Origin of the sequence: Pantoea sp. JGM49, from assembly GCF_018257655.1 — a bacterium.
Classification (GTDB): Bacteria; Pseudomonadota; Gammaproteobacteria; order Enterobacterales; family Enterobacteriaceae; genus Pantoea; species Pantoea communis.
Genome location: NZ_JAERJM010000002.1, coordinates 412,777 through 528,119, shown reverse-complemented (window position 1 = coordinate 528,119; position 115,343 = coordinate 412,777). Strand labels below are relative to the sequence as shown.

Annotated in this window: 103 protein-coding genes (2 of these 103 only partly in view); 38 read left to right on the top strand and 65 right to left on the bottom strand. The window is 55.4% G+C overall.

The window, feature by feature from the left end:
• The 4 genes from artJ (JK231_RS05605) to artJ (JK231_RS05590) form a co-directional block, all read left to right on the top strand.
• Positions 1–99, top strand: the final stretch of a protein-coding gene (gene artJ, locus JK231_RS05605) for an arginine ABC transporter substrate-binding protein (RefSeq protein WP_034820697.1). Its footprint begins 633 nt before the window's first position; only the last 99 of its 732 coding nucleotides appear in the window; the start codon falls outside the window, past its left edge; the stop codon is at positions 97–99.
• Between the two features lie 6 nt (positions 100–105).
• Positions 106–819, top strand: a complete 714-nt coding sequence (gene artQ / locus JK231_RS05600; RefSeq protein ID WP_097119343.1) for an arginine ABC transporter permease ArtQ — start codon at positions 106–108, stop codon at positions 817–819.
• A gap of 3 nt (positions 820–822) precedes the next feature.
• Complete coding sequence (gene artM, locus JK231_RS05595) at positions 823–1,491, top strand: arginine ABC transporter permease ArtM (RefSeq protein ID WP_097119344.1); 669 nt, start codon at positions 823–825, stop codon at positions 1,489–1,491.
• A 186-nt stretch (positions 1,492–1,677) separates the two neighbouring features.
• Positions 1,678–2,409, top strand: a complete 732-nt coding sequence (gene artJ, locus JK231_RS05590; protein ID WP_097119345.1) for an arginine ABC transporter substrate-binding protein — start codon at positions 1,678–1,680, stop codon at positions 2,407–2,409.
• A 63-nt stretch (positions 2,410–2,472) separates the two neighbouring features.
• Here the strand turns inward: artJ (JK231_RS05590) and rlmC are convergent, their stop codons facing one another.
• The 10 genes from rlmC to JK231_RS05540 form a co-directional block, all read right to left on the bottom strand.
• A complete protein-coding gene (gene rlmC / locus JK231_RS05585; RefSeq protein ID WP_211728159.1) occupies positions 2,473–3,609 on the bottom strand; it encodes a 23S rRNA (uracil(747)-C(5))-methyltransferase RlmC in 1,137 nt (378 codons plus the stop codon).
• Between the two features lie 48 nt (positions 3,610–3,657).
• A complete protein-coding gene (locus JK231_RS05580) occupies positions 3,658–4,122 on the bottom strand; it encodes a YbjO family protein (RefSeq protein WP_097119347.1) in 465 nt (154 codons plus the stop codon).
• A gap of 73 nt (positions 4,123–4,195) precedes the next feature.
• Positions 4,196–5,041 carry a putrescine ABC transporter permease PotI gene (gene potI, locus JK231_RS05575; RefSeq protein ID WP_097119348.1) on the bottom strand — a complete coding sequence of 282 codons (846 nt, stop codon included), beginning with the start codon at positions 5,039–5,041 and terminating at the stop codon, positions 4,196–4,198.
• A complete protein-coding gene (gene potH / locus JK231_RS05570) occupies positions 5,038–5,994 on the bottom strand; it encodes a putrescine ABC transporter permease PotH (protein ID WP_034820712.1) in 957 nt (318 codons plus the stop codon). The genes potI and potH overlap by 4 nt, the downstream gene beginning before the upstream one ends.
• A gap of 9 nt (positions 5,995–6,003) precedes the next feature.
• A complete protein-coding gene (potG, locus tag JK231_RS05565; RefSeq protein ID WP_156102820.1) occupies positions 6,004–7,137 on the bottom strand; it encodes a putrescine ABC transporter ATP-binding subunit PotG in 1,134 nt (377 codons plus the stop codon).
• Between the two features lie 119 nt (positions 7,138–7,256).
• Positions 7,257–8,366, bottom strand: a complete 1,110-nt coding sequence (gene potF / locus JK231_RS05560; protein ID WP_211728158.1) for a spermidine/putrescine ABC transporter substrate-binding protein PotF — start codon at positions 8,364–8,366, stop codon at positions 7,257–7,259.
• A 371-nt stretch (positions 8,367–8,737) separates the two neighbouring features.
• Complete coding sequence (locus tag JK231_RS05555; protein WP_038647881.1) at positions 8,738–9,217, bottom strand: YbjN domain-containing protein; 480 nt, start codon at positions 9,215–9,217, stop codon at positions 8,738–8,740.
• 86 nt (positions 9,218–9,303) lie between these two features.
• On the bottom strand, positions 9,304–10,206 hold the full coding sequence (gene rimK / locus JK231_RS05550) for a 30S ribosomal protein S6--L-glutamate ligase (protein ID WP_038647884.1): 903 nt from the start codon (positions 10,204–10,206) through the stop codon (positions 9,304–9,306).
• A gap of 17 nt (positions 10,207–10,223) precedes the next feature.
• Positions 10,224–10,946, bottom strand: a complete 723-nt coding sequence (gene nfsA, locus JK231_RS05545) for an oxygen-insensitive NADPH nitroreductase (protein WP_211728157.1) — start codon at positions 10,944–10,946, stop codon at positions 10,224–10,226.
• Positions 10,947–10,958: 12 nt separating this feature from the next.
• Positions 10,959–11,210 (bottom strand): DUF1418 family protein, encoded by a 252-nt coding sequence (locus tag JK231_RS05540; RefSeq protein ID WP_097119351.1) that lies wholly within the window; start codon positions 11,208–11,210, stop codon positions 10,959–10,961.
• 261 nt (positions 11,211–11,471) lie between these two features.
• Here JK231_RS05540 and JK231_RS05535 point away from each other — a divergent pair, with 261 nt between their 5' ends.
• Entirely contained in the window at positions 11,472–11,735 is a 264-nt protein-coding gene (locus JK231_RS05535) for a GrxA family glutaredoxin (protein WP_034820748.1), read from the top strand.
• A 33-nt stretch (positions 11,736–11,768) separates the two neighbouring features.
• Here the strand turns inward: JK231_RS05535 and ybjM are convergent, their stop codons facing one another.
• Complete coding sequence (gene ybjM / locus JK231_RS05530) at positions 11,769–12,140, bottom strand: inner membrane protein YbjM (RefSeq protein WP_166933205.1); 372 nt, start codon at positions 12,138–12,140, stop codon at positions 11,769–11,771.
• A 255-nt stretch (positions 12,141–12,395) separates the two neighbouring features.
• Between ybjM and JK231_RS05525 the strand changes: the two genes are divergently transcribed.
• From JK231_RS05525 to ybjG, 3 genes are all read left to right on the top strand, one after another.
• On the top strand, positions 12,396–14,084 hold the full coding sequence (locus tag JK231_RS05525; protein WP_097119352.1) for an aspartate:alanine antiporter: 1,689 nt from the start codon (positions 12,396–12,398) through the stop codon (positions 14,082–14,084).
• A 202-nt stretch (positions 14,085–14,286) separates the two neighbouring features.
• Complete coding sequence (locus JK231_RS05520) at positions 14,287–15,048, top strand: phosphatase PAP2 family protein (RefSeq protein WP_211728156.1); 762 nt, start codon at positions 14,287–14,289, stop codon at positions 15,046–15,048.
• Complete coding sequence (gene ybjG, locus JK231_RS05515) at positions 15,029–15,634, top strand: undecaprenyl-diphosphate phosphatase (protein ID WP_097119354.1); 606 nt, start codon at positions 15,029–15,031, stop codon at positions 15,632–15,634. Before JK231_RS05520 ends, ybjG begins: the two co-directional genes overlap by 20 nt.
• A gap of 37 nt (positions 15,635–15,671) precedes the next feature.
• On the opposite strand, the gene JK231_RS05510 is transcribed toward ybjG, so the two are convergent.
• Complete coding sequence (locus JK231_RS05510) at positions 15,672–16,877, bottom strand: serine hydrolase (protein ID WP_160832412.1); 1,206 nt, start codon at positions 16,875–16,877, stop codon at positions 15,672–15,674.
• Positions 16,878–17,153: 276 nt separating this feature from the next.
• Between JK231_RS05510 and JK231_RS05505 the strand changes: the two genes are divergently transcribed.
• Positions 17,154–17,810, top strand: a complete 657-nt coding sequence (locus JK231_RS05505; protein ID WP_034820768.1) for an HAD family hydrolase — start codon at positions 17,154–17,156, stop codon at positions 17,808–17,810.
• A 1-nt stretch (position 17,811) separates the two neighbouring features.
• On the opposite strand, the gene JK231_RS05500 is transcribed toward JK231_RS05505, so the two are convergent.
• The 3 genes from JK231_RS05500 to JK231_RS05490 form a co-directional block, all read right to left on the bottom strand.
• Entirely contained in the window at positions 17,812–18,945 is a 1,134-nt protein-coding gene (locus JK231_RS05500) for a PQQ-dependent sugar dehydrogenase (protein WP_211728155.1), read from the bottom strand.
• A 105-nt stretch (positions 18,946–19,050) separates the two neighbouring features.
• The gene (locus tag JK231_RS05495) at positions 19,051–19,707 is read right to left on the bottom strand and encodes a DUF3313 domain-containing protein (protein ID WP_160832410.1); all 657 of its coding nucleotides are present in this window, start codon (positions 19,705–19,707) and stop codon (positions 19,051–19,053) included.
• Between the two features lie 117 nt (positions 19,708–19,824).
• Positions 19,825–20,460 (bottom strand): carbonic anhydrase, encoded by a 636-nt coding sequence (locus JK231_RS05490; protein ID WP_058961964.1) that lies wholly within the window; start codon positions 20,458–20,460, stop codon positions 19,825–19,827.
• A 330-nt stretch (positions 20,461–20,790) separates the two neighbouring features.
• On the opposite strand from JK231_RS05490, the gene rimO reads away from it, so the two are divergent.
• Positions 20,791–22,116 (top strand): 30S ribosomal protein S12 methylthiotransferase RimO, encoded by a 1,326-nt coding sequence (gene rimO / locus JK231_RS05485; protein ID WP_039336388.1) that lies wholly within the window; start codon positions 20,791–20,793, stop codon positions 22,114–22,116.
• Here rimO and JK231_RS05480 read toward each other — a convergent pair.
• On the bottom strand, positions 22,113–22,562 hold the full coding sequence (locus JK231_RS05480) for a DUF4385 domain-containing protein (protein ID WP_211728154.1): 450 nt from the start codon (positions 22,560–22,562) through the stop codon (positions 22,113–22,115). The genes rimO and JK231_RS05480 overlap by 4 nt on opposite strands.
• Positions 22,563–22,676: 114 nt before the next feature.
• Here JK231_RS05480 and JK231_RS05475 point away from each other — a divergent pair, with 114 nt between their 5' ends.
• Complete coding sequence (locus JK231_RS05475) at positions 22,677–24,344, top strand: methyl-accepting chemotaxis protein (protein WP_211728153.1); 1,668 nt, start codon at positions 22,677–22,679, stop codon at positions 24,342–24,344.
• Positions 24,345–24,437: 93 nt separating this feature from the next.
• On the opposite strand, the gene gsiD is transcribed toward JK231_RS05475, so the two are convergent.
• The 5 genes from gsiD to JK231_RS05450 all read right to left on the bottom strand — a co-directional run bounded on the left by gsiD (position 24,438) and on the right by JK231_RS05450 (position 30,755).
• Entirely contained in the window at positions 24,438–25,343 is a 906-nt protein-coding gene (gene gsiD, locus JK231_RS05470; protein WP_038647910.1) for a glutathione ABC transporter permease GsiD, read from the bottom strand.
• A gap of 10 nt (positions 25,344–25,353) precedes the next feature.
• The gene (gsiC, locus tag JK231_RS05465) at positions 25,354–26,274 is read right to left on the bottom strand and encodes a glutathione ABC transporter permease GsiC (protein WP_211728152.1); all 921 of its coding nucleotides are present in this window, start codon (positions 26,272–26,274) and stop codon (positions 25,354–25,356) included.
• A 49-nt stretch (positions 26,275–26,323) separates the two neighbouring features.
• Entirely contained in the window at positions 26,324–27,859 is a 1,536-nt protein-coding gene (gsiB, locus tag JK231_RS05460; RefSeq protein ID WP_034820792.1) for a glutathione ABC transporter substrate-binding protein GsiB, read from the bottom strand.
• 64 nt (positions 27,860–27,923) lie between these two features.
• Positions 27,924–29,780: a glutathione ABC transporter ATP-binding protein GsiA gene (gene gsiA / locus JK231_RS05455; RefSeq protein ID WP_097119361.1), complete on the bottom strand. Its 1,857-nt coding sequence runs from the start codon at positions 29,778–29,780 to the stop codon at positions 27,924–27,926.
• Between the two features lie 9 nt (positions 29,781–29,789).
• On the bottom strand, positions 29,790–30,755 hold the full coding sequence (locus JK231_RS05450; RefSeq protein WP_211728151.1) for an isoaspartyl peptidase/L-asparaginase: 966 nt from the start codon (positions 30,753–30,755) through the stop codon (positions 29,790–29,792).
• A 228-nt stretch (positions 30,756–30,983) separates the two neighbouring features.
• Here JK231_RS05450 and moeA point away from each other — a divergent pair, with 228 nt between their 5' ends.
• Positions 30,984–32,219 (top strand): molybdopterin molybdotransferase MoeA, encoded by a 1,236-nt coding sequence (gene moeA / locus JK231_RS05445; protein WP_211728150.1) that lies wholly within the window; start codon positions 30,984–30,986, stop codon positions 32,217–32,219.
• Positions 32,219–32,974 carry a molybdopterin-synthase adenylyltransferase MoeB gene (gene moeB / locus JK231_RS05440; RefSeq protein WP_097119364.1) on the top strand — a complete coding sequence of 252 codons (756 nt, stop codon included), beginning with the start codon at positions 32,219–32,221 and terminating at the stop codon, positions 32,972–32,974. Before moeA ends, moeB begins: the two co-directional genes overlap by 1 nt.
• Before the next feature lie 64 nt (positions 32,975–33,038).
• Here moeB and JK231_RS05435 read toward each other — a convergent pair whose 3' ends face one another.
• The 8 genes from JK231_RS05435 to mntR all read right to left on the bottom strand — a co-directional run bounded on the left by JK231_RS05435 (position 33,039) and on the right by mntR (position 43,394).
• A complete protein-coding gene (locus tag JK231_RS05435) occupies positions 33,039–34,631 on the bottom strand; it encodes an ABC-F family ATPase (RefSeq protein ID WP_097119365.1) in 1,593 nt (530 codons plus the stop codon).
• Between the two features lie 185 nt (positions 34,632–34,816).
• On the bottom strand, positions 34,817–35,218 hold the full coding sequence (locus JK231_RS05430) for an H-NS family nucleoid-associated regulatory protein (protein ID WP_034820857.1): 402 nt from the start codon (positions 35,216–35,218) through the stop codon (positions 34,817–34,819).
• Positions 35,219–35,652: 434 nt separating this feature from the next.
• Positions 35,653–37,134, bottom strand: coding sequence for a sugar porter family MFS transporter (locus JK231_RS05425; protein WP_211728149.1), 1,482 nt, complete (start codon positions 37,132–37,134; stop codon positions 35,653–35,655).
• A gap of 268 nt (positions 37,135–37,402) precedes the next feature.
• Positions 37,403–38,920: an efflux transporter outer membrane subunit gene (locus JK231_RS05420; RefSeq protein WP_211728148.1), complete on the bottom strand. Its 1,518-nt coding sequence runs from the start codon at positions 38,918–38,920 to the stop codon at positions 37,403–37,405.
• 1 nt (position 38,921) lies between these two features.
• Complete coding sequence (locus tag JK231_RS05415; RefSeq protein WP_034820876.1) at positions 38,922–40,490, bottom strand: DHA2 family efflux MFS transporter permease subunit; 1,569 nt, start codon at positions 40,488–40,490, stop codon at positions 38,922–38,924.
• Positions 40,487–41,617, bottom strand: coding sequence for an HlyD family secretion protein (locus JK231_RS05410; protein WP_058961954.1), 1,131 nt, complete (start codon positions 41,615–41,617; stop codon positions 40,487–40,489). The genes JK231_RS05415 and JK231_RS05410 overlap by 4 nt, the downstream gene beginning before the upstream one ends.
• A gap of 187 nt (positions 41,618–41,804) precedes the next feature.
• Positions 41,805–42,914 carry an SLC13 family permease gene (locus JK231_RS05405; RefSeq protein ID WP_211728147.1) on the bottom strand — a complete coding sequence of 370 codons (1,110 nt, stop codon included), beginning with the start codon at positions 42,912–42,914 and terminating at the stop codon, positions 41,805–41,807.
• Positions 42,915–42,935: 21 nt separating this feature from the next.
• Entirely contained in the window at positions 42,936–43,394 is a 459-nt protein-coding gene (gene mntR / locus JK231_RS05400; protein WP_034820884.1) for a manganese-binding transcriptional regulator MntR, read from the bottom strand.
• A gap of 265 nt (positions 43,395–43,659) precedes the next feature.
• On the opposite strand from mntR, the gene JK231_RS05395 reads away from it, so the two are divergent.
• The 4 genes from JK231_RS05395 to JK231_RS05380 all read left to right on the top strand — a co-directional run bounded on the left by JK231_RS05395 (position 43,660) and on the right by JK231_RS05380 (position 47,946).
• Positions 43,660–43,854, top strand: a complete 195-nt coding sequence (locus JK231_RS05395) for a hypothetical protein (RefSeq protein ID WP_045814029.1) — start codon at positions 43,660–43,662, stop codon at positions 43,852–43,854.
• 305 nt (positions 43,855–44,159) lie between these two features.
• Complete coding sequence (locus tag JK231_RS05390; RefSeq protein ID WP_058961952.1) at positions 44,160–44,888, top strand: gluconate 2-dehydrogenase subunit 3 family protein; 729 nt, start codon at positions 44,160–44,162, stop codon at positions 44,886–44,888.
• Positions 44,888–46,666 carry a GMC family oxidoreductase gene (locus JK231_RS05385; RefSeq protein WP_211728146.1) on the top strand — a complete coding sequence of 593 codons (1,779 nt, stop codon included), beginning with the start codon at positions 44,888–44,890 and terminating at the stop codon, positions 46,664–46,666. The genes JK231_RS05390 and JK231_RS05385 overlap by 1 nt, the downstream gene beginning before the upstream one ends.
• Before the next feature lie 53 nt (positions 46,667–46,719).
• Positions 46,720–47,946 (top strand): cytochrome c, encoded by a 1,227-nt coding sequence (locus JK231_RS05380; RefSeq protein WP_249221638.1) that lies wholly within the window; start codon positions 46,720–46,722, stop codon positions 47,944–47,946.
• A gap of 59 nt (positions 47,947–48,005) precedes the next feature.
• On the opposite strand, the gene ompX is transcribed toward JK231_RS05380, so the two are convergent.
• The gene (gene ompX, locus JK231_RS05375; RefSeq protein ID WP_045834179.1) at positions 48,006–48,518 is read right to left on the bottom strand and encodes an outer membrane protein OmpX; all 513 of its coding nucleotides are present in this window, start codon (positions 48,516–48,518) and stop codon (positions 48,006–48,008) included.
• Between the two features lie 379 nt (positions 48,519–48,897).
• Here ompX and rhtA point away from each other — a divergent pair, with 379 nt between their 5' ends.
• From rhtA to ybiO, 6 genes are all read left to right on the top strand, one after another.
• A complete protein-coding gene (gene rhtA / locus JK231_RS05370) occupies positions 48,898–49,806 on the top strand; it encodes a threonine/homoserine exporter RhtA (protein ID WP_097119370.1) in 909 nt (302 codons plus the stop codon).
• Positions 49,807–50,102: 296 nt separating this feature from the next.
• Entirely contained in the window at positions 50,103–50,606 is a 504-nt protein-coding gene (gene dps / locus JK231_RS05365) for a DNA starvation/stationary phase protection protein Dps (protein WP_038647945.1), read from the top strand.
• A 320-nt stretch (positions 50,607–50,926) separates the two neighbouring features.
• The gene (gene glnH, locus JK231_RS05360; RefSeq protein WP_038647947.1) at positions 50,927–51,673 is read left to right on the top strand and encodes a glutamine ABC transporter substrate-binding protein GlnH; all 747 of its coding nucleotides are present in this window, start codon (positions 50,927–50,929) and stop codon (positions 51,671–51,673) included.
• Positions 51,674–51,758: 85 nt separating this feature from the next.
• Positions 51,759–52,418 (top strand): glutamine ABC transporter permease GlnP, encoded by a 660-nt coding sequence (glnP, locus tag JK231_RS05355; RefSeq protein ID WP_038647949.1) that lies wholly within the window; start codon positions 51,759–51,761, stop codon positions 52,416–52,418.
• The gene (gene glnQ / locus JK231_RS05350) at positions 52,415–53,137 is read left to right on the top strand and encodes a glutamine ABC transporter ATP-binding protein GlnQ (protein WP_038647952.1); all 723 of its coding nucleotides are present in this window, start codon (positions 52,415–52,417) and stop codon (positions 53,135–53,137) included. Before glnP ends, glnQ begins: the two co-directional genes overlap by 4 nt.
• Before the next feature lie 162 nt (positions 53,138–53,299).
• Positions 53,300–55,534, top strand: a complete 2,235-nt coding sequence (gene ybiO, locus JK231_RS05345; RefSeq protein WP_249221637.1) for a mechanosensitive channel protein — start codon at positions 53,300–53,302, stop codon at positions 55,532–55,534.
• Positions 55,535–55,810: 276 nt separating this feature from the next.
• Here the strand turns inward: ybiO and rlmF are convergent, their stop codons facing one another.
• Positions 55,811–56,737, bottom strand: a complete 927-nt coding sequence (gene rlmF, locus JK231_RS05340; protein WP_166933163.1) for a 23S rRNA (adenine(1618)-N(6))-methyltransferase RlmF — start codon at positions 56,735–56,737, stop codon at positions 55,811–55,813.
• Between the two features lie 234 nt (positions 56,738–56,971).
• Here rlmF and JK231_RS05335 point away from each other — a divergent pair, with 234 nt between their 5' ends.
• Positions 56,972–57,601: a flavin reductase family protein gene (locus JK231_RS05335; RefSeq protein WP_211728144.1), complete on the top strand. Its 630-nt coding sequence runs from the start codon at positions 56,972–56,974 to the stop codon at positions 57,599–57,601.
• Positions 57,602–58,670: 1,069 nt separating this feature from the next.
• On the opposite strand, the gene hutH (JK231_RS05330) is transcribed toward JK231_RS05335, so the two are convergent.
• From hutH (JK231_RS05330) to hutI, 7 genes are all read right to left on the bottom strand, one after another.
• A complete protein-coding gene (hutH, locus tag JK231_RS05330; RefSeq protein WP_211728143.1) occupies positions 58,671–60,155 on the bottom strand; it encodes a histidine ammonia-lyase in 1,485 nt (494 codons plus the stop codon).
• Complete coding sequence (locus JK231_RS05325; RefSeq protein WP_211728142.1) at positions 60,152–60,952, bottom strand: ATP-binding cassette domain-containing protein; 801 nt, start codon at positions 60,950–60,952, stop codon at positions 60,152–60,154. The genes hutH (JK231_RS05330) and JK231_RS05325 overlap by 4 nt, the downstream gene beginning before the upstream one ends.
• 1 nt (position 60,953) lies before the next feature.
• On the bottom strand, positions 60,954–61,682 hold the full coding sequence (locus JK231_RS05320; protein ID WP_160834666.1) for an ABC transporter permease subunit: 729 nt from the start codon (positions 61,680–61,682) through the stop codon (positions 60,954–60,956).
• An 11-nt stretch (positions 61,683–61,693) separates the two neighbouring features.
• Positions 61,694–62,413, bottom strand: a complete 720-nt coding sequence (locus tag JK231_RS05315) for an ABC transporter permease subunit (protein ID WP_034820926.1) — start codon at positions 62,411–62,413, stop codon at positions 61,694–61,696.
• 12 nt (positions 62,414–62,425) lie between these two features.
• Positions 62,426–63,277 carry a transporter substrate-binding domain-containing protein gene (locus JK231_RS05310; protein ID WP_058962211.1) on the bottom strand — a complete coding sequence of 284 codons (852 nt, stop codon included), beginning with the start codon at positions 63,275–63,277 and terminating at the stop codon, positions 62,426–62,428.
• A gap of 422 nt (positions 63,278–63,699) precedes the next feature.
• Positions 63,700–64,491, bottom strand: a complete 792-nt coding sequence (gene hutG / locus JK231_RS05305) for an N-formylglutamate deformylase (protein ID WP_160834668.1) — start codon at positions 64,489–64,491, stop codon at positions 63,700–63,702.
• Positions 64,488–65,705 carry an imidazolonepropionase gene (gene hutI / locus JK231_RS05300; RefSeq protein ID WP_211728141.1) on the bottom strand — a complete coding sequence of 406 codons (1,218 nt, stop codon included), beginning with the start codon at positions 65,703–65,705 and terminating at the stop codon, positions 64,488–64,490. Before hutI ends, hutG begins: the two co-directional genes overlap by 4 nt.
• A gap of 85 nt (positions 65,706–65,790) precedes the next feature.
• On the opposite strand from hutI, the gene JK231_RS05295 reads away from it, so the two are divergent.
• Positions 65,791–67,146, top strand: a complete 1,356-nt coding sequence (locus JK231_RS05295; RefSeq protein WP_211728140.1) for a formimidoylglutamate deiminase — start codon at positions 65,791–65,793, stop codon at positions 67,144–67,146.
• Positions 67,143–67,682 carry a HutD family protein gene (locus JK231_RS05290; RefSeq protein ID WP_211728139.1) on the top strand — a complete coding sequence of 180 codons (540 nt, stop codon included), beginning with the start codon at positions 67,143–67,145 and terminating at the stop codon, positions 67,680–67,682. The genes JK231_RS05295 and JK231_RS05290 overlap by 4 nt, the downstream gene beginning before the upstream one ends.
• On the opposite strand, the gene hutC is transcribed toward JK231_RS05290, so the two are convergent.
• Complete coding sequence (gene hutC, locus JK231_RS05285; RefSeq protein WP_034820947.1) at positions 67,666–68,421, bottom strand: histidine utilization repressor; 756 nt, start codon at positions 68,419–68,421, stop codon at positions 67,666–67,668. The genes JK231_RS05290 and hutC overlap by 17 nt on opposite strands.
• Positions 68,422–68,740: 319 nt before the next feature.
• Here hutC and hutH (JK231_RS05280) point away from each other — a divergent pair, with 319 nt between their 5' ends.
• From hutH (JK231_RS05280) to JK231_RS05270, 3 genes are all read left to right on the top strand, one after another.
• A complete protein-coding gene (gene hutH, locus JK231_RS05280; protein WP_160834672.1) occupies positions 68,741–70,294 on the top strand; it encodes a histidine ammonia-lyase in 1,554 nt (517 codons plus the stop codon).
• Between the two features lie 10 nt (positions 70,295–70,304).
• Positions 70,305–71,990: a urocanate hydratase gene (gene hutU / locus JK231_RS05275; protein WP_038647984.1), complete on the top strand. Its 1,686-nt coding sequence runs from the start codon at positions 70,305–70,307 to the stop codon at positions 71,988–71,990.
• Between the two features lie 344 nt (positions 71,991–72,334).
• Positions 72,335–73,492 carry a M20 aminoacylase family protein gene (locus JK231_RS05270; RefSeq protein WP_211728138.1) on the top strand — a complete coding sequence of 386 codons (1,158 nt, stop codon included), beginning with the start codon at positions 72,335–72,337 and terminating at the stop codon, positions 73,490–73,492.
• Positions 73,493–73,781: 289 nt separating this feature from the next.
• Here the strand turns inward: JK231_RS05270 and ybiB are convergent, their stop codons facing one another.
• From ybiB to JK231_RS05255, 3 genes are all read right to left on the bottom strand, one after another.
• Positions 73,782–74,750 carry a DNA-binding protein YbiB gene (ybiB, locus tag JK231_RS05265; RefSeq protein ID WP_097117305.1) on the bottom strand — a complete coding sequence of 323 codons (969 nt, stop codon included), beginning with the start codon at positions 74,748–74,750 and terminating at the stop codon, positions 73,782–73,784.
• 72 nt (positions 74,751–74,822) lie between these two features.
• Positions 74,823–77,000 (bottom strand): ATP-dependent DNA helicase DinG, encoded by a 2,178-nt coding sequence (gene dinG, locus JK231_RS05260; RefSeq protein ID WP_097117306.1) that lies wholly within the window; start codon positions 76,998–77,000, stop codon positions 74,823–74,825.
• Between the two features lie 54 nt (positions 77,001–77,054).
• On the bottom strand, positions 77,055–77,951 hold the full coding sequence (locus tag JK231_RS05255; RefSeq protein WP_160834675.1) for a LysR family transcriptional regulator: 897 nt from the start codon (positions 77,949–77,951) through the stop codon (positions 77,055–77,057).
• Between the two features lie 121 nt (positions 77,952–78,072).
• Between JK231_RS05255 and speB the strand changes: the two genes are divergently transcribed.
• Together speB and JK231_RS05245 are read left to right on the top strand one after the other, a co-directional pair.
• Positions 78,073–79,035 carry an agmatinase gene (speB, locus tag JK231_RS05250; RefSeq protein ID WP_176505732.1) on the top strand — a complete coding sequence of 321 codons (963 nt, stop codon included), beginning with the start codon at positions 78,073–78,075 and terminating at the stop codon, positions 79,033–79,035.
• Entirely contained in the window at positions 79,032–80,117 is a 1,086-nt protein-coding gene (locus tag JK231_RS05245) for an iron-containing alcohol dehydrogenase family protein (protein ID WP_211728137.1), read from the top strand. Before speB ends, JK231_RS05245 begins: the two co-directional genes overlap by 4 nt.
• A 930-nt stretch (positions 80,118–81,047) precedes the next feature.
• On the opposite strand, the gene JK231_RS05240 is transcribed toward JK231_RS05245, so the two are convergent.
• The 7 genes from JK231_RS05240 to argH are packed head-to-tail and all read right to left on the bottom strand — an operon-like array spanning position 81,048 to position 88,066.
• Positions 81,048–82,409 carry an MmgE/PrpD family protein gene (locus JK231_RS05240; protein WP_211728136.1) on the bottom strand — a complete coding sequence of 454 codons (1,362 nt, stop codon included), beginning with the start codon at positions 82,407–82,409 and terminating at the stop codon, positions 81,048–81,050.
• Positions 82,393–83,280, bottom strand: coding sequence for a polysaccharide deacetylase (locus JK231_RS05235; RefSeq protein WP_097117318.1), 888 nt, complete (start codon positions 83,278–83,280; stop codon positions 82,393–82,395). The genes JK231_RS05240 and JK231_RS05235 overlap by 17 nt, the downstream gene beginning before the upstream one ends.
• Positions 83,273–84,118 (bottom strand): polysaccharide deacetylase, encoded by an 846-nt coding sequence (locus tag JK231_RS05230; protein WP_034820981.1) that lies wholly within the window; start codon positions 84,116–84,118, stop codon positions 83,273–83,275. The genes JK231_RS05235 and JK231_RS05230 overlap by 8 nt, the downstream gene beginning before the upstream one ends.
• A gap of 12 nt (positions 84,119–84,130) precedes the next feature.
• On the bottom strand, positions 84,131–84,952 hold the full coding sequence (locus JK231_RS05225; protein ID WP_160832549.1) for an ABC transporter substrate-binding protein: 822 nt from the start codon (positions 84,950–84,952) through the stop codon (positions 84,131–84,133).
• A gap of 19 nt (positions 84,953–84,971) precedes the next feature.
• Positions 84,972–85,736, bottom strand: a complete 765-nt coding sequence (locus JK231_RS05220; RefSeq protein WP_034820986.1) for an amino acid ABC transporter ATP-binding protein — start codon at positions 85,734–85,736, stop codon at positions 84,972–84,974.
• Between the two features lie 13 nt (positions 85,737–85,749).
• Positions 85,750–86,628 (bottom strand): amino acid ABC transporter permease, encoded by an 879-nt coding sequence (locus JK231_RS05215; RefSeq protein WP_211728135.1) that lies wholly within the window; start codon positions 86,626–86,628, stop codon positions 85,750–85,752.
• A gap of 10 nt (positions 86,629–86,638) precedes the next feature.
• Positions 86,639–88,066, bottom strand: a complete 1,428-nt coding sequence (argH, locus tag JK231_RS05210; protein WP_211728134.1) for an argininosuccinate lyase — start codon at positions 88,064–88,066, stop codon at positions 86,639–86,641.
• A 157-nt stretch (positions 88,067–88,223) separates the two neighbouring features.
• Here argH and JK231_RS05205 point away from each other — a divergent pair, with 157 nt between their 5' ends.
• Positions 88,224–89,195 (top strand): LysR family transcriptional regulator, encoded by a 972-nt coding sequence (locus JK231_RS05205; protein WP_211728133.1) that lies wholly within the window; start codon positions 88,224–88,226, stop codon positions 89,193–89,195.
• 10 nt (positions 89,196–89,205) lie between these two features.
• On the opposite strand, the gene JK231_RS05200 is transcribed toward JK231_RS05205, so the two are convergent.
• Both JK231_RS05200 and JK231_RS05195 read right to left on the bottom strand, forming a co-directional pair.
• Entirely contained in the window at positions 89,206–89,724 is a 519-nt protein-coding gene (locus JK231_RS05200) for a GNAT family N-acetyltransferase (protein ID WP_211728132.1), read from the bottom strand.
• A complete protein-coding gene (locus JK231_RS05195) occupies positions 89,721–90,284 on the bottom strand; it encodes an XRE family transcriptional regulator (RefSeq protein ID WP_058961578.1) in 564 nt (187 codons plus the stop codon). Before JK231_RS05195 ends, JK231_RS05200 begins: the two co-directional genes overlap by 4 nt.
• A gap of 151 nt (positions 90,285–90,435) precedes the next feature.
• Between JK231_RS05195 and JK231_RS05190 the strand changes: the two genes are divergently transcribed.
• Both JK231_RS05190 and JK231_RS25460 read left to right on the top strand, forming a co-directional pair.
• Complete coding sequence (locus JK231_RS05190) at positions 90,436–91,170, top strand: MerR family transcriptional regulator (protein ID WP_058961622.1); 735 nt, start codon at positions 90,436–90,438, stop codon at positions 91,168–91,170.
• Positions 91,171–91,252: 82 nt separating this feature from the next.
• Positions 91,253–91,360, top strand: coding sequence for a hypothetical protein (locus JK231_RS25460; protein ID WP_230598998.1), 108 nt, complete (start codon positions 91,253–91,255; stop codon positions 91,358–91,360).
• On the opposite strand, the gene JK231_RS05185 is transcribed toward JK231_RS25460, so the two are convergent.
• The 4 genes from JK231_RS05185 to JK231_RS05170 are packed head-to-tail and all read right to left on the bottom strand — an operon-like array spanning position 91,341 to position 95,078.
• Positions 91,341–92,072, bottom strand: a complete 732-nt coding sequence (locus JK231_RS05185) for an ABC transporter permease (protein WP_160832554.1) — start codon at positions 92,070–92,072, stop codon at positions 91,341–91,343. The genes JK231_RS25460 and JK231_RS05185 overlap by 20 nt on opposite strands.
• The gene (locus JK231_RS05180) at positions 92,072–93,007 is read right to left on the bottom strand and encodes an ABC transporter ATP-binding protein (protein WP_211728131.1); all 936 of its coding nucleotides are present in this window, start codon (positions 93,005–93,007) and stop codon (positions 92,072–92,074) included. The genes JK231_RS05185 and JK231_RS05180 overlap by 1 nt, the downstream gene beginning before the upstream one ends.
• Positions 93,000–94,166, bottom strand: a complete 1,167-nt coding sequence (locus tag JK231_RS05175; RefSeq protein WP_211728130.1) for an ABC transporter permease — start codon at positions 94,164–94,166, stop codon at positions 93,000–93,002. The genes JK231_RS05180 and JK231_RS05175 overlap by 8 nt, the downstream gene beginning before the upstream one ends.
• A gap of 3 nt (positions 94,167–94,169) precedes the next feature.
• A complete protein-coding gene (locus tag JK231_RS05170; protein WP_211728129.1) occupies positions 94,170–95,078 on the bottom strand; it encodes an ABC transporter substrate-binding protein in 909 nt (302 codons plus the stop codon).
• Between the two features lie 217 nt (positions 95,079–95,295).
• On the opposite strand from JK231_RS05170, the gene JK231_RS05165 reads away from it, so the two are divergent.
• Positions 95,296–96,762 carry an MFS transporter gene (locus JK231_RS05165; RefSeq protein ID WP_097117335.1) on the top strand — a complete coding sequence of 489 codons (1,467 nt, stop codon included), beginning with the start codon at positions 95,296–95,298 and terminating at the stop codon, positions 96,760–96,762.
• Between the two features lie 29 nt (positions 96,763–96,791).
• Here the strand turns inward: JK231_RS05165 and idi are convergent, their stop codons facing one another.
• The 4 genes from idi to JK231_RS05145 form a co-directional block, all read right to left on the bottom strand.
• Entirely contained in the window at positions 96,792–97,325 is a 534-nt protein-coding gene (gene idi, locus JK231_RS05160; protein ID WP_097117336.1) for an isopentenyl-diphosphate Delta-isomerase, read from the bottom strand.
• Between the two features lie 344 nt (positions 97,326–97,669).
• Positions 97,670–99,232: an MFS transporter gene (locus tag JK231_RS05155; RefSeq protein ID WP_166933113.1), complete on the bottom strand. Its 1,563-nt coding sequence runs from the start codon at positions 99,230–99,232 to the stop codon at positions 97,670–97,672.
• Positions 99,233–99,336: 104 nt separating this feature from the next.
• Entirely contained in the window at positions 99,337–100,401 is a 1,065-nt protein-coding gene (locus tag JK231_RS05150) for a Gfo/Idh/MocA family oxidoreductase (RefSeq protein ID WP_211728128.1), read from the bottom strand.
• A gap of 10 nt (positions 100,402–100,411) precedes the next feature.
• Positions 100,412–101,581: a Gfo/Idh/MocA family oxidoreductase gene (locus JK231_RS05145; RefSeq protein ID WP_160832559.1), complete on the bottom strand. Its 1,170-nt coding sequence runs from the start codon at positions 101,579–101,581 to the stop codon at positions 100,412–100,414.
• Between the two features lie 196 nt (positions 101,582–101,777).
• Here JK231_RS05145 and JK231_RS05140 point away from each other — a divergent pair, with 196 nt between their 5' ends.
• Entirely contained in the window at positions 101,778–102,845 is a 1,068-nt protein-coding gene (locus JK231_RS05140) for a LacI family DNA-binding transcriptional regulator (RefSeq protein ID WP_097117345.1), read from the top strand.
• A 398-nt stretch (positions 102,846–103,243) separates the two neighbouring features.
• Here JK231_RS05140 and JK231_RS05135 read toward each other — a convergent pair whose 3' ends face one another.
• A complete protein-coding gene (locus JK231_RS05135; RefSeq protein WP_097117347.1) occupies positions 103,244–105,139 on the bottom strand; it encodes a methyl-accepting chemotaxis protein in 1,896 nt (631 codons plus the stop codon).
• Positions 105,140–105,314: 175 nt separating this feature from the next.
• Positions 105,315–106,424 carry a suppressor of fused domain protein gene (locus JK231_RS05130; RefSeq protein ID WP_166933106.1) on the bottom strand — a complete coding sequence of 370 codons (1,110 nt, stop codon included), beginning with the start codon at positions 106,422–106,424 and terminating at the stop codon, positions 105,315–105,317.
• Between the two features lie 114 nt (positions 106,425–106,538).
• Between JK231_RS05130 and JK231_RS05125 the strand changes: the two genes are divergently transcribed.
• Positions 106,539–106,943: a hypothetical protein gene (locus tag JK231_RS05125; protein ID WP_249221618.1), complete on the top strand. Its 405-nt coding sequence runs from the start codon at positions 106,539–106,541 to the stop codon at positions 106,941–106,943.
• 2 nt (positions 106,944–106,945) lie between these two features.
• Here JK231_RS05125 and JK231_RS05120 read toward each other — a convergent pair whose 3' ends face one another.
• Positions 106,946–107,809, bottom strand: a complete 864-nt coding sequence (locus JK231_RS05120; RefSeq protein ID WP_211728127.1) for an oxygenase MpaB family protein — start codon at positions 107,807–107,809, stop codon at positions 106,946–106,948.
• 122 nt (positions 107,810–107,931) lie between these two features.
• Positions 107,932–110,229, bottom strand: coding sequence for a beta-glucosidase BglX (gene bglX, locus JK231_RS05115; protein WP_211728126.1), 2,298 nt, complete (start codon positions 110,227–110,229; stop codon positions 107,932–107,934).
• A 155-nt stretch (positions 110,230–110,384) separates the two neighbouring features.
• On the opposite strand from bglX, the gene dld reads away from it, so the two are divergent.
• On the top strand, positions 110,385–112,094 hold the full coding sequence (dld, locus tag JK231_RS05110) for a D-lactate dehydrogenase (protein WP_211728125.1): 1,710 nt from the start codon (positions 110,385–110,387) through the stop codon (positions 112,092–112,094).
• Positions 112,095–112,129: 35 nt separating this feature from the next.
• On the opposite strand, the gene JK231_RS05105 is transcribed toward dld, so the two are convergent.
• Together JK231_RS05105 and pbpG are read right to left on the bottom strand one after the other, a co-directional pair.
• A complete protein-coding gene (locus JK231_RS05105; protein WP_211728124.1) occupies positions 112,130–114,574 on the bottom strand; it encodes a DUF3772 domain-containing protein in 2,445 nt (814 codons plus the stop codon).
• A 226-nt stretch (positions 114,575–114,800) separates the two neighbouring features.
• Positions 114,801–115,343: the 3' portion of a D-alanyl-D-alanine endopeptidase gene (gene pbpG, locus JK231_RS05100; protein ID WP_034821245.1), read on the bottom strand. The gene runs 387 nt beyond the window's last position; the window shows 543 of its 930 coding nt (coding positions 388–930); its start codon lies off the right edge, out of view; the stop codon is at positions 114,801–114,803.

The window sequence follows — 115,343 nt, the reverse complement described above, 5'->3', positions numbered from 1 at the left end:
GGCAACACTGAGCTGCAGGGCAAATTCAACACCGCTCTGGAGAAGATCAAAGCTGACGGCACTTACAAAACCATCTACAACAAATGGTTCCAGCAGTAATCTTTGATGAATGAAATGATTCCACTCGCAAGCGCCGCCGGCATGACCGTCGGCCTTGCAGTTTGTGCACTGATCGCCGGCCTTGTGCTGGCGATGATTTTTGCTGGCTGGGAAACCGTCCGCTGGAAACCGCTGGCGTGGATCGGTACCGGGCTGGTGACACTGATCCGTGGCCTGCCGGAAATTCTGGTGGTGCTGTTTGTCTACTTTGGTGCCTCACAGCTGCTACTGACCTTATCCGATGGCTTCCATATCAATCTGGGCTTGTTTAGCATTCCCGTGCAGGTTCAGATTGAAAACTTCGACGTCAGCCCTTTCCTGTGCGGCGTCATTGCCCTGGCAATGCTTTACTCGGCCTACGCCTCCCAAACGCTGCGTGGCGCGCTGAAAGCCGTGCCTGTCGGCCAATGGGAATCTGGCCAGGCGTTGGGTATGAAGAAATCGGCGATTTTTTTCCGCCTGATCATGCCACAAATGTGGCGTCATGCGCTGCCGGGCCTGGGCAATCAGTGGTTGGTGTTATTGAAAGATACTGCGCTGGTGTCGCTAATTAGCGTGAATGACATCATGCTGCAAACCAAAAGCATTGCCACACGCACCCAGGAACCCTTTACCTGGTATCTGGTGGCTGCGGCCGTCTACCTGATCATCACGCTGTTCAGTCAGGCGATACTGCGCCGTATTGAATCACGCACCACGCGTTTCGAGCGGGGGGCCTGACGCATGCTGGATTACTTACCCGAACTCCTGAAAGGGCTGCACACCAGCCTGACCTTAACCATTGCGTCACTGATTGCCGCGCTGGTGCTGTCGCTGCTGTGTACCATCGTGCTCTCACTGAAAGTCCCGGTGCTCAACTGGCTGGTGAAAGGCTACATCACGGTGTTCACCGGCACGCCGCTGCTGGTGCAAATCTTCCTGATATATTACGGTCCCGGCCAGTTTCCCAGCATTCAGAACGTGCCGTGGTTATGGCATCTGCTATCACAGCCCTGGCTGTGCGCGCTGATTGCACTGTCGCTCAACAGTGCAGCCTATACCACTCAGCTATTTTACGGTGCAGTACGCGCCATCCCTTCGGGTCAATGGCAATCCTGCGCTGCGCTGGGGATGAACCGTAAAGACACGCTGCGTATCCTGCTGCCGTATGCGTTTAAACGCGCCCTCTCCTCTTACTCTAACGAAGTCGTTTTAGTGTTTAAGAGCACTTCACTGGCGTACACCATTACGCTAATGGAAGTGATGGGGCATGGGCAATTGCTGTATGGCCGCACTTATGACATCACGGTGTATGCTGCTGCCGGGCTGATCTATCTGGTGGTCAACGGTTTGCTCACGCTGATGATGCGTTTAATCGAAAAGCGCGCATTGGCATTCGAACACCGTAATTGAGTGTTGTAGTGGCGCGAAGTATCGCGTTTGTCTGAGGTGAAAGTGCTGCGGACAAACGCGTCATATCTCGCGCTGCTACGCCCCAATAACGCATGTAATTTTTTAATCATATTATTTGCATATAAATTCATTTACTGGCATCGTGTAACCCGTTCTATCTCTGGCATGGTTTACAGGAGTCACATAATGAAAAAATGGATTGTTGCTGCGGCGCTGGCAACACTGGCAATGAATGCTTATGCGGCGGAAAAAATCCGCTTCGCCTCTTCTGCGACCTATCCCCCGTTTGAATCCCTCGACCACGACAACCAAATCGTTGGCTTCGATATCGATCTGGCAAAAGCCTTATGCCAGCAAATGAAAGCGGATTGCACCTTTACCAATAACGCGTTTGACAGTCTGATCCCTTCGCTGAAGTTCCGTCGTTATGATGCGGTTATCTCGGGTATGGATATTACCGCCGAGCGCAGCAAACAGGTCGATTTCACTCAGCCCTACTACGCAAATTCCGCGATTGTGATTGCACATAAAGGCCAGTACACCGACTTCAGCCAACTGAAAGGCAAGCGTGTCGGCGTGGAGAATGGCACCACGCATCAGAAATACCTGCTGGAGAAACATCCTGAAGTGATCGCCGTGGCCTATGACAGCTATCAGAATGCGATTCTCGATCTGAAAAATGGTCGCCTGAACGGCGTATTTGGCGATAGTGCGGTGGTCAATCAGTGGCTAAAAGCCAATGAAGACCTCAGCCCAGTGGGTGAACATATCACCGATACCGAATACTTCGGCACCGGCTTAGGCATTGCGGTGCGTAAAGGCAATGCAGCGCTGTTAAAAGAGATGAATGACGCGCTGGTGGCGTTGAAAGCCGATGGCACCTGGCAGCAAATCAACCAGAAGTGGTTCCCGGAATAAGCATTATGGAGCCTCGTGGCGTGCCACCTGACAGGTTCTGCACGTCCTCCGTTCAGGCGGTGGCTACGTGGCTCCACCCTTCTTAATCAGTAATGTCAGAACTTCAAAATGTGCGGTGTGCGGGAACATATCAAACAGCTGGACGCGGCTCACCGCGTAATCGGCCAGACGTGCAATATCCTGCGCCATCGTGCTGGGATTGCAGCTTGAATAGAGAATGTAGTCTGGCGCCATTTCACAGAGATAAGCACACAGCTCAGCACCAATCCCGCGACGCGGCGGATTGACCAGCACCAACTGTGGCACCTGCTCACGCGATGTGGCGAAGTGGGTCGAATCCAGCGCGGCGAAACTCACCTTATCGAGTCCTAACTGTTCAGCCGACTGCTGCGCACAGGCAATGGCTTCCGCACTGATCTCAATACCGGTCAGCTGCATCTCGGGCGTGGCACAGTGCAAGCCGAAACCGCCCACGCCGCAGAACAGATCCCACATGCTGGACACCGGCAGCTCCGCGACCCAATCACGCGCCGTGGCATACAAATCGGCGGCGACCTGCGGGTTAGTCTGGAAGAAACTCTGCGGGCGAATATACAGCGGCACCTGATTGAAACACTCCGCCAGCGCCTGATCCGGCGTCAACGCAATCTCTTCATCCCCTTCCAGAATCGCCATATGCACCGGCTGGATGTTGGCGGAGATCACTTTCAGTTGCGGCAATTGCTGCTGCAGCCAGTGCAAGGCCGCACGCAACTGCTCCAGCTTGCTGGTGGATCGCAGCACAAACCGCAGCATCATGCCACCTTGCGAACTCTCGGTCAGCAGCAAGAATTTCAGTTCACCGCGTTTTCGCGCCACGTTGTAGGGCGTTAATCCGGCGCGGGCAATAAAGGGTTTCAGCACATCGAACACCGGCGCAAAGCTGGCGGGATAGAGCGGGCAATCACACAGATCAACTGGATCGCCATCACGCGCCACCATGCCAAAAATCGGCCGCTCAACGCTGCCGCTCACCACCATTTTGGCTTTATTACGAAAACCCTGCAGCGCGGAGGTTACCGGCGGTAAATACTCAGCCACCGCGGTCTGCGACAGTAACTGCTCGAGCAGCGACTGCTTCTCGCTGAGCTGCTGCGGATAGGGTTTCTCCAGCCACTGGCACGAACGACAGCGACCGGCATCATAAAGCGCGCAATGCATGGAAAGGCCTGTATTCAGAATCGGGAGAAAAATCGGGGGCAGATTGTATCACCGGGCGCGGAAAAATGCGCGACTGCTGGCCGGCACAAACAACAGCAGTACCACCAGCGCATCCGGCACTTTCTGCATCAGCGTGTGATGAATGATCTGTGCATTAGTCTCACCGGGAATACTGAAGATTTCCGGGTAGATCCACCCAACGGACGCCATCAGCATATAACCGAGCACGATAATTTGCGCCATCACATAACCCCATCGTCCGCGATTGCTACCGCGCAACAGGGTAAAGGCACAGCGTAGTTCAAACAGAAAGATCAGCTGACTGGCGATAAAAATTAGCGTGGAATCCCACGCCTGCGCGCTACGGTGGACAAAGTTAGCCATTTCGTCGTAACCCAGTTCATTGGCCAGCATCAGCACGCTGAGACAGCGCGTGGCAATAATGGCGATCCCCGCCACCATCACCGGTGCAGGCGTAGAATTTGCCATCGCGTTTTTGAGGGTTTCCGACATGGTTTGACTCCGTAACCATAAAAAAACGGGCCATTAAACCGGCCCGTTCTTATATTGGCAAATGTTACGGCTTTCAGCCACGTTTAGCTTTCTGAATATCGCGTAAACGTTGCTTTTCTTCGTGCGCCATAAAGCGCCAGGCGATGAAACCGACCAGGCCGACGACAAACAAAATCAACGAGGCTAACGCATTGATCTCTGGATTGACGCCGCGTCGCACGGTAGCAAAGATCGCCATTGGCAACGTGGTAGCGCCTGGCCCGGTGACGAAGCTGGCAATCACCAGATCATCGAGTGACAGCGTAAAGGCCAGCAGCCAGCCGGTGACAATTGCCGGAGCAATCATGGGTACGGTTATCACGAAGAATACTTTCAGCGGCGTCGCCCCGAGATCCATTGCCGCTTCTTCGATGGAACGATCCAGCTCGCGCAGACGGGAGTTGATCACCACCGCCACATAAGCGGTACAGAAGGTAACGTGCGCCAGCCAGATGGTGAGCATGCCGCGATCGCTCGGCCAGCCAAAGGTGTTGCCCATTGCTACAAACAGCAGCAGCAGTGACAACCCGGTGATCACATCCGGCATCACCAGCGGTGCAGTGAGCATAAATGCAAAACCGCTATGCCCACGGAAACGGCCGAAACGCACGATGATCACCGCCGCCATAGTGCCCAACACCACCGCCATGGTGGCCGAGAGCGCGGCGATAGTCAGGCTGAGGCCAACGGCATCCAGCATCGCATCGTCCTGGAACAGCACTTTGTACCAGTGGAATGAGAAGCTCTCCCACACGGTGACCAACTGCGAGCTGTTGAAGGAGTAAACCACCAGCAGCAGCATCGGCGCGTACAGGAACAGGAAGCATGCGGCCAAAATCGCCGTACGCCATGGAGAGCGAATGGTCGGTAACTGATTCATTCCTTCTCTCCTAACTCACGATTTTGATGCTTATGGAACCAGATGATCGGCAGAATCAAAATCAACAGAATGATCACCGCCAGCGCTGAAGCCACCGGCCAGTCACGGTTATTAAAGAACTCCTGCCATAGAATACGGCCAATCATGATGCTGTCCGGCCCTCCCAGCAGTTCTGGGATCACGTACTCCCCTACCGCCGGGATAAACACCAGCATCGAACCGGCGATAATCCCGCCTTTGGTCAGCGGCACAATCACGCTAAAGAAGGTTTTAAGCGGACGCGCGCCCAGATCCAGTGAGGCCTCGACCAGCGAGTAGTCGATACGGGTTAGCGCGGTATAGATCGGCAACACCATAAACGGCAGATAGCAGTAAACAATGCCGATATACACCGCGGTATTGGTGTAAAGAATCACCAGCGGGTGATCGATAACCCCCAGCCACATCAGGAAGCGGTTAAGAATGCCGTTGTTGTTCAGCAAGCCCATCCACGCGTACACGCGCACCAGGAACGAGGTCCAGGAGGGCAAGATCACCAGCAACAGCAGGATGGTGCGCATTGAAGGTTTGCTGTGCGCTACCGCCCACGCCAGTGGATATCCGATCAGCAGACAGATCACGGTAGAAATTGCCGCCACCTTGAGTGAAGTCAGATAGGCTTCGGCATACAGCGGATCATCCGTCAACGTGATGTAGTTACCGAGATTCAGCACCAGATTGAGCTGGTCATCGGCCCAGGTCACCAGATCGGTGTAAGGCGGAATGGCACGCGCAATATCGGCGAAACTGATCTTCAGCACGATCAGGAACGGCAGCAGAAACAGCAGGATCAGCCAAAGATAAGGCAAGGCGATCACCAGCTTGCGGCCATGCAGCATTTTAATGCGCGTGCCCCAGCGCTGCAGCGGTGTGCCCACCACTTCCGGCTCGCTGCGTTGAGAAATCTGGCTCATTACGCCTCCTTAAACCGTCAGAACCACACAGCTGTCGGCGTCCCAGCACAGGCGAACTTCATCACCCCATGTTGGCGCACCTTTGCGGTAGCGATGTGCATTCTGCAGCTGCGCGCTGATCATCTGACCGCTGCGCAGGCGAACGTGATAAATCGACAGGTCACCGAGATAGGCAATATGCACCACTTCGCCGACGGCAAAGTTGCAGCCATCCGCCGGCACCTCTTCGCACAGCATCACTTTTTCCGGACGTAAAGCGACATGCACGGGCACGTTATCGATGATAGAGACATCGGTCTGCACTTTAAGCGGATGTACCAGGCCCGGCGCATCAATGACCACGCCCTCTTCCGTGCGCTCACGCAGCAGGCCGTCAAACACGTTGACCGATCCAATAAACTCGGCACTATAGCGGCTGGTAGGATGCTCGTAGATCTCTTCCGGCTCACCAATCTGCACGAACTTACCGCGGTTCATGATGGCAATACGACCGGCCATGGTCATGGCTTCTTCCTGGTCGTGCGTCACCATCACGCAGGTCGCGCCGACGCGCTCCAGAATATCCACCACTTCATGCTGCATGCGGTCGCGCAGTTTCTTATCCAGCGCGCCCATCGGCTCATCCAGCAGCAGCAGTTTGGGGCGTTTCGCCAGGCTACGCGCCAGCGCCACGCGCTGACGCTGACCGCCGGAAAGCTGATGCGGTTTACGCTTAGCAAATTCCTGCATATGCACCAGCGTCAGCATTTCGGCCACGCGGCTGCTGATTTCGCCTTTCGGCAATTTATCCTGCTTCAGTCCAAAGGCGATGTTCTGCTCCACCGTCATGTGCGGGAACAGCGCGTAGGACTGGAACATCATATTGATCGGGCGCTGATAAGGCGGAACGTGCGACAGGTCTTGCCCATCCAGCACAATCTGCCCGCTGGTCGGTGGCTCAAAGCCCGCCAGCATGCGCAGCAAGGTCGATTTACCACAGCCGGAAGCACCCAGCAGGGCAAAAATCTCACCTTTATAAATGGTCAGGCTGACATCATCTACGGCGTGCTGGCCGTCAAAAGATTTGGTCAGGTTGCGAATTTCCAGCAGCGGCGTTAACGCCTTAGCCGTTTTATTTGGGGGGCGGGGAATCGCGTCGTTCACTAACATTTCTCCGGCGCTAAGCGGTGTAGCGCGGCACAGCCAGCCGCTAAAATGGCACAACAGAGGCCATCACCGCACCTCTGTTGTCGTCTTCAGGTAACGAATCCGTTTAGAACGAATTACTTACCACTTTTTACTTTAGTCCATGCACGGGTGCGCGCACGATCCAGTTTCGGATCCTGGACTTTGAGCACAAACAGCTTGGCCATCGCATCCGGCGTTGGGAAGATGCCCGGATTGTTACGCACATCCGCATTAATCAATGGCAGTGACGCCTTGTTGCCGTTGGCGTAGTTCATCTTGTTAGAGACATCCGCGATCACTTTTGGATCCATGATGTAGTTCAGCCACTGATAGGCTGCGTCGAGATTTTTCGCGTCTTTCGGAATCGCCATCATATCGAAGAAGGCCAGAGCGCCCTCTTTCGGCACGCTGTAACCCAGGTGCACGCCGTTGTTGGCTTTGGCTGCACGATCTTTCGCCTGCAGGATATCGCCAGACCAGCCGATCGCCACACAGATGTTGCCATTCGCCAGGTCGTTAATGTACTGAGACGAGTGGAAGTAGCGGATATTAGGACGCAGCTTCAGCAGCAGATCGGTCGCGGCGCCGGTGTAATCTTTAGCGTCAGAGCTGTTCGGATCTTTGCCAAGGTAGTTCAGCACGGTGGCGAAGATCTCTTCCGGCGCATCGAGGAAGGAGACACCACAGCTTTTCAGTTTTTCCAGGTTTTCAGGCTTCAGCACCAAATCCCAGCTGTTGACGGGCGCATCAGTACCCAGCGCGGCTTTCACCTTATCGAGGTTATAGCCGATACCGGTGGTACCCCACAGATACGGAATCGCATATTTGTTACCCGGATCGTGCTGCGCGACTTTCGCCATCAAATCAGGATCGAGGTTTTTATAGTTTGGCAGCTTGCTCTTATCCAGCTCCTGGAAAACGCCGGACTGTAGCTGGCGAGCAAGGAAGCTGGAAGATGGCACCACAACGTCGTAGCCGGTAGAACCCGCCATCAGCTTACCTTCCAACACTTCGTTGGAATCGAACACGTCGTAGACCACTTTGATACCGGTCTGCTTTTCAAAATTCGGCACGGTGTCGGCCGAAATATAATCGGACCAGTTATAGACGTGCAGCGTTTTATCTTCTGCCTGAGCACCAGCGGCCGCAGCCATCAGCACACCAGCAACCACACCTGGCAACCATTTTTTACGTTGGTTGAACATGTTTTCCATCCTCCTGAGGGGGTCATCACAACGCTGCATACACGCGATCCGGACGTTGCGTTTTCTGTTTAATCACAGACACACAATGAATCAATATTCAGCGGGAGTTTAATAGCAAAAACCTATACCTGTGCTGAGGTTGCATGTCTCAAGCAGCCCCGCAAGAATAGCCCCCCTGCTTCAGGCGTGCCAGATCCCAGCGTAAAAAACGCCTTTTTGCGATATTTTATGCATGTTTCTGCTATGCGGTTTGGCACTAGCGGCATAAAGCACGACTAATATCTGGCAATAAAGGGCAAAATGCAGAATAAAAAGTGGTAGGGCTAAAATGAAAACTGCCGCAAAAAGCGGCAGTTAGCGAGGCGGGGAACTCAGTGCAGCATCGCGTGGCTGCTGGAGCTGGGTTGGCGCTCCTCTTCTTCGCCCATCATCAGCAAATTATTGGCAAAGGCTTCCATGATCACCATGGAAACGCCCTCTTCACTTTGCTTCATAAAGTGCGAGAACTGACCAAACGTCAATCCGGCAGTGGTACTGATCGACTGGCAGACAATCAGCTTGGGCAGATTGTCATCCTGGATATCGATAAAGGCCTTCACCGTAAGCGAACTGGCATTGATCTGCGATAAATCGCCGACCAAAGGAATCAATGCTGTGGGTTTCACTTCCGCGAGGGCCGAGAAGAGGATGACGTTGTCCACCAGGTCGATTTTTGCATCAAACACCCCGTCAAAATTCTGCATGTGCGGCAGGTGCAGTGCCTGGCAGGCATCGCATTCGAACCAGGTGATATTTTGTTGATCCAGCCAGCGACGCAGGATGTCGATGTCAGGAACGACCAGTGAATCCATCGTTATGTCCTGTGGGGTGAAGAAATAAGCGCCTTAGCTTACGGAAAAAGTCTAACTGATGCCACGAAAACCACGTAAAAGCGCGCCTAGCCCCCGGTTTTAAGACGATAGCCGGGGCAAGCATGCGCTTCTACCCAATGAATCATCATGGAAGCGATGTCGAGGCCGGTAGTGCCTTCGATGCCCTCAAGCCCTGGCGAGGCATTGACCTCCATCACCAGTGGGCCGCGATTGGCGCGTAAAATATCCACCCCTGCGATTTCCAGCCCGAGCGTGGATGCGGCTTTCACGGCGATTTCGCGCTCTTTTTCGGTGATGGTCACCGCGTGCGCTTTACCGCCACGATGAAGATTTGAGCGGAAATCCCCCTCTTTCGCTTCACGCTCAATCGACGCCACCACTTCATTGCCAATCACCAGGCAGCGAATATCTCGCCCCTGTGCCTCTTTGATAAACTCTTGCACCAGAATGTGGGCGTTTAGGCCACGAAAGGCATCAATCACGCTCTCCGCCGCCTGGCGCGTTTCCGCCAGCACCACGCCAATCCCCTGCGTGCCCTCTACCAGTTTCACCACCAGCGGCGCACCACCGACCATGGCGATCACATCCTGGGTATCATCAGGCGAAGAGGCGAACCCGGTGATCGGCATATCAATGCCTTCGCGCGCCAGCAGCTGCAGCGATCGCAGTTTGTCACGCGCCCGGGTGATGGCCACCGATTCATTCAGCGGATAGCTGCCCAACATCTCGAACTGGCGCAGCACCGCCGTGCCGTAAAAGGTGGTCGCCGTGCCAATACGCGGGATAACGGCATCAAAGTGGCCCAGCGGTTCGCCACGATAATGCACCGCGGGCGAATCGGAGTTGATGTTCATGTAGCAGGAGAGCGGATCGATCATCTGCACCTGATGGCCACGCTCTTCCGCGGCGTCGCGCAGGCGCTTACACGAGTACAGCGTTCCATCACGCGTGAGAATGGCCATCTTCATTGCAGAATTCCTTGTGCTTAGCGCGTTGCCCAGCCCTGTTGATGCAGATAATCCAGCATAAACGGACGCGTTTCTTTGATGATCAGGCGTTGAATCAGTTCGCTCCAGGTTTCCGAACGCTGGTTGCTGTCACGTTGCTGGTAATAAGCCGTGATTTGGTTATCGTACTGATCCAGCACGCTTTTATCGACAGATTGATAACGATTTTCATGCACCAGCATCGCCGCTGGCATACGCGGTTTCACGTCTGGGGCAGAAGCTGGATGGCCGATGCAGAAGCCAAACAGTGGCAGCACAAATTTCGGCAGTTCCAGCAAATTGGTGACTTGCGCAATACTGTTACGGATACCACCAATAAACACGCCACCCAGCCCCAGCGATTCCGCCGCGACCATGGCGTTTTGTGCCATTAATGCGGTATCGACACAACCCAACAGCAGTTGCTCGGCGCGTCCGAGATGCGCATCCGGGCAAATCTGCTGATGACGATTAAAGTCGGCACAAAACACCCAAAACTCAGCGGCGGCACTCACCCATGGCTGCCCGCCGGTGAGTTGCACCAGCTGATCACGCTTTTCCTGGTCGGTAATGCGAATAATCGAGGAGCATTGTAAAAAACTGGAGGTCGAGGCCGCTTGTGCTGCAGCAATGATCGCGCTGCGCTGAGCATCATCAATGCCCTGCTCGGTAAAGGCGCGAATGGAACGGTGGCTGCACAGTAAATCGATGGTCGGCGTCATAATCCTCTCCGGTTACTTCTTTTTGTGGTTGTGATTGAACAACTGCGGTGCCATCGCTTGCGCGGTACGCCACATCATCAGCCAGGCGGCAGGCAGCATCAGCGCAATGCCAAGGAAAAAAAGCAGCGTCGCCAGCGACTTCTGCGCCATAAAATCAGGTGCCGCAATCCAGTTATTAACCAGTAATAGCGCACCAATCACCGCGAGCACGCCAAGCACTTCCAGCAGCAAAACCGGTTTCGGCAACGTGGCCAGATTACGCATGGGCGATTTCCTCAGTTGCTCAATAGGTCAGTCGCATTTTAGACCCGAATAATTCGCTCTGCAGCAAGGCATGGCTATCACCAGCAGCTTAACTGAAGCCAAACGCGTCTGCGGAGTGAAGTATGATGGACATAGATTGCGGTCATTAGAGTAACAGGCATTTTCTTCTTTGCTTAAGCAGGATGGGCGGGCATGATGTTAGCCATTATTCACGCTGTAATGTGAAACTGGTCACAAAACAGCAGCGGAAGGAGAGAAGCAATGATTGCAGTGATTTTTGGCCGTTCAAGCTGCCCATACTGCGTACGTGCGAAAGAGTTAGCCACCAAGCTGACCAGCGAGCGCGATGATTTCAACTATCAGTACGTCGATATTCAGGCGACCGGCATCACCAAGGCCGACCTGGAAGCACGTGCCGGCAAACCGGTAACCACCGTGCCGCAGATTTTCCTTGATGACCAGCACATCGGTGGTTACACCGAATTTGCGGCATGGACCAAAGAAAATCTGGGTGTTGAAGCCTAAGCAAACGGGCCTGCGGGCCCGTTTTTGATCGTGCTATTCGGCACGCATCGCCAGCATAATCCTCATCAGGCGGACCAGTAACGCCCCGCATCCAGCCCAAAACAGCGCACTTAAACTCCATGCAACAATCAGCAGCCAACTGTGCATCTGCGTGACGGTGAGCCACATCCAGGCCATACCCAAAAGCGTGCCCACCACGGCGACCCACAGTGTACTGACCAGGGGACTATCCGGCTGCAACAGCGCCATTAACATGCCCGGCAATAAAAACAGCAATAATTCAGGCTGTCCGCGCATCGCTTGTTCCGCGGCAACGGCCCAAAAATGGTGTGCAAAAATAAACACCAGCGTATAAAGCATCATACCCAGAACCGATGCTGGCCAGCGATTATTGCGCTGCAACATAACCATCCTCAACTTTGTTGTTAACAATATTGAAACGTTTACTGCCCTGATGCGCACAAGTGGAAATAAAAAGAAACAGCCGCTGGCAGAAGGATTAAAAACTGCTGATAGCTGAGGAAGTTATTTATGATTAGAATGACGCCGTTTTAAATAATGGTCTGCACCTTCCTGGCGGCAAGGACATTCACAGCTGCCACAAGATAGCGAAAAAAGGCCCTTTCATCAACTTGTTACAGGTAAAGAAGAAGTTAAACCGTGAACATTAACGTCGCAGAATTGTTAAGCGGAAATGACGTTCTGTTATTATTTGTCGTCTTAGCCCTGGGGCTGTGCTTAGGCAAATTACGTCTCGGCTCGGTACAGCTAGGAAATTCCATTGGTGTCCTCGTTGTTTCATTGATTTTAGGTCAGCAGCACTTTGCGATAAATACCGACGCACTCAGTCTCGGCTTTATGTTGTTTATTTTTTGTGTCGGTGTTGAAGCCGGACCTAACTTTTTCTCGATCTTTTTCCGCGACGGTAAAAACTACTTCCTTCTTGCCATTGTTATGGTGGTCAGCGCCCTGCTCGTTGCGTTGGGACTCGGCAAAGTGTTCGGCTGGGATATTGGTCTCACGGCAGGCATGCTGGCCGGTTCCATGACCTCCACGCCGGTGCTGGTGGGCGCGGGTGACACGCTGCGACAAAGCATCAGTGACAACCATCAGCTCAGCATGATGCAGGATAACCTCAGCCTCGGTTACGCCCTCACCTATTTGATTGGTCTGGTCAGCCTGATCTTTGGCGCGCGCTATCTGCCTCGTCTGCAACATCAGGACTTACCCACCTGCGCGCAGCAGATTGCACGGGAACGTGGTCTGGATGCTGACAGCCAGCGCAAAGTATTCCTGCCTGTGATCCGCGCCTATCGCGTTGGCCCGGAACTGGTGGAATGGAGCGGCGGTAAAAATCTGCGCGAGCTGGGCATTCATCGCCAGACCGGCTGCTACATTGAACGCCTGCGCCGTAACGGTATTCTCGCCAGCCCGGATGGGGATGCGATGCTACAACTCGGCGATGAGATCTCGCTGGTGGGCTATCCCGACGCACACGCACGCCTCGATGCCAGCTTCCGTAACGGCAAAGAGGTGTTCGACCGCGATTTGCTCGACATGCGCATCGTCACCGAAGAGATTGTAGTGAAGAACCACAATGCGGTGAATAAACGCCTGAGCCATCTGAAACTCACCGATCATGGTTGTTTCCTTAACCGAGTGATTCGTAGTCAGATTGAGATGCCGATTGATGACAGCATCATGCTGAACAAAGGCGATGTATTGCAGGTGAGCGGTGAAGCGCGCCGTGTGAAAAGCCTGGCGGATCGCATCGGCTTTATTGCGATTCACAGTCAGATGACCGATCTGCTGGCCTTCTGCGCCTTCTTTATCATCGGGTTGATGATCGGCATGATCACCTTCCAGTTCAGCAACTTCAGCTTTGGCATCGGTAACGCCGCCGGTTTGCTGTTCGCGGGTATCATGCTCGGCTTCCTGCGCGCCAACCATCCGACCTTTGGCTACATTCCGCAAGGGGCGCTGACCATGGTGAAAGAGTTCGGTTTGATGGTGTTTATGGCAGGTGTCGGCCTGAGCGCCGGTAGTGGCCTGCAACATGGCCTTGGCAGCGCGGGCGCCTTGATGTTGCTCAGCGGTCTGCTGGTGAGTCTGATCCCGGTGGTGATTTGCTATCTGTTTGGTGCCTACGTGCTGCGTATGAACCGCGCGCTGCTGTTTGGTGCCATCATGGGCGCTCGCACCTGTGCCCCGGCCATGGAGATTATCAGCGATACCGCACGCAGTAGCATTCCGGCACTCGGCTATGCAGGAACTTATGCGATTGCTAACGTTTTGCTGACGCTCGCCGGCACGCTTATTGTGATAATTTGGCCGCTTTTGCCTTTTTAAAAATATTTTTACTGCGTTCAGAACTTTCTATTTGGGGCGCAGTCTGAATAAGTGCCACTGCTTTTCTTTGAAATCCCCAAATTGTGGAGCCCGCCGGTCACTGACTTGCGGGTTTTTTTATGCCTGCAATTCCTGTTGCTTAAGGTTCTCCTAAGCGTAAATTGCGACCCTGCCACTCTGGTTTCGCTATTTTCCAATATTCATGCAACTTTCATCAAAGTTAAACACTCCAACAACCCACGATAAGATTAAGAGCCCGACTATTTATTGTTTGTCTGGTCGCTTTTACGCTATCAACTTTATTTTACTGGCAATTTCAGCACTGGTGTTTATGTGGTGGTCGCGCCACGAAAGCCTGGATATCGCGATCAGCCAGCAGTGGTTTGACCCACAGACGCAGACGTTTCCATGGCAACACAACCGCTGGCTGGATCTGATCAATCATCGCTTGTTCAAGGATGTGCTCATCGCTGGAGCGGTATTGATGTTGTTACGAGGTGTGCAGAAGCGTGATGGCCGCCGCGTGTTGGTGGCCCTGCTATTTGGTATGGGGCCGCTAGTGGTGGGCATCCTGAAGGCGCACAGCGCGCACTCCTGTCCGTGGGATTTGGCGATGTTTGGCGGTAAGGCAGCCAGTTTTGTGCTGCTGGATCCCACTCCGGTCAATAGCGGTCCGGGGCAATGTTTCCCTGGCGGTCACGCTTCCAGCGGCTTTGCCCTGATGGCGCTGTTCTTCCTGTGGTGGCCCGAGCGTCCGCGCCGCGCCGTGCTGGCGCTGTTGTTCGGTATCGCGGTGGGCTTACTGATGGGATACGGACAGGTGATGCGCGGTGCCCACTTTTTCTCTCACAACTTGTGGGCTGGCTGGTGGGTGTGGCTGAGCCAGGTGCTGATTTTTGCTGGTGTTTCTTTTTGGGTAGACAAGATGAGGAAAAGCAAACGTGATGGAAGCGCTCAACCATAGCCTGTTTCTATGGATCAACGCCACGACGGATTCACCGCCATGGTTGATTAATCTGGCGACCTTTATCGCCAAAGATGTGATTGCCATTGTCCCGCTGCTGATTGTGGCCTTATGGTTTTGGGGGCCGCGCGATCAGGTGCAATCTCAACGCGCGCTGGTACTGAAAACCGGCATGGCGCTGATTTATGCATTAAGCATTTCATGGTGTGTCGGCCAACTGCTGCCACATCCGCGCCCGTTTGCCATTGGCTTCGGACATCAATTCCTGGCACACGCCGCCGATGACTCTTACCCCAGCGATCATGGCACCACTATTTTCACCTTTGCGCTGGCGTTTATCTTCTGGCACCGACTGTGGTCAGGGGTGATTTTACTGGCGGTCGGCAGCACCATTGCCTGGTCGCGCGTCTATCTGGGCGTGCATTGGCCAATGGATATGCTGGGCGGATTTTTGGTGGGCTTGCTGGCGTGTCTGGCTTCGCATATGGCGTGGCAGCTGTATGGCGACCGCATGCTGGCTTTCACCCATCAGGTGTATCGCACGCTGTTCGCTACGCCGATTAAGAAAGGCTGGGTGCGCGGATAATGCTAAGGGCGGCCCGATCGGGTCGCCCTTATGCTGATTAGCTAAACCACTTCCCAAACCAGCCGTTAAATTTCATCATAATGAAATCCCAGATACGGCCAATAAATCCGCCCTCCGGCACCGCTTCCATCACCACCAGCGGACGCTGATCCACGGTTTTGCCATCCAGCTGGAAATCAATAGTCCCCACCACCTGATTCTTCTCCAGTGGCGCTTCCAGCTGCGGTGAGTTCAGGGTGAAACTCGCCTTGAGGTTTTTCATCTGCCCTTTCGGCACGGTGATCGCTGCGTCTTTCGCGACACCGAGATTGACCTGACTCTGCTCACCGAACCACACGCGCTGCTGGGCAAAAGGCTTATCGCTTTTAATCGGTGTCACTGTCTCGTAGAAACGGAAACCCCACGTGAGGAGCTTCTCACTTTCACGGAAGCGGATCGCATCGGTTTGCGTACCCAGTACCACTGAGATCAAACGCATGTCTCCGTCCACGGCGGACGCGACCAGGTTATTACCCGCGCCCGAAGTGTGTCCGGTTTTAATCCCATCCACCTTCAGGTTACTGCTCCACAACAGGCGGTTACGGTTCATCTGCTTGATGTGATTAAAGGTGAACTCTTTCTCACTGTTTAACGCATACTCTTCAGGTACATCGCTGATCAAACGCTGGCCGATAATCGCCATATCGCGCGCGGTACTGTATTGCCCATCGGCATCCAGCCCGTGCACGGTCATAAAGTGGGTATTCTGTAATCCAAACGCCTTAACGTAGTTGTTCATCAGACCGATAAACGAGTCCTGGCTACCGGCGACATAATCGGCCAGCGCGATACAGGCATCATTGCCTGACTGAATCACCACGCCCTTGTTGAGTTCAGAGACCGGAATACGGTCACCCGGTTTCAGGAACATCAGTGAAGAACCGCGCAGCTTCGGGTTGCCGGTTGCCCATGCATCCTGGCCGATAGTGACCAGGTCATCGTTGTGGATCTTGCCGGCTTTTAGCGCCTGGCCGACCACGTAGCTGGTCATCATTTTGGTCAGGCTGGCGGGGTCCAACCGCTGGTCGGCATTGGACTCAGCCAATATCTTGCCGCTGTTGTAGTCCATTAAAATCCAGGCTTTGGCCTCAATTTGCGGTGCAGCAGGCGCCTGTTCAGCCTGAGTGGTGATGGGAAGGAAAAGCACTAATAATGAAGTGGCAGCCAGCGGCCGCAAGGCAGAAATGACGGAGTTTTTTCTCATGAGCGTGACCAGATTGTCCTTGTTAAATCATGGTTTTCTAGCAGGTAAGACATGTCTTAATAAAAGCTACACGCTTACCACCTGCGAACAAAACCGTCCAACCGTAAAGTTTTATAGAGTTTATTAGAGTAACCCTGGCATCAACCCCGACCCGCTGCCACTTTTACTGTTACGCCGTAGTGGAAAAAGTGAGAGAAATTCCGATTTTTCGCAGAACGGTTAAGCCAGTCACAAAATTCCGCTAACCTGATGCCAATCAGCCCGAGGAGAACCACGATGGACTTAGCCGTTTTCGATCTGGACGAAACCCTGATTTGTGAAGACAGTACCAGCCTGTGGCTGCGCTGGCTGGTCTCACAGGGATTTGCCCCCGAAGCACTCATCTCTCAGGAACAAGCCTTAATGGAGAAATACCATGCCGGCACCCTGTCGATTGAAGAGTATATGAACACCACGCTATCCCCGCTCGCCGGTATGGCGACCCTGACGGTTGAGGGTTGGGTACGGCGTTTCATCCATCGCGATATTCTGCCACGCGTCTTCCCCGCCGCACGGGAACGCATAAACTGGCATCAGCAACGCGGCGACACCGTGATGATCATTACCGCCAGTGGCGATCATCTGGCGGTGCCGATTGCGCAACGTCTGGGTGTACACGGCGCGTTGGCGATTGGCGTAGAAGTGGTTGACGAGCGCTACAGCGGCCAGATTTATGGCACCGCCACCTATCGCGAGGGGAAAGTCACTCGTCTGAGTGACTGGAAGGCTTTGCAACAGGATAAGCGCTTTGAAAAAACCTGGGCTTACAGCGACTCCATGAACGATTTACCCTTGCTCAACCATGCTGATCACGCCTGGGTCATTAACCCGGATGCGCTGCTGCAGCAGGAAGCGCAGCAGCGGGGTTGGGAAGTATGCAGCTGGGTGCGTTAAGTTAACCACGCGAGGCGCTGGCGGGTTCCGCCAGCCCGACTTTTAGCAGCTTACCGTTGGCTTCGTCGGTGAGCACATAGAGATAACCATCCGGCCCCTGACGCACATCGCGAATACGTTCACCGCGATCCTCCAGCAGTCGCTGCTCTTCGACCACTTTCTCGCCGTTCACCCGCAGGCGAATCAGGCTTTTTTCCTTTAATGCGCCGATAAACAGCGAATTTTTCCACTGCGGGAAACGTGCGCTGTTGTAAAACGCCATCCCGCTGATGGCTGGTGACACTTTCCACCAGAACTGCGGTTGTTCCGTGCCCGCCACGTGCGTGCCCTGCGCTTCCGGCACTTTCTGCCCGCTGTAATCAATGCCGTAGGTGGCCAATGGCCAGCCGTAGTTTTTGCCTTTCTGCGGGATATTCACTTCATCGCCGCCGCGTGGGCCGTGTTCACTCTCCCACATTTGCTGCGTCCACGGATTGAAAGCTAATCCCTGTGGATTGCGCATGCCGTACGACCAGATTTCTGCCCGCGCGTCTTTGCGCTGGATAAAAGGATTGTCTGCCGGGATTTCACCGTTCTGGGTCAGGCGCACGATTTTTCCTGAAAGCTTGTCGAGCTGTTGGGCGCTGAGGCTGGAAAAGTTGTCGCCAAAGGCAATGTAGAGATAGCCCTGACCATCAAATGCGAGGCGAGTTCCCATGTTGGCGCCGCTAGAGAGCTTGGGTGTCTGCTCCAGCACCACTTTGAAGTCGCTCAACTGGCGATTATCGTCGCTGAGTCGCCCGTAGCCGACCACCCCACCCGCTCGCCCCTCGGCATCTGCCGTGGTGTAACTGAGCCACACGCGGCGGCTTTGGGCGAAATCCGGTGCCAGCACCACATCCAGCAAGCCGCCCTGACGATTTGCCCACACTTTGGGTACGCCGCTAATGGGTTGCGACAAGCCTTTTCCCGGCTGCCAACTGCGGAGTTGCCCGGAGCGTTCGGTAATTAACAACGTTTGATTGTCAGGCAGAAAAGCCATTGACCACGGATGATCAAGTTTGTCCTGTAATACCTGAACCTGAACATCAGCAGCCAGGGTCGAATGGGCATAACTCAATGCGCCAAGCAACAGCGCGACAGGCAGTAAACGCATGGGATTCTCCTTTATCACGGTCTGCCGTTAAGGGTAGTCAGCCCGTAAGAAAGGATGTGCAGGATTTACAAAACATTAAGCCCGACATCATGCCGGGCAACGAGATTAAGGCGCGGAGAAGGCCACGACATCACGAATCATTTCGTCTATGCCCGGACGAAGATCGTTGAGCGTAATTGGCGTACTGTTGTTCGGCAGGGATTTACCAAAGGCTTTGCGCACGACTTTGATCATTGGCTTACCGGTCTGCGCATCGACCGCTTCCACCTCGAGGAACAGCGCACTGTTTTGCGTACGGTGGCCAGTGGCCGCCATGGTGCTCGCTACAACTGCCGCAATCGGCACCACTTCGTAGAACTGCATCCCTTCGTTTTCTGCCGTCACGGCGGTGATGGCGCTTTTCACCCTGAGCGTATGTGCACCAGGCTTGCCCACCACCGGTTTACGTTCTGCGACCGCGCGTTTTAACTGACTATCGGTGTACTGACGGATTTGATCCAATGTTTGCTGGCTGATGCGTTCAGTCGGTCGCGCGGCGGGATAGTAAACCACGGGTTCGAACACCACGTTGGTGTAATCCGCGCTGTGATAATCCGGCGAGATCCAGCGCAATGTCGGTTTACCGCTGGGTGACTGTTCAGATTTTAACTGGCTGTAATCGCCGAGAAAGCCGGAAAACTGCTGTTTATCCGCAACATGAGAGGTACAACCTACCGCCAGCATAGCCAGCGTTAAAGCAGGAATATAAAGACGAAATCGCATGAGAAAGCCCTTATAAGAGGTAAATCGCTTCTCAAGTGTAGAGCGCACGCTGCGCTTTGGCGGGAAATTTTCACAGAATGGGAGAAGAAACCACCTGCATTGCAGGTGGTTAGGGAATCACTCGAAGCAGGTCTCAGGATTCTCAGACAACGAAATGAACCTTTCGCCGCCTTTGGTCAGGGCAATAATGCCGCCGCTCTCAATATCATAAACCCACCCATGCAGACGCACTTTGCCTTTACGCAGCGCCACCGCTACCGAAGGGTGTGTTTTGATATTGTTCAGCTGAGCAATCACGTTCTCTTTGACCATTTCATTGAGACGGGTTTCCACCGCTTCATAATTGCGCTCTTCCACCACAGCTTTAGCTGCATTGGCGTAGTGCAACCAGTGATCAACCGCGGGCATGCTTTCTAAATCCGCATTAGACGCGATGGCGTTCATGGCACCACAGTTGGAGTGACCGCAAATGATGATCTCAGTCACACCCAGCGCAACGACCGCGTATTCAATCGTCGCGGAGACACCACCCGGTTCGGGACCAAACGGCGGCACAATATTACCGGCGTTACGGATCACGAATAGCTGGCCTGGCTCGGATTGGGTGACCAGTTCAGGCACCAGACGGCTGTCTGAGCAGGAGATAAACAGGGCTTTGGGATTCTGGTTTGACGCCAGACTTTTGAAAAGATCCTTCCTTTCAGGGAACACATTCTGTTGGAAATTCAGAAAACCTTTAACGATCTCTTGCATTTGTCTGCTCTCACTTTATCCGCATCTGCGCTGGCGGTACGATCTGCACCGTCAGCACGCGTTCAAATTCTTCAGTGCGGTGAATAACTTACAATCACCAACCGAACATTTAAGCAAAACAGGCTGGATTACACAACTCGGATCACCGTTAACGGTTCGCAGTCGCCAGCCTTATCGGCGACGATTTGAACGGATAACAGCTCCATTAAGCATAGCGGGAAACGCCCATTACGCGGTTAAGGAGATTCTTACATCACCTATACATTTTCCCTCGCAACCTCTGTACAATCCCCCGCCTATCCACACTAATTATGATGAATTATTATCCTTATGAGCCATGTCAAAAATCCGCCGCGCGTAGGCTTCGTCTCACTCGGCTGCCCAAAAAACCTCGTCGACTCAGAACGCATCCTGACGGAACTGCGTACTGAAGGCTACGATGTGGTGCCACGCTACGATGATGCGGAGATCGTCATCGTTAACACCTGTGGATTTATTGATAGCGCCGTACAGGAATCACTGGAAGCGATCGGTGAAGCGCTGAACGAGAATGGCAAAGTGATCGTCACCGGTTGCCTGGGTGCCAAAGTGGATCAGATCCGCGAAGTACATCCTAAGGTACTGGAAATCACCGGCCCGCACAGCTACGAGCAAGTGCTGTCGCACGTTCACACCTATGTGCCAAAGCCGGAACACAACCCGTTCCTGAGCCTGGTGCCCGAGCAAGGCGTTAAGCTGACGCCACGCCACTACGCTTACCTGAAAATTTCTGAAGGCTGCAACCATCGCTGCACCTTCTGCATTATCCCGTCCATGCGTGGCGATCTTGATAGCCGTCCGATTGGTTCGGTGCTCGACGAAGCCAAACGTCTGGTGGAAGCTGGCGTCAAAGAGCTGCTGGTGATCTCACAGGATACCTCGGCTTACGGCGTGGATGTGAAGCACCGCACCGGTTTCTGGAACGGATCCCCGGTGAAAACCAGCATGGTCAGCCTGTGCGAACAGCTGGCGAAACTCGGCGTGTGGGTGCGTCTGCACTATGTCTACCCGTATCCGCATGTGGATGACGTGATTCCGCTGATGGCCGAAGGCAAAATCCTGCCGTACCTCGACATCCCATTACAGCACGCCAGCCCGCGCATCCTGAAGCTGATGAAGCGTCCTGGTGCGGTTGAACGTACGCTGGAGCGCATCAAACGCTGGCGTGAAATTTGCCCGGAACTGACGCTGCGTTCGACCTTTATCGTAGGCTTCCCCGGCGAAACCGAAGAAGATTTCCAGATGCTGCTCGACTTCCTGAAAGAAGCGCGTCTGGATCGCGTTGGCTGCTTCCAGTACAGCCCGGTTGAAGGCGCGACGGCCAACCAACTGCCGGACCAGGTGCCGGAAGAGGTGAAGCAGGAGCGTTTCGATCGCTTCATGCAATTGCAGCAGAAAATCTCCAGCGAACGTTTGCAGGAGAAAATCGGCCGTGAAGTGTTGGTGATCATCGATGAAGTGGATGAAGAAGGCGCGGTGGGTCGCAGCATGGCCGATGCACCTGAGATCGACGGTGCGGTGTATCTGAATGGCGATCGTCAGGTGAAAGTCGGTGATGTGGTGCGTGTTAAAGTTGAACACGCCGATGAGTACGATTTATGGGGTACGCGCGTTTAACCGTGCTGCTGCTGGTGCGCACGTTTGCGCGCCAGATAATCGGTGTCCGATCTCAGCCGATCCCAGCATGATTTGAAGATGGCCGCCGCAGCGGCCTTTTCTTTTTCTGTGGTACGAGGTAGCTCGTTACCGTCTGCATCATATTTGCGTCCGCCTTTGTGATTACTGTAGCGACGCGCGCGGGTATAGCCCATCTGAATAAATTTTCGCGCCATATCCATGCCGACAAAGTCGTCCTGTGCACGATAGTCCTCAAACAATTGCATAATCTGAACGGAAGATTCCTGAGCCAGTTCCACGGTACGGAAGCGCCAGAACGGCAGAATTTCGCTCTTGTAAGGCTCCACCATTAATACCCCCTGCTCACCGCGCCCAACCTGATAAAGGTCTGGCCGCTGTCGGAAATCGATATTCTTAAAGTCTTGTTCGTAATCAAAGGGTTTCACTGCATTTCTCCTGCACGACATTATCACTTACTGCAATTATTTTTTTGCGGCTCTTAAGCAATGCGCTTTTACACCGATAACTTCACTACTAGCCTACTTTGCTCTGAGAAAATCATGTTGACGAAAATGAAAATTGTGACTGCCATCATATTGATGCTGTTGGTATTCACCGCTATGCAGGCCATCTCCGGCTCGCTGTTTTTATCTTCCCTGATCGCTGGCCAGCATAATTTCACCGCCAGTAACCAGCTATCACATCAACAACGTGAGTTCTCCGATAGCTGGCAAACGCTGGTGAAAACGCGCGTTATCATCAACCGCGTGGCGATTCGCATTCTGAAGAATCAGACCGATGATGCTTCACGCGCTGCCATCAGCAAGCTGCTGGTTTCCGCGGGCGCCTCGCTTGATGAAGCGAAACAGCACTTTGACCGCTACAAGAGTGTCCCACGGATTGCGGGGCAAAGTGCGGCAGCCGCCGAGCTTATCGAAAGCAAATTCGCGAACTATTACCAACTGCTGAATCAATCCGCGACCTTTCTGAAAGCCAACAACTACGCCGCTTATGGCGAGCTGGATGCACAGCAAGCGCAGGATGATTTGGAAGCGGCCTACAAGCAGTGGCGCGGTGACAACGTTCAGTTAATCAATACACGCGCTGCAGATAACGATAGCACTTATCAGCATATGCTGGTGATGGTTGCTGTGATGGCAGTGATTGTGGTGCTGTTGCTGCTGGTGGTTTGGCTGCTGGTTCGCCGCATCCTGTTGGCGCCGATGAAGCAAGTTCAGCAGCAGATGGAGCGCTTTGCCGATGGCGACCTCTCCGCCAGTTTGAAGATTGAAGGACACAGTGAAATGGCCGCCATTGCCGCGAGCCTCAATCATATGCAGCAAGCACTGCTGGGCACGATCAACAATGTGCGCGACAGTGCCGATGCCATTTTCGGCAGTGCCAGCGCGATCGCCAACGGTAACAACGATCTCTCCTCCCGCACGGAACAACAGGCCGCCTCGCTGGAAGAGACCGCTGCCAGCATGGAAGAGCTGACCGCCACCGTTAAACAGAATGCCGATAACGCACGTCAGGCGACCCAGCTGGCGAAAACCGCATCGGAAACCGCTGACAAAGGTGGGAATGTGGTGGACGGCGTGGTGAAAACCATGCGCGACATCGCCGACAGTTCGAAGAAAATCGCCGACATCACCAGCGTGATCGATGGCATTGCTTTCCAGACCAATATTCTGGCGCTGAATGCTGCCGTTGAGGCCGCTCGCGCCGGTGAACAAGGTCGTGGCTTTGCTGTGGTCGCGGGTGAAGTCCGTAGCCTGGCGCAGCGCAGTGCACAGGCAGCGAAAGAGATTAAGCTACTGATTGAGGGCTCCGTGCAGCGCGTTAATTTAGGTTCACAACAGGTGAGCAGCGCCGGCGATACCATGCAGGAGATCGTCAGCGCGGTAACGCGCGTGACCGATATCATGGGCGAAATTGCGTCGGCCTCTGACGAGCAGAGTCGCGGCATCGATCAGATTGGTGTGGCAGTGAACGAGATGGATCGCGTAACGCAGCAGAACGCCATACTGGTGCAGGAATCCGCTAACGCCTCGGCTTCGCTGGAGCAGCAGGCCAGCAGCCTGTCTTCGGCGGTGGCGCGCTTTAAAACCGGGACGCGTGCAGTGATGGCACCGGTGACAAACACGGTGAAAGCCCCTGTCGCAACCACACCACGCGCCTTACCCGCTGCCGGTGCACACAGCAACGACAACTGGCAAACGTTCTGAGGTAACAGAAAAAATCAGGTCGCCATAAGTGGCGGCCTGACCTGCACAACGGGATTTTTCAGGGTGCGCACTAACGCGCACCGATTTGATATTTCAGGTCTTTAACTTCGGATCTAACGCATCTCGCAGTCCATCACCCAACAGATTGAACGCCAGCACCGTCAGGAATATCGCCAGACTGGGGAAGATCGCCACATGCGGCGCAATCACCATATCGGCACGCGCTTCATTAAGCATCGCGCCCCACTCCGGCGTGGGCGGCTGCGCGCCCAGTCCGAGGAAAGACAAACTCGCCGCCGTGATGATCGACGTACCGATACGCATGGTGAAATAGACCACAATCGACGACACGGTACCGGGCAGAATGTGACGCATGATAATCGTCCAATCTGATGCGCCGATGCTGCGGGCTGATTCAATAAAGGTTTGGTGTTTCAACACCAGCGTATTGCCACGCACCAGGCGAGCAAAGGCTGGAATACTGAAAATCGCCACCGCCACAATCACATTGCTCATGCCGCTGCCCATGATCGCCACCACCGCAATCGCCAGCAGAATGCCGGGGAAAGCAAACAGCACGTCACAGATACGCATGGTAATGCGATCCCACCAGCCTTCGTAATAACCGGCCAGCAACCCCAGCAGCGTACCAATCAGCGCACCGATCGCTACCGAGAAGAAACCCGCAATCAGTGAGATGCGTGTGCCGACCAGCACGCGACTAAATATGTCACGCCCTAGCGAATCCACGCCAAACCAGTGCATCATCGACGGCCCATCATTTAGCCGGTCGTAATCAAAATAGTTTTCCGCATCAAACGGGGCAATAAACGGAGCGATAAACGCCACCACAATTAACAGCAGCACAAATAAGCCCGCCACCATCGCCACATGTTGATGGCGAAAGCGGCGCCAGAATTCACGCCACGGCGTACGTACCCGGGTTTCCGTCATCATCGGCATGGTTTTCAATGCCGCTGCGCGTCGCCAGTTTTTCAAGTGCGACTCCTTACCTGTAACGGATGGCCGGGTTGATCGCCGCATACAACATATCGACAATCAAATTGATCAAAATGAACTCCAGCGAGAACAGCAGCACTTCGGCCTGAATCACCGGATAATCGCGCATCTCCACCGAATCCACCAGCAAGCGGCCTAAACCGGGCCAGTTGAACACCACTTCCACCACAATTGAGCCACCGAGCAGGAAACCAAACTGCAGGCCCATCATGGTCACCACCGGAATCATCGCATTGCGCAGACCGTGTTTCACCACCACCAGCGACTCACGTACCCCTTTGGCGCGCGCGGTGCGCATGTAATCTTCCTGCATCACCTCGACAAACGATGCGCGGGTAAAGCGTGCCATCACCGCCGCGACCGCTGCGCCCAAGGTTATCGACGGCAGAATATAGTGTTTCCAGCTGTCGGCACCGACCGTTGGCAGCCAACCCAGCTCAACAGAGAACACCTGCATCAGCAGCATGCCTAAGGCGAAAGCGGGAAAAGAGATGCCAGATACGGCCAGCGTCATGCCGATGCGATCGGGCCAGCGGTTGCGCCAGACGGCGGAGGTAATGCCGATGGTCATACCGAAAATCACCGCCCACACCATGCTGGTGAGCGTCAGCCACAGCGTCGGGAAGAAGCGCGCGGCTATCTCTTCCGAGACCGGACGTTTCGACACCATCGACTGGCCAAAATCCCCCTGCAACGCATTGAAAATAAAGTGCCAGAACTGCTGGATCAGCGGCTGATCGAGACCGAGTTCCTGACGCACCAGCGCCACCACCGAGGCATCCGCTTCCGGACCCGCAATCAGGCGCGCCGGATCGCCCGGCAGCAGGTGGACAAACAGGAACACCAGCACCGCGACAATCAGCAGCGTGGGGATCAACCCCAGTAGTCGTTTGAGAAAATAGTTGAGCATGCAAAATCCTGCGCAGCAGCGGCCAGCCTCGCAAGGCTGGCCGCGCCTGTTACTTCAGATCCGCCTCATCAAAATTGAATGAGGTGTCGGGCATGACATAAAAACCGGTGAGGTTTTTATTGTTCGCGGAGAGCAACTGCTCAACCACCAGCGGAATCCACGGATGGTCGTTCCAGATACGATCCTGAGCGTCTTTGTACAGTTTGGCTTTCTGCTCACGATCGGTGGTTTTCAGTGCATCGCTCAGATCTTTATCCACTTGCGGATTGCTGTAGAACGCCGTGTTAAAGATGGCTGGCGGCCAGGAGGTGGTGGCAAACAGCGGCGTCAGTGCCCAATCTGCTTCACCGGTCGAAGCCGACCAGCCAGTGTAGAACATGCGCACACCGCTCTCTTTCTGCCCTTTGCTCTCGACTTCTGCGGCACGCTGACCGGCATCCATCGCGGTGACTTTCACCTTCACGCCGACCTGCGCCAGCTGCTGCTGAGTGAACTGCAACACTTTTTGCGCGGTGCTGTGGTTGTGAGATGACCACAAGGTGGTTTCGAAACCGTTCGGGAAGCCTGCTTCTTTCAACAGCTCACGTGCTTTGGCCGGGTCATATTTAATCGCTGGATATTTCTGCGCAAAATCAATCGCCGGTGGCACGATGCCGGTGGCTGGCGTGGCATAACCAGCAAACGCCACTTTAACCAGCGCCTCACGGTTAATGGCGTATTCCAGCGCTTCACGCACTTTTGGATTATCAAACGGCTTCTGCGTCACGTTGAGGCTGATGTAACGCTGCATAATCGATGGCGTGGTGACGACGTCGAGTTTGCTGTTGCCCTGCAGCAATTTAGCCTGCTCAAACGGTACCGGGAATGCAAAGGTCGCTTCGCCGGTCTGCAACATCGCCGCACGGGTGTTGTTGTCTACTACCGGGCGGAAAGTGATGCTGTCCAGCTTCGGATAGCCTTTCTTCCAGTAGCCATCCCACTTCTTCACTTTGACGAAGTCGGTCTGATTCCAGGTAACGAACTCATACGGACCGGTACCCACCGGATGGAAGCCAATGTCCTTACCGTATTTCTTCAGGGCGGTGGGCGAAATCATCACTGCCGCCGGGTGCGCCAGATTGTTGATGAAGGCCGAGAACGGCTGCTTCAGCGTAATCTTCACCGTGGTCGGATCCACCGCTTCGGTGCTGGCCACATACTTGAACAGGTTGTAACGCTTGAGATGATTATCCGGGTTGCTGGCACGGTCGATGTTGGCCTTGACCGCTTCCGCGTTGAAATCGGTGCCATCCTGGAACTTCACGCCCGAGCGCAGTTTGATAGTGTAAGTTAAGCCATCGCTGCTCGCCTGATAGCTTTCCGCCAGCACGTTTTGCAGCTTCATGTCTTTGTCGAAGCCGAACAGTCCCTGATAGAACGCCTTGGCCACCGACTGCGACAATGTGTCATTGGCGTCGTACGGATCCATAGTGGTAAAGGTTGACGCCACAGCAATCACCGCGTCCTTCGCTGCCCACGCTGGCATCGCCAGCGCTGAACTCAACAACCCGGCAGTGATAACCCCTTTTCGCATAATGTGGTGCATTGTTATCGTTCTCCTGTAATCCCTGTCATGCGCGACATCCGTGGATGACGCGGTTGCTTGCTGCTCAGGCACCGCTAATGGCGTGGCGGGCAACAAAATGCCCCGGTGCCACTTCCAGTAACGGTGCCACTTCTGGCTCATCACCCAAGGGGCGGATCGGGCTGGGGATTTCATCCACCATTAACGCCCGCTCGCGATGACGGTGCGCCGGATCGGCGACCGGCACCGCGGCCATCAGTTTTTTCGTGTAAGGATGGCGCGGCTGCTCAAACACCGCCTGGCGCGGCCCCATTTCCACAATCTGTCCGAGATACATCACCGCCACGCGATGGCTGATGCGTTCTACCACCGCCATATCGTGAGAAATAAATAAGAAGGCGATGCCAAACTCGCGCTGCAAGTCGAGCATCAGATTGATAATTTGCGCCTGAATCGAGACATCCAGCGCCGAGACTGACTCATCGGCAATCACCACTTTAGGGTTCAGGGCCAATGCGCGAGCGATGCAGATGCGCTGGCGCTGGCCGCCTGAGAACTCGTGTGGATAGCGCTGCGCATGCTCCGGCAGCAAACCGACGCGCTCCAGCAGCCAGGCTACACGCTTCTCCGCCTGGCGCCGATCCATGGTTTTGTGCACCAGCAGCGGTTCCATAATCGAGAAACCCACCGTCAGGCGCGGATCGAGGGAGGCGTAAGGGTCCTGAAAAATGAACTGAATATCGCGGCGCAGCGAAGCCAGCGCGTTGCCCTGCAACGCATCAATACGCTGACCATTAAAAGTAATCGTGCCGCCCTGGCTGGCGACCAGGCGCAGCAGCGATCGACCGGTAGTGGATTTTCCGCAGCCGGATTCGCCGACCAGCGCCAGCGTCTCGCCAGCATGCAGATCAAAGCTGACCTTCTCCACCGCATGCACACGGCGTTTCACGCGATTCAATAACCCACCACGAATATCAAAGCGCGTCACCAGGTCGCGTACCTGCAAAATCGGCGGTTCATCGCTGCGCACCGTATCCTGCGGTTTGGCAATCTCTTCACGGCCATTGGTGTGCAGTAAGGGGAATTTAGCGGGCAGCGGCTGGCCGCTCATCGCTCCCAACTTCGGCACGGCCGCCAGCAAGGCGCGGGTGTAAGGCTGTTGCGGCGCATCAAACAGCTTCTGCACCGGCGCACGCTCAACCACATCGCCGCGATACATCACCTGTACGCGATCGGCCATCTCCGCCACCACGCCCATATCGTGAGTGATAAAAATCACCCCCATCTGCATCTCTTTTTGCAGCACGCGGATCAGCTGCAGAATTTGCGCCTGGATGGTCACGTCCAGCGCGGTAGTAGGCTCATCGGCAATCAACAAAGCAGGTTTGCATGACAGCGCCATGGCAATCATCACGCGTTGACGCATGCCGCCGGAGAGTTGATGCGGAAAGCGCGATAACACATTGTGGGCTTCAGGTATGCGCACCAGATCCAGCATGCGCCGTGCTTCGGCCTGCGCTTGTTGGTGGCTTTTGCCCTGATGTAAACGGATGGATTCGGCGATCTGCTCGCCCACGGTAAACACCGGGTTAAGCGAGGTCATCGGCTCCTGGAAAATCATCGCCATATCGGCACCGCGCACTTTGCGCATCTGGCTGGTGGTAGCGCGCATCACATCCAGCACCTCGCCGTTACGTCGACGCAGTTGGATCTCGCCACTGACATCGCCGCCCGCCTGCTGAATCAAGCGCATCAGCGCCAGCGAGGTGACCGATTTGCCCGAACCGGATTCGCCCACCAGTGCCAGCGTTTCCCCACGATGCAAATCCAGTGACAGGTTACGCACCGCTTCGGTGATTCGCCCTTCATGCTCAAACCGTACGTTGAGGTCACGCACCGCCAAAACCTGCTCGGGTGCAAACTGCTGATGCTGCTGCGTCATGCCTGCTCCTTAGCTATCGCGGTAAATCGCTACCTCGACTTCGCCACCCACATAGGCGAATCCCCGATACATCCCTTCGCTGTTGAAGGGCAGCGCCACGTTGCCATGGCTGTCGACAGCGATCAGCCCGCCGCTGCCTTCCAGCTCCTGCACTTTGTCATGAATCACGTTGGCGGTGGCTTGCTGCAGGCTACGGCCGCCGTACTCCATCTGTGCAGAAACGTCATACGCTGCCAGAGTGCGAATAAACACTTCACCGGTGCCGGTGCAGGAAACCGCCACGGTCTCATTATTAGCGTAGCAGCCCGCGCCGACGAGCGGCGAATCGCCCACGCGGCCGACCTGCTTGTTGGTCATACCGCCGGTTGAGGTCGCAGCGGCCAGATTACCCTGAAGATCGAGCGCCACCGCACCCACGGTACCGAATTTGCGATCGGGGTCGAGCGGATCGTCGCTGTGGCTTTGCGCAGCGCCGTCATGATCGAGCACCATCTGCTGGCTGCTCAGCGCACGCTGTAGCTGTTCCCAGCGTTCAGGCGTGGAGAAGAAATCCGGCGCAACCTGTTCCAACCCCTGTTCTGCGGCAAAGGCTTCTGCTCCCGCACCGATAAACAGCACGTGCGGGCTGTTTTCCATCACTTTACGCGCCGCCAGAATCGGGTTACGAATGTGATTCACGCCCGCCACCGCACCGACATCCAGAGTGCGGCCATCCATAATGCTGGCATCCAGTTCGTGAGTGCCTTGATGGGTAAACACCGCGCCTTTGCCTGCGTTAAACAGTGGGCACTCTTCCAGCAGCCGCACCGCCTCGGTCACCGCATCCAGCGCGCTGCCGCCCGTGGCCAGAATCTGCTGCCCTGCGGTAACGATTGCGTGCAATTGCTGACGATATTGCTGCTCTTTTTCGGCGCTCATAGCGGCACGCGTGATTGCGCCCGCACCGCCGTGAATTGCGATAACTGCTTTAGCCATAACCGGTACCCTGTCAGGAAATCAGAACCAAAAACACTGATTTAGAATGGTTTTCATCTTTTTTAGGCAATTTTCGACTATAGAAAGGCACTCCCGGCTTGTAAAGCAGAAAGTGTATCTCCGGTCATAACCTTTTATTGTGGATTATGCTTTTTTAGTCACATGTGACTCGGCAGACAAATGTCACCATAATAGGCAGCAACTGAAATTCATCACGCAGAGACTGACATGGAACCTTTCACCGCAGGATTAATCTCCCTCGAAGACGCGCAGCAAAAAATGCTGCAACAGCTCACGCCCATTAGCGATTGCCTCAGCGTCTCGCTGTATGAGGCTGCAGGTCGCATCACCGCCAAACCGGTGACGTCTCCACTGGATGTGCCGCCGTTTGATAACTCCGCGATGGATGGTTATGCCGTACGTCTCAGCGATATCGTGCCGGACCGCGAATTTCCGGTCGCAGGCAAAGCTTTTGCCGGCGCGCCGTTCAACGGCGATTGGCCCGCTGGCAGCGTGATTCGTATTATGACCGGTGCGCCGATTCCAGCAGGCTGCGATGCCGTGGTGATGCAGGAGCAAACCGAACAGCGTGCGGGCGGTATCGTCATCACCGCTGAAGTGCGCGACGGCCAAAACATTCGTCGCATCGGCGAAGATATTCAGGCGGGCAAACAGGTGCTGGAGGCGGGTGTTCGCCTCGGAGCCTCCGAGTTGCCGCTGCTGGCTTCACTGGGGATTGCCGAAGTCAGCGTGCTGCGCAAACTGCGCGTGGCGATTTTCTCTACCGGCGATGAATTGCAGGCGGTGGGCCAGCCCTTGGCTGACGGTCAAATCTACGACACGAACCGCTTCACCGTATCGCTGATGCTTAACAAACTGGGCTGCGAAGTGATCGATTTGGGCGTGATTGCGGACGATCCCGAGGCGCTGCGCAAGGCATTCAGTGAAGCCGATCGTCAGGCGGATGTCGTGATCAGCACCGGTGGCGTCTCCGTCGGCGAAGCGGATTTCACTAAAGCGATGCTGGAAGAGTTAGGCGTGATTACCTTCTGGAAGCTGGCGATGAAGCCGGGCAAACCGTTCGCCTTTGGCCGCTTAGCCAACAGCTGGTTCTGCGGGCTGCCCGGCAATCCGGTGTCTGCCGCCGTGACCTTCTATCAGCTGGTGCAGCCGTTACTGGCCACCCTCACCGGGCAGACCACGCGCATTATGCCGCTACGTCAACGCGCTCGTGCCACTCAGCGTTTGAAGAAATCGCCTGGACGCCTCGACTTCCAGCGCGGCATTCTCAATCGTGGTGAAGATGGCGTGCTGGAAGTGCGCAGCACCGGTGCCCAGGGTTCGCACGTGTTTAGCTCTTTCGCCCTTGCCGACTGTTTTATTGTGCTGGATCGCGATCGTGCGGATGTGGAACCTGGCGAATGGGTTGAGGTTGAAGTTTTCAATAGCCTGCTGGAGGGCTAATGAGCGTCGAACTGAGCGATGAGGAGATGCTGCGTTACAACCGTCAGATCGTGCTGCGGGATTTTGATTTTGACGGTCAGGAGAAGCTCAAAGCGTCGCGGGTATTGATTGTGGGTCTCGGCGGGCTTGGCTGTGCCGCTGCGCCCTATCTGGCTTCGGCCGGTGTGGGCCATCTTACCTTGCTGGATTTCGACAGCGTCAGCTTAAGCAATCTGCAGCGCCAGATTCTTCACAGCGATGCCACCCTCGGCCAGCCCAAGGTGGAATCTGCGCGTCAACGGCTGGCGGCGATTAACCCGCATTGCCAGCTCGAACCGATTGATGCACAGCTGGATGATGCTCAACTCAGTGCCCTGATCGCGCGCCATGATGCGGTGCTCGATTGCACGGATAACGTTGATGCGCGTGAGCAGATCAATCGTTTGTGTTACCAGCACAAGGTGCCGCTGATTTCCGGGGCGGCCATTCGTATGGAAGGCCAGCTCAGCGTGTTTACCTGGCAGCCGGGGGAACCCTGTTATCGCTGCATTAGCCGCTTGTTTGGCGATCAGACATTAAGCTGCGTGGAAGCCGGCGTGCTGGCGCCGTTGGTCGGTGTCATTGGTGCGATGCAAGCTTTAGAGGCCATAAAAGTGCTGACCGCGTTGGGGCAACCAGCCCGTGCACGCCTGTTGATCTACGATGCGATGAGTGCAGAATTTCGTAGCATGAAGGTGATGCAGGACAGGCATTGCGAAGTGTGCGGGAAACCATGATTTCCCGAAAATAATAACGGCGCGATTCTCCGCGCCGTAATTACTGTCATTCAATCATTTATAATTAAACAATACCCTGACTACGCAGATAATCTTCGTAGTTGCCGGTAAAGTCGATAATGCGATCACCCTTCATCTCCATCACGCGGGTTGCCAGTGAACTGACAAACTCACGGTCATGCGAAACGAAAATCAGCGTGCCTTCGTAACCTTCAAGTGCCAGGTTAAGCGATTCAATCGATTCCATATCGAGATGGTTGGTCGGTTCATCCATGATCAAGATGTTCGGCTTCTGCATCATCAGCTTGCCAAACAGCATGCGGCCTTTCTCACCACCAGAGAGCACTTTAGCAGGCTTCTTGATTTCATCATGACCAAACAGCAGACGGCCCAGAATACTGCGCACCGCTTGCTCGTCGTCACCTTCCTGCTTCCACTGACTCATCCAGTCGAAAACACTCAGGTCATCGGCGAAATCTTCTGCGTGATCCTGCGCATAATAACCAATCAGCGCATTCTCGGACCATTTCACAGTGCCGCTGTCAGGCGTTAATTCGCCGACCAATGTTTTCAGCAACGTGGTTTTACCGATACCGTTGGCACCGAGAATGGCCACTTTCTCGCCAACTTCAACCATCAGATTAAGCTTGCTGAACAGCGGTCCGTTATCGAATCCTTTCGTCAGTGCCTCAACTTCCAGCGCATTACGGAACAGCTTCTTATCCTGATCAAAACGGATATAAGGGTTTTGACGACTGGAAGCTTTCACTTCATCCAGCTTAATTTTATCAATCTGCTTGGCACGCGAAGTCGCCTGACGCGATTTAGAGGCGTTGGCACTAAAACGGCTAACGAATGATTGCAGGTCTGCAATTTGCGCTTTCTTCTTCGCGTTATCAGAAATTAAACGTTCACGCGCTTGCGTCGCCGCGGTCATATATTCGTCATAATTTCCTGGATACACGCGCAGTTCGCCGTAATCCAGATCCGCCATGTGCGTACACACCATATTCAGGAAGTGACGGTCATGCGAAATGATAATCATGGTACTGTTACGTTCGTTTAGCACCTGCTCCAGCCAACGAATGGTATCAATATCCAGGTTGTTCGTCGGTTCATCGAGTAGCAAAATATCCGGGTTTGAGAATAATGCCTGCGCCAACAGCACACGCAATTTCCAACCTGGTGCGATTTCGCTCATCGGACCGTAATGCTGTTCCACCGGAATGCCCACGCCCAGCAATAATTCACCGGCACGAGATTCCGCGCTGTAACCATCCATTTCGCCGTATTCAACTTCCAGGTCGGCAACTTTATAACCTTCCTCTTCGCTCATTTCTGGCAAAGCATAAATACGGTCGCGCTCTTCCTTCACCGCCCATAATTCGGCGTGACCCATAATCACCGTATCCAGCACGCTGAATTGCTCAAAGGCAAACTGGTCCTGACGTAACTTACCGATACGCTCGTTAGGGTCGAGTGAAACATTACCGTTGGTCGGTACCAGGTCGCCGCCCAGTATTTTCATGAAGGTCGATTTACCGCTGCCGTTCGCACCGATTAAACCGTAACGATTACCGCCGCCAAACTTAACGGAGATATTCTCAAACAGCGGCTTACTGCCGAACTGCATAGTAATATTGCTGGAAACTAACACGGCATTGACCTTTGTTACGCAGTGGAGGAAAAAACAGCGGGCATTATGCCAGAAAGCAGCACCGGGACGCCACCTCTGCGCCTGCAGGCAGCGAGCGAAGGCGCTAAACGCGTTGTTGCAAATAGAGAAATAAAAAAGCCGAAGACAACGTGGTCTTCGGCTCCCGCTTACAAGGATTGTGTCGATTATTTGATCAGGAAGCTGTCCAGGCTTTTACCAGAGTCCAGCGCTTTCTTAATCGCTGCTGGGGTACGGCCCTGGCCGGTCCATGATTTCTCTTCACCGTTCTCATCGGTGTAAGAATATTTAGCCGGACGCGGTGCACGCTTAGCGCGTTTTTTACCGGTTTCCAGCGCACCCAGCAATTCGTTCGGGTCAATACCGTCAGCCAGCAGCATTTCGCGGTATTTAGACAGCTTTTCTTCTTTCTCGCGATTCTGCGCTTCTTCTGCATGAACTTCGTCGCGGCGCTCAGTCACCACCACGGTTAATTTCTCCAGAATCTCTTCCAGATCGGTCAATGGCAGTTCACGAGCCTGCGCACGTAATGTGCGAATGTTGTTCAGAACTTTAAATGCGTCACTCATCACAAGGTCCTTGCTTAAGGGGGGTTTAAATAAACTGTAGTGGCAAGATTACCCAATTCAAATAAAAAAATAAATTAATTTATGCGGACGGATAATTCCTAACTGATTAACGTATTCACAATTTGAGCGATATCCCCAGCGAGAAGCTTTAATTAACGGTGAATTAACAACAGCACTTTAGTACCATCGACTGGAACTGGTACCGATTTCAGAGGTTATTCCCGGCTGATAAACAAGCATTTAGCGGTTAATGCCTTGCCTGGCTGATGTGTGTTAGCAGATTAATGAAGATTAATGTTATGGCCGAAAATCTATTTTCACAGGTGATTATTCTATTCTGACAGTTGAGACCACAATCGCATTTTTATCCCCACTTATCGATAAAAAGCCAGTGCATGCACCGGCTTTTACCCTCATAAAAACGTCACCTCAGGTTACGAGCTTTTCTTCACAGCGTGCGTCAACTGCGGTTGCGGTTCTTCATTTGACAGCCAGTCGTGCAAATAATGCTCGATCTGTTCCAGTGAACGATTTCGTGTTTCCGGTACAAAGCGAACCACAAAAATGGCTCCCCCTATTCCGATTAGCGCAAAAATAAAGAACGCTCCCGATAAACCCACCGATGCCAACAGGATTGGGAACATCAGCGAGATAAGGAAATTAGCGATCCACATTGCAAACACGGCGCCGCCCATAAATATCCCACGCAGACGTGTAGGGAAAATTTCAGACAATAGCAACCAGGTCACGGGTGAGAGTGCACCTTGCTGGAAGCTCAAAAACATCAGCATTCCCAGCAACACTATATAACTGCGCAGAACATCAGGTTGACCATTTACCGTCTCCGGCATGAAATAACTGACGGCACCAATAAATACCAGACAGGCGGTACAGCCAAACTGTCCTAACATCGTCATGGTACGGCGCCCAATGCGCCCCAGCAGCCAGATACCGACGAAAGTCATTAATACTGAAATAACGCCATTGGCGATGGTGGCAATTAATGCTGCGTTATCGCTCATGCCCACGGCTTTTAACATGGTCGGAGCGTAATACATGATGGTATTCACCCCGGTTAACTGCTGTATGACCGCAATACCCACGCCAATCAAAAATAATTTAAACAGCCAGGGTTGACGAAGTTCATGCAGGCGTGGGCGCGTTTCATGTTGCTCTTCAGCTAAGGTTTCTTCTATTTCCGTGAGTTCCCACTCAACATCTTGTTTAGCTCGCGTGCGTTCCAGCACCTGACGCGCTTCTGCTAACCGCCCTTTCATCGCATACCAACGCGGTGAGTCGGGCATAAACAGCATGCCGAACCACAGCAGCACGGCAGGCACCGTCGCTACCGCCAGCATCCAACGCCAGGTGGTATCACCGCCCCATACCGCGTTAAAACCGGCGTTGGAGATGTAAGCCAACATCTGCCCGGAGACGATCATCAGTTCTTGCATGGTCACTAACTGGCCACGTTTGTTGGCGGGCGCCATCTCCGCGATGTACACCGGGACTGTCGCTGACGCGCCCCCCACCGCCACACCCAATACCAGGCGGAAGAAAATCATCCATTCAACGTCAGGTGCTAACGCGGTGCCGATTGCGCCAATGGCGAAAATCACCGCCAGCACCAGAATGATTTTTCTCCGCCCGGCCGCGGCGGCAAAGTGGCCTGATGCCAGGGCACCAAAAGCCGCGCCAAACAGCAGGCTGCTGGTGACCAACCCCGTGGAAAAGGGTGTCAGATGGAGATCGTTGCCCATAAATAGCAGCGCGCCAGAAATCACACCGGTGTCATAGCCGAACAGCAACCCCCCTAAGGTGGCAATCATTGCTATCACCTTCACAAAGGGTTCAGTGCGCGTGCTGCTGTTCGGCCCTGATGCTTTGTTGGGGGTAAGGTAGTTTTCCCGCGGCATAATCCACTCCTTAACAGTAAGAGAAGATTTAAAAATAGTTTATTTCAACCAACAGGAATAATTATGAAATTTAAATTTTGCGCTACAGATCATGAACCCCGCATTTACATGCGGAGCAGATCACAAAAAGGGGCTTTACTACGTGTAAATCGGTGAAGAGTGATCAGAGGGGAATTTGCATTTAGTCCAAAATGAAAACTTTCGTTTCAAAATGGGCGAATTGTGATGCCTGATGCTGGGGCAACCCGCAGACTGCCCCCTTTTACGACTAAGGCACCGTGGTAGCAGGGCCAAACACAGAATATTCCGGCAAATTAACGTTCTGATAAGGTTCCCAGCCGCCGCCCAGCGCTTTGTACAACGCGACTAAATCCAGTGCACTCTGCATTCGTGCCTGTGTCGATTGTGCTTCTGCCTGCGCTAACTGACGCTGTGCGTCCAACACATCCAGGAAGCTGGAAATCCCCTGCTTGTAGCTATCACTGGCGAGATCAAATGCTCTCTGCAATGCGCCAGTGGTTACATCCAGAGCTGCCACCTGCTGCTGATCGGCGCGATAACTGACCAGGGCATTCTCGACATCCTGCAAGGCAGTCAGCACCGTCTGACGATATTCAAGCGCTGCATTGGCCTGCTGCGCGCGTGCCAGTTTCACGCTGGAGACCAAACGCCCGCCCTGAAAAATCGGAATGGAGAGCGAGGGCCCGATACTGTAGAAATGGCTGCTCCAGTCATCCAGATAGCTGGCATCGGTGTTGCGCACCCCGAGTTGACCCGTCAGTGACAGGCTGGGGAACAGATCCGCCACCGACACGCCAATGTTGGCAGTCTGCGCATGCAGATTGGCTTCCGCCTGGCGAATATCCGGACGTCGTCGCGCCAACGTGGATGGAATCCCCACCGCCACCATTTTCGGCAACGGCGGTAACGCTTTACTGCTCATCAGCTCGTTATCCAGTGCGCCCGGCGTTTTGCCCAGCAATACCGCTAAACCATTCATGGCCTGACGTTCCTGCGACTGATAGCCCGGCAATTGCGCGTTCAGCGAGGCAAGTTGTGCGCGCGCATTTTCCACATCGGTGAGCGGCGCCATGCCGTTACGCTGCTGGCTTTGCGTCAGTTCCCAGGTTTGCTGCGCCACATCGATTTGCTGCTGCAGAGTATTGAGTACCGCTTGCGCGCCGCGCAATTGCAGATAGGCACGTGCCACTTCTGCTTCGAGTGACACCAGCGCATCATTGCGTTGTTCGATGGCAGCCTGCTGCTGCGCATCTGCGGCTTCCATCTGACGGCGCACTTTGCCCCACAGATCAAGCTCCCAGCTGGCGTCAAAGCTGCCTTGATAAAGGGTGACAGAATGATCGAGGCCGTTCAGTTGATTGGCGACGTCACTGTCCACCTGATCGTAAACCCCGTTGGATTTCAGTATGCCTTTTAGGCCCAACTGCTGACGTGTGACTTTAGCCGAGCCATTGAGTGACGGAAAAAGCCCGCCGCGCGCCTGCGCCAGTTGCTCACGCGCGCCAGCAATGCGCAACACCGACTGCTGCAGGGATAAGTTACCGGCAATGGCGCGTTCAATCAGGCTATCCAGTTGTGGATCATTAAAGCTTTTCCACCACAGCGGGTTGGTGGCCGCCGATTGCGGTTTTGAGGCTTCCTGCGACGGCAAATCGCGATAGCTGCCCGGCGTCTGCGCATGGGGTGGCTGATAATCAGGGCCCACAGCGCAACCCGCCAGAAGCAGAGACAGCGCCAGCAAACTCAAGCGCGGAGAGGTGATCATCTTAGTGTGCTCCTGCACTGCCTTCGCTCTTGATCGGCGAAAGCAACCAACAAAATGGAATCAACAGCAAGGCCACAATACTCAGGCCCATAAATACGTCGATGTACGCCAGGATTCGCGCCTGTGCAATCATCTCTTTGTACAGCTGACCGGTCGCCAGCGTCAGGGGATCGCCCACCGCAGACGTAAAGTCGCGAATCGACTGTGCCCAATGCTGCAAAGTGAGATTGAACGGCTCGTTGAGCGGCGTCATGTTATGCACCATACTCGCCGACCGCGCCTGCATACGCTCAGTGATCCCCGCCGTTGCCAGTGAAATACCGATCGATCCCGCCACATTACGGAACATGGTAAACAATGCCGATGCATCCGCATTGAGCCGTTGCGGCACCGTAATAAAAGCAATGGTCGTCAGCGGTACAAACAGGAAACCTAGCCCTATCGATTGCGCACTGCGCATTAATACCAGGGTGGTAAAATCAACGTTCGGCGTCAAGGTCGTGGAATAGAAGAAGGCGCTGGCGAGACAGGTAAAACCGAAAGCAATGATGTAGCGTGTTTGCACAATCGGCATCAGCTTCAGCACCAGCGGAATGGTCAGGACGATCAATATCGCACCGGGCGAGAGTACCAGCCCCGACCAGGTCGCGGTATAGCCCAGATCCTGCTGCGCCAGTTGTGGAAGTACTACCGAACTGCCGTACAGAATCATCGCCATGCCTGCCATCAGCAAACCGGCCACCCAGAAGTTACGATCTTTCATGACCGTGATATCTACCACTGGTTTACGTGCATACAGCAGCCAGTAGACGGCGCCGACAATGCCGATCACCGCCAGCATGCAAAACAGGCGAATAAAGTGCGAGGCGAACCAGTCTTCATCTTCACCACGGTCAAGGAACACCTGCAAACAGCCGAGTCCAAGAGTGATCAAGCTGATACCGATGTAATCGATCTTCAGCTTGCCCTTCGCCCATTTACGCTCCCACGGTGGATCTTCCAGCAGTTGATAGATAGCCAGCACCGTTAAAATTCCGACCGGGATGTTAATGAAGAACACCCAGCGCCAGCTGTAGTTATCGGTGATCCAGCCGCCGAGTGTTGGGCCGATCACTGGCGCGACGATAATCGCAATCGAGGAGAGACCAAAAGCTTTGCCACGATCTTCCGCTTTAAAGTAATCGAGGAGCACCGATTGCTGCACCGGCTGCAAACCGCCGCCGAAAAAGCCCTGCAACACGCGGAACAGAATGATTTGCCATAGCTCAGTGGCGATACCGCACAGGAACGAGCAGATGGTGAACATGACAATACAGATCAGGAAGAACTGTTTACGCCCAAACAAGCGGCTAAAGAAGGCGGAAATGGGCAACACAATGCCGTTAGCCACCAGATAGGAAGTCAGCACCCAGGTGGATTCGTCGTAACTGGAAGAGAGTGAGCCGGCAATGTGCGGTAGCGCCACGTTAACGATGGTGGTGTCGAGGATCTCCATAAACACCGCCAGCGTCACCGTGATGGCGACCAGCCAGGGATTGCTGGCCGGACGCCAGCTTTCGCTCGCACTCATTCTACGGTGACCTTCGGCTCAACCGACAGGCCCAGTGGCAGCGGATGATTCGGATCCAATCCTTTATCGATGACGATTTTCACCGGCACGCGCTGCACAATTTTCACGTAGTTACCGGTGGCGTTTTCAGCCGGGAAGGTGGAGAAACGCGAGCCGGACCCCATCTGCACGCTATCAACGTGCCCTTCCAGCTTCATATCTGGCCAGGCGTCGATACTGATATCCACTTTGTCGCCGGGATTCATCCGCGCCAGTTGGGACTCTTTGAAGTTGGCATTGATCCAGATATCCGGCGACACCAGTGAAAACAGTGCCGTGCCAGCCTGTACCAGCGTACCGACCTGCACGTTGCGCTTGGTGACAAAGCCATCGTAGGGGGCGCGCACTTGGGTATAAGAGAGATTCAGTTCGGCGGTATTGAGCTGAGCCTGCGCCTGCTCAACCTGCTGCTGACGCGCTTCTACGTTGGTTTCCTGCTGACGAATCTGCAATTGCACCTGTGAAGCCACTTCGACCTGCGCTTTGGCGCTTTGCAGTTGTGCTTCAGCGGATCGCAGCTGCGCGGCTGCGGTATCGATGTTGCGTTGTGACGTCGCGCGCGGATCCACGCCGCGCTGACGACGATAGTCCGCCTGCGCATTCAAAAGATTGGCCTGCGCTTTGGCTTGATCGGCTAACGCCTGATCGCGCTGCGCAGGATACTGCACGCGTGACAGCGCTAACTGTGCCTGCGCCTGATGCAGTTGCGCCTGAGCCAGGCCAAGCTGGGCTTTAGCCTGATCGCGTTGGGCACTGGTATCGCGTGGGTCGATCTCCACCAGCAAATCGCCCTGCTTCACCCGCTGGTTATCTTTCACCAGCAGTTTCACCACATAACCGGCCGCTTTTGGTGCGATGGTCACGGCATCACCTTCGGTAAAGGCATCATCCGTGGATTCAATGTTGCGCGTGGTAAACCAGAACCACAGGCCCACCAACAGCATGATCACCACCACGATGGCGAGAATGACCAGTGGCTTTTTGCCGGGGCGTTTACGTTGTGGTTCGTTGTTGTCTTGACTGGAGTCTGAAGCGTGCTGCGCATCCTGCTGCTCGCGTGCGGGCGGCTGATTGTGGTTATCACTCATAGGTTATCATCGCTGGCTGTGATCCCGATCCACGGGCAAAAACGGTCAACTTAACCTTAGATCGAAAATTGACAAATGCCAGTACAACTTTACACAAGCCAACAATCAACGCATTTTCTGCCACTAAGTGCGATAACGCGCTGAATAATCAGCGCGTCAGCTCATCGGGCAGAACAAAATGGCAGGCTTAGTGTAGCCAGCGCAACAGCAACCAGCCACACAGCATCGACCACGCCAGCATGGGTAAAGAAAACAGGTGAAAGCGCCACCAGACTTTGCTGTCTTGCGCCATACGCAGCGCAATCAGGTTAGCCAATGAACCCGGCAGCAAGCCAAATCCACCAATGTTGACGGCCCAGGCGAGCACCTCTGAAGGCGGCACTTTTTGCAGCAACAGGATGGTGGCTGGCACATTACTGATCACCTGTGAAAGACCTATCGCCAGCAAGTATAAACCGCCTTCACTCAACTGGCTTATCGCGGCGAAATGCGGTTGTAGCAGGGGAAGATGCATCAGTAAAAACACATCGATGAACATCGCGACAAATACCAGCAACAAGCTCCAGTCAATACTGATCAATACGCTGCGCGCCATAATCAGGAAGCAGCCTGCCACCAACAACAGCGCCCATCCGGTCATTTTCAGCTTTAAAGCCACAATAAACATCAGATACAGCAGCACACTGATGATAAATAATGGTTTTTCCCATTGATGCGCTTCGCTTTGCGCGTGCTTTTGGATGGTTTGTTTAGGAAAACTCCACCAGGTGAGCGCCATCAGGCTGATCATCAACACGGCAACTAGCGGTGCCATTTGCAAGATAAAGCCCGGCACGCTGAGCGTGCCGTGGCTCCATAACAGAATGTTTTGCGGATTACCCACCGGCGTCAGCAGCGATCCGGCATTTACCGCCAGCGCTTCAAAAATAATCAGACGAGAAATCGGCAGACGCGAGAATTTGCGTAGCGTCAGGGTCAGCGGCACCAGAATAAACAGCGCCACATCGTTGGTGAGAAAGGTGGAAAGCAGCGCAGCGGCACACACCATAAACAGTGCCAGTGTACGCTCATGTTGAAAGCGCTGCACCAGACGCGCGCCGAGCACATCAAAATAACCGCTGTTTTCCAACCCTTTGGTTAGCATCAATAGCCCGGTGAGCGTCATGATAGTGTGCCAGTCAACGGCGGCAGGCAATTGCGACCAACGATACTCTGCCAGCGGCAATAAAATCACACCCAACAGCAACAGCAAATGCAAAATACGATCACGCATTAAGGAACGAAGCACGATGGGCATGATGGCGGAAGACCTTGTAAGTTAGCGGCTCTCGTAAAACTTCTGGAAGACGGCGAGGGTTTCATCACTGACGTGATGTTCCAGGCCTTCAGAATCCCGGCGGGCAGTTTCCGGGCTGACACCCAACGCCAGCAGGAAAGTTTCAACAATATGGTGGCGTACGCGGCTCGCTTCAGCCAGCTTTTCACCTTCAGGCGTCAGAAACACACCGCGATAAGGAACCTGTTCCACCAGACCGGTGGTGCCTAAACGCTTCAACATTTTTGCCACGGTGGGCTGTGAAACGCCGAGGCGCGCGGCCATATCGACCTGGCGGGCTTCACCAAATTCACGAATCAAATCAGAGATTAACTCTACGTAGTCATCAATAAGTTCACGTCGATGCGCTTCGCGCACCTGGCGAAATCCTTCGACATGCTCCTCTATATCTTTAAGCGGCCCCTGGGGCGTATTGGTGGCGCTCTTTGCACGACGACTCATTCAGCTTCCTCATTATTATCTGCCGCACTTTACCTGCGGTGCGGGCCTGGCTGCGCTCATTGTAAACCAGGCACAAATAAGCACAAATTTTTCCTAAATAGTGTTGGCTAAAGAGTATAGCCAGTGCTATCTTTGTTCGTAATGTAAGCGAATAGCTTATTTAGGAGGCAACGATGAACGCACCCTATCTGCTGCTACTCCTTTTCCTGCTGTTTATCGCAGGTTTGTGCTTACTGTTACGTCGTTATTCATTCGGGAGGTGAACATGACCACCATGAAAAACTGCCTCGACTGTGGCAAATGCTTCCAGGTTGAGCAAAGCAAACCGGCTTTTGAGCTGAAATCGCTGCTGTGCCTGTTTAAACGCTCGCCTTTTGCCCTGCGTCTGATGCTGATTGAAAAGCTGACCGGCAAACAGCTGACCGAGCGCCCTTGCCCCAATCTCATCTGGCGCGGCTGATTCATCCATAAATTTCTTCTCAGGATCCGTTTCCTCAACGGATCCTTTGCACGATCTCACATTTTGTTACCTTTTTAGTCCTACTCTTTCTATTGTTATTGAACGAATTTCCGATCCCTGCGCTCACTGTGGCTGAATCGCTTCAGGCACTGACATAACTTTACCTTCAATAACGCTTAAACGATTAGGCTGCTAACTTTTAGCTTGCAACCTGTTGTGACGTCTGATTAATCTCCTCATAACAAAAAATTACATACTTATAACAAAATCAACCCAGGGTGGGTTTTTCGTAAGGAAGATTAGCAATGTCACTTAAAAAGCCTGAAGAGCAACCATCGGGCAGGAGACGATTTTTACAAAAATCGCTCTCGCTCATTCCCCTCGCCGCCGCAGCCAGTTCCGGTGTGGTGTCACTCTCCTCCCCCGCTGCCGACAAGCCGCAAGGCGTGTTATCCGACTATGTTCCCGCTTACTTCAACGATAAAGAGTGGAAATTTCTGCTCGCCGCGCTGGATCGCCTGATCCCTGCCGATGCCAACGGTCCTGGCGCCGTCAGTGAAGGTGTACAGGTGTTTATCGATAAGCAGATGGAATTGCCCTACGGCTATGGTCGCTTGTGGTACATGCAAGGCCCGTTCGCCGATTCGATTCCGGAAATGGGTTACCAATCCCATCTGGTGCCACGCGATACCTATCGGTTAGGCATCGCCTTAGCTGACCAGCACTGTCAGCAGCAGTACCAAAAAGATTTTTATCAACTGGAAACGGCGCAACAGGAAGAGGTTTTGCGTGCGCTGGAAGCCGACAAACTGCATAACGATGCCATTCACGGCAAGCTGTTTTTCGAGCAACTGCTGGAGAACACCAAAGAGGGTTATCTCGCCGATCCGATTCACGGCGGCAACCAAACGCTGGCCTCGTGGAAAATGATCGGTTTCCCCGGTGCACGTGCGGATTTCGTCGATACCGTACAGCAGCCTAATAAACCCTACCCTCTTGGCCCAGTCAGCATTTCCAGTAAAAGGAGCGTGTAATGGCGGCAGTAAAAAAAGCGCCCGTCGATGTGGTCATCGTCGGGTTCGGCTGGACCGGTTCGCTCATGGCGATGGAACTGGCCAGTTCTGGTTTGAATATTGTGGCACTGGAGCGCGGCGAAAATCGCGATACCTACCCCGACTTCTCCTATCCGCGTATTGCCGATGAACTGACTTACGGCATTCGTTTAAAACTGTTCCAAAACGCCTCGAAAGAGACCGTGACGGTTCGTCACACTACGCAGGAAACCGCGCTGCCCTATCGCCGATTCGGTTCCTTCCTGCCCGGTGATGGTGTGGGCGGTGCCGGTACCCACTGGAACGGTCAGCTGTGGCGTCCGCTGGAAGCGGACTTAAAAATGCGCAGCACAGTCATCGAAAAATACGGTGCTGACTTCATTCCTAAAGACATGACGGTGCAGGATTACCCCTTCTCTTATGCCGAGATGGAGCCCTACTTCGATAAGTTTGAGAAAATTTGCGGCGCGGCCGGTCAGGTCGGTAACCTCAACGGTGAAACCGTCGAAGGCGGTAACCCGTTCGAATCTCCGCGTAAAAATGGCTATCCCACCAAACCGTTAAAAACGCTGTATGCCGGCGAATTATTCTCTAAAGCCGCAAAGCAACTGGGCTATCACCCCTTTGAGTGCCCTGCAGCCAACACCACCGAACCCTGGACCAACCCTTACAACGTGCAACTTGGCGTGTGTAACTACTGCGGTTATTGCGAACGCTTCGGCTGTTTCAACTACTCCAAAGGCTCCCCGCAAAGCTGTGTTATCCCTGCTCTGAAGCCGTTTAGTAACTTTGAGTTGCGCACGCAGGCGCACGTGATTCGTGTCAATACCGACAGCAGCGGTAAAAAAGCCACTGGCGTCACCTATATCGATGCGCAAGGTAATGAAGTCGAGCAACCGGCTGACCTGGTGATCCTCAGTGCCTTCCAGTTGCACAATGTGCGCTTACTGCTGTTGTCAAAAATCGGTAAGCCATACGATCCACAAACCGGTGACGGCGTGGTGGGCAGAAACTATGCCTACCAGATGACCGGCGGTATCAAGCTGTTCTATGACAACGACAATTGGTTCAATCCATTTGCCGCCACGGGTGCCACCTCCACCGTTATCGATGATTTCAATGCGGAAAACTTCGATCACAGCAAAGTCGGCTTCGTTGGCGGCGCCACGATATCTGCGGCCTTCTCCGGTGGACGTCCCATCCAGCAGATGGGCATCCCTAAAGATGCGCCGCGTTGGGGTTCCGGCTGGAAACAGGCCATCAAAGATAATTATCTGCACAACATGAACGTCGGCTCGTCAGGTTCAGTGATGCCGTATAAGCAGTGCTATCTCGACCTTGATCCTACGTACCGTGATATCTACGGCCAACCGTTGCTGCGTATGACCTTTGACTGGCAGCAGAATGAACTGAAGATGACCAACTTCATCAAAGATAAGGCCGAGGAGATCGTCAAGGTGATGAATCCTAAGCACTATGAAGTGGGCTTCAAAACCCTCAACAGCCATTACGATGTCCGCCCTTACCAATCAACGCACACTACCGGTGGTGCAGTGATGGGCGACGATCCGCGCACCAGCGTGGTGAACAAGTTCCTGCAAAGCTGGGATGTACCGAACGTATTCGTTACGGGCGCATGCTGCTTCCCGCAAAACCTGGCGTACAACCCAACCGGGATTGTCTGTGCCACCGCATTATTCGCGGCGGATGCGATTCGCAACCGCTATCTGGCTAACCCTGGTGCGCTGGTTCAGGCCTGATAAGGAGCGTTACAGTGAAATTTTCCGCACTCTTTTTCGCTCTCGGCGGCGCACTGATCAGCCACGCCGCATCGGCCGCGACCGATGCCTCGGTTAAGCAAGGCGAGTATCTGGCCAAAGCGGGCGATTGTGCCGCATGCCATACCGCAGCAGGTGGGCAACCTTTCGCCGGTGGGCTCAAAATGAGCACGCCGATTGGCGCCATATACTCCACCAACATTACGCCAGATAAAACGCACGGCATTGGCGACTACAGCTACGACGACTTCGTCAAAGCGGTACGTGGCGGTGTGGCGAAAGATGGCAGCTCGCTCTACCCCGCCATGCCGTTCCCGTCGTATGCCAAAATCAGCGACAGCGATATGCACGCGTTGTATGACTACTTTATGCAGGGTGTGAAACCGGTGAGTCAGGAAAATCGCAAAAGTGATATCCCCTGGCCGCTCAGCATGCGTTGGCCGCTGGCGTTTTGGCGCTGGACCTTTGCCGATGACCGCACTTACGCTCCTGTAGCCGGTCAATCGGCACAGTGGCAACGCGGTGCTTATCTGGTGCAGGGGCTTGGCCACTGTGGCTCATGCCATACGCCTCGTGGCATCGGCTTCCAGGAGAAAGCCATGGATCAGAACAGCAAAGGCTATCTGACCGGCGGCACGCTGGAAGGCTGGCATGCGCCAGATCTGACCGCCAGCCCGGCAGCGGGTTTGGGCAGTTGGTCTGAGCAAGATATCGCCACCTTCCTGAAAACCGGCGCGAATAAGCAAGGCGCTGCCTTTGGTTCGATGACGGATGTGATCGCGCACAGTACCCAGTATCTCAGTGATGAAGATCTGAATGCGATTGCCGTTTATCTGAAGTCTTTACCGGCTGCGGATAACACCGCTGCACCACAGGTCAGCGATGCGACGTCGCAAGCGCTGTTCAAAGGGGATGTCAGCCAGCCAGGTGCGCAGGTGTACGTGGATAACTGCGCTGCCTGCCATCGTACGGACGGTAAAGGCTATGCCAGTACCTTCCCGGCGCTGGCACACAATCCGGCCTTGTTGAGTGAAGACCCGTCATCAGTGATCAGTGTGATTCTGAAAGGCGGCCAGCGTGCGATTACGCAACAGGCGCCGACCGGTTTCACCATGCCAGATTTCGCCTGGCGCCTGGATGATCAGCAGGTCGCTGATGTCGCTAACTTTATTCGCAATGGATGGGGTAACAAAGCGGCGCCGGTAACGGCCGATCAGGTGAAGAAGATCCGCGCCACGCTTCCTCCCGCCCCGCAAAAGTAAGCATAAAAAAACGGCCCGTAAAGGGCCGTTTCTTGTGCAACTCTGGGCTAAGCAAAAACTTAGAAGCTGTAGCCTACGCCAGCAATCCAGGTGCCTACGTCTACGCTACGGATACGGCTCTGCTCGTAACCCACGTCAACTGCAACGTTCTGGATTGGGTTGAACTGCATGCCTGCGCCGTAAGAGAAGCCAACGTCGCTTGAATCAGTTTTGTACTGTGCAGCAGCGTCAGTTGCCTGGTATTTACCGTAACCGATACCCACAACGCCGTAGATGCTTGCCCAGTCGTTCAGACGGTAAGCAGGACCACCGGTGATGCCGTAGTACTGGCCTTTGTTGTAAACGCCAGCGTCAGTGCGGTCTTTCTCGGTGTAGGTGAAAGAACCGATCCAACCCAGTGGGTTAGTACCATCTTCGTAACGGTATTTCAGGTTGAAGCCGTTTGCTTTGTTAGCAACGCCCTGATAATCGCTCTGCGCGTAACCAGCAGAAACGGTGCTCTGCGCCATGGCTGAACCTGCTGAAACTGCCAGTACACAAGCCAGTGCTGAAAGACATGCAATTTTTTTCATAAACCACCTCAAATGTGAATATACTTCTCTCCTGACAACGCTGAAAATATAACAAAAATTAGTAAGAAACTCTGCCCGCTATTTGTTGTCTAACAGATTGTTTGGTGTAACAGAAAGTTAATGAAGTTTCCTATGTCATTCATTTTACTTATAAAAAACGTCATCTTCCTGCAAGAATATTTCGGGCTGCAAATAATGCCTTTAAGGATATTCCTAAACTAACCTGACATTTCTTTACTTAAATGGCCCGAAAAACGGTTATTTTCCAGGCGGTCACTGCATTTATTTTCCCTCTTACACTCCTCCTTATTTCCTGAAGATTCCTTTACACTGACGTTTTGTTGCTGTGTTGTTAATCACTACAGGATTGAATTACAGGATGTCTACGCCTCTGACGAACACCAGAATGGCCCCGGTTTTGTTCCCGATTGCCGTGCTACTGATTGCTATGCTCTCGCTTCAGGGCGGTGCTTCCCTGGCAAAATCGCTGTTCCCCAGCGTGGGGGCGCCGGGCATCACCGCACTGCGCCTCGGATTGGGCACCCTGATTTTGTGCGTCATCTTTAAGCCGTGGCGTTTACGATTTACCTCTGCACAGCGCAAACCGCTCTTAATCTACGGTCTGGCCCTGGGTTGTATGAACTATCTCTTCTATTTATCCATTCGCACCGTGCCGCTGGGCGTTGCCGTTGGCCTGGAGTTTCTCGGCCCTTTGACCCTGGCATTGGCCGGTGCGCGCCGTCCGCTCGATTTCCTTTGGGTGCTTCTGGCGGTCACCGGTTTGTGGTTTCTGCTGCCGATTGGTGATGGCATCAGCCATATCGATCCGCTGGGTGCGCTGTTAGCAGTGGGGGCCGGTGCCTGCTGGGCGGTCTATATTCTTGCAGGGCAACGCGCCGGTGCGGAACATGGTCCAGCAACCGTTGCCATGGGATCGTTGATTGCCTCGGTGATCTTTGTTCCGCTTGGATTAACCTTTGCGGCACCCGGCATCTGGCACTGGGAAATTCTGCCCCTGGCGCTGATTATCGCCCTGCTCTCCAGTGCGATTCCTTATTCACTGGAAATGATGGCTCTGACCCGCCTGCCCGCTCGCATTTTTGGCACGCTGATGAGCCTGGAACCCGCGATGGCAGCGCTTTCAGGGATGTTGTTCCTCGGAGAATTGCTGACGCTGAAGCAGTGGATCGCGCTGCTGGCCATTATTGCCGCTTCAGCGGGTTCGACCCTCACCATGAAACAGAAGAGTGCCAAAATAAGCGAAGTGGATATTAATAATCCGCAATAAATAATGCCAAATTCAGCCTGTTAAGCTGCAGGCTGAATATATAAGCATTCTCATTCTCTTTTTTCTCATCACCGCCTTCACTTTTGTTATTATTTTGCAACATCATTGATAAGTAATTAACACATAACATAATATCATTGATATAAATGAAAAATAAATAAAACGCTCAAATCCCGCACAACATTAAGGTTTATCTATTCCTGTCATCGGTTTAAACAATCCGGCACAGCCAAAAACTACTGCTATACTTATTCCCGTGCTTGATTAGGACAACCATCAATTAGAGGATATTAATGATGAGTACCGCAAAACTGGTTAAAACTAAATCGTCTGATCTCATTTACACCCGTAATGATGTTGCTGATAGCGATAAGAAAGCGACCATCGAGGTGCTCAACCGTCTGGTAGTGGAGTTTATTGATCTGTCACTGATCACTAAGCAGGCGCATTGGAATATGCGCGGCGCCAACTTTATCGGTGTGCATGAAATGCTGGATGGCTTCCGTACTGCCATCACCGATCATCAGGACACCATTGCAGAGCGTGTTGTACAGCTCGGCGGCGTGGCGCTGGGTACCACTCAGATCGTCAACGACAAGACGCCATTAAAAAGCTATCCGCTCAACATCCATACCGTTCAGGATCACCTGAAAGCGCTGGCCGATCGTTACGCGATTGTCGCGAACGACACGCGTAAGGCCATCAGTGAAGTCAGTGATGAAGATACCGCTGATATTTTCACGGCGGCATCGCGTGATTTGGATAAATTCCTGTGGTTTATCGAATCCAACATCGAATAATGCACGTTACAGCGAAGGCGGGTTATCCCGCCTTTTTTTATGTCTGTAACATTTTGGTGCTTTTTTTGACGTCGTTAACAAAATCTTAATCCTGCCTTTCCCTTGCTAAGCCCTTGGTGCACACTGTGCCTGCACCACAACAGCACGACGCACTATTTTGGTGATCCATATTAGTGCAGACTTTTCGACTATAGCAAAATCGCTTCAGCCAGGCCCTGCATCCTGCTGATTTCGACCAAAATGAAAAGTTGGCATAATTTTTTCATATGAATAGCCGTACATCAGGCCATCAGGTCTGAAGGGTAATAAGGAAAATAATGATGAAGTCTTTGATTAAAGTCTCCGTGGCCGCGCTGGCGCTGGCCTTCTCGCTTTCTTCCACTGCAGCAGATAAGAAACTGGTTGTTGCGACCGACACCGCTTTCGTTCCTTTTGAATTCAAACAGGGTAACGAATATGTTGGTTTCGACATCGACCTGTGGGCCGCTATCGCCAAAGAACTGAAGCTGGACTACACCCTGAAGCCAATGGATTTCAGCGGCATTATCCCAGCACTGCAAACCAAAAACGTTGACGTGGCTCTGGCCGGTATCACCATTACCGACGAGCGCAAAAAGGCTATCGACTTCTCTGACGGCTACTACAAAAGTGGTCTGTTGGTGATGGTGCGTGAGAACGAAAACAACATCAAAGGCATCGACGATCTGAACGGCAAAGTGGTTGCGGTGAAGAGCGGTACCGGTTCTGTTGATTACGCGAAAGCGCACATCAAGTCTAAAGATCTGCGTCAGTTCCCGAACATCGACAACGCTTACATGGAGTTGGGTACCAACCGTGCTGACGCCGTGCTGCACGATACGCCAAACATCCTGTACTTCATTCACACCGCCGGTAAAGGTCGCTTCAAAGCGGTTGGCGAGTCTATCGAAGCTCAGCAGTATGGTATCGCCCTGCCTAAAGGCAGCGATGAACTGCGTAACCAGATTAATGGCGCGCTGAAAACCCTGCGCGACAACGGCACTTACAACACAATTTATAAAAAATGGTTCGGCAGCGAGCCAAAATAATTCCGGCCTAAGCCGATTTTTCCAGCAGGGAGCTTAGTCTCCCTGCTTTTTACATTTCCATTGCAACAGATTTTGGAGTTACACCATGGAGTTTGACTGGAGCGTCATTTGGCCAGCCCTGCCGATTTTGATCGAAGGCGCCAAAATGACCCTTATAATTTCCGTACTCGGCTTAATTGGCGGGTTAATCATTGGTTTAGTCGCCGGTTTCGCGCGCGCGTACGGCGGATGGATCGCCAATAATATCGCGCTGGTGTTTATCGAGCTGATCCGCGGTACGCCAATCGTGGTGCAGGTGATGTTTATTTACTTCGCCTTGCCGATGGCCTTCCCTGACCTGCGTATCGATCCGTTTACCGCCGCCGTGGTCACCATCATGATTAACTCCGGTGCCTATATCGCGGAAATCACGCGTGGTGCCGTGCTGTCGATCAACAAAGGCTTCCGTGAAGCAGGTCTGGCGCTGGGTCTTTCCCGCCGTGAAACCCTGCGTTACGTCATCATGCCGTTGGCATTGCGTCGTATGCTGCCACCGCTCGGTAACCAGTGGATCGTGAGTATCAAAGATACCTCGCTGTTTATCGTGATCGGCGTGGCGGAACTGACCCGTCAGGGCCAGGAAATCATCGCCGGAAACTTCCGCGCGCTGGAGATCTGGAGTGCCGTTGCCATTATCTATTTGGTTATTACGCTGGTGTTGAGCTTTGTACTGCGCCGTATTGAGAAGAAGGTGAAAATCCTGTGATTGAATTTAAAAACGTCTCTAAAAACTTCGGCCAGACCAAAGTCCTGCATGACATCAATCTGAAGATCAATCAGGGTGAAGTGGTGGTGATTATCGGGCCATCTGGCTCAGGTAAATCGACCCTGCTGCGCTGCATCAACAAGCTTGAAGAGATCACCACCGGAGACCTGATCGTTGATGGCATGAAAGTTAACGATCCTAAAGTCGATGAACGCCTGATTCGCCAGGAAGCGGGCATGGTATTCCAGCAGTTCCATCTTTTCCCGCAGATGAGTGCGCTGGATAACGTGGCTTTCGGCCCGATTCGTGTGCGCGGTGCGAAGAAAGACGATGCACAGAAACTGGCACGTGAACTGTTGGGTAAAGTCGGCCTTGCCGAGCGTGCGCACCACTTCCCAGCTGAACTGTCCGGTGGTCAGCAGCAGCGTGTTGCCATCGCTCGTGCGCTGGCGGTGAAACCGAAGATGATGCTGTTTGATGAGCCAACCTCTGCACTCGATCCAGAACTGCGCCATGAAGTGCTCAAGGTGATGCAGGATCTGGCCGAAGAAGGCATGACGATGGTCATCGTAACGCACGAAGTGGGCTTTGCTCAGAAAGTGGCTTCGCGCCTGATCTTCATTGATAAAGGCACCATCGCGGAAGATGGCAACCCGGATGAGTTGATCACCAACCCACCGAGCGATCGTCTGCGCGAGTTCCTGCAGCACGTGTCATAAATGACGAGGCGGCTGTAAAGCCGCCTCTTCTTCCGTAAAGAAATTTCCTTTCAGAATCTTCACCTTCCATCGCTGACTATACTTTTTCTCTTGTGCCGTTGTGCGTTGCTCAACGAGAAGGTCATGTCGTTTGCCCGCCCATCATGGTGCCTGACCATATGGATGCTGATCTGTCTGTTACTCGTTCCCACCGCAAACGCGGTCAATCTACCGCAGGCCGCCGTCGCCGCTCAGCAAACGTCAACGCCTGCTGCCAGCACCACCGCTGAGAGTGAGCCGACGCTGGAAGATAAAAAAGCCGCTTATACCGCGCTGGCCAATATTCTGGAGAATAACGATTCGCGTCAGGAACTGATCGATCAACTTCGTCAGGCCGCCACCAGCAAAGCCAATAATGAACAGCCGGTATTGGCTCCGCCGCAGGCCGATCAGGAAGATCCCACGGTACTGGAGAGCGTCACCAACGTCACACGCGAATACGGAGGAGCCGTTGCCTCGCAGTTTGTCCGTTTGCACGACAACATCGTTAACGCACCGCACAAATCGTTTAATCAGCAAACCTTCTTCAATGCCCTGAAGTATTTCGCCGGGCTCGCCGCTGCCGTTTTTGCTTTCTACTGGTTCACGCGGCTGTTGATGTATCCCGTGTGGCAGCGCATGGGCCCCTGGGGGCGCAATCATAATCTGGATCGCACCAAGTGGCTGCATCTTCCTGCCACCATTATCGTCGCCTTTCTTCTCGTCTTAGTGCTTCTGGCGCTGACGCTGTTTGTTGGTCAGATTATCAGTGAGAACTACCACAACAATAACCGCACCATTGCCTATCAGCAGGGGCTATTCCTCAATGCCTTCGCGTTGATTGAGTTTTTCAAAGCGGTGTTGCGATTGATATTCTGCCCACGCTTCCCCACCCTGCGCTTCTTTCATCTTTCCGATGTGCGTGCCGCTTACTGGAACACACGTCTTAGCTGGCTCAGCGGCATCATCGGTTATGGTTTGCTCGTGGTGGTGCCGATTGTCGGCAATCAGGTGAATATGCAAATCGCTGCGTTGGTGAATGTGTTGATCATGTGCATCATGACTGGCTGGGCGCTGTGGCTGATTTTCCGCAATCGACGCAACATCCACGACGAGTTGTCGCGTTTGGCCGATCGCAGTATGAGCTTCTTTGCCTTGTTTATCCGCGCCTTCGGTATGGTGTGGCATTGGCTGGCGAGTGCCTACTTTATCGCGTTGTTCCTGTTCTCGATCTTCAATCCGGGTGACAGTCTGAAGTTTATGATGTCGGCCACGGTGCGCAGCATGGCGATTATTGTTATCGCCGCGCTGATTTCCGGCATGCTAACGCGCTGGATTGGCAAAACGCTGACGCTGTCGCCGGATCTGCGCCGTAACTATTCGGAACTGCAAAAACGCGTCAATGATTGGGTCAAAGCGCTGCTAAAACTGGCGCGTGTGATCACCGTGTTCGCCACGCTATTGCTGCTGCTCAATGCCTGGAATCTGTTTGATCTCTGGCACTGGCTCACGCTGGGAGCCGGGCAGAAAATGGTGGATGTGCTGATTCGTATCGTGATGATTTTGCTGCTCTCCGCCATCGGCTGGACGCTGCTGGCCAGCCTGATCGAAAGCCGTCTGGCTTCGGATTCACACGGAAGGCCGATGCCCAGCGCACGTAGGCGCACCTTACTGACGCTATTCCGTAATGCGCTGGCGGTGGTGATCAGCACCATCACCATTATGATTCTGCTGTCAGAAGTGGGTGTTAACATCGCGCCGCTGCTGGCGGGTGCCGGGGCGCTCGGTCTGGCGGTGTCGTTCGGTTCGCAAACACTGGTGAAGGATATTATCACCGGTATCTTTATTCAGTTTGAGAACGGCATGAACACCGGCGATTTGGTGACCATTGGCCCGATCACTGGCACGGTGGAGCGCATGTCAATTCGCTCCGTCGGCGTGCGTCAGGATACCGGCGCATATCACATCATTCCGTGGTCTTCGATTACCACTTTCGCCAACTTTGTGCGCGGTATTGGCTCGTTTGTCGCCAACTATGATGTAGACCGCAGTGAAGACACCGAGCGTGTGAATGCGACCTTGCAGGCAGCGGTGAAGGAGTTGCTGGAGAATCCGGATATTCGCGGCATGGTGATTGGCGAACCGAGTTTTTCCGGACTGGTGGGCCTGACCAACCAGTCCTTTACCGTGCGTGTGTCGTTCACCACCCAACCGCTGAAGCAGTGGACAGTGCGTTTTGCGCTGGATGACAAGGTGAAGAAGCATTTTGATGCCGCAGGGATTAAAGCGCCGCATCAGACGGTGGAAGTGATGCAGACCGGCAACGATGTGGGTTCCGCGGCCACGCTGGCAGCGCTGCCACCGCCCAATCCATCATAAAAACACGTTGGTTGAAACCTTAGGACACCGGATTAAACGCTTACATTCGCGGGCTAAGACTCGCCCCTGCATCCGAACACATGCAGGCTGCAGCCTTTAACCGCCAGTCTCATCGCGAGAACTCAAGTGGGATATTTCCAGTGCTCGCCTCAATGTTCAACCGATGTGGACTACGGTCTTGAGTCCGTACGATTCAGCACAAATATTTAAATGAGCGATCCCGAGTTCGCACCCACTAACGACACAATGTGGAATGTGGCCTCAGGATTCGCTGGTTCAGCGCGCGAAGCGTTTATTGCGCGCGGCTGGCGGCAGGAATGTCCAGGCGATAAAGCGGCTCTGTTTCTGCCCCTGTGCCATCTCGATGATGCGCACTTCCTCAACCTCGAGATCGCGCAACTGATCGCGCAACGCAGGCAGGTTCTCTTTGCGCGAAACCAGTGAGGTAAACCAGACAATACGATCGGCATAAGCCACGCTTTCATCGATCATCTTACCCACGAACTGGCGCTCGCCGCCCTCGCACCACAGTTCCTTGTGTTGACCGCCAAAGTTAAGCGGTGCATCTTTGCCTAAGCCCAGATTGCGTGTTTTACGCTGACCGACCATCGCTGCTTCCTGCGCCGAACCATGGAATGGCGGATTGCAGAGCACGGCATGATAGCGTTCATTTTTGTGCACCACACCGGCGAAAATGGCGGACTCGTCTTTCTGACGACGCAGACGCACGCCGCGCTGCAAGCCGGGATTGCTCGCGACAATCTGGTTTGCCGCCGTGATAGCTTCCGCCGTGATATCGGTACCGGTAAAGCGCCAGCCGTACTCCGCATGCCCGATCAATGGATAAATAAGATTGGCCCCGCAACCGATATCCATCACATCGACATCGCGTGGCACTTTGCCGCCGTTGTCACTGGCCAGCAAATCTGCGAGCGCATGCACATAGTCAGCACGGCCCGGTACGGGTGGCGTCAGGTAGCCTTCCGGTAGTTGCCAGTTCAGGTTATAAAACAGCTTAATCAGCGCCTGATTGAGTAGCATTACCGCTTCAGGATCGGCAAAATCCACCGACAACTCGCCGTAGCCATTTGGACGGACTTTCACCGCCAGCGGCGGATGAGCCGCGGTCAGAGCAGCAAAATCATAACGGCCCTGATGGCGATTACGGGGATGGAATGGCGAGGTGGCGGTTGGCTTGTTCATAGATTCTCCGGATAGTAGCGCGGGCGTAAGATACGCTGGATGGCGGCATCGCACAATCCGCTTACACGATTATCTGTATTGCATTTAAACCTGATATCCCAAAATTGAGTCCAAAATAATTCGTGCTGCAGCAAGCTGTCGTTATGGTCATCCGCTAGCGTTTCCTGATGATAGCGACAGGAATGCCATAACACCGTTGCGGTGCGAAGTTTAACAGACGAGCCAGGAGCGCTAATGCGACAACGTTATACTTATCAGCCAAGGAGCGGGCATGGTTTGCCACACGATCCGCTGAACGCCATTGTTGGTCCTCGCCCGATTGGCTGGGTGAGTTCGCTGAGCGCCAGTGGCCAGCGCAACCTGGCCCCGTACAGTTTCTTTAACTGCTTTAACTATCATCCGCCGATTATTGGTTTTGCCAGCAGCGGCTGGAAAGACAGTGTGCGCAATATCAGTGAAAGCAAAGAATTCGTCTGGAATCTGGCTACTCGCCCGCTCGCCGAAGCGATGAATGAAAGCTCGGCTTCTGTGCCGTCTGAACAAGATGAGTTCGCACTCGCGGGATTGACACCCATCGCTGCCTCGCACGTGAACGTCAGTATGGTGGCAGAGAGCCCGGTGAATTTTGAGTGCCGCCTGACTCAGCTGATTCGCCTGCAGGATGTGCAAGGCACTGAACTGGAGAGTTGGCTGGTGTTGGGTGAAGTGGTGGCAATTCATATTGATGAAGCGCTGCTGGAAGATGGCATTTATCAGACCGCCAAGGCACAGCCTATTCTGCGAGCCGGCGGCCCATCGGCGTATTACGGCATCAGTGAGGATTTGCGGTTTGATTTGGTGCGCCCGGATGCGCGCCGCGGTTAAATTGTGTGGGTTGGCGGTTGCGGTTGGACTGCGGGTTTGAATGCAGTTTGAAACACGAGTTTGGATTGCTGACTGAAATACGGGTTGGCTTAAAATCGAGTTAACGCTGGCTGGGGGCGCAGGGGGGCTAGCGTCCTCGCGCCGCTGACGCGGTTCCCTCACTTCGTTCGTCTGCCTCACGGAACGGCGGGGATGGCACATCCCTGTGCCGCCCCGCCTTTCCCCCGCGTCCTGCGGGCTATCCTGGCAGACTCACTCAGCTCGGCGCTGCGGATTGCCTGCCCCCCTGCGCCCCCAGCCTGCTCATAAACTTTCGTGCGTTTTGTTAAAGGCACTTTCATTCCCATAAGCTTCAGTGTGTTTGTCACCAAGCTTATTTCTGTCCATAAGATTGAATTTGTGATGCTAATGAGAGCATCAGCCGACTCATAAACTTCAACCAGTAAGAACTCACATCGGCTCACAAACTTGAATGCGAGTTGAAAAATACCGCACAAGTGTTAGTGGCCGTAGCACCTCTGATGCTGCAAGGGCTATCCGCAGCGCTGAGGCTTTTACATTGGGCCAGGAGATCCAAGCAGGGATGGTTCAAATCTTCCAGTCTGCTGATGAGCTCAAGTAAATGCTGTTGAAAGGGGCACAATATTTAAGGCCGTAGCACCTCTGATGCTGCAAGGGCTATCCGCAGCGCTGAGGCTTTTACGTTGGGCCAGGAGATCCACGCAGGGATGACCCAAATTTTACAATCTGCTGATGAGCTCAAGTGAATGCTGTTGAAAGCGGCACAATATTTGAGGCCGTAGCACCTCTGATGCTGCAAGGGCCATCCGCAGCGCTGAGGCTTTTACGTTGGGCCAGGAGATCCACGCAGGGATGCGTGGATCAGTTCGGGGCCGACCAGGGATGGTCGATCCCCGAACGTTCCGTCGGCACGACGTGGAAGCCGAGGGCACCGCGCCAGCGGCGCGAGGACTGCCCGGCAGCAGCAGAGGTGCTACGGCCCGCACCCACACGCATTCAGCAGTTAAGCAGTTAAGCAGTTAAGCAGTTCGGCATCACTTATGAACACTCAGCAAACACCGTTCTTCATCACCTCAACCGCCCGGGCAATTTCCGGTGCCAGCCAGCGATCTTCCTGCCAGTTCGCCACCTCTGCCCGCAAACGGCGCAACGCCTGTTTCGTCCCTTCCGCCAACTCCGCCTCGCCATGGAAATCCAGCGCCTGCGCCGCCAGCAGGTACTCAATCGCCAGAATCTGCCACACATTCCCCACCAGCTTCAGCAGTTTCAACGCAGCTCCCGTACCCAAGCTAAGATGATCCTCCTGCAAACCCGAGGTCACGTAATTATCCAGCACCGCCGGTTGCGCCAGCTGACGGTTCTCCGCACACAACGACGCCGCCACGTACTGCGCAATCATCATGCCGGAATTCACGCCCGGCTGCGCCACCAGGAACGCCGGTAAACCGCTGACCAGTGGATTCACTAAACGATCCAGACGTCGCTCCGCAATGCTGCCAACCTCCGCCATGGCAATGGCCAACACATCAGCCGCCATCGCCACCGATTCACCGTGCGGATTGGCCTGCGACACCACACGCCAGTTATCCACGGTGCCGAGTATCAACGGATTATCGGTACAGGCATTCAACTCGGTATCCACCTGTCGCGCCGCGTGATCAAACTGATCGCGGCTGGCACCGTGTACCTGTGGCATCGAACGCAAACTCAGTGCATCCTGGGTGCGCACACCCACGCTTTTAGCCAGCAGCGGGCTGTCGCTCAGCAACTGACGTAAACGCAGGCCACTCACTTGCATGCCAGGACTGGCTTTCAGCGCAATCACTTCGGCATCAAATGCCACTAACTGCCCACGCAGCGCCTCAAAACTCATCGCGCCGGTCACGTCAGCCCAATCCAACAGCCGCGCCGCATCATCCAGCGCCAGACACGACAACCCGGTCACGCACGGCGTGCCGTTCACCAGGCTCAAGCCTTCTTTCGCGCCAGGTCGATAAGGCGTTAATCCAGCCTGCGCCAGCGCTTGCTCTGCAGACACGATCTGTTGCTGATACTCAACATCGCCCACGCCAATTAGCGCGAGTCCGATATGCGCCATATGGCTGAGATAGCCCACTGAACCTTGCGACGGCACCTGCGGCGTAATCTGATGATTCAGCAGCGCCAGCAAATGCTGCACCAGTGCCACGGAGACGCCCGATTTGCCATGGCTATAGTTTGCAATCGCCGCACACAGAATGGCACGCACCTGTTCACGAGCCAGTAATGGGCCCACGCCACAAGCGTGACTCAATAGCGTATTACGTGACAACTGGCTGAGCTGCTCTTCCGGCAAAGTGATATTGCACAGCGCCCCCAGCCCGGTATTGATGCCATAAGCGATATGACCGCTGGTCACAATCTGCTCGACGATCTCACGCCCCTGAGCAATACGCTGCCAGGCGCTGGCGCTTAACGTCAGTTCGGCATTGTGCCGTGCCACCTGCACAACATCCTGCCAGGAAAGCGTTTCATCGCCCCACACTGATGTCATGCTGGTTGCTCCGTGTGATGGCTCTGATGGCTGGAGATAAACTGCTTAAAGCGATGCGAGCCTTGTGCGCCAAACATCTCTTCCGGCGTCCCCTGACAATCAATGGTCCCCTGATGCATAAACACCACCCGGTTGGAAACGTTACGCGCAAAGCCCATTTCGTGCGTCACCACCAACATGGTGCGCCCCTCTTCCGCCAGGCTGCGCATTACTTTCAATACTTCGCCCACCAGCTCGGGATCAAGTGCTGAGGTTGGCTCATCAAACAGCATCACTTCCGGGTCCATCGCCAGCGCGCGGGCAATCGCCACACGCTGCTGCTGGCCGCCGGAAAGCTGTGCCGGATAAAAATCTTTGCGATTCAACAGGCCAACGCGATCCAGCAACTGCTCCGCCTGGGCAATGCAGCTTTTCTTATCGCGCTTCAGAACATAGTGCGGCCCTTCAATCACGTTTTGCAGCACCGTCATATGCGACCACAGGTTAAAACTCTGGAACACCATGCCCAGACGCGAACGCAGGCGCTCAATCTGTTTGGGATTGGCCGCCAGCTGATGACCACGCGCATGGCGCTTCATCTCAATGGTTTCACCACCGACGCTCACCACGCCAGCATCTGGCGTTTCCAGCAGGTTGATACAGCGCAATAAGGTACTTTTACCCGAGCCGCTGGCGCCGAGAATTGAGATGACATCGCCTTGATGCGCCTGCAGCGAAATGCCTTTCAGTACTTCCATTGCGCCAAAGGATTTATGGATATCGGTGGCGCTTAAGGTTACGGGGGATGTGGATTGCATATCACTCTCCGGCAAGCGGTTTAACGGCGGGTAACGGCTTTTTTTCAACGCGATGCACCGGGGTTAAACGGCGTTCTAACAACGCGTAAAGCTGGACGATAATAAAGTTGAGGATCAGATAAATGGCGGCGGCGCAGATAAACACTTCCATGGTGCGATAGGTACGCTGAATGATCTGCTGCGCCACACCAGTGACATCCCACACGGTGACCAGACTGGCCAGCGCCGTGGACTTCACCAGCAGGATCGCTTCGGTGGAATACGCGGGCAATGCATAACGCAGCATGATGGGCGCGATGATGCGACGCAGCAGTAGCCAGCGCGACATGCCGCAGGCCAGCCCTGCTTCGACTTGCCCCGGCGGCACCGCCAGTAAGGCACCACGCAGGATTTCAGCGGTATAAGCCGCGGTGCACAGCGACAATGCCAATACCGCGCAGGTAAAGGGCTCGCGCAGGAACGGCCAGACAAAACTATGGCGGATCACGCCAAACTGCCCCAATCCGTAATAGATCAGGAACAGCTGGATCAGCAGCGGTGAGCCGCGAAACACCAGAATGTAGCCGCGCGCAAAGCCGCTCAGCACCCGCCAGCGGCTCATGCGCAGTGACAGAATGCCGATAGCGAAAATGCCACCGCAGAGAAAGGCACTGATAAACAGGCCGAGCGTCACCGGCAGCGCGGCGCTCAGCTTGAGAAAGGTATCGGTCAGAAAGGCGAAGTCAATCATACTGCTGATCCTTAATGCTGTGCCGCAGTGCGACTTTGCCACGCGCGTCCAAGGCGAGACTCTGCCCGGCGGAACGCATGATTAGACAGCAGCGTCAGCACCAGATAGCAGCCACCGCCAATCAGATAGAAAGTGAAGTAATCGCGCGTGGATCCCGCCGCCACCTGGCTGGCACGCATCAGCTCGACGATGCCGGTCACCGACACCAGCGCCGAATCTTTCAGGCTCATCTGCCAGACATTTGACATGCCTGGCAGCGCATAGCGCACAATCTGCGGCAGCAAAATGCGCTGGGCAATACGCCAGCGCGGCATGCCGATCGCGACTGCCGCTTCCACTTCACCTTTGGCCAGCGCCAGACGCGCCGCACGATACACCTCACCTTGATAGGATCCAGAGATGAGCCCGATTGCCAGTGCACCAATCAGGAACGGCGGCGCTTCGATAAAACCATCCGCGCCAAACATCTGTCCCACCAGGGTAATCAGGCCCGATCCGCCAAAATAGAACAGGTAGATCACCAGCAGTTCCGGGATGCCGCGAAACACCGTGGAATAGGCTTCACCCAACCAGCGAACCCAGCGCTGCGGCGACAGTTTCGCTGCCGCCACGCCGGAACCGACCACCGCGCCAATCATCAACGCCGCCAGCGACAGCAGCAGCGTGGTGAAGGCAGCCCCCAAAATCAGGCGGCCCCAGCCATCAGCACCAAAACTCAGCAGGCTCATCATCTTTCACCTCACTTACGGGGTTACGTCAGTTTTAAACCACTTCTCACTCAGCTTTTTCACGGTGCCATCGGCCAGTGCGCCTTTAATGGCCTCGTCGAGTTTGGCTTTCAGATCGTTGTCAGCCATGCGCACGCCCATCGCCTCGCCCTCACCCCAAATCGGGCCACCCAACTGCGGGCCACTGAAGGTCAGGTTACTGTTCTCTTTGCGCGCCAGCATCGATTGCGCGAAGGTCACATCGTCGAATACTGCATCAATACGCCCCGCCTGAAGATCGAGAATCGCATCTGCTGAGGAAGTGTATTCGCGCACGTCGGCGACATCTTTGAAGTACTTATCAATAAAGGGCGTGTAAACCGTGCCGGACGCGATACCAATCGTTTTGCCTTTTAACGCCGCTTTCAGTGGCGCAATCGCGGTGTTGATCTCTTTCTCATCGTCATGCAGCTTGATGATGTTGTGATCGGCCGGCATCAGCGGACTGTCTTTGGTGGTGATAAAGGTGGCGGGAGTCGACGCGTAAGGCACGGTGAAATTGACCACTTTTTTGCGGTCCGGCGTGATGACGATCGCATCCATGATCACGTCATATTTGCCAGCATTCAGTCCGGCGATCATGCCGTCCCAGTTTTGCACCACCAGCTTGCACTGGATGCCCATGCGCTTACACAAGTCTTCCATCAGTTCAGGTTCAAAGCCGCCTAACTTGCCGCCCGGCAGCGTCAGGTTCCAGGGTTCATAGCTGCCTTCGGTAGCGATGGTGATCGATTTCCACTCTTTGGCCTGTACAGCAACACCGCTGATCATCAGGCTGGCAAACAGGGTCGTGAGGCAAAAACGGCGAATCGGGGCACGGTGCGTCATGCGGCTTCTCCTGGTCATTAATCGAATTGGCTGTCTCTGTTAGCTGATACAGCGCAGATGACATTTCATGTATATACAAGTTAGCTTGCGGCAGATCATTGTCGGCATAAGCTTTTTGTGAGCCAGCCAGAATAAAAAGTGATAATTACCACGTGGTCTTTACTTGTACATACAACCTAGCAAGCAGTGTGCCAAATCGGCAGAGGCGTTGGAATCAGGGAATGGTCACGGCACGGACGTATTGATGCACATTTTTGGGGCGCGATTGCACTTTTATGGGGATAACGGAGTTTGAGAGGGAACGAGATGGGTCTGGTGCGTTGTCTGAGCCCGCACTTCCCTACCAATAAAAAAGGCAGCCACCTTTCAAAGGTGACTGCCTGGTAAAAAATTTGCCCTGGCGGGCATGACGACTCGGGCGATTAGAGAGGTTTTCCAGCCTGTAAATAAGCCTGCATCATCGGTTTTAACACTTTTTGCAGCTGTGACGCGCGATCCTGTTGCCAGGCAAACGGCGGGGTTTCATCCATGTAATTAAGCTGTGCCAGCTCGAGCTGTACGGCCTGTACGCCCTGCTGCGGCTGACCGTAAGCACGCGTGATATAACCGCCTTTGAAACGACCATTAACCACCCAGCTGTAATCGCTTTGCGCGACACAAACCTCTTTAATCGCTTCGATCACCGCTGTCGAGCAACTCTCACCACTGTTAGTGCCAATGTTGATATCCGGCAACTGACCATCAAACAAGCGCGGAATCACCGAAGCAATGGAGTGGGCGTCAAACAGCAGTGCATAACCGTGTTCAGCTTTCAATCGCGCCAGCTCTTGCTGGATCTGCTGGTGATACGGCTGCCAGATATTATCGAGATAACCCTGACGCGCGGCGGCGCTGGGGGTTTTCCCCTCGGCGAAGGTCGGCGTGCCGTCAAACAGCGTCTCAGGATAGAGGCCGGTGGTGGCGGTGGTGTACAGCGGCTGGTTATCCGGCGGACGATTCAGGTCGATGACAAAACGTGAGTAGTGGCCAACCAGCACGCTGGCCCCTAAATCACGCACAAAATCGTAAAGCAGCGGAATGTGCCAGTCGGTATCTGGCAAACCGCGTGCCGCGTCGCTTAATCCGGCATCCACTTCAGGCGTTAACTGGGTGCCCGCATGCGGGATGCTGACCAGCAGCGGCAGCTTACCGGCGGTGAAATGAAAAGGTGTCATTGCGCTTCTCCACGATAAATAACCTGGCACGGCAATTCGCCGCCCAACCAGTAAACCAGTTCTGCCGGGCGCGCCAGCGGCCAGTGCACAAAGTTTGCCACCTTGCCGGCCTCAAGCGAACCGTGCGAATGCTGTAATCCCAGCGCTTTCGCGCCCCACAGGGTCACACCCGCCAGCGCTTCTTCCGGGGTCATGCCAAATAGCGTGCAGCCCATATTGAGCATCAGACGCAGCGACAGCGCCGGAGAAGTACCGGGATTGGCATCGCTGGCCAGCGCCATTGGCACGCCGTGTTTGCGGAACAGATCCACTGGTGGGCGTTGGGTCTCGCGCAGTAGATAGAACGCGCCCGGCAGCAACACCGCAACGGTGCCGTGTTGCGCCATCGCTTGCGCATCGGCTTCGGTGGCGTATTCAAGATGATCGGCTGACAAGGCGCCGTATTCAGCCGCCAGCGTGGCGCCGCCGAGCGCGGACAACTGCTCAGCGTGCAGTTTAACCGGCATCCCCAGCGCTTTGGCTTGATCAAACACCGCGCTAACCTGCTCAGGGGAAAAGGCGAGATGTTCGCAGAAGGCATCGACGGCATCCGCCAGCCCTTCCGCTTTCACCTGCGGTAACAGGCGATTGCAGATGATATCGATCCAGCCTTGTGGGTTTTCTTTAAACTCGGGCGGGAAGCCGTGCGCGGCAAGGCAGGTGGAGAGCACATCGGCGGGCACCGTTTCCGCCAATTCGCGGATGGCGCGCAGCATGGTCAGCTCGCTGGTTTCATCGAGGCCATAACCCGATTTAATCTCCACTGTAGTGACGCCTTCTGCCAGCAATCGATCCAGACGCCAGCGCGCGCTTGCCACCAACTCCTGCTGTGATGCCGCGCGGGTAGCACGCACCGTGGAGAGAATACCGCCGCCCTGCGCTGCGATCTCGGCATAGCTGACGCCGTTCAGACGCTGTTCGAACTCCTGGCTGCGATCGCCGCCAAACACCAGATGCGTATGGCAATCCACTAAACCTGGCGTGATGATGCCACCGTCAAATTGCTGCTGCGTACGCGGGGCAAAATCCGGCAGTTCACTGCGCGGTCCTACCCAAATCAGCTCGCCGTTATCCACCGCCAGTGCGCCGTCGGCAATCAGGTTATAGTGCCCGTCTCGCATGGTGACGATATCGGCCCCCAGCCACAGGCTGTCGATCTGCTTCGCTTCTGCCATCCCACTCCCCTTCACGTCTGACGATTTACAGTGCGTCTCAAAGTATGTATATGTATATACAACTTTCCGCCCTTAAGGATCAACCATGGCCGTTTTTTTTGCCCCACGCGCGCTGCTGGCCGACGGCTGGCATGAAGACGTATTGATTACCACTGACGCATCCGGACAGATTGCTGAACTTACCCCCAGCAGCACACCAGGCAGCGCCACTCGCCTTGCTGGCCCGGTGATCCCCGCTATCGCTAACCTGCATTCGCACGCCTTCCAGCGTGCCATGGCCGGGCTGGCGGAAGTGGCGGGCGATCCGCAGGACAGTTTCTGGACCTGGCGCGATCTGATGTACCGCATGGTGCAGCGCCTGTCGCCGGAGCAGGTCGGCGATATCGCCACCCATCTCTATATCGATATGCTGAAAGGCGGCTATAGCCAGGTGGCGGAATTCCACTACTTGCACCACGATGCGCAGGGCAAACCCTATGCCGATGACGCGATGCTGCTCAACCTGATTGCCGCCGCCGAGACGGCCGGGATCGGTCAGACGCTGCTGCCGGTGCTCTATAGCTACAGCGGATTTGGATCGCAACCGGCCAGCGACGGCCAGCGCCGTTTTATCCAGCAAACGGAGGCTTATCTGCAGCAACAGCAACGCGTTGCGCAATGGAGCGCCAATAAGCCGCTGCTTAATCATGGCATCTGTTTCCACTCGCTGCGCGCGGTGAGTGAAGCTCAGATGCGTGAAGTGCTGGCCGCTGGCGCTGCTGATGTGCCGGTACATATTCATGTGGCCGAGCAGGAAAAAGAGGTCAATGACAGCCTGGCGTGGAGCGGCGAGCGTCCGGTTGCCTGGCTGTATAATCGCTTCGAAGTAGATCAGCGCTGGTGCCTGATTCATGCCACCCATCTGGACGACAGCGAAATCCACCGCATGGCGGCCAGCGGTGCGATTGCCGGACTCTGTCCGACCACCGAAGCCAATCTCGGCGACGGCATCTTCCCGGCGGTAGAATATATTGCCCAGGGTGGACGCTGGGGCATTGGCTCGGACAGCCATGTATCGCTCAGCGCGCAGGAAGAGCTGCGTTGGCTGGAGTACGGTCAGCGCCTGCGCGATCGTCGTCGCAACCGAATCACCCTGCCCCATCAGCCTTCTGTGGGCGATCTGTTGTGGCAGCAGGCGGCACAAGGCGGTGCGCAGGCGTGCGCGATCAACACCGGTGAACTGGCGGTGGGTAAACGCGCCGACTGGCTGGTACTGGAAAACGATGCCTTCCTGAGCAGCGTGAGTTCCGCTTCGCTACTCAATCGCTGGCTGTTTGGTGGTACGCAAAGCCAGATCCGCGATGTGTTTGTCGCCGGTAATCAGGTGATCAGCGAAGGCCATCATCCCGCCGAAGAGGCCTCAGCCGCGCGCTTCGCCCAGGCCATGAGTGCACTGCAATGAGAACGTATTTCGACTACAGCCAGCTGTCCGTCAGCCGCTGGCGCAACGGCGGCGGTGAAACGCGTGAAATCATCAGCTTCCCGCCCGGTGAGACCCAATTTGGCTGGCGCGCCAGTATTGCCACCATCGATGCCGACGGGCCTTTTTCGCCATTCCCCGGTATCGATCGTGTGATTACGCTGCTGAGTGGCGATAGCGTGGTGCTGCGCAGCGAAAGCGTCGAGCACGCGTTGTTGCCGCATCAGCCGTGGGCATTTCCCGGGGAATGGTCGATTGAGGCACAGATCAGCGGCAGCTGTCAGGATTTCAATATCATGACACGCCGCGACAGTTGGCAGGCACAGGTGGAGGTTGTGCAACACGCCGCTACCAGCCAACACGGTGTCGCGTGGGTATTATCCGGCGAATGGCAGAGTACGGACGTCAAACGCATCACGGTTAATCAGGGAATGTGGTGGCTGGATAAAGAGACGCAGCTGGCACCGCGAACCTCGGATGCCAGCCTGCTATTTGTGGCGCTTAGCCGTGTCCTCTGAAACGACCGAGTAACTTATAGCGCGAGCCTGGATAGAGCAGGCGCGCGTAAGTCACAATCTTGTTGTCGCTCCAGGTCTGACGACGAATCAACAAGCAGGGTTCGTGCTCATCCAGCGCCAGATGTTTACGCTGGCGCAAATCGGGCAGTACCGCTTCCACAATATGCTCACCGGCGGTCAACGGCGCCACGCGCATCAAATAGGTGTAGGGCGTCAGTTGATGATAATCCTGACTAAGGTAATCCGGCGCCACCAGCGGGTTGACCAGACGATCTTCAAGTTGCACCGGCATATCGTTTTCGTAATGCACAATCAACGAATGATACAGCGTCTGCCCGGTGGATAAGCCCAACACAGCGGCCTGCTCCGGATCGGCCTTCATCTGCCCAATCGACAAAATTTTGCAGCTGTGGCGATGACCACGCTGGGCAATTTCATCGGCGATGTTATGCACTTCCAGCATCGCGGTGTAACCCTTCATCTCCGCGACAAAGGTGCCGACGCCTTGCATGCGTACCAAAAAACCTTCGCTGGTGAGTTCACGCAGCGCACGGTTAATGGTCATGCGGCTCACGCCCAGTTCGTTAACCAGTTCACTTTCGGACGGTACGCGTTGATTCGCTTTCCAGTGACCTTCCCGGATCTGGCTGACGATCGCCTGTTTCACGCGCTGATAAATCGGTGCTGGCTCATCGCCCATCGCTGCGGCCAGCTGCGCTATTGCCGTTTGCTCCGCCATATCCTGTTCCTTTTCCGAATAATGCCCAAAGTTTACTGTCTCAGCACGTAAATGTATATACATCCAATTGTGCAGACAGCCCGTTAACAGTGCAGCGTTCTCCCTGTTTCGGTGCAATGCAGCTGCGGCTGGATGACACATCCCGCATTGCGGCGCATTTCACAGAATCCAATCAATCTGGCACAGCACTTGCTACTTGTATAGACAAGATTAGACACTTATGCTTCACTCAGCTCATTCAATGGTGCTACCCCATGCCACATCGTAAACCCAGGGCTTACAGGTAGCACCCGATCACTTGTATAGACAGGAGTAGACTATGTCAGGTTCGGTTCAGGAAATTCGCCTCGTTCCCGGTGAAGTGGACCTCGCGACCTTGCGGGCGATTTATCAAAGCAAGGTGAAGCTCACGTTAGCGGATGACGCTCGTGCGGCCATCGATCGCGCGAATGAAACCGTCGATGCCATCGTGGCATCAGGCAAAGTGGTGTACGGCATCAATACCGGCTTCGGCAAACTGGCCCAGACACAGATTCCTGCTGAGCGTCTGGCAGAGTTGCAGCGCAATCTGGTGCTGTCGCACAGCGTGGGTTTGGGCAACTTACTGCCCGATAACGTCACGCGTTTAGTGGTCGCCACTAAAATTATCAGCCTGGCACGTGGTCACTCCGGCGTACGTATCCAGTTAATCGAAGCCCTGCTGGCGCTGTTTAATGCCGGTGTGATGCCGTGTATCCCGGAAAAAGGTTCGGTTGGCGCATCCGGCGATTTAGCACCGCTGGCCCATCTGTCACTGATGTTGCTGGGCGAGGGTCAGGTACGCGTTGACGGAGGACTGATTCCTGCCACCGAAGGGCTGGCACGCGTCGGCCTGCAGCCGATTGTGCTGGGACCGAAGGAGGGTCTGGCACTGCTGAATGGCACCCAGGTTTCCAACGCCCTGGCACTGCGTGGCCTGTTTGAAGCTGAGAACCTGTTCGCCGCAGGGCTGATGGCCGGCGCGCTGTCACTGGAAGCGATCAAAGGCTCGGTAAAACCTTTCGATGCACGTATTCATCAGGCGCGCGGTCAGCACGGGCAAATCGCGGTAGCCGCTGCCGTTTCTTCCTTACTGGAAGGCAGTGAAATCCTCAGCTCACATACCAATTGTGGTCGCGTGCAGGATCCCTACTCGATTCGCTGCGTTCCGCAGGTGATGGGCGCGTGTTTAGACAACCTCAGCCATGCGGCGCGTGTATTGCAAATCGAAGCCAACGCGGCCTCTGATAACCCGCTGGTGTTCAGTGAAAGCGGTGATGTGATTTCGGGCGGTAACTTCCACGCCGAACCTGTGGCATTTGCCGCCGATATCATCGCATTGGCGATTGCCGAAATCGGCGCCATTTCCGAGCGCCGTATGGCGCTGCTGCTGGATACTGGTCTCTCAGGCCTGCCGCCATTCCTGGTGCGCGATGGTGGTGTGAACTCTGGCTTTATGATTGCTCAGGTCACCGCTGCCGCACTGGCTTCTGAAAACAAATCGCTGGCGCATCCGGGTAGCGTGGATAGCCTGCCGACCTCTGCGAACCAGGAAGATCACGTGTCGATGGCCACCTACGCCGCGCGTCGCCTCGGTGATATGTGCTTCAACACCGCTGCCGTGGTCGGCATTGAAGCCATGGCTGCGGCGCAAGGTATCGACTTCCATCGTCCACTGCAAAGCTCGACTGCGCTGGAACAAGAGATGAGTCGCATCCGCGAGAACGTTGCCTTCCTTGATCAAGACCGTTTAATGGCGCCGGATATCGAATCCATGCGTCTGTGGGCCAGCAGTCACGCCTGGCCTGAATCTTTGACTGCGCTGCTGCCAAGCCAGCGTTCACCTTCCCTTTAAGGAATTGATGATGAGCGAAACTTTATCTCAGGCTGTTGCCCGTGAAATCCGTGCGCCGCGCGGTAACGAACTGCATTGTGCGAACTGGTTGATTGAAGCGGCTTACCGCATGATCCAGAACAACCTCGATCCTGATGTGGCCGAGCGCCCGGAAGATCTGGTGGTATACGGCGGCATCGGTAAAGCCGCGCGTAACTGGGAGTGCTTTGAGCAGATTCTGCGTTCACTGCGTGCGTTGCAGCCTGAAGAAACCCTGCTGATCCAGTCTGGTAAACCAGTGGGCGTGTTCCGTACTCATGCCGATGCACCTCGCGTGCTGCTGGCTAACTCTAACCTGGTGCCACACTGGGCTAACTGGGATCATTTCCACGAGCTGGATAAAGCCGGCCTGATGATGTACGGCCAGATGACCGCCGGTTCCTGGATCTACATCGGTGCACAGGGCATCGTGCAGGGCACCTTTGAGACCTTCGCCGAAGCCGGTCGCCAGCATTATGACAGCGATCTGAGCGGTCGCTGGATCCTGACAGCAGGCCTGGGCGGCATGGGCGGCGCACAACCGCTGGCGGGCGTACTGGCCGGTGCCAGCGTGCTGGCGATTGAATGCCAGGAATCCCGCATCGATTTCCGTCTGCGCACCCGTTACGTTGACCATAAAGCGTATACCTTAGACGAAGCGCTGGATCTGATTGAGAAAGCCACCAAAGCGAAGCAGGCAATTTCCGTTGGCCTGCTGGGCAACGCCGCGGAAATCGTGCCGGAGCTGGTGAAGCGCGCCAAAGCGGGTGGCATGAAGCCGGATATCGTCACCGATCAGACTTCTGCACACGATCCAATCAATGGCTATCTGCCAGTGGGTTGGGATCTGGATCGCTGGCAGGCCGAGCGCGTCAGCAATCCTAAAGCGGTTGAAAAAGCCGCTCGCGCGTCAATGGCGGTGCATGTGCAGGCCATGCTCGACTTCCATCATATGGGCGTGCCGACCGTGGATTACGGTAACAACATCCGTCAGGTAGCGTTGGATGAAGGGGTGAAAAACGCCTTTGATTTCCCAGGCTTCGTACCCGCCTATATTCGCCCGCTGTTCTGCGAAGGCAAAGGTCCGTTCCGCTGGGTGGCGCTGTCAGGCGATCCAGAGGATATCTACAAAACCGATGCCAAGCTGAAGGAGCTGTTCCCGGAGCACAAGAACCTGCACCGCTGGCTCGACATGGCGCAGGAACGTATTGCCTTCCAGGGACTGCCAGCGCGCATCTGCTGGCTGGGACTGGGCGAGCGCCATAAAGCCGCACTGGCATTCAACGAAATGGTGCGCAACGGTGAACTGAAAGCGCCTATCGTCATCGGCCGTGACCACCTGGACTGTGGTTCCGTCGCCTCACCAAACCGTGAAACTGAAGCGATGAAAGACGGTTCGGATGCTGTCTCCGACTGGCCGCTGCTGAATGCCCTGCTGAACACCGCAGGCGGCGCGACCTGGGTTAGCCTGCATCACGGCGGCGGCGTTGGCATGGGCTTCTCGCAGCACTCCGGCGTGGTGATTGTCTGCGACGGCACTGCCGAAGCCGACGCGCGTCTTGGCCGCGTATTGTGGAATGACCCGGCAACCGGTGTGATGCGTCACGCGGATGCGGGCTATGAACTGGCGCAGAGCTGCGCGAAAGAACATGGCTTGAACCTGCCGATGCAGAAGTAATTTGTCGTGATAACTGAAGTCGCCCTTAACCGGGCGACCTTAGTTCAGCCGCCAAATTTCCTCGTTACTCTCTACTCTCAACCCGCAACCCTCAACTCTCAACCCTCAAATCCTTAAATCCTTAAATCCTTAAATCCTTAAATCCTTAAATCCTTAAATGCAACATGCTGCATGCTGCATGCTGCATGCTGCATGCTGCCGGGTATATTCCATTCCGCTATACCCTATAGCCGAATTATTCCTTTCCACGATAGACGCCGCCCTGCGCTTACCACTACAGTGGAGACATCACGTTACGTGTCAGAGAAATCGCAGCAACTGCTGCTGATGGAGAGCCTTACTTTATGAGCCTGCCTGCCGTCCTGCTGGAAAACGCCCTGAACTGGCGTCGTCAGTTACACCAACATCCTGAACTCGGTTACCAGGAGCAACAAACCAGTGAACTGGTTGCGAATGTGCTCGCTGAAGCAGGGTTACAGGTGTTCCGTAGCCTGGCAGGCACTGGCGTGATTGGCACACTGGAAAACGGCCCAGGCCCGGTGATTGGTTTACGCGCCGATATGGATGCATTGCCGATTACCGAAAAAGGCGCGCCGGAGTGGAAATCTACCCGCTCAGGCGTGATGCACGCCTGCGGTCACGACGGACACACGGCCATTCTGCTCGCGGCGGCCTGCCAACTGGCCGCGACGCGCAACTTCAAAGGCACGGTGCACTTCCTGTTTCAGCCCGCGGAAGAGAATCTTGGCGGTGCGCGGAAAATGGTGGAAGAAGGTTTGTTTACCCGTTTCCCAATGGATGCGGTGTACGCCATGCACAACTGGCCAGGTTTGCCGGTGGGTTCGCTGGCGGTGAATCCAGGTGCGATGATGGCCTCGCTCGATTCCTTTGAAATCAGCCTGAACGGCAAAAGCTGTCATGCGGCGATGCCGGAGAGCGGTGCCGACCCGATGGTGGTGGCAGCAGAGCTGATCATGGCGCTGCAAACCATTCCGTCACGCCGTTTGTCACCGCTGGCGTCAGCGGTGGTGAGCGTGACGCAGATCCACGGTGGTGAGGCGATCAATGTGATTCCCGAGCAGATTGTGCTGCGTGGTACGGTGCGATGTTTGCAGACTGACGTACGTGACCGCGTGCGCAGTCTGATTGAAGATTTTGTCACTACCCTGCCGCGCCCGTTTGGCGTCAGCGGCGAGATTCACTGGTATCCGGGTTATCCCGTCACCGCCAACCATGCCGGTCCAGCGGAACAGGTGCGCGAGGTTGCCCAGCGCGTGTTAGGTGAATCGCAGGTGCACTGGCAGGTGAATCCTTCCATGGCCTCGGAAGATTTCGCCTGTATGCTGGAATCTTGCCCGGGTGCTTACTTCTGGCTCGGTGCCGATGGCGCATCCCCCTCCGCCCCATTGCACAACGCGCATTATGATTTCAATGATGATCTGATACCGATTGGTATCCGCTTCTGGCAGCAACTAGTGGAGAACGTGCTGGTCAAAGCCTGACTGGCAGGATTCGCGGAACCCAGGAATATCAATCGAGGTGGCATGTTGGTTAAAGCCTGACTGGCGGATTTCTAAAACCAGCAATCTCAAGCGGCATTGTATCAGGCAGCAATAGATTCGACGGCGCGACTCAAGCTGAAGGGAATCGGTTACCTGCCCGCTATGCATCCACCCCGCAAACCCCCTCGATGCACGATTGCACGATTGCACGATTGCACGATTGATTTTATATCCTCTCTCGACTGTGCGTTTGACCCGCAACCCAAGGCTGCGGGTATTGATTTACCCGTCAGATCCCAGCTTGCTGCAATCGCGTTTCCGCCTCATCCAGCGTCGCTGACTCTCCGGTGGCCACTAAGCAGCACGCCAGCTGTAAACGCAGCGCCTGCGGCACGGCACGTTCGCCGGCCAGTACCTGTTTGATCCAGTCTGCGGTGTCTTGCGCATTTTTACTTTCTGGCAGTTCCACGCTGATTTCTGGCTGGCGCTCAACCCACACTTCCGCCTCTGCGCCCGCACCGCCAATGTAGTTAATCGCCGGACAGCGTTGTGGGTTGGCATACACTTCACCTTCGGTGCCATTCAGCAGGATGGCGGGTGCATCAATATCCTGGAAGAACTTGCCGACGCGCGGCACATATTCGGGATGGGAAACACTCGCCAGACGCAACGCGGCACGTTCGGTAAACGGTGTCGCCAGCTTCGCCAGCGTATGTGCGCTGTTACGCACGCCCATGCGCCAGCGCAGCGACAGCTGTTTTGCCATCGGTGCACACAGGTGATCGATGGTGATAAACGCCAGCTCACCGCTCTCCAGTTTCGCTTGTGCCTGCTGCGCCGTGGTGGCCGGCGCAATATCCAGCGCTGCCAGTACCGCTTCGGTGGTGATGCGGGTTGGATCGTCACTCACACCGTGCAGCAACACCGGAAACCCGAGTTTGCTTAATAGTAAAGCTAACAGCGGCGTGAGATTGCCCTGACGACGTGCGCCGTTGTAGCTGGGGATCACAATTGGCATCGGGCGATTGGCGGGCGGCTGCAACTGCATCATTTGCTGCTGCATAGCGTGGTAAAAACCGCGCATCTCCTCTTCGCCTTCGCCCTTGATACGCAGGGCGATCAGCACACCGCCGAGCTCCAGTTCTGGCACTTCATCCGCCAGCATGGCGCTGTAAAGGGCAACGGCGGTGTCGAAATCGATATCGCGCGCGTGGTTCTTACCGCGCCCAATCTCTTTGATAATTTTATTCAGTTCCATCAGGGCATTCCCGCTTCCAGGGCGCGCCGATAACCGGCTGCCAAAAGGTCATTGATGTGCGTCTGGGCACACCTAAGATTTCTTACTTTTACGCTTCGCTGGTTTGACTGCGGTTTTAACCGCTACTTTTACCACTGGTTTTATGCTGGCTTCGGGCACCGCCGGTTGTTCAATCGGAAACACCGGTAAGGCGGCCAGCAGCCGACTGCCATAAGCTTTATTAAGCAGTCGCCGATCGTATATCACGATCTCCCCGAAGCAGTGATGGCTACGAATCAGACGGCCGACCTGCTGAATCAACGTAAACGAAGCGCTCGGTAGACTCTGCACTTCGAACGGGTAGCGTTTCAGGCTCTTCAACCACTCCCCTTCGGTCAAAATTACCGGACTGTCTACCGGGGGAAAAGCGATTTTATGGATGTGCACCTGCGTCAGCAGATCGCCCTTTAAATCCAGGCCTTCAGCAAAAGACTGCAGTCCAACCAGAATACTGGTTTGCCCCGCTTCGACTCGCTGGCGATGCAGTTCCACTAAGCGCGAACGAGGTTGATCGCCCTGCACCAACATCGATAAGCGTAATGCGCTGACATGGCTGACAAACTGCTGCATCGCGCGCCCGCTGGCAAACAGCACCAGCACGCCTTTGTGCTTCTCTTCTGCCATTTGTTGCAGGAAAAAGCCTGCCATCTCGGCAATGTGCTCCGCTTCATTAGCCATCAGCGGTTCATAGCGCATTTGCGGGATCACCAGCTTGCCCTGATCGACATGATTAAATGGCGAATCCAGCGCCACAAAGCGATCGCCCGCTTTCTCGTTTAGCCCTGACATCTCTTGCAGCCGATTGAAGCTGTTCAGTGAACGCAAGGTCGCCGAGGTCACCACCACATGCGGAATCTTGCGCCACAGCAGTTTCTCCAGCTGATCGCTGACGCGAATCCCGGCGCAGTGGAATAGCAGATGCGCCTGGCCGTCCCGAATTTCACGGGTAATCCATTTCGATACCGGCGCATTAGAGGCTTTCTCCATGGCCGCCAGTCGCCACAGTTTGCTGATCGATTCGAACCAACCAAACTGGCGGTTAAGCTGAATGATTGCCCGATGCAGACGCATGATGTCGGCTTTGCCGGTTTGCTCACCCAACTCATTGAGTAACCCTTCGCTCAACCCGCGCAATGCATCGCTCAGTTTGAACAGCCGTGCGCACATCGTCATCAGCTCTTCCGGCAACTCACCCAGCACAAAACGAAACTCGCCCGGCTGATTGTGCGCGGGTAACAGCGGATTGAGCGCGTCGCACAGGATTTGCAGCAGTTCACGCATCTCATCGCAATGGCCTTTTAACCGCTCTGGGTTGGTCAGCGGTGGCGGCGATTTCGGGCGGAACTGTGCCATGATGGTTTCCACCAGCCGCACAAACAGATCGAGCTGCAAGCTGCTCCAGCCGGGAGTGATTTCCGCACTCATCTCCAGCGCGTCACGCGCCACTTCCGGCAGATGATGACCTTCGTCCAGCACCAGCATTAGGTGTTTGGCAGGTGGTAAGACGGATTCATTCTCCATCGCCGCCATCACCAGCGCATGGTTCGCCACCACCACATCTGCCTGTTCAATTTCACGGCGCGCGACAAAGAACGGGCATTCACGATACCAGCGACAGTGATGCCCCAGGCAGTTGGCTTTATCGGTGGAAAGGCGCTGCCACAGGCTGTCATCAATCGAGACATCGGAGTGATCGCGCAGGCCGTCCCATTTGTAGCTGCTGAGTTGCTTTTCCAGTTTGGCACAGAACTTCTGCTCTTCTTTCGACCCGGTTACCGCTTCTTCATCGAGATACAGCAGCAAATCGCCTTGCTGATCTTCCGTCGCAGCCAGCGCCGCGAGATTGCGCGGGCAGACATAGCGGCCGCGACCAAATGCAGCAGTGAAGGTGAGATCGGGGATGATTTTTTTCAGCAGCGGCAGGTCTTTGCTGAAGATTTGATCCTGCAGCGCGACGTTGGCGGTGCTGATCACTAACCGTTTCTCCTCGGCGCGGCTTACCGCGATGCCGGGGATCAAATAAGACAAGGTTTTGCCCACGCCGGTGGGGGCCTCAATCGCCAGATGGCGGCCTTCATCACCGGCCAGGCTTTTCGCCACTTCAGCGATCATCTGACGCTGTGGCGCACGGGGGATAAAGTCAGGAACCTGCTGCTGCAGCGCCTTATACCATTGCGCAATCTGGCTTTTTATCGCTGCTGTCAGGGCCATGTTGATTACTGTTTGCTGAATTGGCCTGTATTTTTACACAGTATCGGCGCAGCGTCAGCTTTCACTGCTATTTTTTCGCGCTGGATTCAGAATTTCACGCATCGCGCGGATCAGCGTTTCGCGCGCGCGTCCACGGCGGAAGGCAAACGAAAACGGTGCGCGGAAGTGAAAATGCTGTGGCAACAAGCGGCATAGCGTGCCCTGCTGTTCTCCGCTTTGCGCGTAATGCTCCGGCAAATAGCCGATATATCTCCCGGAGAGGATCAGCGTCAACTGCGCCTCTATACTCTCCACTGAGGCGTTAGTCTGGCGGAAGCCGCGCTTGTTTAACTCCTGCTGATTCCAGTAACGCCGCGTCACCATGCCGGTTTGCTGCACGGTGCGCATATCCGGATCGCCCTGCGCCAGTGGATGGTGCGGACTGCAATACAACCAGTGTTGCTCCTCATAAAGCGGAATGGTGACCAGATTGCTGGCACGCAGTGGAAAGTGCCCGATTGCCAGATCAAGGCGGTCTTCCAGTAACTGCTGCTGCAGTTCATTGGGATCGCGCACGCTGAGATTAAAAAATACCGCCGGAAAACGCTGATTAAAGCGCGCAATCGCCGCCGGCAGATCCAGCGTGCTGTCAGTCACTGTCGCATCCACCACACCCAACGAAAAGGTGCCACCTTGCGCGCTTTTCAGCGTCTCGACCTGCTCCTGCCAACCCGCCAGCGTGGCCAGCATTTCCTGACTGTAGCGATGAAACTGCTCGCCTTTGCTGGTGAGGGTAAAGCCGCCACGTCCGCGCTGGCACAGAATAAACCCCAGCTGCGTTTCCAGCTCACTCATGTAAGCGCTGATGGCGGGGGTGGTCATATTCAGCGCCTGCTGTGCACGCGAGTAGCCCTGATTTTCCACCACGCTGGCAAACACCTGCAGCAGTTTGAGATTAGGTAATGTTTGCACCGCATTTCCTTCAGTGATTACTGACTAAAGTTAACCAATCTATGAAGTGATTATTTACTGTCAAGGATTTTTCCCGCGTCTCCCTCAGGCCATGATAAGACTCACTTAGCCGAAGGAGTTCGTGATGACCGATTTTCCTCAGCCGCAGGGTGGCAACGAGATGCCCCGTTTCGCTGGCCGTGGCACCATGATGCGTTTGCCCGCTGCCGAATCCCCTGCCGATCTTGATGTGGCGTTTGTAGGCATTCCGCTGGATATCGGTACGTCGCAGCGCAGCGGCACGCGCTACGGTCCACGTGCCATTCGCGCCGATTCGGTAATGATTCGCCCGTACAACATGGCGACCGGCGCGGCCCCTTTTGATTCGTTGCGCGTCGGCGATCTCGGCGATGTGCCGATCAATACCTACAGTCTGCTGAAGTCGGTCGACATCATCGAAAACTATTATACCGAGCTGAATAATTGGCCGATTATTCCGTTAACGCTCGGTGGCGATCACACGCTGACACTGCCGATTTTGCGCGCGCTGGCGAAGAAGCATGGGCCAATGGGCCTGATCCATATTGACGCGCATACCGATACCAACGATGAGATGTTTGGCGAGAAGATTGCCCACGGCACCACGTTCCGCCGCGCGGTGGAAGAAGGCCTGCTTGACTGCCAGCGCGTGGTGCAGATTGGTCAGCGTGCTCAAGGCTACGCCGCCGATGATTTCCAGTGGGGCGTCGATCAGGGCTTCCATCTGGTGCCTGCCGAACAGTGCTGGTATCGCTCCATGGCCCCATTAATGGCTGAGGTGCGTGCACGCATCGGCGACGGTCCGGTGTATCTCAGCTATGACATCGACAGTTTCGATCCTGCATGGGCACCCGGCACCGGTACACCGGAAGTGGGTGGTTTGACCTCGATGCAGGGGCTGGAGATTGTGCGCGGCTGTCGCGGACTCAATCTGGTCGGTGGCGATCTGGTCGAGGTGTCACCGCCGTACGATATCAGCGGCATGACCTCCCAGCTGGCGGCCAATATCCTTTATGAGATGCTGTGCGTATTGCCCGGCGTCCGTTACACAGAGAAGAAAGCATGACACAACAGAATTTGGTGTTTCCGGCGCGCGTGCTGCGCGGTGCGGGTGTGATCAATCAACTGGGCGAGATTTGTGCGGGGCTGGGCAAACGCGCCCTGCTGATCGGCGGCCATCAGGCATTGCAATCGGTGGAAGCGCAGGTGCGCGCTCAACTGCTGGCAGCCAACGTGACGCTGCTGGCGCAGGAGTGGTTTGGTGGTGAGACTTCAATCAATCAGATTAACCGTCTGGCGGCGATCGCTACCGAACTGCAAGCTGACGTGATTATCGGTGTCGGCGGCGGTAAATCGCTGGATACCGTAAAAGCCGTGGGCGCGCAGTTGGGCTTGCCGTTTATCACCATCCCGACCATTGCCGCCACCTGTTCGGCAGTGACGCCATTGACCATTCGCTACGACGATAACGGCAATTTCTTCGATATTTTCCCGCTGCCACAGGCACCGGCGGCAGTGATCATCGACAGTGAGTTGCTGGCTAAAGCCCCTGCTCGCTGGCTGGCTGCTGGTCTGGGCGACACCCTGGCAAAATGGTATGAGTTCCGCGCGGTGAGCGTCCGCCATCCGGCGCGCGAAGGCAATGCATTGTCATCGCTGGCACATAGCCAGATTTGCTATGACGTGATCGCGGAACACGGCCCGGCAGCTTATGCAGCAGTGCTGCGCGGTGAGAGCAGTGCCTCTTTGGATCAGGTGCTGGATGCCATCTTTACCTGGGCGGGATTGACCTCGCTGATGAGCAACGGCGCCCACGCAGCGGCTTCACATGCGATTTATGAAGGTTTTACCTTCTGCGATAAGACGCGTGAGTTTGGTCATGGCCTGTTGGTGGGCTTCGGTAATCTGTGCCTGCTGGCGCTGGAAGATCGCAGCGATGAAGAGGTGCTGGATGAGATGCGTCTGGCACGTGACTGCGGTGTGCCATTGACGCTGAGTGAGATTGCCGAGTTGGATGATGCCGAGCTGGCGCTGATTGTGCGTGAATCCGTGCACGCACCGGATATGGAGAATATGTCGGTCGAAGTGACCGAAGCCCGCCTGCTGGCGGCGATGCAGCGGATTGAAGGGTTGGCTGATCGGGTTTAAATCTGAGCTAAGTACTTGAGCAGGATGAGACGAGTACTTATGCGGAGTGAGAACGAAAAGTATAGGTGTGTTTAGTTTGGGGGCTGGAGGCTGGAGGCTGGAGGCTGGAGGCTGGAGGCTGGAGGCTGGAGGCTGGAGGCTGGAGGCTGGAGGCTGAGTCCTGTGCTGGGTGCGGGCCGTAACACCTCTGCTGCTGCCGGGCAGTCCTCGCGCCGCTGACGCGGTGCCCTCGGCTTACACGTCGTGCCGACGGAACGTTCGGGGATCGACCATCCCTGGTCGGCCCCGAACTGATCCACGCATCCCTGCGTGGATCTCCTGGCCCAACGTAAAAGCCTCAGCGCTGCGGATAGCCCTTGCAGCAGCAGAGGTGCTACGGCCTCAAATATTGTGCCCCTTCCAACAGCATTTACTTCAGCTCCTCAGCAGACTGTAAAATTTGCGTCATCCCTGTGTGGATTTCCTGCCCCACTATAGAAGCATCAGCGGTGCTGCGGCCTTACGCAATGTGCCCTTTTCACCAGCACGCACTTCAGCAGCAGTCTGGAAGATCTGGATCAACATGCCCGCTATGGACTAAAACCAGGCTGCATTTAACAGCAAGCACGATGGTTAATGAGCAGGCTGGGGGCGCTTTGGCGCAGGCAATCCACAGCGCCGAGCAGAGTGAGTCTGCCAGGATAGCCCGCAGGACGCGGGCGAAAGGCGGGGCGGCACAGGGATGTGCCATCCCCCGCCGTTCCGTCAGGCAGACGAACGAAGTGAGGGTACCGCGTCAGCGGCGCGAGGACGCCAGCGCCAAAGCGCCCCCAGCCTGCGTCACCGCCTATTAGTAACAGCAGCGCCTGAAAATAAAATTGCGGAGATAAAAATTAACCTGCATACCCAAGGCACTGCGACAGGTTAGGTGCAAATTTTTACACCTACACCCTATGCACGAGCCAGCAGCGTCACCACTTCCTGCACATCCGCGACGTCATCCAGCTCCATGCAAATCGCTTCCAGCTGTTCAACCTGCTCAACGGGCAACACACGCCCCGCTAAGCTACGGTATTTAGCCAGCAGCGCTTCAAGGCTCAGCGGATTCGCGGGCGCACCAGACGGTACCGGCACATGCTGCTGCCACTGCTCGCCCTGTTGAGTTTCAACACGCACCCACGGCTCGTCGTCACGCCCCTGCTGCTCATCAATCATCAACTCAATCCGCGCCATAAAGGCTTCAACCTGAGGATGCAGACGTTTGGCATCATCGTAACTGGACAATTCAGCGGAGCCATACAGCGCACGCGCCGCCAGTGCATACGGCAGGCTCATTTGCGCACTTGCCAGGCTCTGCAACTCACGTCCGCCACACATCTCCAGCAGGAACGGATTCAGCCCTACCACGATACGTTCAATCTGCTCGACACGCACCGGGTGTTCTTTTAGCAGTAACCCCAGCGCATCAATCGCCGAATGCGTCCCACGACAAGCGGCATACGGCTTGATCGAGCAGCGCGCCAGCTTCCACACCACACCAAGGTCGGCGGTTAATGCAGCGGGTTGCTGTGTTTCAGCGGCCAGGGTTTGCAGGAATCCACCCCACTTCGCTTCAAATACCGCCGAGGGTCCGTTGATACCGCGCTGCGCCAACAAGGCCGCCTGCACGCCACCTTCAGCTGCACGTGCGGCATGCAGCTTTTTGGTGTGCGAGCCGTCGTGAATAAAGCCCCACAGCCCACCGCTAAAGCTGGCGGCAATGCCCATGGCCGACGCGCACTGATCGCGATCCAGCAGCAGCAGTGAACACACCGCCGCTGCGGCACCAAACACGCCACAGCTGGCGGTGGAGTGCCAGCCTGCGCCGTTATGCGCAGAGTAGCCGCCGCAAGCTTCCAGCACCCGGCGTCCGACGTCATAACCGATCACCATGGCCACCAGCAGCGCCTGACCGTCAACCGGCTGCGTCGCCAAAGGCAGTGCCGCCAGAATGGCGGGAATAACCACCGCGCCAGAGTGATCGCAGCCGCCGGTATCATCCAACTCATACATATGTGCGGCCACGCCGTTGAGCCATGCCGCCTGGCGTGGACTCACCTGCTTTGCACTTCCCCACACTTGTGCCTGCTGATGCCCACCTTCTGCGAACGCCAATGACAAACATTCGCGCCAGATAGGACTGTCGCTGCCCGCCAGTGACGCCCCGAGCGTATCCAGCAGATGGCGCTTCGCCTGTTCGACCAGCGCGTCAGGCAGCTGTTCAAAACGGGTGTCGGCGATAAATGCCGCCAGTTGTTCAAGCGTCGAGGCCATGCGCCCCTCCCGTGATGCGGGTAAACACTTCTGCCGGATGGGAAAAATCATTGTCCGGCTGCGTTTGCCAATGCGCCGCCACCTGCTCCGCCGTGGCGATCCACACATTGTGCTGTTGCAGCGTCTCGATCAGTTCACGCAGCAAGCCGATGCGCCCGGCAGTGCCGATAATTTCCGGATGCAGGCGCAGCAGATAACACAGGCCAAAGCGGTGGAAGCCGTGGAAGTCTTGTGTCATGTTCGCCAGCGTTTCGGCATAAGGTGCAATCCGCGACTGCCCCGGTGGGATGGCCGGGCTCAGGTTAAAGGCAAAATAGGGTTCATCTTCCAGGGTGTAGTGCATCGGCAGTTCCACCAGCCGCGTGCCGGGATGGAAGTAGGGCAGATCGTCGCCGCGCCAGCTTGATGACCAGCGAATACCCTGCTCCACCAGCGCTTCCGCCAGGCCCGGTTTCCACTGTCCTGCTGGGGTGCGGAAACCCTGAATCGGTTTGCCAGTAAACTGTGCCAGCTGGTCGCAGCCGCGCGTCACGCTGGCGAGCTGCTGCTCCAGCGACAACGCCGAGAAGTCTTCATGGCGCTCGCCGCTACAGGCAATTTCATGCCCATCGGCCACTATGCGTTTAATCAGCTCCGGTTGCTCTGTCGCCACAATTGCCGGTAAACACCAGCTGGCTTGCAGCTGTTTTTCTGCCAGTAACGCCAGCAAGCGATCCACACCGCGCAGGGTGCCATAACGCCATACCGACAGGGTTTTATCGCGTCCGGCGACGGCAGGTGCCTGGGTCAAAATACCGTGGATATCATTGAAATCGATGGTCAGGATGGCGGCGGACTGGAAGCCCAGCGGCCAGCGGGAAGATTCAGTCATGCTGTTGCTCCTGCAGATACCACTGCGCCACCGCATCACAGCGCGCAAACCACACGTCATCACGCGCCGTCATATGTTCAAACAGCTGCTCCAGCAGCAGGATGCGGCCCGGCTGACCGGAAATTTTCGGGTGGAACAGCGTGGTCAGGCACAGGCCTTCATCCATTGCGCCGTCGAATTCGCGCTGCCAGTTATCACGGGTATGCGCATAGCTGGCAATACGATCGCCGCCTTTCGGGAAGTCAGGCTGGCGCGTATAGGCCAGCGAGGCGTAATCATCCATCTCCCACTTACCGGGGATCTCGACCAGCGGCGTGTGACCCGCCACCGGGATGCTGTAAGGACGATCGTCGCCGCGCATGCTGCTGGAATAAATCACCCCAGCATCACGCAGAATTTGTGGCGTTTCGGCATGCCAGTCACCTGACGGCGTGCGGAAACCGCAGGCGGTGATGCCCAAATGCTGTTTAAAGATTTCAGCGGATTTCGCCATCACGGCACGCTGTTCATCCGGCGAAATCGCCCAGAAAGATTCGTGACGATAGCCGTGATAGGCCACTTCGTGGCCTTGTTCGATAATCGCCTGACACTGCTGCGGCCACTGCTCCACGACCCACGCTGGTACAAAAAACGTGGCGGGAATCTGGAAAGCGCGCAGCAGGTCGAGCAATCGCCCGAGCGCACGGTACGGCCCATACGCACCAAAGGTGAAATATTCTGGCGTTGACCACAGGCTGCCATTCAACATGGCATCGCCGGTGGGACCATCAAGGTCAAACGCCAGCGCCATACAGCCGCGTTTCCCCTGCGGCCAGCGCACTGCGCCCGGTTGTTGCATCGCTACGCTCCTTTAGCCCTGGTTCACGGTCGCCTGAGTCACGCCATTGTCAGCCAGACCCCATTTCGCGAGGATCTTCTGGTAGCTGCCATCAGCAATCATCGCGTCAATCGCCGCTTGTACCGCAGTGGTCAGCTCGCTGGCATCTTTACCAATCGCCATGCCGGTGTACTGGAAGGAGAAGGCTTTATCGAGCGGCTTATATTTACCTTTTTCAAGATCCATGATGTACGGCAGCGTTTCACTCCCCTGCACCACACCATCCAGACGGTTCTGACGCAGCTGGGTGCGTGCATCCGCCGTACCTTCGGCGCCGACGACGATGATGGCTGGCTTACCGGCGGCTTCGCAGTGCGCTTTAGACCAGTTGGCAATCTCTACCGGGAAAGTGGTACGACGGCTGGTGCCAACCTTCTTACCACACAGATCCATGGCGCTATTGATGTCGCTGCGCGCTGCCTGAGTGTAGAACTGCGGACCGGTTTTAAAGTAATCGATAAAGTTAACCACCTTCTGGCGCTCTTTGGTGTCGGTCATGCCGGACATCACCAAATCAACACGCTTGGTCACCACCGCGTTCACCATCTGCTCAAAGGCGATCTCCTGCCAGTTGATCTTCACGCCCAGTTTCTCACCGATCGCCTGACCGAGATCGTAATCCACGCCGGTGAGTTGGTTGGTGGCCGGATCTTTAAAATCCATTGGCGGATAGTTCGGCATGATTGCCACAGTCAGGCCTTTCTCTTTGATGGCGGCTGGCACGGCGATATCCGCCCAGGCAGAAGATTGCAGTAACAGCGCGGCACTGATGGCACTCAATAACAGTTTTTTCATGTTTTTCACCCCGGTCACGTTAAAGAAGAATCGCGTTAATAAAGTTTTTCATCCGTGGGTTTTGCGGGTTCAACAGAATGTCTTCTGGTGCGCCCTGCTCGATGATGCGTCCCTCGTCCATAAAGACCACCTGGTTCGCCACTTCACGGGCAAAGCCCATCTCGTGAGTGACCACCAGCATGGTGGTGCCCTCTTTTGCTAACTGGCGCATCACCGCCAGCACTTCGCCAACCATCTCCGGATCCAGCGCCGAAGTGGGTTCGTCAAACAGCATCAGTTTCGGTTTCATCGCCAGCGCACGGGCAATCGCCACACGCTGCTGCTGCCCGCCAGACAGTGACTGCGGATAGTCGTGCGCTTTGTGCGCCAGACCGACGCGATCCAGCAGCGCCATCGCCTCTTCACTGGCTTCGCGTTTTGGACGCAGCAGGACGCGGCACGGCCCTTCGATAATGTTCTCCAGCGCGGTTTTGTGCGGGAACAAGTTAAAGCGCTGGAAAACCATGCCAGTTTGCAGACGCTGGCGAGCAATCTGCTTATCGCTCAGCGCATGCAGTTTGTTGCCCGCAATGCGATAGCCCGCTAATTCGTTGTCGACCCAAATGCCACCCTGATCGACCTTCTCCAGCTGATTAATGCAGCGCAGGAAGGTACTTTTACCGGAGCCGGATGGCCCGAGAATGCACATCACCTCGCCGTAATTCACTTCGAGGCTGACATCCTTCAGCGCATGGAACTGGTCGAAATATTTGTTCACCTTGACGGCGCGCACGATGTTTCTCATCTCTCTCTCCCAATTACTGACGCTGGCGGTGGCCGCGTGAGAAGAAGCGCTCAAGGCGACTCTGACCAAACGACAGCACGGTGACGATGATCAGGTACCAGATGCCCGCCACGAACAGCAGTTCCATCACGCGCGCATTGGCGAAGTAGATGGTTTGCGTGTTGTAGAGCAGTTCGGAGTACTGAATCATGCTGGCCAGACTGGTGGTTTTGATCATGCTGATGAATTCGTTACCCACCGGCGGCAAAATCACGCGCATCGCCTGCGGCAAAATGATGCGCTGCAGCGCTTGCAGACGCGGCATGCCAATCGCCTTCGCCGCTTCGTACTGTCCGGTATCCACGGACAGCAAACCGGCGCGCACCACTTCGGAGGTATAAGCCCCCTGGTTGATGCTCAGACCCAGCAGTGCCGCGAGGAACGGCGTCATGATGGTGACGGTTTGCACGCTGAACACGCCCGGAATACTGATGGTGGGAAACACCAGCGCGAGGTTGAACCACAGCAGCAGTTGCAGAATCAACGGCGTGCCACGGAAGATCCAGGCGTAACCCACGGCGATGTAGTGCAGCACCGGATTGGGCGACATATACATAATCGCGGTGATCACGCCGAACAGGATGCCGAGTCCCATTGCCAGCACCGACATAATCAGCGTGTTCACCACGCCGTTGAGGATCGCCTGAGCAGTAAAGAACTGGCCGACAAACGACCATTCAATGTTGCCGTGGGCGAAGGCATTCACCAGCAACGCCAGCAGCACCAGGATCACCGCTGAAGCCGTGATGCGGCCGTAATAGCGACGTGGCACCACCTGATAGCGATCCAGATCGTAATGCATCTGCTCGCGGCTATTTTTCAAGCCGGGTTCAACCGGGGTGGATTGGGACATAGACGTCTCCTCAGGCGCGCGGGCCAGCGTAATCTTCAGTCCAGCGCTGCTGGTCCTGCATCAGGATTTGCAAACGCGCGAGCTGTTCGCGCACGCGGGCCGGTGCGGTGCCGCCATAGCCGCTACGTGCCGCCAGTGCCGCTTCCAGCGTCAGGGCACTGCGCACTTCTGGCGTTAAGCGTGCATCGACAGCTTGCAACTGCGCATCGCTCAGGTCGGACAGGCCGCAATCTTCGCGTTCACACAGTTGCACCAGTTGGCCGGTGATTTCATGGGCTTCACGGAACGGCACGCCGCGCATCGCCAGCCAGTCGGCCACTTCGGTGGCCAGAGTGAAACCGTCCGGTGCCTGTTCGCGCATGACGTCGGTGTTGAATTTCAGCGTCGACATCATGCCGGCCATGGCAGGCAGCACCAGCAGCAGCGTGTCCACGGCATCAATCACGTTGCGTTTGTCATCGCTCAGGTCGCGGTTGTAGGAGAGCGGCATGGCTTTCATGGTGGTGAGCAGTGCCATCAGGTTGCCGACCAGACGACCAGAACGACCACGTGTCAGTTCGGCAATGTCCGGGTTTTTCTTCTGCGGCATGATTGAGCTGCCGGTGGCATAGCTGTCATGCAGCTCCACCCAACGGAACTGGCGCGAAGCCCACATGCACACCTCCTCGCACAGGCGCGAAAGGTTGATACCGATCATGCTGGTGACGAACAGGAATTCAGCGGCGTAATCGCGGCTGGCCACCGCATCAATCGAGTTTTCGCACGGTGCGAGGTAAGCCAGGTCTTCAGCGGCTTTTTCCGGCTGGCGCGCAATCGCCGATCCGGCCATCGCTGCGGCACCGAGTGGGCAGCGCGCGCTGCGGCGATCCCAGTCCTGCATGCGCTCAATGTCGCGGGCAAAAGATTGCGCATGAGCCAGCAGTTGATGACCGAACACAATCGGCTGTGCCTGCTGTAAATGGGTAAAGCCTGGCGCCACGCTTTCGGTGTGCTGTGCGGCTTGCTCGACCAGAGATTGCTGCAGAGCCAGTAAAGCACTCACGACTTTGCGGCCGTTGTCACGCAAGTAGAGGCGCAAATCGTTGACGGTCTGATCGTTACGCGAACGGCCGGCGCGCAGTTTGCCGCCCAATGGTCCTAAGCGCTCGGTCAGTGCGCGTTCAATAAAGGTATGAACATCTTCGTCAGCCGCAATCGGATGCAGATTACCCGCACGATAATCGGCATCCAGCGCATCAATGGCCGCCAGCATGGTATGGAGTTCTTCGCTGCTCAGCAGATCGCCGCGAGCCAGCTCACGGGCATGTGCCCGGCAGCCTGCTAAATCGTAAGGTGCCAGGGCAAAGTAATAATCCGGGCTGCGCGACAGCGCGGTTAAACTGGCCGCCGGTGCCGCTTTAAAGCGCGCACCCCATAACAGTTCGGCATTATCAGACATGCTATTTCCCCTTGCAGATACTCGTCAGCGATATGAAAAAGATATGAATGAACCAGAGGTGATAATAAAAACTTATTTCACACTCACACTGGTAAATACGTCATATTTCAGGTTCACTGTACTTTCACCGCAATTATTCCGGAGTTGAATAGCAAAGATGGAAAGTAAAGTTTCCCAGTCTGGAAACAATGCAAATAATCGCGGCGATAATGCGGTTCTGGCACTGAGTAATATCGATTTAAAATTGCTTCGCGTATTTAAATGCGTGGTGGAAGCCGGGGGATTAACCGCTGCCAGCAACGAACTGAATATTGGTTTAGCCGCCATCAGTAAGCAGGTTTCCGATCTGGAGATTCGTCTCGGCATGACGTTATGCAGCCGGGGGCGCGAAGGCTTTGAACTGACGCAGTACGGCATTAATGTCTATCAGGCCACACTGGAGCTGTTCGTCTCCCTGAATCTGTTCCGCGAACGTCTGCACAACAGCCGTAATGAACTGCTGGGCGACATCGCGATTTGCGTGGTAGATAACACCATTTCTGATCCGCACTCCCCGGTCACCGCGGCGGTGCAACAGTTGCACCAGAAAGCACCAAAGGTGCAGATTCGCTTACAGACTGCGCAATTAGATGATATTGAACGCGGGATGAGTGAAGGCCGTTTTCATTGTGGTATTGCGCCGGTTTATGAAATGAAAAGTGATTTTGATTACTTCCCGCTTTATAAAGAATATTCGAAATTATATTGCTCAATGTCACATCCTTTATATTCTGGATCTTGTGATAAGAATATATCGTTGGAAATATTACGTGAGCAGAAAATCATTAATCATTTATATGTGACGCCGCGCGATGACCGCCGCCTCATTCCATTACAGGACAGCGGTGCGCAGGCGGTGCAAGTGGAATCCGTCGCCATGCTGATTTTAACCGGGCACTTTATTGGTTATTTACCCGAGCACTATGCCGCGCCCTTTATTGCGCGGGGGCAGCTGTGTGAATTGGGTGATGAATCGGTACGTCGGGAAAATCCGTTCTGCCTGATGATGAAAAAAGGCCGGAAAATTAATCCGATTATCCGGCTGTTCATGCAATCACTGGGCCTGGCCGAGGCCGAAGAGGCGCACTAAGTTGGTGCGATCACCCCACCACTTTATACATCACCGTGGTGGCATCTAACGCCCCTTCCGTCGATTCGGCGTACAACGGAATGGAACCCGCAATTTGCCAGTCCATCGATAAGTAAAGCTGCGTAGCCACATCGCCGCTGCGCGTATCCAACACCAGCAGCGTTTTGCCCTGCTCAACCGCTAATTGCTCAGCCTGCTGCATCAGACGAGTTGCAATTCCCTGGCGACGAGCAGCGGGATGTACCAGCAATTTACTGATCTCCGCGCGATGACGCCCATTCGGCATGGCGCTAAACCCGACCATTACCGTCGCAACAATCACACCCTGCTGCCGCGCCACCAGCAGCTGATTATCGCCGCTTGCCAGGCTGTAGATTTTATCCTGCCAGAAGCGTTCCATCGCTGCGCGATCGTCGGCATCAATAAAACCGACGCTGGCCCCGTCAGCCACGCACCCCTGCAGCACCTCGGTCAACGCGGCTAGCAGGGGCTGTGCCTGAGTGGCACTTAACTGTTCAATTTCAATCATGGTTTGCACACCACCAGAATGTAACGCGCGCCGCCTTCAGGATGCGCCTGGAATGATGATTTGCCGGTGAGATGAAAACGCAGGCAATCCCCCGCCTGCAATGTCCAGCGTTGATCGTCCATGGTGAACGTCAGCTCGCCAGATTGCAGCCAGATATGCTGCTCCAGCCCCTGTACCGGCGGTGCGTCATAATCGATACGCGCACCGGGTTGCAACACGCTCTCAACCAGTTCGGCCTTGAAATGGCTGGCGGGCGGCGAGACACTGCGACGCAGATAACCGCTGGCATCGTCGCGCCAAACGCTCTGATCGCTCGCTTTCAGCAGCAGCGCGGCCTCCTCTTCCACTTCACTCAACAGGCGCGACATGGTCAAGCCGTAGGCGACACATAGTCGGTTAAGCAAAGCGGCTGTGGGGCTGGTCTCCGCCCGTTCAATGCGCGACAATGAAGCCCGGCTGATGCCGGTAGCCATCGCCAGTTCGTCCAGTGACCAGCCACGTTGCACACGCAATTCGGCTAATCGTGCGGCCAGTCGATCTTCGGTATCCGGTACAGACATGTCCACCTCTCATATTTGGGAAATAATTCTCACATATGAAATAAAGCCTTAATTTGCTTAAAACGTCAAGTTGTACAAATATAAAAGAGTTGTACAACCCAAACGAGGCGGTTAAGGTGTTGTAATGCAGGTCAGAATTTTCGAGGACGCCATGGCCTTATACAGTATCGGCGATGTTGCCGAACGCTGTGGAATCAACCCGGTAACGCTACGCGCCTGGCAGCGCCGTTACGGTTTACTAAAACCCCAGCGTACAGAAGGCGGTCATCGCCAGTTTGATGATGAAGATGTTCAGCGCATTGAGGAGATCAAGCGCTGGATAGAAAGCGGTGTGCCTGTTGGCAAGGTGAAAGCCTTGCTGGAAGGCCAAACCGTTAATGTGCACGATGGCTGGACCGCGCTGCAGGAAGAGCTGATGAGCGTGCTGCGTCACGTTCGTCCGGCTAAATTGCGCACCAAAATTGCCACCATAGGCCGCGAACATCCGGTAGATGCGTTAATCGATCACGTGTTTGTGCCCGTGCGTCAGCGCCTGGGACTGGATCAACACACCGCCCGTACCATGTGCAGCCTGCTGGATGGCGCGCTAATAGATTACGTGGCGTTTTGTCTGGCGGGCGGCCGTAAAAAAGCCGGCAAAGATGCATTGATGATTGGCTGGGGCGTGGAAGATCGCACTCGCCTGTGGCTGGAAGCCTGGCGCTTGTCGCAGCAGGGCTGGCGCATGGATGTCTTAGCCGAGCCGCTGGATATGCCGCGTCCTGAGCTGTTCCCTGGTCAGAATCTGTTTATCTGGACCGGTAAGAAACCGACGCGTCGGCAACTGGAGCAGTTTGAACACTGGCAGGCACAAGGGTTTGCCACTCATATTCACGATCCCGCCTGACAAAAATCGCACACACGGCCTTTGCCTCGCCGGGTGTGCGCGTTATCATGCCGCACTCCATGACTCTTCTCAGGTTTCTCTTATGAACTGGAATAAAATTCTCATTGGCTCCCTGTTTGCCGTGATGGCCATTGGTGGCATGGGTGGCATGATGCTGGTGGGCTACAGCCTTATCCTTCCCAGCCACTGAGTTGACGTTGCACGCGTTCTAACACGCGGTCGCAAATCAGTGCCAGCAGCGCGACCAGCAGCGCCCCCTGAATCACATAAGCGGTGTTAAAGCCGCTCAGTCCGATAATCACCGGCGAGCCCAGGCTTTCTGCGCCCACTGTCGACGCGATGGTCGCGGTGCCGATGCTGATCATCACCGAGGTACGCACGCCTGCCATGATCACCGGTGCGGCTAGCGCCAGCTCAATCTGCCATAAGCGCCGCCATGGCCCCATGCCCAGCCCCACGGCAATTTCCCGGTTGCTGTCCGGCACGCTGTCTAAACCTGCCAGCGTTCCCTGCAAAATAGGCAACAACCCGTAAAGAAACAGCGCCATGATGGCCGGTGTCGCGCCAAAGCCCATCACCGGCACGGCTATCGCCAGCACCGCTACCGGCGGAAAGGTCTGCCCCGCTGCCGCCAGCGTCTCCAGTAACGGCCTGAACGCCCGCCCGGCGCGTCGCGTCGCAAAAACACCACTGCCTACGCCAAAAAAAATCGCCAGTGCGCTGCCGCTGATCACCAATGACAGATGTGCGAGGGCCAGCCGCCAGAAGCTCTCTTGCTGATACAACGGACGTTCCAGCTGCGGGAACCAGTGGGCAAACAGCGGTGCACTATGCGGCAACCCCCACAGCAGCAGCAGAAACACCGCCAGCAGCCAGTACAGTGGATCGCGCCAGACACGCATCAGATCCCCTCCCGCTGGCGCAGCAGATCGCTGAAGTGCAGGACACCCAACGGCTGTTGATGTTGATCGATCACCGGCAGTTTGTCGGTGCGCCGAGCGATAAACTGTGACAGCGCCTCGCGCAGCGTCAGGTGCGCGGCTATTGGCTCACCGTCCAGCCACTCGCCGCGCCGCGCGGCGCTGCCAGCACGTCCCAATGCCAGCAGTCGCACGCCAAGCTCGCTGCGGCCAAAGAATTCGCGGGCGAAATCCGTGGCAGGCTGCGTCAGCAACTCAATCGGCTTGCCTTGCTGCACGATTTCACCGCCGTCCATCAACACCAGTTGATCCGCCAGCGTCAGCGCTTCGTCGATGTCGTGCGTCACCAGCACCACCGTGCGTCCTGACAGCTTCTGAATACGCAGCATCTCCTGTTGCAGTGCCTGGCGGTTCACCGGATCGAGCGCGCCAAAGGGCTCATCCATCAGCAACAATTCGGGATCGGCGGCCAGCGCGCGCGCCACGCCAACCCGCTGCTGCTGACCGCCGGAAAGTTGATGGGGAAAACGCGTCGCCAGATGCGTATCCAGATTGAGCAGCGTCAGCAGCTCCTCTACGCGCTGTTGAATTTTTGCCTGCGGCCAGCCGAGCAGTGACGGCACGGTAGCGATATTCTTTGCCACGTTCCAGTGCGGGAACAGGCCAATCGACTGGATGGCATAGCCAATACGCCGCCGCAGCGCACGTGCATCCATGCGTTCAATCGGTTCACCGGCAAAGCGGATTTCGCCGCTGTCATGCTCAACCAGCCGGTTGATCATTTTCAGCGTGGTGGATTTGCCCGAGCCGGAGGTGCCGATCAGCACGGTGAAACTGCCCTTCTCAATATGCAAAGTGAGATCGCGCACCGCTGCTTTGCCCGCAAACATTTTGCTTACCTGGTGAAACTCAATCATCGGTTCTCTCCAGCAGTGCCGACAGTAAACGCAATGCGGCATCAAACACCACCGCCAGCGCCACCACCGGAATCACGCCCAGCAACACCAAATCCAGTGCGCTGCTGAGTAATCCCTGAAATACAATGGCGCCAAAGCCACCGGCACCAATCAGCGCCGCGACCACCGCCAGTCCAATGGTTTGCACCACCACCACACGCAAGCCCGAAAGCCACACCGGCAGCGCCAGCGGGAGTTCGGCGTGCCAGAACTGTTGCAGTGCACTCATGCCCATACCGCGTGCGGTTTCGCGCACCTCCTGCGGCACCTGCTGCAATCCGGCCACCACGCTGCGCACCAGCGGCAGCAGCGCATACAACACCAGTGCGATTAGCGCGGGCGCCAGACCAATGCCGCTGATGCCCCAACTCGCCAGCACCGGGAAGTGAGCCACCAGCCCCGCCAGCGGCGCAATCAGCAGGCCAAACAGCGCCACGGAAGGCACAGTCTGGATCAGGTTGAGTACGCTGAAAGCGGCATTTTGCCAGCGCGGTCGTCGGGCAATCGCTAATCCCAGCGGTAAACCTATCAACAACGTGGGGAGTAATGTGCCGCCCAGCAACAGCAGATGCTGGCTGAAGGCCGCATCAAACACCGCCGTACGGTTGGCATACTCTTTCATCAGGGAGAGGTGGTCGAGGTGACCGCTAAGCAGCAATATCAGTGGAACAATCCAGATTTGCAGATTCAGCAGAATTCGCCACGGCGTGCTGGCCGTGAGCTGGCGGATAGCCTCAGCGGCCAGCAATAAAGCCAGCGCCGCCGCACACCATAAACCGCTGCCAAAGGCCGTGCGTGCCAGCGGGCTGCCGCTGTTAGCCAGCTGCGCTGCCGTCTGCCCGCCAATAAAGATCAGCAGCGCAAACAGAATCTCAGCGTCCAGCAATGCCATCACCAGATTGCGACGCCGTGGCTTCCACCACAACCCTTGCCATAGCCAGAGTAACGGCAGCAGCAACAGCCAGGATTGCGTGACCTGCCACAGCATTAGCGGCTGGCCTGACACCAGGCGGTTGGCGGCGAAACTGAGTAACGGCAAGGTAGCCAGAGCCAGCGTGATCAGCAGCGTTAACACCAGCAGCACCGGCTGCTGGCGCGGTCTTGATAACAGTAACAGCACCGCTTACAGCAACTTATTCTGCTGTAGCCACTGTTTCGCCACCTGGCTGGCATCCTGACCATCAACCGCAATCTGTGCATTGAGTTGTTGCAGGGTTTTCTCATCCAGCTTACTGAACACCGGCTGCAACCAGTTACCGATCTCCGGATACTGTTTCAGCACGCTTTCCCGAATCACTGGCGCAGGGGCATAAATTGGCTGCACGCCTTTGGGATCGGTCAGCGTTTGCAAACCGAGCGCCGCCACCGGGCCATCGGTGCCATAGGCCATGGCTGCGTTGACGCCAGAGGTTTGCTGTGCCGCCGCTTTGATGGTTACCGCCGTATCACCGCCCGCCAGCGACAGCAGCTGAGACTGTTCCAGCTTGAAGTTGTAGGCTTTTTCAAAAGCGGGTAGCGCATCACTGCGTTCGATAAATTCCGCCGACGCCGCCAGTTTAAAGGTGCCGCCTTTTTTCAGGTAGGCGCTGAGATCGTCGAGGGAGTTGAGACTATTTTTCTGTGCCACATCGCCGCGCACCGCGATGGTCCAGGTATTGTTGGCGGGCGCAGGGGTTAACCACACCAGATGATTTTTATCCGCATCGAGCTTTTTCACCTTCTCATAGCCCTGCTGCGCATTTTTCCAGGCAGCATCTTTCTCATCACTGAAGAAGAAGGCGCCGTTGCCGGTGTATTCCGGGTAGATATCCAGTTCACCTGCGGTGATGGCTCCGCGCACGACCTGCGTGGTGCCGAGCTGGATCTTGTTAACGGTTTTCACCCCATGTTTATCCAGCACCTGCAGGATGATATTCCCCAGCAGCGAACCTTCGGTATCAATCTTTGAACCGACCTTAACCGGATCGGCCGCATTTGCAGCGCCCACACTCATCGCTAATGCGATCATCCCCAATAAACCCTGCTTAATCATGCCGCTGTCCTCTGCTTATATTTCAGTCTGTGACTATCAAGCGTAGCCTGGCGAAACAGGATGGGGGCGGTCAAGCGCCCCAGTTCGAGCTTTTTCTGCTATTTAACGCACATTGCTTATAACCCATTCGCAGGACATATAACCAAATGGAATTTTTAATGCGTAGGTACAGGCTTATTCTCATAGTCCCACTCTTTACAATAAAATACATAACATCATGTCCGACTTAGCTTCTCCGGCGCACGTGGCGCTGGCAGGGAATACGCCGACTGGCGAAACCAAATGGATTCGCAGCGCGGCTGACGTATCGAATCTCGTGAACAACAGCAACGAGTCTCGCAGCAATGCGCGCATCGTGGTGGCCATCGCCCTCGGCGGTGTGTTCCTCGATGCCTACGACCTTGGCGCACTGGCCTTTGGTATCAAAGATGTCACGCGCGAATTTAACCTGACGCCGACCGGCACCGGGATGGTGGCCTCCGCGATTACCTTCGGCGCGATTGTGGGTGCGCTGATTGGCGGTTATCTCACCGATAAAATTGGCCGCTACCGCGTGTTTATGGCGGATATGTTCTTCTTTGTGGTTGCAGCGCTGGCCTGCGCCTTTGCCCCGAACGAATACGTGTTGGGCGGTGCACGCTTTGTGATGGGATTGGGCGTGGGCATCGATCTTCCTGTCGCCATGGCGTTTCTTGCCGAGTTTTCTAAACTGCGCGGGCAAGGGAATAAGGCCGCCAGCGTGGCAATGTGGTGTCCCACCTGGTATGCGGCAATCAGTATTTCCTATCTGCTGGTGCTGCTGCTGTATGCGGTGCTGCCGGAAAGTCACACCGACTGGTTGTGGCGACTGATCCTCGGCTTCGGCGCGGTACCTGCGCTGCTGATTATTGCCATTCGCAGCCGTTATATGAGTGAGTCTCCAGTGTGGGCGGCCAATCAGGGCAACCTGCACGGCGCCGCGCAGATCCTGCAGCGCTCCTACAACATCAATGCCCATGTCGCGGAAGATGCCGAACTGACGCAGGCCAAGCCGGTGCGCAAAGCCAGCTGGCGTAACTATGGCGCGCTGCTACAGGGGGTTTATCGTCGTCGTACTATTCTGGCGACCGTCACCTCCATCGCCTCTTCGTTCGCCTACAACGCGGTGGCCTTTGGCCTGCCGGTGATCATCTCCAGCTTCTTTGCGCAATCGATGCTGACCACTATTTTGGTGTCGCTGGCGTTGAATCTGCTGTTCGCTTTCGTGGGTGGCTTGCTGGCCGTGCGTCTGGTGCCGCGTCTCGGCGCGTGGAAGATGTCGGTGGCGGGTTACAGCTGTCAGTGCATTGCCCTTCTGGGGTTAGCGCTGATTGGTCGCCCGGAAGGCGGTGAACAAGCGGCACTGGCGATTGCGATGCTGGCGCTGTTCCTGTTTGGTCAGGGGTTCGGTCCGGGCTCACACACCATGACCTTTGCCTCGCTGAGCTACCCTGCTTCACTGCGCGGCGTGGGGGTTGGTTTTAACCAGACGCTGATGCGCGGCAGTTCAACCGTGTCGCTGTTCCTGTTCCCACTACTGGTGGCGGCATTCGGCACCGGCGTGTTCTGGGTGATTTTCCTCGCCCCGCTGATTGGCTTGCTGGCGCTGCTGGCGATCCGCTGGGAGCCCTCAGGCTACGATGTGGATGCGGAAGACTTCACTTGAGACAATAACGCCCCGTTAAGGGGCGTTTTTTATGCGGTCAGGCGGAAATCGCCAAACGTATGGGGAATGCGCGGGAAGGTGTGCAGGAACCAGGGCGTAAATTGTTCGGGTTGATCCAGCATCTCCTGCTGAATCTGCTCAATCGAGCGATAACACCAGGCATCCGCTTCTTCCGGATTCAGGTTGGGTTCAATATCACTGGTGGCGAAGAATACATGACCATACTCGTGCTCGGTCAGACCGTTGCTTAATGGCAGGTTGTAGCTCAGTTCGAACACTGGCGTCAGCGCTACTTGCATCCCCATCTCTTCACGCAAGCGACGTTCAGCGGCATCCCGGGTCGATTCCTGCGGATAAGGGTGGCCGCAGCAGGTGTTGCTCCACAAGCCGCCACAATGATATTTACCGTTTGCACGACGTTGCAGCAGCAGTTCATGGCGCGAATTGAACACGTAGACCGTCACCGCACGATGCAGCAATCCTTTCTCATGTACTTCCAGCTTTTCCATCTTGCCGGTGGGACGATCGAGGTGGTCGACGAGAATAACTTCAATGGCGGGCATGACAACTCCTTCAGATAATTCTCAGCTATTGTACACAACCTCAAAGACTGAAACTGAGGAAATCGCGCACATTCCGTGCGCTTAAGTAGAGAAATTTAAGCTTAGCAGTCATCAGACAAAGCGGTAACGACTCAGGATGTAGAATTCAAATCGGCCAACCATGGGCGCTATAAAGTCGTCATCGTTATCAGCCAGGATGCGGAGGCGTGCACAGTCCCGGGCCGCCTTGAGTCTGTCGTCGCCACGCTCTGACCGCTCAATTCCGCCTATGCGCACAGATAAGGCGGCCCCCTCTTAAAGGGCAGCCTGATTTGACTGAGTGATTACCTGACAGGCATTCGCGCTTAAAGCCGCCCCTTCAGTTTTAGCTCGGATTCGATTGTCGTATCTCGGGCAGTTGTATGCCGGCTTGCGCCCCACACTTCATCATATTCATAGCCAGTGAGATCTTTAATCACCACACGCGTTTCAGCATCGCAACCTCTTGCCGTGCCACCCAGTTTGCGGCGCGCCACCTCTTTGATTAGCAACTTATGGCTACGCTGCGTCAGTTTGAATTTAAAGGTCAGCCAGAAGCTCGCCGCCAGCAGTGCCGTGGTGACAAACACCATCAACCCGACAATCGCATGGATGGCGCTCTCCGGTTGCGCACCGTTGCCTTTCACAAAACCACTCTCCTGCAGCACGATGCCAATCATGAAAATGGCGATGGCCACCGAACTTTTACGCGTCAACACCATGACACCAGCAAATATCCCTTCACGCCGCTTACAGGTCACCATCTCATCAATATCGGGAATAAAGCTGTAGATGTTCCACGGAATGTAAAACAGCCCGGCGCGCACGATGCCCAAAAACAGAAAGACTGCGCTGAACAGCAGCGTGGGCACCTGCCATTGCCACAGATAAACCGCAAACAGGAACAGGAAGATAGCGACGATACTCAGGTAGGACATACGCAGCGCGTTGGAGGGCGTCATATTAAAGCGGCCAAGCAGCATCATGAAAATGAAAGTGCCGGGAATCGACATAAACATCATGTTACTTAGCAGCAGTGAAGCCAGTGAGGCATCCTGCTTCAGGCCGTAGATCACGAAATAGGTGAACACCGCCAGAAAGGCATCCATCGCGGTGAAGGAGCAGATATAAATCAGCAGATGCTGACGAAAGGCTTTGATTTTGAATGACGATGCCAAATCGACAAACAGATACTTTAGGTGGGCCTTCAGGCTCCCCTGGCGCGCCGAATGTTGCGCCACATCCTCTTCCGGCTGAATATCTTTGGCCTCCCAGGTGGTCAACCAGGTAATAAACACCGCCACGCAGTAAATCACCGAGAAGATGACGCCGGTCAGCGTATAGGTAATGGCGTTGTCTTTGCCGGTATAGGTCATGATGATGCCCGGCACTGAGACGGCAAGGAAACTGCCAAGCGCTGAGAACATCAGGCGCACGCCCGAAAGACGCGTGCGCTCGCTAAAGCGATTGGTCATCTCCGAGGACAAGGTTTCCCACGGCACCAGCACCATTGCCGACAGCAGTTCGATGGTGAGATAAGTGCCGAGATAGTACCAGTAGCCCATATCCGTCACCCACAGCGCGCCATACAGCAGCATTAAGGGAGAGGAGATCAGCAGGAAGAAACGGCGGCGGCCAAATTTTCGCCCCAGCCAGGTATTGCCGAAGTTGTCAGTAATGTAGCCCATGATCGGACTTAATATCGCATCGATGACGCGGGCGATGGCAAATATCGAGCCCGCTTCAAACACCGATAATCCGCAGTAGGTGGTATAGAAAAACAGCAACCAGGTGCCAATCACCGCAAAGGCACCGCCGCCAAAGAGATCCGTCAGGCCGTAGCCGATCGCGACGCCATAACCGACGCGACGTTCTGTAGGTTTAACCATCGATCCGATTCCTGTTCTGGTAGGGTATGTAATAGCGGCAAGGTGCTATGCCCTGCCGCCGTTGTTATCAACAGAATTGGAAATCAACTTATAGGGCCGGGATGCTATCCCGCATTGGCTAGCATCTGCGCTTTGACACAGAGTTCCGCCGCCTTAAAGGCATGGGCTTGCGTCATGGCGTGCTCTGAACGATGGAGGCAGTCGTTAATCAGCTGTCCAAAGAACGGGAAGCCCACTTCACCGGAAACGGCATAGCGGAACTCTCCTTCTTTGTTCACCAGATACACCACGTCCTGCTCACCGCGTGTGAGATCGGTGTATTTGCGGATCTCGATATAACCGTCCGTGCCGAGCAACGTCATGCGCCCATCACCCCAGGTGGATAAGCCATCCGGCGTAAACCAGTCGCAGCGGAAGTAGCCGGTGGCGCCGTTCTCACCCGCCAGCATCGCATCGCCAAAGTCTTCAAATTGCGGATGTTGAGGATGGCGGAAATTCCGCACCTGGCTTGCCACCACCGTGGCTTCGCTGTTGCCGGTGTAGTAGAGGAATTGCTCAATTTGATGGCTCCCGATGTCACACAAAATGCCGCCGAAATAGCGACGCTGATAGAACCAGTCGGGCCGTCCGGTGCCTTCACGATGTGGGCCGGTACCCAAAGTTTGCACCACCTGGCCGATAGCCCCTTTCTCTACCAGCTGTCCGGCAAACACCGCGCTCTCTACATGCAGACGTTCGCTGTAATACACCGCATATTTGCGCCCGGTTTTGGCGCACATTGCTTTGGCATCTTCCAGCTGTTCGAGGCTGGTAAGCGGGGCTTTATCCGTGAAGTAATCCTTGCCCGCCGCCATCACTTTCAGCCCCAGCGCACAGCGTTCCGAGGGAATCGCCGCACCTGCCACCAGTTGTACCTGCGTATCGGCCAGAATGGTCTCCAGCGAATCGGCGATCTGCACCTGCGGGAACTGCTGCACAAACTTATCGACTTTGGCGGCATCGGGATCGTATACCCACTTCAGCGTGGCTCCGGCCTCGGTCAGGCCATTGCACATGCCGTAAATGTGGCCGTGATCCAGTCCTGCCGCCGCAATGATAAATTCCCCCGGCTGCACCACCGGTTGTGGTTTGCCTTTCGGCGCGTAGTTCATGCCATCCTGTTTGTTCATGGTTGTTTCCTCACGCAAAGTTTTTACCCAATGGGATGTCATCAACATCGGCGAAGTTGTCTACCGAAGCCTGTTTTTCATAGAAGTGCGGCGCATAAGCGATCAGCCCGCCAGTGCGATAAAAAGCATCCTCTTTGGGGATCGGTAACGAGACGGTGCTTTTGGTGATGGCCGACTTGTAGATGGCGGTAATCAGTTCCAGCGAGCGTTTGCCCTGCTCACCATCAATCAGCGGTGCACGCTGCTGTTCGATCGCTGAGAAGAAGTCATCGACCTGTCCGGCGTGCAGTGTCCAGGTGAGCGGTGCGGTGCTGGCATGCAGGCGATCCAGCTCCTGCTCCAGCGCCAGATTGTTCTCTTTTTCCGGGAAGCCATTCTCTGCCGCCTGCATGGCGACCGCTTTCCACGGCGCTGAGAGACGTGCTTTCTCACCCTGCAGCACGATTTTCTGATCTTCACCGTGATGCACCACAGAAGCGGTCAACTGCGCCAGCGTGCCGTTGGGATAGCGGAAAATCGCGGCGCTGAGATCTTCCACTTCGGCATTGTCGTGCGCCACGTTGCCGATCATCGCCACCACTTCACTGGGCGCACCGAGCATCCATTGCATGGCATCGATGTGGTGGACCGCATGGTTAAGCGTGCAGCCGCCGCCCTCTTTTTCCCAGGTGCCGCGCCACCACAGGTCGTAGTACGAATGGCCACGCCACCAGAATGAATCGATTTGCGCGTGGCAAATTTTGCCCGCCAGGCCCGAATCCACTGCCGCTTTCAACTGCCAGAACGCGTCGGTGAAGCGGTTCTGCGCCACCACTGACAAAATTTTGCCACTGGCTTTTTGCGCAGCAATCATCGCATCGCACTCTTCCAGCGAGGCCGCCATAGGCTTTTCGCACAGCACATGCTTGCCCGCCTGCAGGGCCGCAATGGTGTTTTCCGCATGCACATAAGGCGGCGTACAGACGTCGACCACGTCGATATCTGCGCCCTCGGCCAGCATCTCGCGGTGATCCTGGTAAACCCGCACATCGTGCAGGCCGTAGCGCTGCAATTTCTCCCGCGCTTTTTCGGGATACACGTCCGCTACCGCGACAATTCTGCCGCGCTCAGGAAACTGCAGAAACGCCTGGATATGTGAATTGGCAATATTGCCCATGCCCACTATCGCAATTTTTAACATGGAGATTCTCCGCCGATAACCGCTGTTGAGGTGTCTGCGAGGAACATAAAAAAGCGCTGCGGGTCGGACAATCTGTTTTTGTGAGAATTCTCGCAGAGCGATACAGGAGTTTGTGAACCAAATGTAAAACCGTCTTAATATCAGTCCACTGCGTCTGCAAAAATTTGCAAAAATTGATTGGGATGGGGATCACACTATGGCTGGCAAGCTCAGAATGGACGAAATTTCAGCAATCACCGGCTACTCAGTGAGTACGGTTTCACGCGTGTTGAGCGGGAAATCCTACACCAGCGAAAAAGCGCGTGAGGCGATTGTCGACTGCGCGCGCAGGCTAGGTGTATTGCAGGAAATGGTGAGTGGTCGCCTGCTGATCAATGACATTGTGGTGTTTGCCCCAGGGCGCACTTTCACCCCACGCGGCGATCACTTTTACCATGAAGTGACACGCGGGATTGCTGAGGCCTGCGCGTCGCATGATGTGCATATCAGCTATTGCCCACTGGAGGAACAGCGCGCCGATGTGAAGCTGTTTCTGGAAAAAGCCGCAGCAAAAAACATCAGCGCCATCATCATTATCGGCACCGACGATCAAGCGATCTTCAGTCTGGCGGCGTCACTCGGTAAACCCTGTGTGCTGATTAACTCTCGTGATAAAGATATGCGGCTGGATGCGGTGTCACCCGATCATCGGGCGATTGGTTTCAGCGCTATGCAGCATCTGTTTGAGCAAGGGCACCGCCGGGTGTTGACCGTGACCTGCCTGCGACGTGAGACGCTGTTTTTGCGTCTGGAAGGGATCAAAGACGCCTACCGCCATTTTCATATGCCGTTTAATGCCCAGCAGGATTTGATCGTCATCGAAGCCTACTCCTCGCAGGACACCGAGATCGCACTGAATCACTGGCTGGATACGCACCCACGCGATCAGTGGCCAGATGTGATTCTGCCCGGCGGCAAAGGCATTATTACCGGCGTGCAGAATGCACTGCTGTCACGCGGCTTGCGCATTCCCGAAGATATTTCGCTGATGACGACAGATTTAGCCAGCCGGCTGGAAGGATCGCCGGAGATGCCCATCACCGGCTTTGCGGTGCCCTGTCGCGAGCTGGGTTATGAAGCGATCCAACTGATCCAGAACCGCCTCAATCGTCCGCAGTCGTCGATTTACAATCTGTTGTTGCAGGGGAAACTGGTGGATCGCGGCACGGTGGCGAATGCCACCCGCCATGCGGCACGAGAAGAGATCCGCAACGCGTTTCCGTGAGATGCCCTAAAGCAGAAACGCACGTCATCAGCGCATCGTGCCTGTGCACCCAAGCCCAACATCAAAACCTCTGCGCTGATGCTAAACCTTTTGAATTACCAATCCGTTCAAGCCTGAAGCACGGAGCCTTTTCTAACAAACCACACCTAAGCTCAGAAGCAGGCTGGTGCCGCTCAGGGGCAGGCAATCCGCAGCGCCGAACAGAGTGAGTCTGCCAGGAGAGACCGCATGGATGCGGCCGAAAGGCTGGGCTGGAACAGGGATGTTCCATCCCAGCCGGTCCGTAAGGCGGACGAATGACGTGAGGGTACCGCGTCAGCGGCGCGAAGACCGCCGGCCCCTGAGCGGCACCAGATTGCGTTATCACCTGTCGTTCAGCGGCCTGCCCTGAACCAGCCTTACAACTTAAAGCTCTGCACCACCAGCTCCAGCTGCACGCTCTGCTCTTCCATGGCGCGTGCGGCAGCCGACACCTGCTCGACCAGCGCGGCATTCTGCTGGGTGCTGCCATCCAGCTGCGTGATTGCCAGATTAACCTGCTCGATGCCCATGCTTTGCTCGCGACTGGCAGACATGATTTCACTCATCAGGGTGGTCACGCTGCTCACGCCCTGCATCAGCTCATCCATGGTTTGACCGGCTTGTTCCACCAGCTGGCTGCCGGTATCGATATTGGCCACCGACTCCTCAATCAGCTTCTTGATCTCACGCGCCGAGTTAGCGGAGCGCTGCGCCAGATTACGCACTTCTGACGCCACCACAGCAAATCCACGCCCCTGCTCACCCGCTCGGGCCGCTTCCACCGCCGCGTTAAGTGCGAGGATATTGGTCTGGAAGGCGATGCTGTCAATCACGCTGATGATATCCACCACTTTACGGGATGAGTGATTAATCGCACCCATGGTGGTGACCACCTGACGCACCACGTCCGTTCCGCGCGCCGCCACCTGCGAGGCACCGTCCGCCAATTGATTGGCGTGGGTAGCATTGTCGGCGTTCTGACGTACCGTGCCGGTCAGCTCTTCCATTGACGCGGCGGTTTCGACAATCGAACTCGCCTGCGATTCAGTACGCGCAGACAGATCGGCATTGCCGCTGGCAATTTCACGCGAGGCAGAGGTAATCGCCAGTGCGCTGTCGCCCACCTGACGCATCAGCCCCTGCAGATACTCAATAAACTGGTTAAAACTTTGCGCCACCGCGTTAAATTCCGGGCTGTTGCTGGCAGGCAGACGCTGAGTTAAATCCGCGCCGCCAGTCGACAGCGCTTCGATATTGCGGTTCAGCAGGCTAAGACGTTTCATCATGGCGCGCACGAAGCCGAGCAGCACCAGCAGCAGGATCACCGCCAGCGGGATCTGCACCAGGCCCAGGCGAGTCAGCATGCTGTGGGTTTGCGCATCCAGCAAACTGGACGGCACATCGCTGGCGAGATACCACGGGCTACCGGCGATCGCCTGCAGAAACAGCGTGTGCTCGCCATCTTCGCCTTTAAAGGTGGTTTGCGTAGGCTGATGACCTGCCTGGCTCAGCAGACCTTTCAGCGCGCCCGCCATCGGCAGCTGCGTATCCGCGAGATTTTCCAGCTTCGGTGCACCTTCCAGCAGTGCGGCGTTGCCCACCACTTTGCCATCCGCTTCAACGATCAATACACGTCCGTGAATGGCGTCGCCCATCTGTTTCGCCAGTTGGTTGAAGAAACCGAGCGTTACGTCGATGGTTGATACCCCCCACACCGTGCCATCACGATAAATCGCCATCGCACAGTTGGTACGCGGCTGCGGGCTGGCCGCATCCTGATAGGCTTTAGCCCAGGCACATTGCCCTTTGGCCGCGGCCATACCGTCTTTGTACCACGGCTGCTCCCAGTATTTGTCCGCTGCGTCGGAGTTCCAGTAAGTGTTGACCTGTAACTGGTTGCTGGCGTTACGGGCGAAGAACGAACTGTCTTTTTCCTTCGCCGGATCGCGGCGATTAGGCAGCGGCCAGATACCGCCGCCAAATACGTTGCTGTCCTGATACTGGTTCACCAGCGCAGGCAGCAAGTTGTCGATGGCCGCGCTATCCATCACGCCTGCGGCTTCGGTAATGGCACGTTGCTGCGCCTGCACGCGGTTCATCTGTTCGACAATACGTCCCGCCAGGCCATCCACCTCATAGCGCACTAATCGGCTTTCGTTTTGACTCAACTGCGGTGCCACAAACTGATTGATCACCACCACGGTAACCAGCATCAGTACCACGAAAAATGCGACCAACGTCGCGGTAAAACGAGATTGTGTAGTTTTTAACATCAGTGTGCCCTTACCCTGGTTGGCGAGTTGCCTGATCGAGGTTAACGGCGTGTTACAGAGGAACTTGAGGTGAGCAAGATCACAAAAATGCAAATAGTTGATTTAGGTGATCATTAGGAGGGTGACTAACGTCGCGCTTACTCATCAGAGTGCGGGCAACCGCCCGCAGAGAGGGCTATTGCGGCGGGTCCACCACTTCCTGACGTGGCCGAAATATATGGTCATTACCTTCTGCCTGCAAACGCTGCAGCAGCTGTTGTCCACCGCGGTCATCGGCCTGAGCAAACTGACGTTCCGCTTCGGTGATCGGTGTCGCCCACAGCAGATTCGGACGATCGCCATCGCGCTTGGGCAGTCGGAACTGGGCAACTTCCGGTGCTAAGCCATTGGCCAGCAGGAAACTCTCGAAGCCCACTGGTGCCACTTCCGATGCCAGCGTGTGCCCTTCGCCAATCCACGTCAGCCGCGCCCACGGCAAGTGCGCGAATTCTGCCAGCGCGCTGGCCATCTGCACCGCATTGGCTTCGGTCATCACTTCACCGTCTACTGCCATCGCCAGCTCAACACGGCGGTACTGCGGGGCCAGCTCATCAAACAGGTAATCCACCTGCGGCATGGGCCGAATCCCCATACCCAGCGTGAGAAAAACCCACACGCCATTGTGCCAGTGCTGAGAGATGGCCATTGGCGGCCAGCTCCCTTGATCGATAGCGTAATACTTTACCGACTCACCAAACTGCGCCTGGTAGCACTGCATCAGCTCATGCTGCACAACATCCCATAAATGGCCGTCATGCCAGTCACGCCAGAAGTGGCGCTGCTGCTCGGCGCGTGCATAGTAATCATTGGTGGAAGCGGATCCGAGCGGTGCGGTCAGGCGATTCTCTTTGATGCAGCCAGCAGAGAAACTCACCTGCTTATCCTGATACAGACTCCAGCCGGGGATCACCGCCAGCAGTTGGCCGTAATACCACAGGGCTGCACCGTCATCACTCGGTTCCCACAAAATCTGTAGACCGGCAGGGTCGAGCATCGGCTCGGCTTCTAAGGTGCGGCAATACTCTGCGCTGAGCAGAGGCGCAATGCCCTGCTCCATCGCTTCACGATCTTCACGCGCCGGTGCAGGCAACAGATTGCGCAGCCAGCAGCCGCGCACCGCATACTGACTGCGAAACAGATCGTTGGGCCAGATGTAAAAGTAGGCCGTGCGCGCATCCTGTTCGACGATGGCGGTCAGTGTGTTTTGCTGATTTGGCACCTCAGCAATCAGAGGTTGGTGTGTCATAACGCCTCGACAAAGCCTTGAGGGATCCATTTTCCCTGAGAATAGAGCAGGATCGGCACTCGCACCATGTGACACAAGGGTAAAACTCTCAAAGTGCAGTCAGGAAGCGTGAGAATGACTGATGAATGCCAGCACAACGCCCTGACAAACTTCAAATTAATTCGCGATTCATTTGCCGCCTCGCATGCTATTGTCTGCACATTCCTCCTTGCGGAGCTGCTCAGCATGGTGCTGCAAAACCTCGATTTGAACCTGCGCGATGTCGTGATTTTCGCGATTTTAGTGTGGCTGTTTCTTCGCTATACATGGGTGATGTCAGCGCTCACGTTTATGCTCGGTGGTGCGGTGCTATTGGTGTTGTTACCCATCGACATTTACTACAGCTTGCTGCCATTAGCGCTGCTGGGAGTGGGATTAGGGATGCTGCTTCATCATTATCAGCAGCGCCAGCTCACCCTTAAACGTGAAGCCCGCACACCGCGCACCTACACCAAAAAGCAGGACGAGCTGCATTTGTAACGTTAGCGTCCCATACGTTGCATGGCGCGGGAATAAGCCCCGCGCTGAATCGACCAGCGCAGCAAACCGGCAATCACCGCGATCTCTTTATCCACGCGCCACTGTGTCAACGGGCTAATCGGCTGCTGAATTTGCTGTTGCGCCCAGTCCGGTAACAACCCCATCCCGGCTTTTAGCATCACCCGCATCGCCGGTTTCGCCTGCCAGCTTGGGGCCGGTGCATTAATTAATAGCTGCATCACTTCCAGCGTGCGTTCATCGCAAATCAGTTCCGGGCGCATCGCCTGCAGATAAGCGTCCACCGCCTGCACCGTTTTCGGCACCTTTTCCGCCCCTAAGGCTTCGGCGATGAGCGCCGCTTCATCGTAATAGCGATCCTGCTCGGCCAGTGAGAGCTGCGGATTTTTGTAGCGCAGATGCGCGGCGAGGAAGCGGCTGGTTTCGGCGACGTGTACCCAGGTGAGCAGATGCGGATCGCTGGCAGCATAGGGTTGCCCGGCGTTATCAATACCGGTGACGCGCAGATGGATGCGTTTAACGCGCTCGATCAGGATATTGGCGTCCACCGTGTTACCAAAAGTGGTGACGGCGATAAACTGGCTGGTGCGCCGCAGACGGCCCAGCATGTCCTGACGAAAGTTAGAGTGATCCCACACCCCCGCCAGCGCGGCCGGATGCAGCATTTGCAACATCAAGGCGCTGATGCCACCACATAACATCGAAGGAAAGTCGCCGTGCACGCGCCAGATCACATGGTCAGGACCAAACAAACCCGGATCGCCCAGCGGCTGCGAAATATCGAATTCGTTGAGTGCGAGGCCGTTAAGACGAAAGACTTGCTGCTGGATACGATTGCGGAGGTTCATGACGTTTGTCGGTTATGCCCGTTGGCAGAATAAGCTCGGGCCTATCATATACTGCCAGGGGTAACGGTGCGATTCATCCTGCGACAAACCGCACCGTTCCACAAAGTGGCGACAACTAACGCTTACAGATAATCAAACTGCCCGTCTTGGGTGCGTACCGAATCGAGGCCAATCATCACGTTGAATTTGCCCGGCTCGGCGACATGCTGCATTTTTTGATTCCAGAATTTCAGTGCATCCACATCAATCTTAAAGCTTACGGTCTGTGACTCGCCCGCTTTCAGCATGATGCGTTTGAAGCCACGAAGCTCCTGCACTGGGCGGCTGATGCTGGCCACCGGATCGTTGAGATACATCTGTACCACCGTGGCACCATCACGTTTGCCGGTGTTGGTGACGGTAACGCTCGCGTCAACTGTGCCGGTGCGCGGCATGGTTTTCGCAGACATCTTCACTGGTGACACCGTAAAGGTGGTGTAGCTCAGGCCGTAACCAAACGGATAGAGTGGACCGTTCACCGCATCGTAGTAGTGCGAGGTGTACTTGTTCGGCTTGGCGAAGTTATACGGACGCCCGGTTGGCAAGTGATTGTAGTAAATCGGCAGCTGTCCTACGGAACGCGGGAAGGACATCGGCAGCTTGCCCGATGGGTTGTAGTCGCCAAACAACACGTCCGCAATCGCATTCCCCCCTTCGGTGCCGCTGAACCAGGTTTCGAGCATCGCATCAGCCATATGATCTTCGTTGACGACTGTCAGCGGACGACCGTTCATCAACACAATCACCAACGGCTTACCGGTCGCTTTCAGCGCCGCCAGCAGTTTTTGCTGGCTTGGCGGAATCACCAGGTCACTGCGACTGGAGGCCTCATGCGCCATCCCCTGCGCTTCACCCACAGCGGCGACCACGACATCCGCTTTCTTCGCCTGGGCAACGGCTTCATCAATCAATTCCTGCGGCGAGCGTTTATCCACGCTAACCGCCTGTTCGTAAAGGTTGAGGAAGTCCTGAATACCTTTGTTATCGGTGATGTTGGCCCCTTTGGCATACAGCACGGTGCCTTTGCCCGCCATCGCATTGCGTACACCCTGCAGCAGCGGAATCGACTGTTTCGCCACGCCCGCGGCTGACCAGCTGCCCATAATGTCACGCTGGCTGTCAGCCAATGGCCCCACCAGCGCCACGGTGGCGTCTTTTTTCAGCGGTAAGGTTTCATGCCAGTTTTTCAGCAGCACGATGCTCTTACGCGCCACTTCACGTGCTTCTGCACGATGCAGACGGCTCTCGGCATTGGTGTCCTGCGGATCGCTGCCTTTCGGCCCTAAATGGCTGTAGGGATCGTTAAACAAGCCCATATCATATTTGACGTTCAGCACGTGACGCGCGGCATCGTCGATCTCCGCCATGGTAACGGCGCCACTCTTTACCAGCCCAGGCAAGTATTTGCTGTAGTACTCATCGCTCATACTCATATCGATGCCGGACTTCAGCGCAATACGCACCGCATCCTGCGGATCGCTAGCCACGCCGTGCTTCAGCAACTCTTTGATCGCGCCATGATCGCTGATAGTGATGCCTTTAAATTTCCACTCACCGCGCAGCAGGTCTTTCAGCAACCGGCCATCCGCCGTCGCTGGCGTGCCGTTGAGGGAGTTGAGCGCTACCATCACGCCGCCACTCCCCGCATCCAGCGAAGCTTTGTACGGTGGCAGATAATCCTGGAACAGGCGCTGTGGGCTCATATCCACAGTGTTGTAATCACGTCCGCCCTCCACTGCGCCATAGGCAGCGAAGTGCTTCACGCTGGTCATGATCGAATAACGGTCGGCGGCGCTTTTGCCCTGCATGGATTTCACCATCGCGCTGCCCATTTGCGAGGACAGGAAAGTGTCTTCTCCGAAGCCTTCAGACACGCGTCCCCAGCGCGGCTCGCGCGTGACATCCACCATCGGCGCCCAGGTCATATTGAGACCATCGTCGGCGGCTTCATAAGCGGAGATGCGGCCGACTTCACCGATCGCATCCAGATCCCAGCTGGCCGCGAGGCCGAGCGGTATCGGGAAAATAGTACGCTGACCGTGCACTACGTCGTAAGCGAAGAACAATGGAATTTTCAGGCGGCTGAGTTGCATCACCTGATCCTGCATCGCGCGAATATCCGGACGCGTGACGGTATTGAAGATTGCGCCAACCTGACCGTGCTGGATCATGTCGCGCACTGCCTCCTTCGGCGTGTCTGGCCCCACGCTGATCAAGCGCATCTGCCCGATTTTTTCATCAAGGGTCATTTTGCCGAGCAGCTGGTTAACAAAGGCGTCACGCGCCTGTTCAGTCATCGGATGGGGGCCAAACAGGTCATCTGCGAAGGCAGGCTGCATGGCAAGGGAAACAGCGAGGCTAACAGAGCAAATCCATTTCATCAGGTCGGGTTCTCTTAAGTGACTGCGCAATATCGAAATAACCGGGCCAGTGTGCCACAAGTTCAGGATAGCAGGTAGCCACCGATGTCACACCGCGACCATGCCGTTGACGCGTGCTAAAGTAGATGCGCAACGTTAACGACATGGACAGGTTCATGAATAACAACACCTCACACCCTATACTGCTGGCTGAACTGCGCCGCCTCGTCGGCCCTTCACACCTGTTAACTGAGGCGGAACAAACCGCACGCTATCGTAAGGGTTTCCGCTCCGGTGAAGGCGATGCGCTGGCGGTGGTGTTCCCCGGCTCCTTGCTGGAACTGTGGCGGATATTGCAGGCGCTGGTGCAGGCCGATGCGGTGATTTTGATGCAGGCCGCCAACACCGGCCTGACCGAAGGCTCCACGCCTAACGGCAATGATTATGATCGCCCGGTGGTGATCATCAGTACTTTGCGCCTCGATAAATTGCAGCTGATTGATGGCGGCAATCAGATTCTGGCCTTCCCTGGCAGCACCCTTTATCAGCTGGAAAAAGCCCTTAAGCCGCTGGGACGTGAACCACACTCGGTGATCGGCTCCTCTTGTATCGGCGCATCAGTGATGGGCGGGATTTGTAATAACTCCGGCGGTTCACTGATCAAACGCGGCCCGGCCTACAGCGAAATGGCGCTTTATGCGCAGATTGATGCCGACGGCAAACTGAAGCTGGTCAATCATCTCGGCATGGATCTCGGCCACTCGCCGGAAGAGATGCTCGGTCGACTGGATGACGATCGCTGGCAGCAAAGTGACGTGCGCTGGGATGAACGTCATGCTTCAGATCATGAATATGCAGAACGCGTGCGCGATATCCATGCGGATACACCCGCTCGCTTCAACGCGGATGAGCGCCGCCTGTTCGAGGCTTCGGGTTGCGCGGGCAAACTGGCGGTATTCGCCGTGCGTCTTGATACCTTCCCCAGCGAACCGAAGCAGCAGGTGTTTTATATCGGTACTAACGATCCAGCGGTATTGGGCGATCTGCGCCGCCATATCCTGGCCGAGTTTAAAAACTTACCGGTAGCGGGCGAATACATGCACCGCGACATTTTCGATATCGCCGAAGTGTACGGCAAAGACACTTTTGTGATGATCGATAAGCTCGGCACCGACAAAATGCCACTGTTCTTCACGCTGAAAGGTCGGGTGGATGCCTGGCTGGGTAAGCTGAGTTTTGTGAAACCGCACTTCACCGATCGCGTATTGCAGCGCATCAGCGGTTGGTTGCCTGCCCATCTGCCGAAACGTATGAAGCAGTATCGCGATAAGTTTGAGCATCACCTGATGCTGAAAATGTCCGGTGAAGGCGTAGCGGAAGCGCAGGAGTATTTGCACGAATACTTCCGCGAAGGCGGTGGCGAGTTCTTTGCCTGTGACGGCAAGGAAGGCGCACATGCTTTCCTGCATCGCTTCGCCGCTGCCGGTGCCGCAGTGCGCTACCACGCGGTGCATGCGGATGAAGTGGAAGATATTCTGGCGCTGGATATCGCGCTGCGTCGTAACGATCAGGATTGGTTTGAGCGCTTACCGGCGGAGTTTGATAACGATCTTAGTCATCGCCTTTATTACGGCCACTTCTTCTGTCATGTCTTCCACCAGGATTACATCGTGAAGAAAGGCGTGGATGCGCATGCGTTGAAGGAGAAGATGCTGGCGATCCTCAGCGAACGCGGTGCCGAGTATCCGGCTGAGCATAACGTCGGGCATCTGTATCAGGCAAAACCGCAGTTGCAGGCGTTTTATCGTCAGCTGGATCCGACCAATACCTTTAATCCGGGGATTGGCAAAACCAGCAAACAGAAAGGTTGGGCGGTTAAGGCTTGATAAATTAATGGGCGGCCCGAGAGCCGCCCACTGGATTATGGCAGTTGCTCGCCCTCTTCCTGCGTGGCCGCTGGCACGGCTCGACGTTCAATGATCATCGTCTGCGGTGTGGACAGCACAATGCCCTCTTTGCGCAGGCGCGTCAGAATATCGAACAGCAGGTCACTCTTAGCGCTGGAGATCTGACGCTGGCCCGCCACGTTGCCGGTGACGCTCAACACGATGCCCGCAGAGGTCAAATCCTTGAATGAGACGGATGGCTCAGGCGTTTCCAGAATGCGCTCGTTCTCCTGGTAAACCTCCAGCAGAATCTCACGCACGCGCACCGGATCAATATCCAGCGGGAAGGTCAACATAATGGTCACAACACCCTGTGCATTGCCCATAGTGGCGTTACGCACGTTCTGTGAGATGAACTGTGAGTTCGGCACAATCACCGTGGATTTATCACTCAGCTGAATCTCGGTGGCACGCACATTGATACGGCGAATATCCCCTTCAATGCCGCTAATACTCACCAGATCGCCCACTTTTACCGGGCGCTCGGTTAACAGAATCAAACCGGAGATAAAGTTCTTCACGATCTCTTGTAAGCCGAAACCGATACCGACCGACAAGGCACTGACGATCCACGCCAGTTTGTTCCACTGCAGGCCCATGATCGACAGCGTCAGCAGAATGATCAGCACATAGCCGATATTGCTGAACAGCGTCACCAGCGACACGCGCATGCCCACGTCCATGGTGGTTTTGGGCAGGAAATCTTTATCCAGCCAGCGACGCACCGAACGTAGCACGTAGATGCCCACCACCAGACACAGAATGGCATTCACCATATGCGCCGGCACGATGTTCAACGACTCCAGCCCTTTGCCGCCCCAGAACTCAATCACTTTCTGAATCAGCTCGATCGGCGTTGAAGAGGCGAAGGTGCCGTTTAGCAGCGCCAGCACCACAATACCGATCAGTGCGGTTTTACCAACTGCGCCCAGCAGCGTAGCCGCCTGCTGCAGATAACGCTCATCAATGTTTAATGAGGTCTGCAGACGTTTGCCGGTGGCATTGTTGGTGGAGAATAGGCTTTCACAGCCGTCATTGATCAAATGGCTGAGGAAGTAGAACGAGCCAAACAGAATGCCGCACCAAATCACCTCATAACCGAGGAAGCGGGCCAGCGTGACATAACCGATGATCAGTGAAATCAATATCGCGAGCGCGGTGAGCGTCAGCGCCAGCTGAACCAGTCCAACAATGGTCGGGCGCGCTTCTGGCGCATTGCCCTCTTGCACCATACGGCGGCGTACGCGGTTGGTACGCATGCTTATCGCCATACCGGTGGTGCCAATCAGCAGCGCCGTCAGACCGTTCGCGAAAATAGTGGTGTTCAGGCTGGTGCCAACGCTGTAGTTAAAGGCTTCCGCTGTCTGGAAAATAAACACCAATCCAGCCGTAATCGGCGGGAACGGCTTCAGCGCCTGTGCGACTTCATTGGAGATGCCGGGCAATCGCCAGCTCGGACGACGCGTGGACAGGAAGGCTCGCCCTAATCCGGCGATCAAACCGCAATAGACACTGAGTTGTACCAGACGCTCAACAAAATCCTGCACGTCAGTCGAGACTTCATCACGGCGGGTAAACGCCAGCGCGATAAAGTTGAAGGTCAGCACCACGGCCGCCAGGGTGGTCAAGGCAATTGCCGCGGCCAGGAAGCTGCGACGCAAGCGCCCCTCTGGCAGTTTATTGATGCTCACCCAGGCCAAAAACTCTTCGCAGTAGCGACGGCCCAGGGTCATCACCAGCATTGCCGCAATCAACCAACCCATGGTGCCGAAACGCCAACCGGGTTCCCAGGAGAGCGCAGCGGTGTTCTGCAGTTCAGCGATAAAGTCGCTGATCTTCTCACCGTCCAGATCCTGACGGCTGACCATTGGCGCCCAAAAACGCGGCCCCAAAATGCTGCCTGAGTTGAGCGCCAGCTGGCTTTTCAACTGATCACGGCGCAGGTTGACGATCTGTGAGGAGAGCACCAGCGCGCCATTTTTAATGCCGTCGGCCTGCTTGATTTGGTCATCCAGCTTGCTTTTCTGGCTCTCCAGCGAAGCGCGTTTACGCGTCACTTCCGGCGTCTCTTTCACACCGCTGTCCGGCTTCGGTGCCGGACCGAGCACCGCTAACTGTGCATCCAGCTGCTGCCCCTGCTGGATCAGCGACTGGCTGAGGGTTTCTGCATTACCCGAAAGCTCCAGCGCCATCTCATTGAGCTGGTTGAGCTGGCTCTCATTGGTATCGCTTGACACCTGGCCTTTAATCTTGTCGAGGATTTTCTGCATTTTCGGCAGCTCAACCGCAGGATTGACCTTGGGTGCGGCGTCCTCTTGCTGAGCTGCGGCGGCAGTATTGTCATCCGCGTAGCTCAGTGCCGGGCTTAACAGCACCAGCAGCAGTATAAATGGGGTAAATAGCGAACGAAGCTTGTACATATGAGTAAGATTCCAGCGCAATGACAGCCGATAAATGCCAGTTAACTTTAGATGGCGGCCAGTGTAGAGCGTAGCCGAAGCGGAAACTATAGGAATGAAGCGCGAAAACATTGGTGCTGACGATTAGGGATTTTTTTGGTCATTCGGGAGGACTTATCCCGCCAATCGGAAGCACTCACAGACGCACAATCCATTGTGCATCTGTGAAGGGAAACAGACGTCGTGATTACTCGTTGCTGGCCGTTTGCGACGATTTCTGCTTCTTGTAGGCCAGCGCCGCTGCCGGAACCGGCGCCGCTTTGCCGGTTTCCAGCCAGTCGCGCAGACGGTTGGCATCGGCAAAGTGGGTGTACTTGCCAAACGCATCCAGCACCACCAGCGCCACCGGACGGTTATTGATCACCGTGCGCATCACCAGGCAGTGGCCGGCTTCATCGGTATAACCGGTTTTAGTCAATGCGATACGCCAGTCGTTTTTGTACACCAGGTGATTGGTATTACGGAACGGCAGCGCATAGTTCGGATGCTTAAACACCGCCGTATCTTCTTTGGTGGTGCTCAGTTCACCAATCAACGGATATTGACGCGTGGCTTTTGCCAGCTTGATCAAGTCTTCCGCATTGGAGACGTTGTGAATCGACAAACCTGTCGGTTCAACATAGTGGGTATGCGTCATGCCCAGCGCACGCGCTTTGGCATTCATCGCGCGGATAAAGGCGTCATAGCCACCTGGATAGTGATGCGCCAGGCTGGCGGCAGCACGGTTTTC

Coding starts and splice junctions, on each gene's coding strand:
- ybjG (WP_097119354.1), top strand. CDS start 15,029: ATGGAAGCGCTCAACCATAGCCTGTTTCTATGGATCAACGCCACGACG.
- JK231_RS05130 (WP_166933106.1), bottom strand. CDS start 106,424: ATGACACACCAACCTCTGATTGCTGAGGTGCCAAATCAGCAAAACACA.
- JK231_RS05315 (WP_034820926.1), bottom strand. CDS start 62,413: ATGATGAGCCTGCTGAGTTTTGGTGCTGATGGCTGGGGCCGCCTGATT.
- JK231_RS05310 (WP_058962211.1), bottom strand. CDS start 63,277: ATGACGCACCGTGCCCCGATTCGCCGTTTTTGCCTCACGACCCTGTTT.
- JK231_RS05430 (WP_034820857.1), bottom strand. CDS start 35,218: ATGAGTGACGCATTTAAAGTTCTGAACAACATTCGCACATTACGTGCG.
- ompX (WP_045834179.1), bottom strand. CDS start 48,518: ATGAAAAAAATTGCATGTCTTTCAGCACTGGCTTGTGTACTGGCAGTT.
- potI (WP_097119348.1), bottom strand. CDS start 5,041: ATGAATCAGTTACCGACCATTCGCTCTCCATGGCGTACGGCGATTTTG.
- dps (WP_038647945.1), top strand. CDS start 50,103: ATGAGTACCGCAAAACTGGTTAAAACTAAATCGTCTGATCTCATTTAC.
- JK231_RS05425 (WP_211728149.1), bottom strand. CDS start 37,134: ATGCCGCGGGAAAACTACCTTACCCCCAACAAAGCATCAGGGCCGAAC.
- gsiA (WP_097119361.1), bottom strand. CDS start 29,780: ATGACGCAGCAGCATCAGCAGTTTGCACCCGAGCAGGTTTTGGCGGTG.
- JK231_RS05235 (WP_097117318.1), bottom strand. CDS start 83,280: ATGACTGAATCTTCCCGCTGGCCGCTGGGCTTCCAGTCCGCCGCCATC.
- JK231_RS05495 (WP_160832410.1), bottom strand. CDS start 19,707: ATGCGATTTCGTCTTTATATTCCTGCTTTAACGCTGGCTATGCTGGCG.
- rimO (WP_039336388.1), top strand. CDS start 20,791: ATGAGCCATGTCAAAAATCCGCCGCGCGTAGGCTTCGTCTCACTCGGC.
- nfsA (WP_211728157.1), bottom strand. CDS start 10,946: ATGACGCCGACCATCGATTTACTGTGCAGCCACCGTTCCATTCGCGCC.
- artM (WP_097119344.1), top strand. CDS start 823: ATGCTGGATTACTTACCCGAACTCCTGAAAGGGCTGCACACCAGCCTG.
- potH (WP_034820712.1), bottom strand. CDS start 5,994: ATGAGCCAGATTTCTCAACGCAGCGAGCCGGAAGTGGTGGGCACACCG.
- JK231_RS05405 (WP_211728147.1), bottom strand. CDS start 42,914: ATGCCCATCGTGCTTCGTTCCTTAATGCGTGATCGTATTTTGCATTTG.
- JK231_RS05535 (WP_034820748.1), top strand. CDS start 11,472: ATGATTGCAGTGATTTTTGGCCGTTCAAGCTGCCCATACTGCGTACGT.
- JK231_RS05475 (WP_211728153.1), top strand. CDS start 22,677: ATGTTGACGAAAATGAAAATTGTGACTGCCATCATATTGATGCTGTTG.
- JK231_RS05180 (WP_211728131.1), bottom strand. CDS start 93,007: ATGATTGAGTTTCACCAGGTAAGCAAAATGTTTGCGGGCAAAGCAGCG.
- JK231_RS05195 (WP_058961578.1), bottom strand. CDS start 90,284: ATGTCTGTACCGGATACCGAAGATCGACTGGCCGCACGATTAGCCGAA.
- JK231_RS05490 (WP_058961964.1), bottom strand. CDS start 20,460: ATGCAAGAGATCGTTAAAGGTTTTCTGAATTTCCAACAGAATGTGTTC.
- JK231_RS05165 (WP_097117335.1), top strand. CDS start 95,296: ATGTCCGACTTAGCTTCTCCGGCGCACGTGGCGCTGGCAGGGAATACG.
- rhtA (WP_097119370.1), top strand. CDS start 48,898: ATGTCTACGCCTCTGACGAACACCAGAATGGCCCCGGTTTTGTTCCCG.
- hutH (WP_211728143.1), bottom strand. CDS start 60,155: ATGACATCAGTGTGGGGCGATGAAACGCTTTCCTGGCAGGATGTTGTG.
- JK231_RS05105 (WP_211728124.1), bottom strand. CDS start 114,574: ATGTACAAGCTTCGTTCGCTATTTACCCCATTTATACTGCTGCTGGTG.
- ybjM (WP_166933205.1), bottom strand. CDS start 12,140: ATGTTGCAGCGCAATAATCGCTGGCCAGCATCGGTTCTGGGTATGATG.
- artQ (WP_097119343.1), top strand. CDS start 106: ATGAATGAAATGATTCCACTCGCAAGCGCCGCCGGCATGACCGTCGGC.
- potF (WP_211728158.1), bottom strand. CDS start 8,366: ATGTTCAACCAACGTAAAAAATGGTTGCCAGGTGTGGTTGCTGGTGTG.
- hutG (WP_160834668.1), bottom strand. CDS start 64,491: ATGACACCTTTTCATTTCACCGCCGGTAAGCTGCCGCTGCTGGTCAGC.
- JK231_RS05520 (WP_211728156.1), top strand. CDS start 14,287: ATGCAACTTTCATCAAAGTTAAACACTCCAACAACCCACGATAAGATT.
- JK231_RS05120 (WP_211728127.1), bottom strand. CDS start 107,809: ATGAACCTCCGCAATCGTATCCAGCAGCAAGTCTTTCGTCTTAACGGC.
- glnH (WP_038647947.1), top strand. CDS start 50,927: ATGAAGTCTTTGATTAAAGTCTCCGTGGCCGCGCTGGCGCTGGCCTTC.
- JK231_RS05325 (WP_211728142.1), bottom strand. CDS start 60,952: ATGCAATCCACATCCCCCGTAACCTTAAGCGCCACCGATATCCATAAA.
- JK231_RS05145 (WP_160832559.1), bottom strand. CDS start 101,581: ATGTTAAAAATTGCGATAGTGGGCATGGGCAATATTGCCAATTCACAT.
- hutC (WP_034820947.1), bottom strand. CDS start 68,421: ATGGCGGAGCAAACGGCAATAGCGCAGCTGGCCGCAGCGATGGGCGAT.
- JK231_RS05170 (WP_211728129.1), bottom strand. CDS start 95,078: ATGATTAAGCAGGGTTTATTGGGGATGATCGCATTAGCGATGAGTGTG.
- JK231_RS05230 (WP_034820981.1), bottom strand. CDS start 84,118: ATGCAACAACCGGGCGCAGTGCGCTGGCCGCAGGGGAAACGCGGCTGT.
- JK231_RS05190 (WP_058961622.1), top strand. CDS start 90,436: ATGGCCTTATACAGTATCGGCGATGTTGCCGAACGCTGTGGAATCAAC.
- JK231_RS05135 (WP_097117347.1), bottom strand. CDS start 105,139: ATGTTAAAAACTACACAATCTCGTTTTACCGCGACGTTGGTCGCATTT.
- JK231_RS05215 (WP_211728135.1), bottom strand. CDS start 86,628: ATGTCCCAATCCACCCCGGTTGAACCCGGCTTGAAAAATAGCCGCGAG.
- bglX (WP_211728126.1), bottom strand. CDS start 110,229: ATGAAATGGATTTGCTCTGTTAGCCTCGCTGTTTCCCTTGCCATGCAG.
- mntR (WP_034820884.1), bottom strand. CDS start 43,394: ATGAGTCGTCGTGCAAAGAGCGCCACCAATACGCCCCAGGGGCCGCTT.
- rlmF (WP_166933163.1), bottom strand. CDS start 56,737: ATGAACAAGCCAACCGCCACCTCGCCATTCCATCCCCGTAATCGCCAT.
- JK231_RS05580 (WP_097119347.1), bottom strand. CDS start 4,122: ATGTCGGAAACCCTCAAAAACGCGATGGCAAATTCTACGCCTGCACCG.
- JK231_RS05200 (WP_211728132.1), bottom strand. CDS start 89,724: ATGATTGAAATTGAACAGTTAAGTGCCACTCAGGCACAGCCCCTGCTA.
- hutU (WP_038647984.1), top strand. CDS start 70,305: ATGAGCGAAACTTTATCTCAGGCTGTTGCCCGTGAAATCCGTGCGCCG.
- JK231_RS05510 (WP_160832412.1), bottom strand. CDS start 16,877: ATGAGAAAAAACTCCGTCATTTCTGCCTTGCGGCCGCTGGCTGCCACT.
- JK231_RS05390 (WP_058961952.1), top strand. CDS start 44,160: ATGTCACTTAAAAAGCCTGAAGAGCAACCATCGGGCAGGAGACGATTT.
- JK231_RS05500 (WP_211728155.1), bottom strand. CDS start 18,945: ATGCGTTTACTGCCTGTCGCGCTGTTGCTTGGCGCATTGAGTTATGCC.
- JK231_RS05505 (WP_034820768.1), top strand. CDS start 17,154: ATGGACTTAGCCGTTTTCGATCTGGACGAAACCCTGATTTGTGAAGAC.
- JK231_RS05415 (WP_034820876.1), bottom strand. CDS start 40,490: ATGAGTGCGAGCGAAAGCTGGCGTCCGGCCAGCAATCCCTGGCTGGTC.
- JK231_RS05270 (WP_211728138.1), top strand. CDS start 72,335: ATGAGCCTGCCTGCCGTCCTGCTGGAAAACGCCCTGAACTGGCGTCGT.
- JK231_RS05245 (WP_211728137.1), top strand. CDS start 79,032: ATGACACAACAGAATTTGGTGTTTCCGGCGCGCGTGCTGCGCGGTGCG.
- JK231_RS05220 (WP_034820986.1), bottom strand. CDS start 85,736: ATGAGAAACATCGTGCGCGCCGTCAAGGTGAACAAATATTTCGACCAG.
- moeB (WP_097119364.1), top strand. CDS start 32,219: ATGAGCGTCGAACTGAGCGATGAGGAGATGCTGCGTTACAACCGTCAG.
- JK231_RS05185 (WP_160832554.1), bottom strand. CDS start 92,072: ATGCGTGTCTGGCGCGATCCACTGTACTGGCTGCTGGCGGTGTTTCTG.
- gsiB (WP_034820792.1), bottom strand. CDS start 27,859: ATGCACCACATTATGCGAAAAGGGGTTATCACTGCCGGGTTGTTGAGT.
- JK231_RS05410 (WP_058961954.1), bottom strand. CDS start 41,617: ATGAGTGATAACCACAATCAGCCGCCCGCACGCGAGCAGCAGGATGCG.
- JK231_RS25460 (WP_230598998.1), top strand. CDS start 91,253: ATGAACTGGAATAAAATTCTCATTGGCTCCCTGTTTGCCGTGATGGCC.
- hutI (WP_211728141.1), bottom strand. CDS start 65,705: ATGGCAGAAGCGAAGCAGATCGACAGCCTGTGGCTGGGGGCCGATATC.
- JK231_RS05205 (WP_211728133.1), top strand. CDS start 88,224: ATGGAAAGTAAAGTTTCCCAGTCTGGAAACAATGCAAATAATCGCGGC.
- JK231_RS05140 (WP_097117345.1), top strand. CDS start 101,778: ATGGCTGGCAAGCTCAGAATGGACGAAATTTCAGCAATCACCGGCTAC.
- hutH (WP_160834672.1), top strand. CDS start 68,741: ATGTCAGGTTCGGTTCAGGAAATTCGCCTCGTTCCCGGTGAAGTGGAC.
- glnP (WP_038647949.1), top strand. CDS start 51,759: ATGGAGTTTGACTGGAGCGTCATTTGGCCAGCCCTGCCGATTTTGATC.
- JK231_RS05450 (WP_211728151.1), bottom strand. CDS start 30,755: ATGGCTAAAGCAGTTATCGCAATTCACGGCGGTGCGGGCGCAATCACG.
- rlmC (WP_211728159.1), bottom strand. CDS start 3,609: ATGCATTGCGCGCTTTATGATGCCGGTCGCTGTCGTTCGTGCCAGTGG.
- JK231_RS05225 (WP_160832549.1), bottom strand. CDS start 84,952: ATGAAAAAACTGTTATTGAGTGCCATCAGTGCCGCGCTGTTACTGCAA.
- JK231_RS05320 (WP_160834666.1), bottom strand. CDS start 61,682: ATGATTGACTTCGCCTTTCTGACCGATACCTTTCTCAAGCTGAGCGCC.
- gsiC (WP_211728152.1), bottom strand. CDS start 26,274: ATGCTCAACTATTTTCTCAAACGACTACTGGGGTTGATCCCCACGCTG.
- JK231_RS05540 (WP_097119351.1), bottom strand. CDS start 11,210: ATGCGTAATCTGGCCACGTTGCCGAAACCGGTTTTGCTGCTGGAAGTG.
- JK231_RS05555 (WP_038647881.1), bottom strand. CDS start 9,217: ATGGATTCACTGGTCGTTCCTGACATCGACATCCTGCGTCGCTGGCTG.
- dinG (WP_097117306.1), bottom strand. CDS start 77,000: ATGGCCCTGACAGCAGCGATAAAAAGCCAGATTGCGCAATGGTATAAG.
- ybiB (WP_097117305.1), bottom strand. CDS start 74,750: ATGGAACTGAATAAAATTATCAAAGAGATTGGGCGCGGTAAGAACCAC.
- ybiO (WP_249221637.1), top strand. CDS start 53,300: ATGCTGATCTGTCTGTTACTCGTTCCCACCGCAAACGCGGTCAATCTA.
- JK231_RS05240 (WP_211728136.1), bottom strand. CDS start 82,409: ATGGCCTCGACGCTTGAACAACTGGCGGCATTTATCGCCGACACCCGT.
- argH (WP_211728134.1), bottom strand. CDS start 88,066: ATGTCTGATAATGCCGAACTGTTATGGGGTGCGCGCTTTAAAGCGGCA.
- rimK (WP_038647884.1), bottom strand. CDS start 10,206: ATGAAGATGGCCATTCTCACGCGTGATGGAACGCTGTACTCGTGTAAG.
- JK231_RS05420 (WP_211728148.1), bottom strand. CDS start 38,920: ATGATCACCTCTCCGCGCTTGAGTTTGCTGGCGCTGTCTCTGCTTCTG.
- JK231_RS05385 (WP_211728146.1), top strand. CDS start 44,888: ATGGCGGCAGTAAAAAAAGCGCCCGTCGATGTGGTCATCGTCGGGTTC.
- artJ (WP_097119345.1), top strand. CDS start 1,678: ATGAAAAAATGGATTGTTGCTGCGGCGCTGGCAACACTGGCAATGAAT.
- moeA (WP_211728150.1), top strand. CDS start 30,984: ATGGAACCTTTCACCGCAGGATTAATCTCCCTCGAAGACGCGCAGCAA.
- JK231_RS05395 (WP_045814029.1), top strand. CDS start 43,660: ATGACCACCATGAAAAACTGCCTCGACTGTGGCAAATGCTTCCAGGTT.
- JK231_RS05125 (WP_249221618.1), top strand. CDS start 106,539: ATGACTGATGAATGCCAGCACAACGCCCTGACAAACTTCAAATTAATT.
- JK231_RS05295 (WP_211728140.1), top strand. CDS start 65,791: ATGGCCGTTTTTTTTGCCCCACGCGCGCTGCTGGCCGACGGCTGGCAT.
- JK231_RS05335 (WP_211728144.1), top strand. CDS start 56,972: ATGCGACAACGTTATACTTATCAGCCAAGGAGCGGGCATGGTTTGCCA.
- dld (WP_211728125.1), top strand. CDS start 110,385: ATGAATAACAACACCTCACACCCTATACTGCTGGCTGAACTGCGCCGC.
- JK231_RS05150 (WP_211728128.1), bottom strand. CDS start 100,401: ATGAACAAACAGGATGGCATGAACTACGCGCCGAAAGGCAAACCACAA.
- idi (WP_097117336.1), bottom strand. CDS start 97,325: ATGCCCGCCATTGAAGTTATTCTCGTCGACCACCTCGATCGTCCCACC.
- JK231_RS05155 (WP_166933113.1), bottom strand. CDS start 99,232: ATGGTTAAACCTACAGAACGTCGCGTCGGTTATGGCGTCGCGATCGGC.
- JK231_RS05290 (WP_211728139.1), top strand. CDS start 67,143: ATGAGAACGTATTTCGACTACAGCCAGCTGTCCGTCAGCCGCTGGCGC.